105 protein-coding genes and 1 pseudogene (2 of these 106 only partly in view) are annotated in these 114,609 nt (G+C 59.5%); 30 read left to right on the top strand and 76 right to left on the bottom strand.

The genetic code is table 11. The features are described 5' to 3' along the window. On the bottom strand, positions 1-874 hold the 5' portion of the coding sequence (locus J3P89_RS08190) for a putative 2-dehydropantoate 2-reductase (RefSeq protein ID WP_434697230.1). The gene continues 80 nt to the left of window position 1, outside the view; 874 of the gene's 954 nt are visible here — the first part of the coding sequence; its start codon is at positions 872-874; its stop codon lies beyond the left edge, outside the window. A 265-nt stretch (positions 875-1,139) separates the two neighbouring features. Here J3P89_RS08190 and J3P89_RS08185 point away from each other — a divergent pair, with 265 nt between their 5' ends. Next, positions 1,140-2,216, top strand: a complete 1,077-nt coding sequence (locus J3P89_RS08185) for a 3-deoxy-7-phosphoheptulonate synthase (RefSeq protein ID WP_305499748.1) — start codon at positions 1,140-1,142, stop codon at positions 2,214-2,216. Between the two features lie 82 nt (positions 2,217-2,298). Here the strand turns inward: J3P89_RS08185 and J3P89_RS08180 are convergent, their stop codons facing one another. Continuing rightward, positions 2,299-2,580: a GNAT family N-acetyltransferase gene (locus J3P89_RS08180; protein WP_186610534.1), complete on the bottom strand. Its 282-nt coding sequence runs from the start codon at positions 2,578-2,580 to the stop codon at positions 2,299-2,301. 636 nt (positions 2,581-3,216) lie between these two features. Between J3P89_RS08180 and oprI the strand changes: the two genes are divergently transcribed. After that, positions 3,217-3,468, top strand: a complete 252-nt coding sequence (oprI, locus tag J3P89_RS08175) for an outer membrane lipoprotei OprI (RefSeq protein WP_011335311.1) — start codon at positions 3,217-3,219, stop codon at positions 3,466-3,468. Between the two features lie 128 nt (positions 3,469-3,596). Here the strand turns inward: oprI and J3P89_RS08170 are convergent, their stop codons facing one another. The 3 genes from J3P89_RS08170 to J3P89_RS08160 form a co-directional block, all read right to left on the bottom strand. After that, positions 3,597-4,568: a L,D-transpeptidase family protein gene (locus J3P89_RS08170; protein ID WP_305499745.1), complete on the bottom strand. Its 972-nt coding sequence runs from the start codon at positions 4,566-4,568 to the stop codon at positions 3,597-3,599. A gap of 233 nt (positions 4,569-4,801) precedes the next feature. After that, positions 4,802-5,095: a hypothetical protein gene (locus tag J3P89_RS08165; RefSeq protein WP_024776677.1), complete on the bottom strand. Its 294-nt coding sequence runs from the start codon at positions 5,093-5,095 to the stop codon at positions 4,802-4,804. A gap of 56 nt (positions 5,096-5,151) precedes the next feature. After that, complete coding sequence (locus J3P89_RS08160; protein WP_434697229.1) at positions 5,152-5,757, bottom strand: arylesterase; 606 nt, start codon at positions 5,755-5,757, stop codon at positions 5,152-5,154. Between the two features lie 10 nt (positions 5,758-5,767). Here J3P89_RS08160 and J3P89_RS08155 point away from each other — a divergent pair, with 10 nt between their 5' ends. Genes J3P89_RS08155 through greB form a run of 3 tightly spaced genes read left to right on the top strand, consistent with a single transcriptional unit; the run spans position 5,768 to position 9,487 of the window. After that, positions 5,768-6,451 (top strand): ABC transporter ATP-binding protein, encoded by a 684-nt coding sequence (locus J3P89_RS08155; RefSeq protein ID WP_305499741.1) that lies wholly within the window; start codon positions 5,768-5,770, stop codon positions 6,449-6,451. Continuing rightward, on the top strand, positions 6,451-8,955 hold the full coding sequence (locus tag J3P89_RS08150) for an ABC transporter permease (RefSeq protein ID WP_434697228.1): 2,505 nt from the start codon (positions 6,451-6,453) through the stop codon (positions 8,953-8,955). Before J3P89_RS08155 ends, J3P89_RS08150 begins: the two co-directional genes overlap by 1 nt. A 34-nt stretch (positions 8,956-8,989) precedes the next feature. Beyond that, entirely contained in the window at positions 8,990-9,487 is a 498-nt protein-coding gene (gene greB / locus J3P89_RS08145; RefSeq protein ID WP_305499739.1) for a transcription elongation factor GreB, read from the top strand. Positions 9,488-9,498: 11 nt separating this feature from the next. Here greB and J3P89_RS08140 read toward each other — a convergent pair whose 3' ends face one another. The 3 genes from J3P89_RS08140 to J3P89_RS08130 form a co-directional block, all read right to left on the bottom strand. Continuing rightward, a complete protein-coding gene (locus J3P89_RS08140; protein ID WP_434656557.1) occupies positions 9,499-9,807 on the bottom strand; it encodes a class I SAM-dependent methyltransferase in 309 nt (102 codons plus the stop codon). 247 nt (positions 9,808-10,054) lie between these two features. Then, positions 10,055-10,492: a DoxX family protein gene (locus J3P89_RS08135; protein ID WP_434572789.1), complete on the bottom strand. Its 438-nt coding sequence runs from the start codon at positions 10,490-10,492 to the stop codon at positions 10,055-10,057. 101 nt (positions 10,493-10,593) lie between these two features. After that, positions 10,594-12,015 (bottom strand): transglycosylase SLT domain-containing protein, encoded by a 1,422-nt coding sequence (locus tag J3P89_RS08130; protein ID WP_434601407.1) that lies wholly within the window; start codon positions 12,013-12,015, stop codon positions 10,594-10,596. Between the two features lie 235 nt (positions 12,016-12,250). Here J3P89_RS08130 and J3P89_RS08125 point away from each other — a divergent pair, with 235 nt between their 5' ends. The 3 genes from J3P89_RS08125 to J3P89_RS08115 all read left to right on the top strand — a co-directional run bounded on the left by J3P89_RS08125 (position 12,251) and on the right by J3P89_RS08115 (position 15,133). Next, the gene (locus J3P89_RS08125; protein ID WP_434697227.1) at positions 12,251-13,057 is read left to right on the top strand and encodes a TatD family hydrolase; all 807 of its coding nucleotides are present in this window, start codon (positions 12,251-12,253) and stop codon (positions 13,055-13,057) included. A gap of 209 nt (positions 13,058-13,266) precedes the next feature. Then, positions 13,267-14,484 (top strand): methyl-accepting chemotaxis protein, encoded by a 1,218-nt coding sequence (locus J3P89_RS08120; protein ID WP_434697225.1) that lies wholly within the window; start codon positions 13,267-13,269, stop codon positions 14,482-14,484. 286 nt (positions 14,485-14,770) lie between these two features. Then, positions 14,771-15,133, top strand: coding sequence for a terminase (locus J3P89_RS08115; protein ID WP_434697224.1), 363 nt, complete (start codon positions 14,771-14,773; stop codon positions 15,131-15,133). Positions 15,134-15,147: 14 nt separating this feature from the next. Here the strand turns inward: J3P89_RS08115 and J3P89_RS08110 are convergent, their stop codons facing one another. The 3 genes from J3P89_RS08110 to J3P89_RS08100 form a co-directional block, all read right to left on the bottom strand. Next, a complete protein-coding gene (locus J3P89_RS08110) occupies positions 15,148-15,945 on the bottom strand; it encodes an acyl-CoA thioesterase (RefSeq protein WP_434697223.1) in 798 nt (265 codons plus the stop codon). 247 nt (positions 15,946-16,192) lie between these two features. Further along, the gene (locus J3P89_RS08105; protein WP_434697222.1) at positions 16,193-16,954 is read right to left on the bottom strand and encodes a CHAD domain-containing protein; all 762 of its coding nucleotides are present in this window, start codon (positions 16,952-16,954) and stop codon (positions 16,193-16,195) included. Between the two features lie 95 nt (positions 16,955-17,049). After that, complete coding sequence (locus tag J3P89_RS08100; RefSeq protein WP_014337256.1) at positions 17,050-17,340, bottom strand: hypothetical protein; 291 nt, start codon at positions 17,338-17,340, stop codon at positions 17,050-17,052. 207 nt (positions 17,341-17,547) lie between these two features. Here J3P89_RS08100 and J3P89_RS08095 point away from each other — a divergent pair, with 207 nt between their 5' ends. Continuing rightward, the gene (locus J3P89_RS08095) at positions 17,548-18,585 is read left to right on the top strand and encodes a patatin-like phospholipase family protein (protein WP_305499728.1); all 1,038 of its coding nucleotides are present in this window, start codon (positions 17,548-17,550) and stop codon (positions 18,583-18,585) included. 169 nt (positions 18,586-18,754) lie between these two features. On the opposite strand, the gene J3P89_RS08090 is transcribed toward J3P89_RS08095, so the two are convergent. From J3P89_RS08090 to kdpF, 6 genes are all read right to left on the bottom strand, one after another. Further along, on the bottom strand, positions 18,755-19,453 hold the full coding sequence (locus J3P89_RS08090) for a response regulator (protein ID WP_434697221.1): 699 nt from the start codon (positions 19,451-19,453) through the stop codon (positions 18,755-18,757). A 48-nt stretch (positions 19,454-19,501) separates the two neighbouring features. Beyond that, on the bottom strand, positions 19,502-22,153 hold the full coding sequence (locus tag J3P89_RS08085) for a DUF4118 domain-containing protein (protein ID WP_434697220.1): 2,652 nt from the start codon (positions 22,151-22,153) through the stop codon (positions 19,502-19,504). Positions 22,154-22,217: 64 nt separating this feature from the next. Further along, positions 22,218-22,763 carry a potassium-transporting ATPase subunit KdpC gene (gene kdpC, locus J3P89_RS08080; RefSeq protein ID WP_434656550.1) on the bottom strand — a complete coding sequence of 182 codons (546 nt, stop codon included), beginning with the start codon at positions 22,761-22,763 and terminating at the stop codon, positions 22,218-22,220. Between the two features lie 46 nt (positions 22,764-22,809). After that, positions 22,810-24,864, bottom strand: coding sequence for a potassium-transporting ATPase subunit KdpB (kdpB, locus tag J3P89_RS08075; RefSeq protein ID WP_305499722.1), 2,055 nt, complete (start codon positions 24,862-24,864; stop codon positions 22,810-22,812). A gap of 10 nt (positions 24,865-24,874) precedes the next feature. Next, entirely contained in the window at positions 24,875-26,569 is a 1,695-nt protein-coding gene (gene kdpA, locus J3P89_RS08070; protein ID WP_434697219.1) for a potassium-transporting ATPase subunit KdpA, read from the bottom strand. An 8-nt stretch (positions 26,570-26,577) separates the two neighbouring features. Then, a complete protein-coding gene (kdpF, locus tag J3P89_RS08065; protein ID WP_003218754.1) occupies positions 26,578-26,667 on the bottom strand; it encodes a K(+)-transporting ATPase subunit F in 90 nt (29 codons plus the stop codon). A gap of 282 nt (positions 26,668-26,949) precedes the next feature. On the opposite strand from kdpF, the gene rfbB reads away from it, so the two are divergent. The 5 genes from rfbB to J3P89_RS08040 all read left to right on the top strand — a co-directional run bounded on the left by rfbB (position 26,950) and on the right by J3P89_RS08040 (position 31,671). After that, a complete protein-coding gene (gene rfbB / locus J3P89_RS08060; RefSeq protein WP_434697218.1) occupies positions 26,950-28,032 on the top strand; it encodes a dTDP-glucose 4,6-dehydratase in 1,083 nt (360 codons plus the stop codon). Then, the gene (gene rfbA, locus J3P89_RS08055; protein WP_434697963.1) at positions 28,029-28,925 is read left to right on the top strand and encodes a glucose-1-phosphate thymidylyltransferase RfbA; all 897 of its coding nucleotides are present in this window, start codon (positions 28,029-28,031) and stop codon (positions 28,923-28,925) included. The genes rfbB and rfbA overlap by 4 nt, the downstream gene beginning before the upstream one ends. Then, entirely contained in the window at positions 28,922-29,815 is an 894-nt protein-coding gene (rfbD, locus tag J3P89_RS08050; RefSeq protein ID WP_434697217.1) for a dTDP-4-dehydrorhamnose reductase, read from the top strand. The genes rfbA and rfbD overlap by 4 nt, the downstream gene beginning before the upstream one ends. 205 nt (positions 29,816-30,020) lie before the next feature. Further along, positions 30,021-31,385, top strand: coding sequence for an ethanolamine permease (gene eat, locus J3P89_RS08045; protein WP_434697216.1), 1,365 nt, complete (start codon positions 30,021-30,023; stop codon positions 31,383-31,385). A gap of 118 nt (positions 31,386-31,503) precedes the next feature. Continuing rightward, on the top strand, positions 31,504-31,671 hold the full coding sequence (locus J3P89_RS08040) for a DUF2897 family protein (RefSeq protein WP_003183831.1): 168 nt from the start codon (positions 31,504-31,506) through the stop codon (positions 31,669-31,671). Between the two features lie 127 nt (positions 31,672-31,798). On the opposite strand, the gene J3P89_RS08035 is transcribed toward J3P89_RS08040, so the two are convergent. From J3P89_RS08035 to J3P89_RS08015, 5 genes and pseudogenes are all read right to left on the bottom strand, one after another. After that, positions 31,799-33,058 carry an IS256 family transposase gene (locus J3P89_RS08035; protein WP_434577927.1) on the bottom strand — a complete coding sequence of 420 codons (1,260 nt, stop codon included), beginning with the start codon at positions 33,056-33,058 and terminating at the stop codon, positions 31,799-31,801. A gap of 52 nt (positions 33,059-33,110) precedes the next feature. Beyond that, a pseudogene (locus J3P89_RS08030) lies at positions 33,111-33,959 on the bottom strand (urea carboxylase-associated family protein); the annotation flags it as partial. Positions 33,960-33,974: 15 nt separating this feature from the next. Further along, positions 33,975-34,628, bottom strand: coding sequence for a GntR family transcriptional regulator (locus J3P89_RS08025; RefSeq protein WP_434697215.1), 654 nt, complete (start codon positions 34,626-34,628; stop codon positions 33,975-33,977). Between the two features lie 112 nt (positions 34,629-34,740). Beyond that, positions 34,741-35,076 carry a ComEA family DNA-binding protein gene (locus J3P89_RS08020; RefSeq protein ID WP_434697214.1) on the bottom strand — a complete coding sequence of 112 codons (336 nt, stop codon included), beginning with the start codon at positions 35,074-35,076 and terminating at the stop codon, positions 34,741-34,743. Between the two features lie 564 nt (positions 35,077-35,640). Then, positions 35,641-36,687: an acyltransferase gene (locus J3P89_RS08015; protein ID WP_434697213.1), complete on the bottom strand. Its 1,047-nt coding sequence runs from the start codon at positions 36,685-36,687 to the stop codon at positions 35,641-35,643. Positions 36,688-37,079: 392 nt separating this feature from the next. On the opposite strand from J3P89_RS08015, the gene J3P89_RS08010 reads away from it, so the two are divergent. Continuing rightward, a complete protein-coding gene (locus J3P89_RS08010; protein ID WP_434697212.1) occupies positions 37,080-38,216 on the top strand; it encodes an acyltransferase family protein in 1,137 nt (378 codons plus the stop codon). A gap of 81 nt (positions 38,217-38,297) precedes the next feature. Here J3P89_RS08010 and J3P89_RS08005 read toward each other — a convergent pair whose 3' ends face one another. From J3P89_RS08005 to mtnA, 20 genes are all read right to left on the bottom strand, one after another. Next, complete coding sequence (locus J3P89_RS08005) at positions 38,298-40,292, bottom strand: polysaccharide biosynthesis protein (protein ID WP_434697211.1); 1,995 nt, start codon at positions 40,290-40,292, stop codon at positions 38,298-38,300. Between the two features lie 78 nt (positions 40,293-40,370). Beyond that, the gene (locus J3P89_RS08000) at positions 40,371-41,387 is read right to left on the bottom strand and encodes an MraY family glycosyltransferase (RefSeq protein ID WP_434697210.1); all 1,017 of its coding nucleotides are present in this window, start codon (positions 41,385-41,387) and stop codon (positions 40,371-40,373) included. Continuing rightward, on the bottom strand, positions 41,384-42,361 hold the full coding sequence (locus tag J3P89_RS07995; protein ID WP_434697209.1) for a UDP-glucose 4-epimerase family protein: 978 nt from the start codon (positions 42,359-42,361) through the stop codon (positions 41,384-41,386). Before J3P89_RS07995 ends, J3P89_RS08000 begins: the two co-directional genes overlap by 4 nt. A 31-nt stretch (positions 42,362-42,392) precedes the next feature. Further along, complete coding sequence (locus tag J3P89_RS07990; protein ID WP_434697208.1) at positions 42,393-43,514, bottom strand: glycosyltransferase family 4 protein; 1,122 nt, start codon at positions 43,512-43,514, stop codon at positions 42,393-42,395. A gap of 161 nt (positions 43,515-43,675) precedes the next feature. After that, positions 43,676-44,764, bottom strand: coding sequence for a glycosyltransferase (locus J3P89_RS07985; RefSeq protein WP_434601427.1), 1,089 nt, complete (start codon positions 44,762-44,764; stop codon positions 43,676-43,678). Next, positions 44,761-45,546: a glycosyltransferase family A protein gene (locus J3P89_RS07980; protein ID WP_434697207.1), complete on the bottom strand. Its 786-nt coding sequence runs from the start codon at positions 45,544-45,546 to the stop codon at positions 44,761-44,763. Before J3P89_RS07980 ends, J3P89_RS07985 begins: the two co-directional genes overlap by 4 nt. After that, the gene (locus J3P89_RS07975; RefSeq protein WP_434697206.1) at positions 45,543-46,787 is read right to left on the bottom strand and encodes an oligosaccharide flippase family protein; all 1,245 of its coding nucleotides are present in this window, start codon (positions 46,785-46,787) and stop codon (positions 45,543-45,545) included. The genes J3P89_RS07980 and J3P89_RS07975 overlap by 4 nt, the downstream gene beginning before the upstream one ends. 2 nt (positions 46,788-46,789) lie before the next feature. Beyond that, on the bottom strand, positions 46,790-48,034 hold the full coding sequence (locus J3P89_RS07970; RefSeq protein ID WP_434697205.1) for a hypothetical protein: 1,245 nt from the start codon (positions 48,032-48,034) through the stop codon (positions 46,790-46,792). Between the two features lie 184 nt (positions 48,035-48,218). Then, positions 48,219-49,319, bottom strand: a complete 1,101-nt coding sequence (locus J3P89_RS07965) for an LPS O-antigen chain length determinant protein WzzB (protein ID WP_434697204.1) — start codon at positions 49,317-49,319, stop codon at positions 48,219-48,221. A gap of 104 nt (positions 49,320-49,423) precedes the next feature. Next, on the bottom strand, positions 49,424-49,648 hold the full coding sequence (locus J3P89_RS07960; RefSeq protein WP_434697962.1) for a lipopolysaccharide assembly protein LapA domain-containing protein: 225 nt from the start codon (positions 49,646-49,648) through the stop codon (positions 49,424-49,426). Positions 49,649-49,694: 46 nt separating this feature from the next. After that, the gene (gene ihfB / locus J3P89_RS07955; protein ID WP_434601433.1) at positions 49,695-49,982 is read right to left on the bottom strand and encodes an integration host factor subunit beta; all 288 of its coding nucleotides are present in this window, start codon (positions 49,980-49,982) and stop codon (positions 49,695-49,697) included. Between the two features lie 145 nt (positions 49,983-50,127). Next, positions 50,128-50,406, bottom strand: a complete 279-nt coding sequence (locus J3P89_RS07950) for a hypothetical protein (protein WP_434697203.1) — start codon at positions 50,404-50,406, stop codon at positions 50,128-50,130. Positions 50,407-50,607: 201 nt separating this feature from the next. Continuing rightward, positions 50,608-52,296, bottom strand: coding sequence for a 30S ribosomal protein S1 (gene rpsA / locus J3P89_RS07945; RefSeq protein ID WP_186704721.1), 1,689 nt, complete (start codon positions 52,294-52,296; stop codon positions 50,608-50,610). A 119-nt stretch (positions 52,297-52,415) separates the two neighbouring features. Beyond that, positions 52,416-53,105 (bottom strand): (d)CMP kinase, encoded by a 690-nt coding sequence (cmk, locus tag J3P89_RS07940; RefSeq protein ID WP_434697202.1) that lies wholly within the window; start codon positions 53,103-53,105, stop codon positions 52,416-52,418. Continuing rightward, a complete protein-coding gene (locus J3P89_RS07935) occupies positions 53,102-55,309 on the bottom strand; it encodes a bifunctional prephenate dehydrogenase/3-phosphoshikimate 1-carboxyvinyltransferase (protein ID WP_434697961.1) in 2,208 nt (735 codons plus the stop codon). Before J3P89_RS07935 ends, cmk begins: the two co-directional genes overlap by 4 nt. Before the next feature lie 28 nt (positions 55,310-55,337). Then, positions 55,338-56,450, bottom strand: a complete 1,113-nt coding sequence (gene hisC / locus J3P89_RS07930; protein ID WP_434697201.1) for a histidinol-phosphate transaminase — start codon at positions 56,448-56,450, stop codon at positions 55,338-55,340. 12 nt (positions 56,451-56,462) lie between these two features. Further along, a complete protein-coding gene (gene pheA, locus J3P89_RS07925; RefSeq protein ID WP_434697200.1) occupies positions 56,463-57,557 on the bottom strand; it encodes a prephenate dehydratase in 1,095 nt (364 codons plus the stop codon). Beyond that, positions 57,557-58,642 carry a 3-phosphoserine/phosphohydroxythreonine transaminase gene (serC, locus tag J3P89_RS07920; protein WP_305499688.1) on the bottom strand — a complete coding sequence of 362 codons (1,086 nt, stop codon included), beginning with the start codon at positions 58,640-58,642 and terminating at the stop codon, positions 57,557-57,559. The genes pheA and serC overlap by 1 nt, the downstream gene beginning before the upstream one ends. Before the next feature lie 302 nt (positions 58,643-58,944). Further along, positions 58,945-61,608, bottom strand: a complete 2,664-nt coding sequence (gene gyrA / locus J3P89_RS07915) for a DNA gyrase subunit A (RefSeq protein WP_434697199.1) — start codon at positions 61,606-61,608, stop codon at positions 58,945-58,947. A 422-nt stretch (positions 61,609-62,030) separates the two neighbouring features. After that, positions 62,031-63,107 carry an S-methyl-5-thioribose-1-phosphate isomerase gene (gene mtnA / locus J3P89_RS07910; RefSeq protein ID WP_305499687.1) on the bottom strand — a complete coding sequence of 359 codons (1,077 nt, stop codon included), beginning with the start codon at positions 63,105-63,107 and terminating at the stop codon, positions 62,031-62,033. Positions 63,108-63,213: 106 nt separating this feature from the next. Between mtnA and J3P89_RS07905 the strand changes: the two genes are divergently transcribed. The 5 genes from J3P89_RS07905 to J3P89_RS07885 all read left to right on the top strand — a co-directional run bounded on the left by J3P89_RS07905 (position 63,214) and on the right by J3P89_RS07885 (position 68,180). Continuing rightward, positions 63,214-64,545 (top strand): TRZ/ATZ family hydrolase, encoded by a 1,332-nt coding sequence (locus J3P89_RS07905; RefSeq protein ID WP_434697198.1) that lies wholly within the window; start codon positions 63,214-63,216, stop codon positions 64,543-64,545. A gap of 60 nt (positions 64,546-64,605) precedes the next feature. Continuing rightward, positions 64,606-65,304 carry a bifunctional 2-polyprenyl-6-hydroxyphenol methylase/3-demethylubiquinol 3-O-methyltransferase UbiG gene (gene ubiG / locus J3P89_RS07900; RefSeq protein WP_305499685.1) on the top strand — a complete coding sequence of 233 codons (699 nt, stop codon included), beginning with the start codon at positions 64,606-64,608 and terminating at the stop codon, positions 65,302-65,304. Between the two features lie 4 nt (positions 65,305-65,308). After that, positions 65,309-65,980, top strand: coding sequence for an N-acetylmuramic acid 6-phosphate phosphatase MupP (gene mupP / locus J3P89_RS07895; protein ID WP_434572718.1), 672 nt, complete (start codon positions 65,309-65,311; stop codon positions 65,978-65,980). Between the two features lie 179 nt (positions 65,981-66,159). After that, positions 66,160-66,900 (top strand): YciK family oxidoreductase, encoded by a 741-nt coding sequence (locus J3P89_RS07890; RefSeq protein WP_434601439.1) that lies wholly within the window; start codon positions 66,160-66,162, stop codon positions 66,898-66,900. 353 nt (positions 66,901-67,253) lie between these two features. Beyond that, positions 67,254-68,180 carry a GGDEF domain-containing protein gene (locus J3P89_RS07885; RefSeq protein ID WP_434656518.1) on the top strand — a complete coding sequence of 309 codons (927 nt, stop codon included), beginning with the start codon at positions 67,254-67,256 and terminating at the stop codon, positions 68,178-68,180. Between the two features lie 180 nt (positions 68,181-68,360). Here the strand turns inward: J3P89_RS07885 and J3P89_RS07880 are convergent, their stop codons facing one another. The 7 genes from J3P89_RS07880 to J3P89_RS07850 all read right to left on the bottom strand — a co-directional run bounded on the left by J3P89_RS07880 (position 68,361) and on the right by J3P89_RS07850 (position 76,232). Next, the gene (locus J3P89_RS07880; RefSeq protein WP_434697960.1) at positions 68,361-69,131 is read right to left on the bottom strand and encodes a TenA family transcriptional regulator; all 771 of its coding nucleotides are present in this window, start codon (positions 69,129-69,131) and stop codon (positions 68,361-68,363) included. Between the two features lie 79 nt (positions 69,132-69,210). After that, on the bottom strand, positions 69,211-71,670 hold the full coding sequence (locus J3P89_RS07875; protein ID WP_434656516.1) for an EAL domain-containing protein: 2,460 nt from the start codon (positions 71,668-71,670) through the stop codon (positions 69,211-69,213). Positions 71,671-71,861: 191 nt separating this feature from the next. Then, entirely contained in the window at positions 71,862-73,691 is a 1,830-nt protein-coding gene (locus J3P89_RS07870; RefSeq protein ID WP_434697197.1) for an ABC transporter ATP-binding protein, read from the bottom strand. Then, entirely contained in the window at positions 73,684-74,319 is a 636-nt protein-coding gene (locus J3P89_RS07865; protein ID WP_434572708.1) for a DsbA family protein, read from the bottom strand. Before J3P89_RS07865 ends, J3P89_RS07870 begins: the two co-directional genes overlap by 8 nt. Positions 74,320-74,322: 3 nt before the next feature. Then, complete coding sequence (locus J3P89_RS07860; RefSeq protein WP_434697196.1) at positions 74,323-75,264, bottom strand: rhodanese-related sulfurtransferase; 942 nt, start codon at positions 75,262-75,264, stop codon at positions 74,323-74,325. 133 nt (positions 75,265-75,397) lie between these two features. Continuing rightward, a complete protein-coding gene (locus tag J3P89_RS07855) occupies positions 75,398-75,697 on the bottom strand; it encodes a BolA family protein (RefSeq protein WP_434601443.1) in 300 nt (99 codons plus the stop codon). A gap of 13 nt (positions 75,698-75,710) precedes the next feature. Next, on the bottom strand, positions 75,711-76,232 hold the full coding sequence (locus J3P89_RS07850; RefSeq protein WP_030141033.1) for a DUF2059 domain-containing protein: 522 nt from the start codon (positions 76,230-76,232) through the stop codon (positions 75,711-75,713). Between the two features lie 190 nt (positions 76,233-76,422). On the opposite strand from J3P89_RS07850, the gene J3P89_RS07845 reads away from it, so the two are divergent. Beyond that, positions 76,423-77,817, top strand: a complete 1,395-nt coding sequence (locus J3P89_RS07845; protein WP_305499673.1) for a class II fumarate hydratase — start codon at positions 76,423-76,425, stop codon at positions 77,815-77,817. 169 nt (positions 77,818-77,986) lie between these two features. Here J3P89_RS07845 and J3P89_RS07840 read toward each other — a convergent pair whose 3' ends face one another. Further along, the gene (locus J3P89_RS07840) at positions 77,987-78,949 is read right to left on the bottom strand and encodes a DMT family transporter (RefSeq protein WP_305499672.1); all 963 of its coding nucleotides are present in this window, start codon (positions 78,947-78,949) and stop codon (positions 77,987-77,989) included. A gap of 189 nt (positions 78,950-79,138) precedes the next feature. On the opposite strand from J3P89_RS07840, the gene J3P89_RS07835 reads away from it, so the two are divergent. After that, positions 79,139-79,342, top strand: a complete 204-nt coding sequence (locus tag J3P89_RS07835) for a DUF6316 family protein (RefSeq protein WP_305499671.1) — start codon at positions 79,139-79,141, stop codon at positions 79,340-79,342. A gap of 140 nt (positions 79,343-79,482) precedes the next feature. On the opposite strand, the gene J3P89_RS07830 is transcribed toward J3P89_RS07835, so the two are convergent. Next, the gene (locus J3P89_RS07830; RefSeq protein WP_434697195.1) at positions 79,483-80,667 is read right to left on the bottom strand and encodes a thiolase family protein; all 1,185 of its coding nucleotides are present in this window, start codon (positions 80,665-80,667) and stop codon (positions 79,483-79,485) included. A gap of 106 nt (positions 80,668-80,773) precedes the next feature. Then, positions 80,774-82,285, bottom strand: a complete 1,512-nt coding sequence (gene pap / locus J3P89_RS07825) for a polyphosphate:AMP phosphotransferase (RefSeq protein WP_434697194.1) — start codon at positions 82,283-82,285, stop codon at positions 80,774-80,776. 150 nt (positions 82,286-82,435) lie between these two features. Between pap and mnmC the strand changes: the two genes are divergently transcribed. The 5 genes from mnmC to J3P89_RS07800 all read left to right on the top strand — a co-directional run bounded on the left by mnmC (position 82,436) and on the right by J3P89_RS07800 (position 89,973). Next, a complete protein-coding gene (gene mnmC / locus J3P89_RS07820; RefSeq protein ID WP_434697193.1) occupies positions 82,436-84,421 on the top strand; it encodes a bifunctional tRNA (5-methylaminomethyl-2-thiouridine)(34)-methyltransferase MnmD/FAD-dependent 5-carboxymethylaminomethyl-2-thiouridine(34) oxidoreductase MnmC in 1,986 nt (661 codons plus the stop codon). Between the two features lie 266 nt (positions 84,422-84,687). Continuing rightward, on the top strand, positions 84,688-86,460 hold the full coding sequence (locus tag J3P89_RS07815) for an N-acetylglutaminylglutamine amidotransferase (protein WP_434572693.1): 1,773 nt from the start codon (positions 84,688-84,690) through the stop codon (positions 86,458-86,460). Positions 86,461-86,463: 3 nt separating this feature from the next. Then, entirely contained in the window at positions 86,464-88,209 is a 1,746-nt protein-coding gene (gene ngg / locus J3P89_RS07810; protein ID WP_434697192.1) for an N-acetylglutaminylglutamine synthetase, read from the top strand. 163 nt (positions 88,210-88,372) lie between these two features. Next, positions 88,373-89,563, top strand: coding sequence for an osmoprotectant NAGGN system M42 family peptidase (locus tag J3P89_RS07805; protein WP_434629286.1), 1,191 nt, complete (start codon positions 88,373-88,375; stop codon positions 89,561-89,563). Between the two features lie 182 nt (positions 89,564-89,745). Further along, positions 89,746-89,973, top strand: coding sequence for a YheU family protein (locus J3P89_RS07800; RefSeq protein ID WP_434697191.1), 228 nt, complete (start codon positions 89,746-89,748; stop codon positions 89,971-89,973). On the opposite strand, the gene csrA is transcribed toward J3P89_RS07800, so the two are convergent. The 3 genes from csrA to J3P89_RS07785 form a co-directional block, all read right to left on the bottom strand. Then, a complete protein-coding gene (gene csrA / locus J3P89_RS07795; protein WP_305499663.1) occupies positions 89,970-90,161 on the bottom strand; it encodes a carbon storage regulator CsrA in 192 nt (63 codons plus the stop codon). The genes J3P89_RS07800 and csrA overlap by 4 nt on opposite strands. A gap of 146 nt (positions 90,162-90,307) precedes the next feature. Next, a complete protein-coding gene (locus tag J3P89_RS07790; protein WP_434629283.1) occupies positions 90,308-90,640 on the bottom strand; it encodes a YnfA family protein in 333 nt (110 codons plus the stop codon). A gap of 63 nt (positions 90,641-90,703) precedes the next feature. Further along, entirely contained in the window at positions 90,704-91,513 is an 810-nt protein-coding gene (locus tag J3P89_RS07785; RefSeq protein ID WP_434697190.1) for an SDR family oxidoreductase, read from the bottom strand. Positions 91,514-91,925: 412 nt separating this feature from the next. Here J3P89_RS07785 and J3P89_RS07780 point away from each other — a divergent pair, with 412 nt between their 5' ends. Continuing rightward, positions 91,926-92,078 carry a DUF3309 family protein gene (locus J3P89_RS07780; protein WP_018606531.1) on the top strand — a complete coding sequence of 51 codons (153 nt, stop codon included), beginning with the start codon at positions 91,926-91,928 and terminating at the stop codon, positions 92,076-92,078. Between the two features lie 57 nt (positions 92,079-92,135). Here J3P89_RS07780 and J3P89_RS07775 read toward each other — a convergent pair whose 3' ends face one another. The 12 genes from J3P89_RS07775 to ccmA all read right to left on the bottom strand — a co-directional run bounded on the left by J3P89_RS07775 (position 92,136) and on the right by ccmA (position 103,144). Next, positions 92,136-94,229 carry an LTA synthase family protein gene (locus tag J3P89_RS07775; protein ID WP_434697189.1) on the bottom strand — a complete coding sequence of 698 codons (2,094 nt, stop codon included), beginning with the start codon at positions 94,227-94,229 and terminating at the stop codon, positions 92,136-92,138. 382 nt (positions 94,230-94,611) lie between these two features. Then, the gene (gene speE, locus J3P89_RS07770; RefSeq protein WP_434697188.1) at positions 94,612-95,487 is read right to left on the bottom strand and encodes a polyamine aminopropyltransferase; all 876 of its coding nucleotides are present in this window, start codon (positions 95,485-95,487) and stop codon (positions 94,612-94,614) included. 262 nt (positions 95,488-95,749) lie between these two features. Further along, the gene (locus tag J3P89_RS07765) at positions 95,750-96,157 is read right to left on the bottom strand and encodes a hypothetical protein (RefSeq protein WP_434697187.1); all 408 of its coding nucleotides are present in this window, start codon (positions 96,155-96,157) and stop codon (positions 95,750-95,752) included. Positions 96,158-96,171: 14 nt separating this feature from the next. Next, positions 96,172-97,374, bottom strand: a complete 1,203-nt coding sequence (gene ccmI, locus J3P89_RS07760; RefSeq protein WP_434697186.1) for a c-type cytochrome biogenesis protein CcmI — start codon at positions 97,372-97,374, stop codon at positions 96,172-96,174. Next, positions 97,367-97,840 carry a cytochrome c-type biogenesis protein gene (locus J3P89_RS07755; protein WP_434572677.1) on the bottom strand — a complete coding sequence of 158 codons (474 nt, stop codon included), beginning with the start codon at positions 97,838-97,840 and terminating at the stop codon, positions 97,367-97,369. Before J3P89_RS07755 ends, ccmI begins: the two co-directional genes overlap by 8 nt. Continuing rightward, positions 97,837-98,373, bottom strand: a complete 537-nt coding sequence (locus J3P89_RS07750) for a DsbE family thiol:disulfide interchange protein (RefSeq protein WP_095963989.1) — start codon at positions 98,371-98,373, stop codon at positions 97,837-97,839. Before J3P89_RS07750 ends, J3P89_RS07755 begins: the two co-directional genes overlap by 4 nt. Next, positions 98,370-100,358, bottom strand: a complete 1,989-nt coding sequence (locus J3P89_RS07745; RefSeq protein WP_434697185.1) for a heme lyase CcmF/NrfE family subunit — start codon at positions 100,356-100,358, stop codon at positions 98,370-98,372. The genes J3P89_RS07750 and J3P89_RS07745 overlap by 4 nt, the downstream gene beginning before the upstream one ends. A 3-nt stretch (positions 100,359-100,361) precedes the next feature. Then, on the bottom strand, positions 100,362-100,823 hold the full coding sequence (ccmE, locus tag J3P89_RS07740; RefSeq protein ID WP_434697184.1) for a cytochrome c maturation protein CcmE: 462 nt from the start codon (positions 100,821-100,823) through the stop codon (positions 100,362-100,364). Then, positions 100,820-100,996, bottom strand: coding sequence for a heme exporter protein CcmD (gene ccmD, locus J3P89_RS07735; protein WP_007939192.1), 177 nt, complete (start codon positions 100,994-100,996; stop codon positions 100,820-100,822). Before ccmD ends, ccmE begins: the two co-directional genes overlap by 4 nt. Continuing rightward, on the bottom strand, positions 100,993-101,748 hold the full coding sequence (locus J3P89_RS07730) for a heme ABC transporter permease (RefSeq protein ID WP_434656498.1): 756 nt from the start codon (positions 101,746-101,748) through the stop codon (positions 100,993-100,995). The genes ccmD and J3P89_RS07730 overlap by 4 nt, the downstream gene beginning before the upstream one ends. A gap of 95 nt (positions 101,749-101,843) precedes the next feature. Then, a complete protein-coding gene (gene ccmB, locus J3P89_RS07725) occupies positions 101,844-102,512 on the bottom strand; it encodes a heme exporter protein CcmB (protein WP_434697183.1) in 669 nt (222 codons plus the stop codon). Beyond that, positions 102,509-103,144, bottom strand: a complete 636-nt coding sequence (ccmA, locus tag J3P89_RS07720; protein ID WP_434697182.1) for a cytochrome c biogenesis heme-transporting ATPase CcmA — start codon at positions 103,142-103,144, stop codon at positions 102,509-102,511. The genes ccmB and ccmA overlap by 4 nt, the downstream gene beginning before the upstream one ends. Before the next feature lie 198 nt (positions 103,145-103,342). Here ccmA and J3P89_RS07715 point away from each other — a divergent pair, with 198 nt between their 5' ends. Both J3P89_RS07715 and J3P89_RS07710 read left to right on the top strand, forming a co-directional pair. Beyond that, positions 103,343-104,914 (top strand): flagellar hook-length control protein FliK, encoded by a 1,572-nt coding sequence (locus J3P89_RS07715; protein WP_434697181.1) that lies wholly within the window; start codon positions 103,343-103,345, stop codon positions 104,912-104,914. Further along, positions 104,911-105,240, top strand: coding sequence for an EscU/YscU/HrcU family type III secretion system export apparatus switch protein (locus J3P89_RS07710; protein ID WP_434629261.1), 330 nt, complete (start codon positions 104,911-104,913; stop codon positions 105,238-105,240). The genes J3P89_RS07715 and J3P89_RS07710 overlap by 4 nt, the downstream gene beginning before the upstream one ends. A 1,158-nt stretch (positions 105,241-106,398) precedes the next feature. Here J3P89_RS07710 and J3P89_RS07705 read toward each other — a convergent pair. The 9 genes from J3P89_RS07705 to J3P89_RS07665 all read right to left on the bottom strand — a co-directional run. Further along, complete coding sequence (locus J3P89_RS07705) at positions 106,399-106,794, bottom strand: DUF2802 domain-containing protein (RefSeq protein ID WP_434601459.1); 396 nt, start codon at positions 106,792-106,794, stop codon at positions 106,399-106,401. 1 nt (position 106,795) lies between these two features. Then, positions 106,796-107,281, bottom strand: coding sequence for a chemotaxis protein CheW (locus J3P89_RS07700; RefSeq protein ID WP_003199144.1), 486 nt, complete (start codon positions 107,279-107,281; stop codon positions 106,796-106,798). A 72-nt stretch (positions 107,282-107,353) separates the two neighbouring features. Beyond that, positions 107,354-108,238, bottom strand: coding sequence for a CheW domain-containing protein (locus J3P89_RS07695; protein WP_434697180.1), 885 nt, complete (start codon positions 108,236-108,238; stop codon positions 107,354-107,356). 96 nt (positions 108,239-108,334) lie between these two features. Beyond that, positions 108,335-109,126, bottom strand: coding sequence for a ParA family protein (locus J3P89_RS07690; protein WP_434629259.1), 792 nt, complete (start codon positions 109,124-109,126; stop codon positions 108,335-108,337). 49 nt (positions 109,127-109,175) lie between these two features. Further along, positions 109,176-110,060 (bottom strand): flagellar motor protein MotD, encoded by an 885-nt coding sequence (gene motD, locus J3P89_RS07685; RefSeq protein WP_434572659.1) that lies wholly within the window; start codon positions 110,058-110,060, stop codon positions 109,176-109,178. A gap of 15 nt (positions 110,061-110,075) precedes the next feature. Continuing rightward, positions 110,076-110,816: a flagellar motor protein gene (locus tag J3P89_RS07680; RefSeq protein ID WP_434572657.1), complete on the bottom strand. Its 741-nt coding sequence runs from the start codon at positions 110,814-110,816 to the stop codon at positions 110,076-110,078. After that, entirely contained in the window at positions 110,816-111,952 is a 1,137-nt protein-coding gene (locus J3P89_RS07675; protein ID WP_434697179.1) for a protein-glutamate methylesterase/protein-glutamine glutaminase, read from the bottom strand. Before J3P89_RS07675 ends, J3P89_RS07680 begins: the two co-directional genes overlap by 1 nt. A 48-nt stretch (positions 111,953-112,000) precedes the next feature. Then, entirely contained in the window at positions 112,001-114,256 is a 2,256-nt protein-coding gene (locus tag J3P89_RS07670; protein WP_434697178.1) for a chemotaxis protein CheA, read from the bottom strand. Between the two features lie 30 nt (positions 114,257-114,286). Continuing rightward, positions 114,287-114,609: the 3' portion of a protein phosphatase CheZ gene (locus J3P89_RS07665; protein ID WP_434629252.1), read on the bottom strand. It continues 463 nt past the right edge of the window; the window shows 323 of its 786 coding nt (coding positions 464-786); its start codon lies off the right edge, out of view; its stop codon occupies positions 114,287-114,289.

Genomic DNA, 114,609 nt, shown 5'->3' with positions numbered 1-114,609 from the left:
CCCTCGCCAATGGCCGAGCGTAGATCGCCTCCAGCTCCAACGGGCGCCGTTGGGAATAGTCGTGGTACATGCTGGGCCAATAGTCGGGCATTTTTCCGGTCATCGTGAACAGATATTCCGCGTAGCCTGGCGCGATCTCATGACCGCAGGCTTGTGCGCCACGCACCACTTCAGCCATCAGCGCCTGGATCAGTCCACGACTGTGGTCGTCGGCCATCAGCGGCGTGGTGCTCGCGCCGAGCAGAACCGAAAGGCCGTTATAGGGCACGTTCCACACCAGTTTCTGCCAGCGTGCCTGCCCGAGGTCTGGCATGGCCTGGGAATCCAGGCCCGCTGCCCGGAACAGCCCCGCTCCCTCCTCGACGATCGCCATGCGTGCGGCCTGATCCGTCCCTGGACCGCTGTGGTAACCGATGTTGATTGCCCCGAGCGCCTGGTGGGCAATGACGCCCGGGCCGACCCGATTGACGCAGATCAGGCACAAGCCGCCAAGCAGGTGCAGTGAATCGGGTAACAGTGGTCGCAGTTCCTCTTCGACATCGAGGCCATTCTGCAGCAACAGGACTTTCGCGCCGTCGGCCGCGGCCTGGATGATGGCTGGGGCCAGGTCGGCATTGCTGGTGGTCTTGGCACCGACCAGCAGCCAGTCGCAAGGCGGCATGTCGGCCGCCGAGCGATAGGCCTGGGCCGGCTGGAGCGTCAGCGCGCCATGCACCGCGCTGTCGACCCGCAGGCCAGCCTCGGCCACGGCGGCAAATTCGCTGCGCAGCAGAAAGTGAACGTCGTAGCCGGCACGAGCCAGCATCACGCCATAGAACCCGCCAATCGCGCCTGTGCCGATCACCCCGATCCTCGGTTTACCGCCTGCCTGCATCACACGACTCCTCTGGTGAACAATCCCTGCACACTATCAGCGCGAGCGGCCAGGCATGCAAACGTCCTTACACCCGGTTACCTAATCCTTCGCGGGCCGACCCGATCACGGTTACCCGGAAAATAGGGGAGTAAACCCGCCCCTGCCCATTGTCGAGCCACCTCTTAACGCGCTAAGGTTCGGCTCCCCGCCGCGCTTAAATCCGCTGTGCACCGCCGCGCGGGGATCGCTGGCGGCCGGCACCCGTGACCTGACGAGTAACACGATGGCTGATTTACCGATCAATGACCTTAACGTCGCCTCCAACGAGACCCTCATCACGCCTGACCAGCTCAAGCGCGATATCCCCCTGAGCGATGCTGCACTGCGCACCGTGACCAAGGGCCGGGAAGTCATCCGCAACATTCTCGACGGCACCGACCATCGCCTGTTCGTGGTCATCGGGCCCTGCTCGATCCATGACATCAAGGCCGCCCATGAATATGCCGAGCGCCTGAAAGTGCTCGCGGCGGAAGTCTCCGACACCTTGTACCTGGTGATGCGGGTGTATTTCGAAAAGCCCCGGACCACCGTCGGCTGGAAAGGCCTGATCAACGACCCTTACCTGGACGACTCCTTCAAGATCCAGGATGGCCTGCACATCGGTCGCCAGTTGCTGCTGGACCTGGCCGAAATGGGCTTGCCCACCGCCACCGAAGCCCTGGACCCGATCTCCCCGCAATACCTGCAGGACCTGATCAGCTGGTCGGCCATCGGCGCGCGCACCACCGAATCCCAGACCCACCGCGAAATGGCTTCCGGCCTGTCATCGGCAGTGGGCTTCAAGAACGGCACCGACGGCGGCCTCACCGTGGCGATCAACGCCTTGCAATCGGTGTCCAGTCCTCACCGTTTCCTGGGCATCAACCAGGAAGGCGGCGTTTCGATCGTCACCACCAAGGGCAACGCCTACGGCCACGTCGTGCTGCGTGGCGGCAACGGCAAGCCGAACTATGACTCGGTCAGCGTCGCGCTGTGCGAGCAGGCGCTGAACAAGGCGAACATCAAGCCGAACATCATGGTTGATTGCAGCCACGCCAACTCCAACAAGGATCCGGCATTGCAGCCGCTGGTGATGGAAAACGTCGCCAACCAGATCCTCGAGGGCAACCAGTCGATCATCGGCCTGATGGTCGAAAGCCACTTGAACTGGGGCTGCCAGGCGATTCCGAAGGACCTTGCCGATTTGCAGTACGGCGTCTCCATCACCGATGCCTGCATCGACTGGAGCGCCACCGAGAAGACCCTGCGCGGCATGCACGCCAAACTCAAGGACGTGCTGCCAAAGCGTCAGCGCAGCTGATCGGGCTTTATCCACCAAACATCAACACATAAAAAAACGCCGGGCTTCTCAGTCCGGCGTTTTTTTATCGGGAATCATTGCGTCAGAGCTTCGCCGCGTGCCGCTGGTGCCGCTCCATGTAGCGCTCCACATAGGAGCAGGACGGGATCACCGTGTAGCCCATTTCTTCAGCGTACTTCAACGCCTCTTCGGTCAACTTCGCAGCAATCCCCCTGCCACGCAGCGCGTTAGGCACGAAGGTGCGATAGATGTCCAGGGTCTGTTTGCCCAGGTCCATGTAGGTCAGATAGGCACGATGACCGTCCACAATGGTCTCGAACTGATGACCAGCCTGGTCATGGTGGATGGAAACCGCCTCGCTCATCACTACTCCTCGCGGGTCTGAATGCCGACCCCTACCTTACCGATGTTTTTCCGGCGAAGGAACATCTACGCCACCCCGTGCCTGCCTGGTCACCGAGCGCAAAAAACCAATCGCTCAAACCCGAGCACGTCGTGAATAGTAGGCACCAATGACGCAAATGCTCAAGGCACGCCTGTCACCGAGGTGTTAAACCTCGACGGGTTTATCGATTGAGCGACACGGTCGCGCGGTAGTCGCCCAAGGCGCAATAGGTGAACATCGCCAGTTGTTGAGTCTTGGACGAGCGCCGATTGTTAAAGTCACCGTCACCGGCAATAAAAAGATGCCGGGACGATTGCACAAAAAATGAACAAAACTCTAAGGGAATCAATAAACAGCGACTTTAGCGCAGGCCTGTGAGTTGTCGCGTCAACGGAACTTTTCTTCATCGCCGTGCTCCATTCCGGGGCTTGGCGCTGGATATTTTTCAAACACCGCTCGGAAAAGTTGCTTGAAAAAGAATCACCGCCTACAATTTTTTTGCTTCTTGCGCTACGTCAGTTTACTTACTACAAGTAATGAGTAGTATGTACGCCGGCTAACTCCTCACTCTGGGGAGACAGTCACTAAATAGAAAGTCCTTTGAAGGGGAACACGATGAACAACGTTCTGAAATTCTCTGCTCTGGCCCTGGCCGCAGTTCTGGCTACCGGTTGCAGCAGCGCATCGAAAGAAACCGAAGCACGTCTGACTGCCACCGAAGACGCAGCAGCTCGCGCCCAAGCTCGTGCAGACGAAGCCTACCGCAAAGCTGATGAAGCTCTGGCTGCTGCTCAAAAAGCACAACAGACTGCTGACGAAGCTAACGAGCGTGCTCTGCGCATGCTGGAAAAAGCTAGCCGCAAGTAATAGTCCTTCGGGATTGTTATCGAGCCGACCCATTACTGGGTCGGCTTTTTTATTGCCCGGCGTTTTCCCCGGCGATAAAAAACCCGCCGACATCCTTGGATGTGGGCGGGTCAGGTTGGCGCGTCGCCCTATTGCGTCAGGTCGATCGGCGCGCTCGATACCATCGGTGCCGAGGCACTCGGAACAGCGATCTCTATCGGCAGGCCGTCTTCAGCGGCCACCACGTCACGCACCACATCCCAGTTCATGCGCAAGTTGCTGGTGATGTCCTCACGCTTGAGCATCGCGTTGATGACCGCGGTGTGTTTGTCCACCACCGACGGGTTGCCCTTGTCGTCCAGCGGAGTGTGGGCTTCCAGGTAAACCTTGCCGCCACTCAGGCCCAGTTTGTACGGGTCGTTGATGATCCGGACCGAAGTCCCCACCGGCACCATGCCGGCCATCTCCAGCACGTTGTTGTTGAACATCCGGAAGCAGCCGTGGCTGGTACGCATGCCGATGCCGAATTTCTTGTTCGAGCCATGGATCAGGTAACCCGGCGTTCCCAGCGTGAACTTGAACGGGCCCAGCGGGTTATCGGGGCCGGCCGGAACCACATTCGGCAAGGGATCGCCGTCGGCGGCATGTTCAGCCTTGATCGAGGCCGGCGGGGTCCACGTCGGGTTTGGCGTCTTGGCGATGATGCTGGTGTGGGCGATGGGCGAGCCCCAACCTTCGCGACCGATTCCCAGCGGGAAGGTGTAAACCACGTTCCGCCCCTTGGGGAAATAATAGAGACGGTATTCCGCGAGGTTGATCACGATGCCTTCGCGCGGGCCCGGTGGCAGGATAAAACGGGTCGGCAAGACGATTTCAGTGCCAGCACCCGGCAACCACGGGTCAACGCCCGGGTTGGCGGCGACCATCTCGGTGTAACCCAGGTCATAGGTGGTGCCCAGGTCAGCGAAGGTGTCTTCGTACTTGGCCTTGATGACCTGCACCTGGCCGATGATGTCTTCACCCGGTGGCGGCAGAGGCAACTCCAATGCAGCAACGGGCCCCGCCATACACAGGGCGGCAAGAGACAGGCAGCGGGCGACGGCAGGCAAGCGCGGCAACATCCGGGAAATCCTTCGCAGATCGAACAGAGGGTATGAAAACGCGATTGTACACTGCGTCCCGTTATTTCGGGGAGAGCGGCGCCGAAGCGTCCGATGTGTAGCAGTCTGGACGGGAGCGCAATCCCGTGGGAGCGAGCCTGCTCGCGAATGCGATGGATCAGCTTGCATGGATGCCCGACGTGCGGCCGTCTTCGCGAGCAGGCTCGCTCCCACAAGGGCGTCGGATCAAGGGATCACAACTCGAACCGCAGCTCCGGCCAGATCGGCGAGGTACCGCGCTTCTGCGATTCCAGGATCGCTCGGCACAAGGAACAGAGGCGATGGTCCTGGAAAATCCTGCGGTCGACGGCCGACCAGCGTGGCTGCGCCGGCAAAAGACTGCCGCAAAGGGTCCGGTCGGCCGAGCCGCCGAGCTCCAGCTGCCGGGTCACCAGATGCACCCGCACTTCCTGGCAGGCGAACAGATCCAGCTGTTCGTCAGGCTCGATCAGTTGGTAGGCAAACAGGGACCAGGCGGGACGCGGCATCGGGGGCTCCAAATCGGGGGCGCCACATTAGCCGAAAGACCGCCTGTAGAAAAGCGTCAAAGCAGCGGTTTCAGCGTCGGCCAGACATTTTCCAGCAACTTGCCCTGGGCCGCGACGGACGGGTGCAATCCGTCGCCCTGCATCATTCCCTGAACGCCGCCGACATCCTTGAGGAAAAACGGCACCAGCGGGACGTTCTTCTCCTCGGCCAAGCTGCTGTAGACCTTCGAGAAAGCCTCGGTGTAGCGTCGCCCATAGTTCGGCGGCAACTGCATGCCCAGCAAAAGCACCTTGGCACCGCTGGCGCGGGAGCTGTCGATCATCGCTGCAAGGTTTTGTTGCAATTGTGTTGGCGGCTGTCCACGCAGGCCATCGTTGCCTCCCAACTCCAGGACCACCAGCTCCGGCTTATGGGCTGCAAGCAGCGTCGGCAGGCGCGCCAGGCCGCCTGCGCTGGTGTCGCCACTGATCGATGCATTGACCACTTTGTCGTCGAAACCCTCGGCCTTGAGCCGTTGTTCCAGCAACGACACCCAGCCTTGGCGGGTATCCAGGCCGAAAGCCGCGCTGATACTATCGCCAACGATCAGGACTGTACCCGCCGCTGCGTTCTGGACCATGCACATCAAGGCCAGGCCGGCACTCAAAAACCACACTCGCATCGGATTCTCCATGGGCTCAAGCATTCTCACCGCGAAGGACCTTAGCAAAGTGGTTCCCAGCGCGGAAGGTGAACTGACCATCCTGCACGAACTCAGCCTGGAACTGAACAAGGGCGACAGCCTGGCCATCGTCGGCGCGTCCGGTTCCGGCAAATCCACGCTCCTTGGGCTGCTGGCCGGCCTCGACTTGCCCAGCAGCGGTGAAGTGACCCTCGCAGGCCAAGCCCTCAGCGCACTGGACGAAGACCAGCGCGCCCGGGTTCGCGCCGAACACGTCGGTTTCGTTTTCCAGTCGTTCCAACTGCTCGACAGCCTCAACGCGCTGGAGAACGTCATGCTGCCGCTGGAACTGGATGGCCGCAAGGATGCCCGGGAGCGCGCCACACAACTGCTGCAACGGGTCGGCCTCGGCCAACGACTGACCCACTCGCCACGCCAGCTCTCGGGCGGCGAACAACAACGCGTCGCGATTGCCCGCGCCTTTGCCGCCGAGCCGGACGTGCTGTTCGCCGATGAGCCGACCGGCAACCTCGACAGCCACACCGGCGAACGCATCAGCGATCTGCTGTTCGAGCTGAACAAGGAACGCGGCACCACCCTGGTGCTGGTGACCCACGACGAACGCCTGGCCCATCGCTGCCGGCGCCTGATCCGACTTGAAGCCGGCCTGATGGTCGCGCCCCTGGAGCCTTGATGGCACGCTTGCCCTTGTTGCGCCTGTTCAGCCTTGCCCTGCGCCAGTTGCTGCGCGATGCCCGCGCCGGCGAGTTGCGCGTGCTGTTCTTCGCCCTGCTGGTGGCCGTGGCGGCGAGCACCGCCATCGGTTACTTCGGCGCCCGCCTGAATGGCGCGATGATGATGCGCGCGACCGAATTTCTCGGCGCCGACCTGCTGCTCGAGGGCAGCTCCCCTGCCCGCCCGGAGCAGATCCGCAGCGGCACCGAACTGGGCCTGGAACATGCCCGAGTGGTGGAGTTCTCCAGCGTTGTCGCCACCGACAACGGTATCCAGCTGTCCAGCGTCAAGGCAGCCGATGACATCTATCCCTTGCGCGGGGAACTGAAAAGCGCCCCGGCGCCCTTCGCTCCGGAAGAGACCGGTGGACGACCAGCCCCCGGAGAGGCCTGGGTCGAAGCACGGCTGCTGACCGCGCTGGACCTGAAGATCGGTGACAGCATCGATGTCGGCAACAAGACCGTTCGCCTCAGCCGCGTGCTGACTTATGAGCCGGACCGCGCCGGTAATTTCTACAGCCTGACCCCGCGCGTCATGATCAACCTCAAGGACCTGGACGCCACGGGCGTGGTGCAACCCGGCAGCCGGGTCAGCTATCGCGACCTGTGGCGAGGCCCGGCGTCGGCGCTGCAAACCTATCGCGACCTGGTCAAGCCAGGTCTTGAGCCGAACCAGCGCCTGCAGGACGCTCGCGACGGCAATCGCCAGATCGGCGGCGCCCTGGGCAAGGCCGAGCGCTACCTGAACATGGCCAGCCTGGTGGCGGTGCTGCTGTCCGGCGTTGCCGTGGCCCTCTCCGCCAACCGTTTCGCCACTCGACGCTTCGATGCCAGTGCATTGCTGCGCTGCCTTGGCCTGTCGCGCCGGGAAACCATGGTGCTGTTCAGCCTGCAACTGGCCGTGCTGGGCCTGTTGGCGAGCATCAGCGGTGCGCTGCTGGGCTGGGTGGCCCAGTTGGGATTGTTTGCCTTGCTGCATGACTTGCTACCCACCGCCGTCCCCCCGGGTGGCCTGTTGCCGGCGGTCGCCGGGATCGGCACCGGGCTGGTGGCACTGGCGGGTTTTGCCTTGCCGCCGCTCGCCGCACTGGGCCGGGTCCCACCGTTGCGCGTGCTGCGTCGGGACATGTTGCCGATTCCCTCCAGTAGCTGGGTGGTCTACGGTGCGGCCCTCGGTGCGCTCGGGCTGATCATGTGGCGCCTGAGCCTGGACCTGGTGCTGACTTTCGCGCTGCTCGGTGGTGGGGTGATTGCCGCACTGGTGCTCGGCGGACTGCTGTTGCTGGTGCTGCAGAGCCTGCGTCGGATGCTGGCCCGGGCCTCGCTGCCCTGGCGGTTGGGACTCGGTCAGCTGTTGCGCCATCCCTTGGCGGCAGCCGGCCAGGCCCTGGCGTTTGGCCTGATCCTGTTGTCCATGGCCTTGATCGCGCTGCTGCGCGGCGAGTTGCTGGACACCTGGCAAAACCAGTTGCCAAAAAACGCCCCGAACTATTTCGCCTTGAACATCCTGCCCAACGACAAGCAGGCCTTCACCGACAAGCTGATGGCGTTGTCGGCGCAGTCGGCCCCGCTCTACCCCGTGGTACCGGGACGGCTGATCAGCATCAACGGCGAGCCGGCCAAGGAGTTCGTCACCAAGGACTCGGCCGGTGACCGTGCGCTGCAACGCGACTTGAGCCTGACCTGGGCGGCGGAGCTGCCGGCGGGCAACGTCGTCACGGCCGGGAACTGGTGGCCGCAACAGCCTTCGGACGATATCCCGGGGGTTTCGGTGGAAGGCAAGGTGGCCGAGAATCTCAAGATCAAACTGGGCGACCGCCTGGTGTTCAACGTCGGCGGCCTCAACCGGGAAGCCAAGGTCACCAGCCTGCGGGAAATCAACTGGGACAATTTCCAGCCGAACTTCTTCATGATTTTCCAGCCCGGTACGCTGAAGGACCTGCCGGCGACCTACCTCACCAGCTTTTATCTGGCTCCCGGCCATGACCAGCAGATCGTCGACCTGTCCCGCGCCTTCCCGGCCGTGACGATCCTGCAAGTCGAGGCGTTGCTCGAACAACTGCGCAGCATCCTGGCCCAGGTGACCCTGGCCGTGGAATACGTATTGCTGTTTGTGCTGGCGGCGGGGATGGCGGTGCTGTTCTCCGGCTTGCAGGCCACCCTCGACGAAAGGATCCGCCAAGGCGCGCTGCTGCGTGCCCTGGGCGCCGAGCGGTTGCTGTTGACCAAGGCCCGGCGCATCGAATTCGGCCTGTTGGGTGCGGTCAGCGGTTTGCTCGCGGCGCTGGGTTCGGAACTGGTCAGCCTGGTGCTCTACCGTTATGCCTTCGACTTGCCGTGGCATCCGCATCCATGGCTGCTGGTATTGCCGCTGGTGGGCGCGTTGCTGATCGGTGCGGCGGGCGTATTTGGCACTCGCCGGGCGCTCAACGCCAGCCCACTGACAGTGTTGCGCGAGGGTTGATAGACTTCGGGCCTCGCCATCACCAGAAGTTGCCATGAGCCGCTATCGTCCACCCCGTACCGCCGGCACCGCGCTGATCACCCCCGAGGGTGAAGCGCGGATGCGCGCTGAACTCCATGAACTGTGGCATGTCCGCCGCCCCCAGGTGACCCAGTCGGTCAGCGAAGCGGCGGCCCAGGGTGATCGCTCGGAAAATGCCGAATACACCTACGGCAAGAAGATGCTGAGGGAAATCGACAGTCGCGTGCGTTTCCTCACCAAACGCCTCGAAGCACTCAAGGTCGTCAGCGAAAAACCCAGTGACCCGAACAAGGTGTATTTCGGCGCCTGGGTCACCGTTGAGGATGAGGACGGCAAGGAATCGCGCTATCGCATTGTCGGGCCTGACGAGCTGGACCTGAAGCAGAACCTGATCAGTATCGACTCGCCCCTGGCCCGCGCCCTGATTGGCAAGGCGCTGGACGCTGAAGTCAGGGTCCAGGCGCCAACCGGAGAAAAGCTCGTCTACATCGTCGATATCAGCTATCCGTAGCCCGACTCGCCTCAACGGCGAGTGATCAGCCCCTGCCGTGCAACACGGGTCAAGTGCCGGATCATTTCGGCAGCGTCCGCCGCCGTCGGTGACTGGATTACCGCCAGGTCGAAACTGTCATTGGCGAAACGCGCCAGCGACTCACCGTCTTCGACAAACTGGATCAGGAAGGCCGCGGGGCCATGGCTGCGTCGCGGCCAGCCGTCGAGATAACGCAACAGCGTAGGCTGATGGGTACCGCCCAGGAGAATTTTCGGATTGCGTTGCAGCAGGTTCGCCGTGATCGGCGCCAGACGTACGAGGGGGCTGGGTGCGTTCATTGTGTCGTGTCTCTGCCTCAAAAGTCTGCATGGCAGGTGAGAGGCAACACCGAACCAGCGCTTTAGCGGTATTTCGAAGCCTTGTTTCACGGCTTCTGTCAGTGACTGGATGAGTCACCTGGCGCCCCGCAAGTAGCTGTTTAAATCGGCGCATGAGCGGCATCCTAGAGAAGCTGACTGGCCAGTGTCAAGAATCGACGCGCACAAAAAAGGCCCGTACTGGACGGGCCTTGTTGTCTTGGGCGAGTTATCGACGGGCGATGGCGTTGTCCGCTGACAGTTTGCCTGCACCTTCGATCAACACCGCGATACTGCCGGCCAGCAAAGCCAGGGCAAACTCATAACCGTTGTTGGCCATGAACAGACCGTTGCCGATGTGCACGGAGAAAATCGCCACCAGTGACAGGAAGGCCAGACCCAAAGCCGCCGGGCGCGTCAGCAGGCCGATGATCAAGGCCAGCCCGGCGAAAAACTCGGTGCCACCGGCCAGGGTTGCCATCAGGTAGCCAGGCGTCAGGCCGATGCTGTCCATCCATTGCGCCGTGCCCGCCAACCCGTAGCCGCCAAACAGCCCGAACAGTTTCTGCGAGCCATGGGCGGCAAAAATGACCCCGACGACGATGCGCAGGACAGTCAGGCCGTAGCCGGCGCGGGAAAACAGAACCTTGTTGATGAAAGTGCTCATGAGGTGCATTCCTTGGGAGATGTGTGTGTTGGGCGCCATATTAATCAAATAATCGTGAGCAAAAAGCGCAAAAAACCCACCAGACCAATCTATAAATTAGATTATTTAGTCGAAGCCACTTTCCGCTCTTGCGGCTCCAGGGATTCACGCTCTCGATCAAACGCCAGGTAATACTTGTTCACGCTGTTAACGTAGCTGACGGCGCCCATGCCCACCTGCTCCATGGCTATTCGCTCGACCTGGAAAAACCACTGGTCAGGGTTCAAGCCTCGCCGCCGGGCCTCGGCTCGCATGCCTTGGACGCGTTCCGGCCCCATGTTGTACGCAGCCAGGACAAACGCCATGCGTTCGCGCTCGTTGAGCTTGGGGCTGGAGAAGAATTTGCGGCGGATCATGGCCAGGTATTTGGCGCCGGCCTGCACATTGGCATCCAGGTCCTGGATGTTGTTGACCCCGACCCGCTGGGCCGCGGACGGCGTGATCTGCATCAGGCCGGTTGGGCCGCTGCCGCTGCGCGCGTTGGGTTGCAAGGCTGACTCCTTGAACGCCAGGGCCGCCAGGTTGAGCCAGTCCATGCCCTGGGCCTGGGCATGTTTTTGCAGCACCGGCCGAAGTTTTTCCAGGCGTTGGCGATTGGCCCGGGCCAGCGGATAGTGAACCTGGTACAAGCGTCGGTAGATACGCAGGAATGCAGCGTCCTGGTTGTCGGGGACTTTATAGGTGGTGAGGAATCGATCAATGCTCGCCCGCAGCATGGCGGCGTCGCGGCGGACGAACCAATATTCATCGCTCGGCTCGCCGATGAGCACCTGGCGGTCGAAACGCAACTTGGGCAGGATCTTGCCCCAGCGTTCGGCGATGGGCTGTTCGACGATGGTGAGGTGGAAGATCCCGCCCTGGACCATCTCCAACACATCTTCCACCGCCAGGGTGGGATCGACCCATTCGATTTTCACCGGCGGCAACTTGAGCAACGCCAGCTTCTGGTTGATCTGGCTGACCGCATCCCCCGCCGCACTGCCGTTGGGCAGCGCCAGGGTCTTGCCAGACAATTGCTCCACGCGCGAATAACGCTTTTCGCCCTTGATCCCCACCAGCAGCAACGGCACATCGGTGCGTATCGGCTCACTGGCGCTCACCGCATGGCCGGCTTGCGGCTCAAGCAATTCGCCTGGCGCCACCAGATCCCCTTCCCCGCGCTGCAGTGCGCCGAGCAATTGATCCTTGGCCTTGGGAATGATTTTGAGGGTGATTTCCTGGCCATCCCGGGCATGACCATTGAGGTACTGCTCGAAGGCCCGCAAGCGATGGTATTCGACACCGATGGGCTGGCCCTGGACTTCACCGGAGCTGTTGCGGCTCTGGTTGACCAGCACCTTCAGTACCCGGCTGCTGCGGATCTGCGCCAGGTCACGCACGGTGCCCGGCGCCACCACCTGCAACGGTCCGGGCAGGCGTGCTTCGGCCGCCATTGGCAACAGCAGCGAACAACACAGCAGTAGCAATACCTGGGGACGAACCATCCACACTCCGGAAGGATGTTGCCGAGCCAACCCGGTGGCAAACCGTGGTTGATTCGGCAAAACAGAGCACCGTGGGGCGCTGAAAAGTGCGAAAGACTGGCACAGCGATGGCATTCCTACCACCCCGACCTGTCTCGTGGCCTCAACAGACAGCCGCAACTCATTGTAGTTCTTGGCTTTTCTTATAAATCTACAGCTCTGGTATGCTTTCCGGCCTTTGGGCCGAGGTAGCACCATGCAACTCATCGATATCGGCGTCAACCTGACCAATCCCAGTTTCGCCGAAAAACACCAGGCGGTGCTTGAGCGCGCCTATGCCGCCGGGGTCTGCCAGTTGGTGCTGACCGGCACCAGCATCGAGGGCAGCGAACAGGCCTTCGAACTGTGCCAGCAGCTCGACGAGGACGGGACGCGACTGTTCTCCACCGCCGGCATCCACCCCCACAGCGCCAGCGACTGGACAACTGACAGCGCCAGGCATTTGCACGAGTTGCTCAAGCAGGACCGTGTGCGCGCAGTGGGTGAATGCGGGTTGGATTTCAATCGTGATTTCTCGCCCCGCCCGCTGCAGGAAAAAGTCCTCGAAGAACACCTCGCGCTCGCCGTGGAGTTGCAAATGCCGGTGTTTCTCCATGAGCGCGACGCCGACCAGCGACTGCTGGAGATTCTTCGGGACTTTCGCGACCGATTGCCCGCCGCTGTGGTGCATTGTTTTACCGGTGAGAAAAAAGCGCTGTTCAGTTACCTGGACTTGGACTTGCACATCGGCATTACCGGGTGGATCTGCGATGAGCGCCGAGGCACACATCTGCATCCGTTGGTGCGGGAAATTCCCCGCGGCCGGCTCATGCTCGAAAGCGACGCCCCGTATCTGCTGCCCCGCACCCTGCGCCCAAAGCCCAAGAACGGTCGCAATGAGCCGGCCTATCTGACAGACGTATTGCGTGAAGTCGCCTTGCACCGGAGCGAAAGCGAGGAAGACCTGGCGGCCCACAGCACGGCGTGTGCCCGGGCGTTTTTCGGCTTGCCGGTGATTTCCTGACCGGAATGGGCCCCTGTGAGAGCGAGCCTGCTCGCGAAAGCGGTCTGTCAGTCAGATTATCTGCAGTAGATCGATCGCCTTCGCGAGCAGGCTCGCTCCTACAAGGGTTCTCTGGTATCCATTGACCCACATCAAAACCCCGCCCCCTGAATAGCAGCAGAATACTGGCACCTTGCCAAAACTGTTTCCGCTATCAGAGAAGACCTTCCATGGGTGCCTGGCTTAGCAATATCTCGCTGAAGTACAAATTCTGGGCGGTCAATGCGGTCGCCTTTGTCACCACATTGCTGTTGGTGCTTTATGCCATGCACCTTGAACAGCAGGTCCGAGGGGTCAGCCTGGGCCAGGTGTTCGGCGAACGCTTCAACCAGTATGCCGTGGCAGTATTCGTGCTGATGCTGGCGATGTTGGGAGCATCGCAGCTATTGATCCGCTTTCTCCTCAGTCAGCTCAACACGTTGAAAGACGTGATGCTGCACGTGGAGAAAAGTGGTGACCTGTCCGCCCGCGTGCCCTTGGCCTGCGAGGACGAAGTGGGCCAGATGGCCGCTGCGTTCAATGCCATGCAAGCTGGCTACCAGCGGGTGGTGGACACCGTTGCCAGCACTGCTCGACAGCTGGATAGCGGTGCGACGCGCCTGGCTTCGAGCATGAACGATGTGCGCCAGGGTATGCTCGGCCAGCAGAGCGAAACGGATCAGGCCGCCACGGCCATCAATGAGATGACCGCCACGGTCTATCACATCGCCCAGCACGCCGGCGCCACCCGCGACCTGTCGAAAACCACGGATATCCTGGCGGGTAACGGACGGCAAGTGGTCAGTCGCGTGCAGCAATCGATCACCGGGCTGTCCACTGGCGTGCAGCAGACCGCCGAGATGATCCAGCGCCTGGCCGAAGACAGCCAGAAGATCAACGGTGTGGTCAATGTGATCCACAGCATCGCCGAGCAGACCAACCTGCTGGCACTCAACGCCGCCATCGAAGCGGCGCGAGCCGGCGAAATGGGCCGGGGTTTCGCAGTCGTGGCCGACGAAGTCCGCAACCTCGCCAAGCGGGTCCAGACCTCGACCGACGAGATTACCGCCATGGTGTCAGCCTTGCAGGCAGGCACTCGCGATGCGGTGGAGTTCATGCAGGAAAGCTCGCACAAGGCCGACGATTGCGTGCAACAGGCTTGCGAGGCCGGCGACGCGTTGCTGCAGATCACCGAGGCGGTGGCGCAGATGCGCGAAAGCAACACGCAGATCGCGGTCGCCGCCGAACAGCAAAGCCAGGTGGCCGAAGACATGAATCGGGCGGTGGTGAGCATCCGCGACGTGACCGAAAATACCGTGCGCCAGACCGTGGATTCGGCCACCACCAGCGATGAGCTGGCGACGCTGGCGGGTGAGTTGAACAAGGCGATTGGGCAGTTGAAGCTGTAATTCCGGATCTGCTGCACATTCCCGTGGCGAGGGAGCTTGCTCCCGCTGGGCTGCGCAGCGGCCCCAGGATTTTACGGTCGCTGCGCAACCGAGCGGGAGCAAGCTCCCTCGCCACGAGAGCGGGTTCTGCTCATGAAGAAAGTCTTTATCATCAGGACACGGAGATTCACAACAGCCTTATGCCTATGACGCCTATCGTTACGATAGCCAACCGTGATTCGCCGCTCTGCCCGGCCCGGCCTATTCTTGGGTTATTCGGATTTCACGGACTCAAGGACAAAGCATCATGGGCAAACGTCACCCCAACCTTCCGGCCTGGCAATGGCGCGCCTACCCCGAGAATCACCGCCACCCGGCCAACCTGGTGTTGCATCTGATCGCGGTGCCGCTGTTCATTGTCGCGTTTCTGTTGATCGTATCGGGCGTCTTCAGCCTGAGCCTGGGCGATGTCGCCATCGGCGTGATCGGTGTACTCGCCGCACTCGGATTGCAGCGCCACGGCCACGGTCTCGAGGCGCAGGCCTCAGAACCTTTCAGCGATCGCAAGGACGCCATGTCGCGCCTGCTGGTGGAACAGTTCCTGACCTTCCCACGCTTTTTCCTCAGCGGCGGATGGTGGCGGGCCTGGCGGGATCGCCACCGTCACTGAATCGCCGTAACGCCTCAGCCGAAAATCGTCACCGTCTGCCGGCTCATGGCGATCAAGCGGCCATCGGCGCTCCAGAACTTCGCCGCGACATGGCCATACCCATCCTGGGCGTGCTCGATCTCGGCCAGGTACTGGCACCAATCCAATGTCGTGAGCTCAAGCAATGGCTGGACGAACTCGATGGTCCAGGTCAGCGTGCTGCCCGGTGCCATTTGCGTCAGGTGAGGCAACAACGCCGGCGGCCAGGCGTCCACCAGCGCCAGGATATGGCCTTCGTTCAGCGACTCCTCTTTCACATCACCACGCAAGCGCACCCAGCCGCCCATGCTTCGGGATTTGTTACCGGAAAACGGCAGGCCGCCGACGCTCCAGCGCATCGCCAGATGCCGCATGAATTCCGGTGTCCCGCCTTTGATGTAGGGCAGTTCCTGGCATTGCTCGACGTCCTTGAACGGTGGCGCGGGATCAGCCTGTACCGCCACCACCGAGTTTCGCGATGCGCCAAAGCTGCCTTGTACCACGGTCACCACCTGGCCTTTCTGCACAGCGCGCCCCAGCACCTGGCTAACAGCCTTGCCCTCACGCAATATATCGACCTCGAAACTGACCGGGACATCCGGTTCGACCGGGCCGACAAAGGTGATCGCCAGCGAGCGCACCGGGCGATCGGCCGGAACCCGGGCACGCATCGCCTCGTATTGCAGCGCCGCCACCAGGCCGCCAAAACTGGCCCGGCCCTGACCCCACTCAGGTGGAATGGTGACGGCGCCTGGCTGATGACGCACGGCATCGATCAAATCGGAAAAGCGCATGGCAACCTCGAAAAGATGGGAAAACGATGATGGATATTAACTATCCCGAGCGGGCAGTACAGCGCTCATTCCGGCCAAAGAGGCTGACAGAAAAGCCGTGGGCTTCGAATCCACTACCAATCCTGTTGCGAGGGCGAGCCTTTGTGGGAGCGAGCCTGCTCGCGAATAGCGGTGTGTCAGCCTGAACAAGTTGACTGATACCACGCTATTCGCGAGCAGGCTCACTCCCACAGGAAAAAATGCAAAGTCAGGATTTCCCGAAGCAGCTGACGATTAGCTTTTCGAGTACCCGGTCGGACTTGGCCTCGGCCTTTTCCATGGTGATCCGCCAGACCGGTACGCAGGCCCGCAAGTCGGCTTCCTGCTCGGCACGCGCCAGCCATTGCCAGCAATCATGCCAATCGCCCAACGCGCCTTGGGCGGCCTTGAGTCGGGGCATAGCCGCTTCCGGCAGGCGGTCGAGTTCGGGATAGGCTTCGATGGCATAACGCACGCGCTTGATCAGCAGGCGCAGTCGGTGGCGGTCGTGAGCCGGATCGCGTAAGGCTTCGCCGAGCTTTTTCCATTGTTTGTCGAGGCGCTTTTCGACACGTTTGCGCAACCCTGCAAGCAGACCCTGGCGCTGGGCAGCGCGGATGAAGCGTGGGAACGCATCGAGGATCATCAGCAAATGCGCCAACTCCGGACTGCTGGCCACGGCGGGATAGGCCTCGGCCATTTGCAGCTGGCGTCGTTGCGCGGCCTCGGTCTTGCCGTGCTGCTGAAGATAAGCTGCCAGCACCTCACGGTCGCGCAAGGGGGTGGTCAGGCTGCCGACTGCCGATGCGGCTGTCTCCAACTGCTCGACGCCGGGCAACCCGCGCAGCGGACGAAGCAGGCTGCGCAGACGGCGGACGGTGGTCCGCAGGTCATGCAGAGCTTCGCTGTCGGTGTGAGCATTCAAGCGGGCCTGACAGGCCAGCAGGCGGACTTCCAGGCCCAGAATCCGGGCCACCAGCCGATCAATCATCGGGCGTACTCCGTACGCAGCTTCGAGTTTCGAGCCACAAGCCGCAAGAAAAAGCAGTTTCGCTTCTGCTTACAGCTTGCAGCTCGCCGCTGTGTTTATCGCCCCGCGCGGGATTCGCGAATGTAGAAACGCGCCTTCTCGGCTTTCTTGGCGCAGCCCTCGAAAGCTTCGAATTGCTGCTGGGTCTTGGCCCCGGTCAGCAATGAAAGAGCCTTGGAGTAGCTGACGGTGCCAGCGAAGCCTTCGGCCTTGGCCAGGTCAAGTTCGCGCCACGCGCTGTCGAGCTGGCTGCCGCAACTGTCGCGGTAAGCGGTCTTGCCGGCACAACCGGCCAGGGCCAGAACCATCAGGGACGCCACCAGGGGCAGGCAGATCCGGGCTTTCATCGATAACACCTCAAGTCAGGTCAACAGTCGTGCTGGTAAGACGGTTTCGCCGGCAAAAAGTGCCTCGGCGCGGCCGCTATATTCAAGTGGGCACGAGCATACGCAAATGCTGCTGCGACGTGTCAAAAAACGACGCCTGCGCCACAGCGATTGAGCCGGCCCGTCGATGAGTGCATTGTTGACGTCTGTTTGACAAGAGGCCTGCTCATGACAAAACGTGTCGCATTGGTATTGGGCTCGGGCGGCGCCCGGGGCTATGCCCATATCGGAGTGATCGAGGAAATCGAACGACGCGGCTATGACATCGCCTGTATCGCCGGTTGTTCCATGGGTGCGGTCGTAGGCGGGATCTACGCGGCGGGCAAACTCGAAGACTACCGCAACTGGATCGAAAGCCTCGACTACCTGGATGTGCTACGGCTGGTGGATGTCAGCTTTCGCCTTGGGGCCATTCGCGGCGAAAAAGTCTTCGGGCAGATCCGCAAGATCGTCGGCGAGCTCAATATCGAAGACCTGCGCATTCCTTACACGGCGGTAGCCACCGACCTGACCAACCAGCAGGAAATCTGGTTCCAGGAAGGTTGCCTGCACCAGGCGATGCGCGCCTCGGCGGCGATTCCCAGCCTGTTCACCCCGGTGATGCAAGGCAACCGCATGCTGGTGGATGGCGGCTTGCTCAATCCGCTGCCGATCGTGCCGGTGGTGTCGAGCCATTGCGACCTGATCATCGCGGTCAACCTCAACGCCACCAACCAGAAACAATACCGGTTGCCTGTGATCCAGCGCCCCGCCGCGTTCCGGCGGCGCTTCGACACCTTGGTCAGTTCCCTCGGTTCACGGTTGCCGTTTCGCCGCAAACAAGCCGAGCAACTGTTGCTGTTGGAACAGGAAGCGCTGAAGGCCGAGGCGGCCGATATCAACCCATGGCTTGATTCCGCCGAGCCGGAAGGCCAGCAACCGGCCGCCGCGCCGGAAATCGAAGGCGCGCCGAAATCCGCCACCGGCTCTTTCATCATCGATAACGTCGGACCGGCCTCGTTGCTCGATCTGATCAACCAGAGCTTCGAGGTGATGCAGACTTCGCTGGCCCAATACAAGATCGCCGGCTACCCGCCGGATGTGCTGATCAACGTGCCAAAACGGGTGTGCCGGTTCTTCGAGTTCTACAAGGCACCGGAGCTGATCGCGCTGGGACGGGAGATAGCCAGCGATACGCTGGATCGGTATGAGAGCGAGCAGAGCTAACAATCGCAAGACTCCCGTGGCGAGGGAGCTTGCTCCCGCTGGGCTGCGAAGCGGCCCTAAAACCTGAACACTCGGTGTGTCAGGCAAAAATCATGTCTGAAGTTTTTGGGGCTGCTTCGCAACCCAGCGGGAGCAAGCTCCCTCGCCACAACAGCACTTGGCTTGAAACTCAAGCTCCACCCTCCTCCAACAACCGATACCCCACGCCCGCCTCAGTCACGATGAACCGCGGCCGAGTCGGGTCGTCGGCGAGTTTGTGCCGCAGGTGACCGATGACGATGCGCAGGTAATGGCTGTCTTCGACGTGGGTCGGGCCCCAGATGTCCTTGAGCAATTGTTGCTGGGTGATGACCCGCCCTGGATGCCGCGCCAGTTGCGCCAGCACCGCGTATTCCTTGCGGGTCAGGGCCACTTCGGCGCCGTCCAGCAGGACCCGGCGGTAAGCCAGGTCGACCGTCAGCGGGCCGAACGTCAATGCCGCCGACGGTGCCTCGCCCGCCGGCGCCTGGCGCAGGAGCGCGCGCACCCGGGCGAGGAACTCCTGGATGCCGAAAGGCTTGGTCACGTAGTCATTCGCACCGTTGTCCAGTGCCTCGACCTTCTGCGCTTCGCTGGCGCGTACTGACAGGACCAGCACCGGCACGGCAGACCATTGGCGAAACTCGCGCAGTACCTGCTGGCCGTCCATGTCCGGCAGGCCAAGGTCGAGCACCAGAAGATCAGGCTTGTTCAACGCCGCCTGGGCCAGGCCCGCTGCGCCGGTCTCGGCTTCGAGCACCTTGTAGCCTTGCGAGGTCAGGCTGATCCGCAGGAACTTGCGGATCTGCGGTTCGTCATCGATGACCAAAAGGGTCGCGTTCTGGCTCATGGGGTCCGTTCATTTCCATCAAGTGGCGAGAGCATAACGCAGCGCCAGTCAGGCTTCATCGTCCATGCCCGGTTGTGCCTGCAAGGGCAGGTGCAAGGTGATGCAGGTGCCGCGCCCATCGAGCCCCTCGTCGACGCTGATCCGCCCGCCATGGGCGCCGACCATGCCCTGACAGATCGCCAGCCCCAGCCCGGTGCCCTGCCCGCCACGGTCGCCGCGCGCAGCGGTGTAGAACATGTCGAAGATTTTCTCACGCTCCGGCTCGGGAATTCCGGGCCCTTCATCGGCCACGGCGAAGCATATTTCATCGGTCGTCGCTGCGGCGCTCAACAGCAACCGACCATGGGCCGGCGAAAACCGCGCGGCGTTTTCCAGCACGTTGACCAGCGCCTGTTCGATCAGCGCCGCATGGACATACAACAGCGGCAATCCGGTTGGCACTTCGATGCTGACCGCCAGTGGCGCCAGTACCGCCCGCAACCGGTTCAACGCACTGGCAACGATGTCGGCCGGCGATACCCAATCGCGCGCCAGCTTCAGCGCACCGTGGCCGAGGCGGGTCATATCGAGCAGGTTCTGGATATAACGATCCAGGCGTTCGGCTTCGTCGCGGGTGCCTTCGAGCAATTCGCGACGGTCCTGCAGCGGGATCGCCTCGCCCAGCGCCAGCAGGCTGTCGATGCTGCCGCGCATGGAAGTCAAGGGCGTGCGCAAATCATGGGAGACGGAGGCCAACAAGGCGCTGCGCAATTGCTCGGTTTCGCCGTGCAGCCGCGCCGCTTCCAGGTCCTGCGCCAGCTGCGCCCGAGCCAGCGCCTGGGCCAGCGGCTGGCTGAGCGCCGCCAGCAAGCGGCGACGTTGACCGCTCAACGGCTTGCCGTCTTTCAGGCAGACTCCCAACAGGCCCAACGGGCCACCCTCGGACGACAAGGGCCACCACCACCAGCGCCCGGACGGCAGCGTCGCGGTGCCGGCGCCGGCCGGCTGATCGTGCTGCCAGGACCAGTCGGCGGCAGCGCGCTCGGCCTCGGTGAAGGTCAACGGTTCGGCCGTCTCGACGTGCCAGCCGTGCTGTGCGTCGCGCTTGAGCAGGCACAGTTGCAAATCGCCCTCGCTGTTGAGGTGCTGCACGGCGGCGCTGATTACGGCCTGGCGATCGGTCGCGGCCGTCAGTTTGCGCGACAGATCGAGCAGCTCAGCGGTTTCCTGCTGGGTGTCGCGCAGCGCCTGCAATTGCCGACGCTGGCGCGCCGCGAGGTTGCCGGTCAGGGCGGCCATCAAGAGGAAAAAAACCAGCGTCAGCACGTCTTCTTCGCGCTGGATCGTCAGCGAAAAATTCGGCGGGATGAACAGAAAGTCGTACGCCAGGAACGACAGCGCCGCACAGGCCAGCGCCGGGCCGAGGCTGCTGCGCACCGCCACCAGCAACACCGCCATCAGGAATACCAGGGAGATATTGGGCAACGCAAGCAACCCGGAAATCCCCCAGGCCAGGGCACTGGCGGCCAGCGTAGCCACCACCGCCAGCGCATAGTCGAACCCGGTCTGGACGGTGCCCGGACGCAGGCGGGGCGGCGGCGGTGTTTCATCGCCGTCCAGCACGTTGATCTCCAGCCCACGGGCATCGCGCAGCAATCGCGAAGCCAGGCCGCCGCCGAACAGGCGCCTGCGCAAACGCCGGCGGGACTGCCCCACCAGCACCAACGTGGCACGCCGTTGCATCGCGTGCTGGATAAGCGTCCTGGCGACCTCTCCCGCCCGCAGCAGCACCACCTCGCCGCCAAGGCGTTCCGCCAGTTGCTGGGCGCTCTGCAGACGCTGGCGCGAGGACTCGTCCCGTGCCGTGCCGTTGTCTACATGCACCACGCTCCAGGGCAGATGCCGGCGCTGGGCGACCCGGCTGGCGTGGCGCACCAGCCGTTCGGCCTGGTGATCAGCGTCCACGCCCACCAGCAACCGGCCCTGGACCGCCGGGGCCGACTGGCCCAGTTGTCGATAACCCTGGGCCAGGTCGTTGTCCACTTGCGCGGCAGCGGTCTGCATGGCCAGCTCACGCAGGGCGGTGAGATTGGTCTGGGTGAAAAACGCATCGATCGCCGCGCGGGCCTGTTCCGGCACATAGACCTTGCCGTCGCGCAGACGCTCCAGCAGTTCGCGCGGTGGCAGGTCGATCAGCAGCAGCTCATCGGCTTCCTGCAAGACCCAGTCCGGCAAAGTCTCGCGCACCTGCACTCCGGTGATGCCACGAACCTGATCGTTGAGGCTTTCCAGATGCTGGACGTTGACCGTGGTGAAGACGTCGATACCGGCGGCGAGCAGTTCCTGGATGTCTTGCCAGCGCTTGGCATGGCGGCTGCCGGGAGCGTTGCTATGGGCCAGCTCGTCCACCAGCGCCAGGCTCGGGCGTGCGGCAAGCAGGCCGTCGAGATCCATCTCCTCGAGCATCACGCCGCGGTATTCCGAACGCACCATCGGCTGCTGCGCCAGGCCATTCAACAAGGCTTCGGTCTCGGCGCGCCCGTGGGTCTCGACGACCGCGGCGATGACGTTCGTTCCTTGGCGCAACCGGGTATGGGCCGCTTGCAGCATGGCGTAGGTCTTGCCCACGCCTGGGGCGGCGCCGAGGAAAACCTTGAGGCGGCCACGGTCGTTGCGTGGCAGGTTGGCTAACAGTGCATCGGCGCGGCCGGAGTCGCTCATGCTGGCTCTCTTTCAGATTTGATGAACACCCTGTGGGAGCGAGCAGGCTCGCTCCCACATGGGTTTACAGGTTTTCCAGGGCCAGGTTCAGCGCCAGCACATTCACCACGGGCGGGCCCACCAGGGACCGCTCGATATGGCTGTCAAGCAACTGCTGCAACGTCGACACCGGCAAGTTGCGCGCCGCGGCGACACGCGCCAGTTGATAGGCAATCGCGGCCGGAGGCAAGTGCGGATCCAGGCCGCTGCCGGAAGTGCTCAGCAGCGCCAGGGGCACCGGTCCCTGGCCGGGCACTTGCAGCTTGCCGGCGTCATCGATGACCCGGGCGGCCAGCGCCGGGTTGCTCGGGGAAAAGTTGCTCGCGCCGCTGGCGACCGTGGCGAAGGCGCCGGCCGAAGGGCGCGGATGAAACCAGGCATCGCCGGTGAAGTCCTGGGCGATCAACCGGGAACCGCGGACCTTGCCGTCGGCATCATGGATCAGACTGCCGTTGGCCTGCTCCGGAAAAGCGATTTGTGCCACGCCGGTGACGAACAACGGGTAGGCGACGCCAGTGATCAGGGTCATCAGCAATAACAGGCTCAGGGCCGGGCGAATCATGGTGAACATCTCAAATCCTCAGTTGAAAATACATCTGTGATGGATGTCTTCAGGCTCAAACCAATCCCAACCCCGTCAGCAACAGATCAATCGCCTTGATCCCCACGAACGGCACCGCGATCCCGCCGAGGCCGTAGATCAGCAGATTGCGTCGCAGCAACGCGGCCGCACTCGCCGCCTGCACTCGCACGCCACGCAAGGCCAGGGGGATCAGCACGACGATGATCAGGGCATTGAAGACGATGGCCGAGAGGATCGCGCTCTGTGGGCTGTTCAGGTGCATGACGTTCAACACGCCGAGCTGTGGATAAATCGAGGCGAACAGCGCCGGCAAAATCGCAAAGTACTTGGCGATGTCATTGGCGATGGAAAAAGTCGTCAGGGCCCCACGGGTTACCAGCAATTCCTTGCCGATCTGGACCACGTCCAGCAACTTGGTCGGGTCGCTGTCGAGATCGACCATGTTGGCCGCCTCCCGCGCCGCCTGGGTGCCGTCGTTCATCGCCATGCCGACATCGGCCTGGGCCAGGGCCGGGGCGTCGTTGGCGCCGTCGCCGCACATGGCGACCAGCCGGCCGTCGTTCTGTTCGTGACGGATGCGCGCCAGTTTTTTCTCCGGCGTGGCCTCCGCCAGTACATCATCGACGCCCGCCTCGGCGGCAATCGCGGCAGCGGTCAGCGGGTTGTCACCGGTGACCATGACGGTGCGGATGCCCAGCTTGCGCAGTTCGGCAAAGCGCTCGCGGATCCCGGGCTTGACCACGTCCTTGAGGTGAATGGCACCGAGCAATCTGCCGTCCACGCAGACCAGCAACGGCGTGCCGCCGCTCTGGGCGATCTTGTCGATTTCCCGCGCCAGTACCGGCGGCAGCTCGTTGCGTGGCAGGCCGATGAAACTCAGCAAGGAATCCACCGCGCCCTTGCGATAGACGCGCCCCTGATGATCCACGCCGGACAATCGGGTTTCCGCGCTGAATGGCACTGCCGTCAGCGCGTCCAAAGCCGGCTCGGGCTGGGGATGCAAGCCGCGCAGATACTCGACGATGGATTTGCCTTCGGCCGTATCATCGGCCAACGAGGCGAACAACGCGCCTTCAGCCAGCTCCTTGGCGCTCACCCCAGGGGCGGCATAGATCGCCGCACAGCGACGGTTGCCAAAGGTGATGGTGCCGGTCTTGTCCAGCATCAGCACGTGGACATCGCCCGCCGCCTCCACCGCGCGGCCGGATTTGGCGATGACGTTCAGGCGCACCAGACGGTCCATCCCGGCGATGCCGATCGCCGACAGCAGCCCGCCGATGGTGGTGGGAATCAAGGTCACCAACAGCGCCACGAGGAACACCAGCGGCAGGCTGCCATTGGCAAAATGGGCGAAGGGCTGCAGCGTCACCACCACCAGGAGGAAGATCAGCGTCAGGCCGATCAGCAGGATGTCCAGCGCCACTTCGTTCGGGGTTTTCTGGCGCTTGGCGCCTTCGACCAGGGCAATCATGCGGTCCAGGGTGGATTCGCCGGGATTGCTGGTGATGCGTACCAGCAACCAGTCGGAGACCAGCCGCGTATTGCCGGTGACCGCCGAGCGATCCCCGCCGGATTCGCGGATGACCGGTGCCGACTCCCCGGTGATCGCCGCTTCGTTGACCGCCGCGATGCCCTCGATCACTTCCCCGTCGCCAGGGATCATTTCCCCTGCGGCGACACGCACCACGTCACCTTTGCGCAAACGGGTGGCGGGAATCACTTCAAAGCCGTCCGCCGTCTGGCGACGAGCGCTGAGGCCTTCGCTGCCGGCCTTGAGGCTGTCGGCACGGGCCTTTCCACGACCCTCGGCCAGGGCTTCGGCGAAGTTGGCAAACAACACGGTGAACCACAGCCACAGGGCGATCTGCGCAGCGACGAAAGTCGGTACGGCGTCGTCGGGAACCAGGCAGAGCACGGTGGTGAGGATTGCGGTCAGCTCCACCACCAGCATTACCGGGGCGCGGTGCAACTGACGCGGATCGAGCTTGACGAAGGCTTGCACCAGCGCCGGCCGCCACAGCGCCGACAGCTGGGTTTGCGGTTGTTCCGGCGCCTTGGCGACGACGGTTTTGCTCATTGGCATATTCATCATCTGTTCCTCAGAAACCCATGCTCAGGTGTTCGGCGATCGGCCCCAGGGCCAGGGTCGGCAAGAACGTCAGGCCACCCACCAGGAGGATGGTCACGGTCAGCAGGGTCACGAACAGCGGGCCGTGGGTTGGGAAGCTGTTCTGGCCGATCGGTGCGGTTTTCTTCAGCGCCAGGCTGCCGGCCAACGCCAGCACCGGCAGGATGTAGCCGAAACGGCCAATCAACATGCCAAGGCCCAGCATCAGGTTATGGAACGGCGTGTTGGCGCCGAAACCGGCAAACGCAGAACCGTTGTTCGCCCCCGCCGAGGTGTAGGCGTAGAGCAACTGACTGAAGCCATGAGCGCCAGGATTGCTCACCGCCGCGGCGGGCCCGGGCAGGCTTGCGGCAATCGCGCCGAGCACCAGCACACTCACCGGCATCACCAGCAGCGTCACTACCAGCAACTGCACTTCCCGGGCGCCGAGTTTCTTGCCCAGGTATTCCGGCGTACGACCGATCATCAACCCGGCCAGGAACACCGCGATCAATACGTTGAGCAACATCCCGTAGAGCCCGGCGCCAACACCGCCGAAAATCACTTCGCCCAGCATCATGTTCACCAGCGCGACCATGCCACTCAGCGGGTTGAGGCTGTCGTGCATCGCATTGACCGAGCCGTTGGACGCCGCCGTGGTGGTCACCGACCAGAGCACCGTGGCCGTGGTGCCGAAACGTGACTCCTTGCCTTCCAGCGGCGCGGCCTGTTCAACGGCCGCGTGATCAAGGGCCGGGTTGGGTTGGAATTCCGCCCACAGCGACGTTGCGCCGCCGATCAGGAACAGCGCCAGCATGCAGGCGATGATCGCCCGGCTCTGGCGCAGGTCCTTGACGTAATGGCCGAAGGTGAACACCAGCGCCGCCGGGATCAGGATGATCGACGCGACTTCAAACAGGTTGCTCCAGGCCGTCGGGTTCTCGAACGGGTGCGCCGAGTTGACACCGAAAAAACCACCGCCGTTGGTGCCCAGTTGCTTGATCGCAATCTGGCTGGCGGCCGGGCCCAATGGAATCACCTGGTCGACGCCCTGCATCGTCACCCCGTGCACATACTGCGCGAAGGTTTGCGGCACGCCCTGCCACACCAGAAACAGCGCCAGCACCAGGCACAGCGGCAACAGTCCATAGAGGGTGGCACGGGTCATGTCGACCCAGAAATTGCCCAACGTCGCCGCGGACTTGCGCCCGATCCCACGACACAGCGCCACCAGCACGGCCAGGCCGGTGGCGGCGCTGACGAAGTTCTGCACCGTCAGACCGACCATCTGGCTCAAATAACTGAGGGACGCCTCGCCGCTGTAGGACTGCCAGTTGGTGTTGGTCGCGAAGCTGACCGCCGTATTGAAGGCCTGGGTCCATTCCATGCCTGGCAGCTTTTCCGGGTTAAGTGGCAAATGACCCTGCAACAACAGGATCGCAAACAACAGCACAAATCCCGCCAGATTGAACGCGAGCAAGGCCAGGGTGTACTTCTGCCAACTCTGCTCGGCAGTCGGATCAACGCCGGCCACCTTGTAGCAACCGCGCTCCACCGGCCCAAGAATCGGCGACAGCCAGGTACGCTGGCCCTCCATCACCCGGTAGTAAAACCGTCCCAGAAACGGTGCCGGAATCAGCACCAGAGCAAAAAAGCCGAGGATCAGCCCGAAGTCATAACCGTGCATAACCGCTCCTAGTTCCGATCCGCGCGCAACAGCGCAACCAGCAGATAAATGAACAGCGCCACTGCCAGCAGCAATGACACCCCGTCCAGAACACTCATGGGATTTCTCCGTGGTACGGCGTCGTGCCGTGTGTGGGGGGATTGTCGGCAGGGAGGGTGTAAAGGCGCGAGATCGAGGCAGGGGGTGGGGGATAAAGAATCTGTAAAAAATGGGTAATCGGGGTGGACTCGCAAGCCCGCCTCAGACGGCGTCACTTATTTTCCCATCGACTAGGCTCTACAAATCCCGAATCGGGCCGACACTTCTATTGCGCTACCCGACTCATGCCGACAAGCTACGGTTCATGCGTCATCGACTTACTGGGAAAAGGCTGGACTCATATGCGTATCCTCATCACCGGCGGTGCCGGTTTCATAGGCTCTGCCCTGATTCGCGAGCTGATCGAGCACTCTGGTCATCAAGTCCTCAACCTGGACAAACTGACGTACGCTGGCAACCTCGAATCGCTCGTCAGCGTTGCCAGTAACAGTCGCTACGAATTCGTGCAGGCCGATATCGTTGACCAGGCGACCGTCAGCGCGGTCCTGGCGCGTTTCCAACCCCAAGCGATCATGCATCTCGCCGCGGAATCCCATGTCGACCGATCCATTGACGGGCCATCGGACTTCATCCAGACCAACATCGTCGGCACCTACAGCCTGCTCGAGGCCACCCGCGCCTATTGGCAAACCCTTGCCGAGCCGGAGCAAAGTGCCTTTCGTTTCCATCACATCTCGACCGACGAGGTCTATGGCGACCTGCACGGCGTCGACGATCTGTTCACGGAAACCACTCCCTACGCCCCAAGCTCGCCCTACTCCGCCAGCAAGGCAGCGTCCGATCATCTGGTCCGCGCCTGGCATCGCACCTATGGCCTTCCGGTGCTGCTGACCAACTGTTCAAACAACTATGGACCGTTCCACTTCCCCGAGAAGCTCATTCCTCTTGTCATCCTCAACGCCTTGGCTGGCAAGCCTCTGCCGGTATATGGCAACGGCCTGCAGGTACGTGACTGGCTATTTGTCGAGGATCACGCTCGGGCGTTACTCAAAGTGGTCACCACGGGCAAGGTCGGCGAAACCTACAACATTGGCGGGCACAACGAGCAAAAGAACATCGACGTGGTTCGGGGCATCTGCCAGTTGCTGGAAGAGCTCGCACCGCAAAAGCCTGAGGGCATCGCCCACTTTGCCGACCTGATCACCTTCGTCCAGGACCGCCCCGGTCACGATCAGCGATACGCCATCGACGCCGGGAAAATCGAGCAGGAACTGGGCTGGGTACCGCAAGAAACATTCGAGTCCGGCCTGCGGAAAACGGTCAGATGGTATTTGGAAAACCTCGAATGGTGCCGTCGCGTTCAAGACGGCAGTTATCAAGGCGAACGCCTTGGATTCATCAATAAAAAGGAGCTGCTCGCATAATGAAAGGCATTGTATTGGCGGGTGGCTCGGGCACGCGTTTGCATCCCATCACTCTTGGCGTATCGAAACAGCTGTTGCCGGTTTATGACAAACCGATGATCTATTACCCGATATCGGTATTGATGTTGGCTGGCATCAGGGAAATATTGGTTATTTCCACTCCTCAGGATTTGCCGCAATACCGGAATCTACTGCAGGACGGCAGTCAGTTCGGGGTCAAGTTCAGCTATGCGATCCAACCGTCACCGGATGGCCTGGCCCAGGCCTTTCTGATTGGCGAAGAGTTCATCGGCACGGATCCGGTGTGCCTGATTCTTGGTGACAATATCTTCCACGGAGCGTACTTCGGTGCACAGCTGCAACGGGCAGCCGAACGCCCCTCAGGCGCGACAGTGTTCGGTTATTGGGTGAAGGACCCGGAGCGCTTCGGGGTGATCGATTTCGACAGCAATGGTTGTGCCTTGTCGATTGAGGAAAAACCTCAGAAGCCAAAATCCAACTACGCGGTTACCGGCTTGTATTTCTACGACAACGACGTGATCGACATTGCCAAGGCAGTCAAGCCCTCGCCACGTGGTGAGCTGGAAATCACTGACATCAACAATGCCTATCTTCAGCGTGGTGACTTGCAGGTAGAGCGCTTCGGTCGCGGCTTCGCCTGGCTCGACACCGGGACTCATGACAGCCTCCTCGATGCCTCGCAATACGTGCAGACCATCGAACATCGCCAGGGACTGAAAGTGGCCTGTCTCGAAGAGATCGCTTATCACAATGGCTGGATCAGCCGCGAACAGCTGCTTGAGCGCGCCCGTTATTTCGGCAAGATCGGCTACGGTCAATACCTCGCCCAAGTAGCGGGAGAGGAGATCAACTCCGTCGGGCTGCGGCCATGAGAGTGCTTATCTGCGGCCAACATGGCCAGGTATCCCGTGAGCTGCAGCGGCGGCTGCGCAACGTCGGGGAATTGATCGTCATGGGGCGCGACCAACTCGACCTGGCACAGCCGCAGTTGATCCGCCAAACGGTCCGAAACCTCCATCCGGACCTGATCATCAACGCTGCTGGACACACAGGCGTCGACCAGGCGGAAAGCGAGCCAGAGGCAGCCTTCGCTCTTAATGCAGTAGCACCTGGCGTTTTAGCAGAGGAAGCGTTTGCACTCGATATACCGCTGATTCATTACTCCACTGACTACGTATTTGACGGCAATAAAACCGAGCCTTACAACGAAGATGACGCACCTAACCCGCTCGGCGTTTACGGCAAGAGCAAACTGGCAGGTGAGCAAGCCGTTTCTGCTGTCAACGGTAAGCACCTGATTCTTCGAACCAGCTGGGTGTATTCGTCCTATGGACGCAATTTTCTACTGACCATGCAGCGGCTTCTTCAGGAAAAATCCGAGTTGCGAGTCGTGGATGACCAGATAGGTGCCCCAACGTGGACGGGCTCAATCGCTGCCAGCACCCTGGCGCTTATCGAAGGGTGGCAACGCGGAACAGCGAAATGGGGGACCTATCACTTGACCGCTCAAGGCCAGGTATCCTGGTATGGGTTCGCCCAGGCTATCGGCGATACGTTGCAACGACAGGGCAAACCTTGCGCAACTTTGCTACCTATTTCCTCCAGTGAGTATCCAGCGGCAGCGGTACGTCCGCTTAATTCAAGACTTGATTGCAGCCGGTTGGAGCGTGATTGGGGAATCAGCCAGCCCCACTGGAAAGCGGCGCTGCTTGAATGCCTTGATGACCAGACCGAGCTTTTCTCGAAGGGCGCCCGTTTGTAGAAGCCGGTGGTGCCACAGGTCTGCACGAGATAACGGCAAGCCGTGGCTCCAGGGCGCTGAACTGGGGCACCGAATACCACAATTCGGTGTGGAACATCCCCGATACGACCTGATTCGACCCATTACGACCGCGACTGCCTTACTGGCACGCCCACTGCACTGCCCTCTCCCCAGCGCTTTTGCTATTTATCGAGGGGAGCCACCGATGAACACACAACTCAAACCCACCCTGGGCACCCTGCACTTATGGGGCATCGCCGTTGGCCTGGTGATTTCCGGTGAATATTTCGGCTGGAGCTACGGCTGGGGAGTCGCCGGCACGCTGGGCTTTCTGGTGACGTCGTTCATGGTCGCGGCCATGTACACCTGCTTCATCTTCAGCTTTACCGAACTGACCACCGCCATTCCCCACGCTGGCGGCCCGTTCGCCTACAGCCGTCGAGCCTTTGGCGAAAAAGGCGGCTTGATCGCCGGCCTGGCAACCCTGATTGAATTTGTCTTCGCACCACCGGCCATTGCCTTGGCCATCGGCGCCTACCTGAACGTGCAATTCCCGGCGCTCGACCCGAAACACGCTGCCGTCGGCGCCTACATCGTGTTCATGGGCCTGAACATCCTCGGAGTGAAACTGGCCGCGACCTTCGAGCTGATCGTCTGCGTACTTGCCGTGGCCGAGTTGCTGGTCTTCATGGGCGTGGTCGCGCCTGCGTTCAGTTTCAGTAGCTTCGCCTTGAACGGCTGGGCCGGTTCCGACGTATTCGGCGCCCCGGCCATCGCCGGCATGTTCGCCGCCATTCCCTTCGCGATCTGGTTCTTCCTCGCCATCGAAGGCGCGGCCATGGCCGCTGAAGAAGCCAAGGATCCGAAACGCACGATCCCCAAGGCCTACATCAGCGGCATCCTGACCTTGGTGTTCCTGGCCATGGGCGTGATGTTCTTTGCCGGTGGCGTCGGTGACTGGCGCACCCTGTCAAACATCAACGATCCCCTGCCGCAAGCCATGAAAACCGTGGTCGGTGAAAGCTCCGGCTGGTTGCACATGCTGGTCTGGATCGGCCTGTTCGGCCTGGTAGCCAGCTTCCACGGCATTATCCTCGGCTACTCACGTCAGTTCTTCGCCCTGGCCCGCGCCGGCTACCTCCCCTCTTCCCTGGCCAAACTGTCACGTTTCCAGACCCCGCACCGGGCCATCATCGCCGGCGGCCTGATCGGCATCGCGGCAATCTACAGCGACGGCCTGATCAACCTCGGCGGCATGACCCTGACCGCGGCGATGATCACCATGGCCGTGTTCGGCGCCATCGTCATGTACATCATGAGCATGCTCAGCCTGTTCAGGTTGCGCAAAACCGAGCCGAATCTCGAACGTACGTTCCGCGCCCCCGGCTATCCGATCGTACCGGGGATCGCCCTGGCACTGGCGGTGGTATGCCTGGTGGCGATGGCCTGGTTCAACACGCTGATCGGGCTGATCTTCCTGGGGTTCATGGCGGTGGGTTTCGTGTATTTCGTGATGACTGCCCAACTGCGCGCAGATGCGCCGGCCGATGCGATGTTGACCGGGCTATAAGGTGGACCCGGGATAACCGGCGTAGTATGGAACCACTGCGAACAGCCTTCGCTCATAAGTGGTAGCGGCAATGGCCAGCGAATACTCGCTTGGCCATTGCCCACTCAAGGAGAACCCTATGCCCTGGTATGCCTGGTTAATCCTGATCGTCGCCATCGGCTCGATCGTTGGCGGCCTGATGATGCTGCGTGACACCGCCAACAAGGTGGAGCTGACGGATGAGCAACGTAAACGCGTGGCTGAGCGTAATGCGGAAATGGATGCGAAAGAAGCCAAGGATCGCTGATTCACACCGCTTTCGTGGCGAGGGAGCTTGCTCCCTCGCCACAGAGGCAGCCGCGGTCACTTCTCCCGGGAGTGTCAGATTTTTTGTGTGCGGGCCGGTAACGGCCTGCCGTTAGGCAGACCTTCATTTACCACGTCGGCCTGATGAACCGATCCCCGTACAGGATCGCGAACTGATTCATGGCGCTTTTCCAGTCATGGGCTGCACTGCCCCAGTTTGCGGTTATATTGCGCAAGCCCAGCCAGATTAACTTGGTGGCAGCTTCATCGGTTGGGAAGTGCCCCCTCGTTTTAATGATCTTGCGCAGTTGAGCGTTGATGCTCTCGATTGCATTGGTCGTGTAAATCACTTTCCGGATGGCGGGCGGAAAGACAAAAAACGGGATGACTCGATCCCAGGCGCGTCGCCAGGCAGCTACGATGGTTGGGTACTGTTTGCCCCAGGGGCCATTTTCGAACGAGTCCAAAGCCGCTTCGGCGGCCTCGGCGTTGATCGCTTGATAGATCGGCTTAAGCGCTTTGGCCAGTTCCCGACGTTTGTCCCAGGCTGCATAGTCGAGGCTGTTGCGGATCAGATGTACGATGCAGGTTTGCAAAGTCGTCTCAGGAAACACCGCGCTCAGGGCTTCTGGCATGCCTTTGAGACCATCGGTCACGGCAATCAGCACATCTTCGACTCCGCGTGTCTTGAGGTCATTGAAGACCTTCATCCAGAACTTGGCGCCTTCCGTTGTCTCGATCCAGATGCCCAAGATATCGCGGGTTCCGTCCGGTAATACGCCCAAGGCCAAGTAGATGGCCTTATTGCGGACCAGTCCTTCTTCCCTGATTTTGACCCGCAACGCGTCGAAGAAGATGACCGGATACATCTGCTCAAGCGGTCGTTGCTGCCAGGCGCCGATCTCCTCCATCACCGCGTCGGTGACCGAACTGATGAAGTCGTGCGAGACATCTGTCCCGTACTGTTCCAAGAGAAACGCGCGAATCTCGCGAACCGTCATGCCCCGAGCGTACATGGCGATGATCTTGTCATCGAACCCGGTAAAGCGCCGCTCATGCTTGGGAATCAGGATCGGCGCAAAGCTGCCATCGCGATCACGGGGAATCTCCAGACGAAGCGGACCGTCGTCTGTCAGAACGGTCTTGCCGCTTTTACCGTTGCGCTGGTTACTCGACTCCTCGGGACGCTCCGCGCCCTGAGGATAGCCAAGATGGTGGCCCAGCTCTGCGCCCAGGGCTCGCTCGATAAGCGCCTTCTTGAAGGCCATCGACGCATCCTGAATCGCCTCGGCAGTCATTGGGCCTTTGACGAACTGATCAATCAGCTCCTTCGGGATCGAAGGGAGCTCGGCTTTGGCCTCCAAGGCCGTCTTCTTTTTGGTTGGCATACATGCACCTCTTCAGCATGTTATGCCCGAACACAAAATTTCTGACAGTCCCCTTCTCCCAATCGGCCTTGGCAATATGCAACCCATGCAGCCCCTTGTAAGCCGCCCGCTCCGGCTGACTCCAGCCCTGCAGCAACGAATCCTCCAACCGATAGATCTCCACCCCCAGCGGACGACAAACGCTTAAAGGATCCTGCGCATCCGGCCCCCACATCGCCAACGACAGGTCACCACCAGGGCACGTCGACAGCGCACACAACAAATCAATCTCAGCGAAAAACTCCAGGTAGTCGCCCTTCTGCGCAGGACAGGCCTTCATGAAATACATGTCGTCATGATTCAGCCCGGTGCATTGGAAAATATTCAACACGTCGTGTACATCGAACTCGGTCAAACCATGAGGCAACACCGCCCGGGTCAGATTCGAGTGACAATGGTGGTGGAAATCCTCACCGGTCAGCATCTTGTTCACGTAAGGATCACACCGAGTCCCCAGCAAGTCGTGCAAACGCCCGCCATGCTCGTCAATGCCGTAGCCGGCCAGGCTGTCATCCGTGATCGTCACCAGAGGACGTAGAAACGGCAGGTTTGACCATAACCGATCGTGAGTGCTGACATGAGCGCCCTGAAGTTGCCGAGTACGCGCAGCCCACAGGCGCTCCCGCGGATCATGGGCATTCCAGACGTTGAAGTCCCCCACTTGCGGCCCCACCGGCGTGGTGACACGAAACACATACCCGGCCGGCACATGCCAAGCGCGACCGGTACGGATCGGCACCTCGAACTGCTCGATCAGCGTGCGCTTGTCTTGATCGGTGCGGATGCGCTCGTAGAAGGGTTTGTCTATTTGCAAGGCTGAGCCTTTGCTGGGTTGGTAGGCGGCTGGGTAGTTTTTGTGCATGGCGAAGTCCTTTGATCATTGAGGTGTGGCGCAAGCCAACAATTGGAGAAGCAACTGTTCGGAATCGTCGAGATAAAGGCTCATACCTTCCAGGGCCGCGAGCTTGTTGCCTTCAGCCAACCAGTCATGGATCTGCCGATCTCGGGCGAGCCAAGGCACCTGGAAACGGGCCTCATCAGGAGCGGAACAAAACACCAGGCGCAACTGAGCGACCACTTTGGTGAAAAACTCATCAAGCAGAGGACTGCGCATCAGCCCGACGATGTGCTGATGGAAGGCCAAGCCGTGAGTCCCAACGGCGCGCCAGTCCTCGCGCTCCCGAGCCAGTTCGGCCGCTTCAAGGGCTTCAAGCATCCGGTCGGACTGGTACTCGCTCAAGGGCTCGCTGACAACTATGGCCTGTAGCTCCAAGGTACGACGGACCTTGAACAGATCCCGCACGTCATCGCTACCCAACCTCCGGACCATCACCCCTTTGTTACGCACATAGCGGGTGAGCCCTTCCTGGCCTAGACGGTGTAAGGCTTCGCGAATGGTGTTGCGTGAGGCGTTGTAGGCCGATACCAGGTTATTTTCTATCAGCGCCATGCCTGGGATCAGGCGACCGCCGATGATATCCGCGCGCAGTTCGAACGTGATCTGGTCGGCCAGAGAAAGAGAGTTGGTCATGGGCAAACCTCGGATTGTTGAACAATCAGTTGGCCGTAACCAACCATTTATCGTGCCAAGACCCAACAGACATAAAAAAGGCCAGTCGATTCGACCGGCCTCCTTCGTTACCTCAGTTCACTTGCAGCTTGTCGCGATTCCTGTCGAGAATCGCCTTCCCGATCCCCTTGACCTCTAGTAACTCTTCTACCGATGAGAATGGCCCATTGCTGTCACGATACGCAACAATCGCCTCAGCTTTGCCCTTGCCGACCCCGGACAGCTCCCGCTGCAGCGTCGCAGCATCTGCCCCATTGAGATCTACCCTGGCGCTTTGCGTTGTGGCCGATTGCTCCACCGCTTGTGGCGCAGCCAGCGTTACAGGCTTGGCCGCTGGGGCCGCGATGGCAGCGACCGAAGCGCTGGTGAGGAAGGCAAAGATAAGCGAGTAGAAGTAGCCTTTACGCATAAAATGACGCTCCATGACATCGTTGAGAGAGAAGCAGCTTTTCCGAAGCTGCTCCTTAAACTTAGGTGAAGGAGGCAGGTTGTCAAAAATCGGAGTGTTGCAGGAAGCGTAATACTCATAGCTAAGCGCTCTATGGTCACAGTAAACCGATGCCCCACCTGGAGTAGGTGGGGTATGGATCACACTTGGTAGATGAGTTTTACGGATCGCAGAAAAACTTCACAACCAAGGCAAACACGAGCGAGGAAAGATAGCCTATAGAAGTAGAAAAACTTCCTAACTTTTTGAGGGAACAGCATCTCTACGCTGCCGGAGTTAAGTTTCCACAAAGCAAAAAAACAATTAACGCAAAATGCGAATAGCCATTCTCTAGAACCTCACGAAAAATGTTCTGACAAGCACGTCAAATATATATAGAAAAATTTAATTCGTATCCCGCGCAAGCTTAACGACGCTTCTTATATAAGCAAAGCAAACCGGTGATGAAAACTTTGTAAGAATCCATAACACCATGCATCTGCACCCAACGAAGCCAAGCCTAACCCCGACATCCAACCCGCCAAACTAAAAACCAATTATCCGCCCAAATTTAAAACGCGCCAGCAATGACACGAATATATAGGAAAGAAAAAAAACAATTAATGAAATTATAGGAAACCTCCAAACAAGCTCCAGAAAACCACCATCAACATAACAACAAAAAAAGTCAGCAACAAGATCCACAAAAATCACATGAACAAGATAAATCCCAAAACTCGCATTACTTATACTAATCACAAACAGTTTAAACCAATTAATATTAACTAAAGAAAATCCGCCACTAACATATTTTATAAAAACAAACCAACCAGCAGAGCCAAATATAACGGTCGGTGAGAAATTAGACGTAAAATCAGCAACCAACACACCCCTATTTTCCAACGTTAGCAAGGAAGTGAAGTAGCTAGTCATAAACGTTGACAGAACAATAACAACAACAGACGAGAAGGCATGAATTATATTATAGCTTCGTTTTCCAAGTAGATAGCCAAGTACAAAATAACCCATGTATCCGGTGGCGACAGACAAGTCAAGCTGGCTCCTCAGCGAGTAATATTTCTGTAGCAATGGAAGAACTGAAACCGCACAAAACCAAACCCCACAGTAAAAGATCAAAAGCGAGAGATCACTACCAATCGAAATCTTGCGCATCATTGGCAGAAAAAGATAACAACCGATTAGCGCATACATAAACCATAGATGATAACTCACAGGAAAAAAAAACATTTGCAAAACGCCGCCAAAATCCACATATCGCTGACTTTGATAGTAGATTTTCCATAAAACATAAATGACAGTCCAAAACGCCAAAGGAATTGCAATCCTACTGAACCGTTTAAAAAAAAATTTGGTTGCAGGCTCATCGAGATTTAATAGCAAAAAACCTGACGCCATAAAGAACAATGGCACGCAAGGACGCACTATAGCCTCATACAAATTGACCACCGCCCAATTTGAAGGACCTATCGTATTTAACTGATAATGATATGGCGCCGCGACATGTAGAAGGACCACCATTACAATCGCAACTAATTTAACCAAATGGATCCAGAAGTGCGTCTCATTATTCAATTCTGCGGCCCTTTATGTTTAAGCGGCATGCACCAAAGATTAGAAAACAGCAAGCAAAAATATTAACAGGTCGACACACTAACGCCGCGGATAGAAGACTACAAGATCCTTACACATGAGAATGAAAAAAAATTGTCATCGCAGGTTGCTTTTTTTAGGGCGGTTTCGACTACCTTTTTTGAGGCACGCATGGCAATAGCTTTTATCCATTGAACGCTCCCTCCGCTTGTCATGCTCGTACACAGATACGTTAATATCACATTGACAATAGCGACTCCAACAGAGTTTTTAGGTAGAATTGACAATTGATGCCGAACCCTGTGTATCATCTGGATGACTAACACAAAAAATCTATGCAGGCGCAGTGATCGCGTCGATAATGAGCCAAAACAATGAACTTTGAATACAATCCGGAAACAATAATAATTTCCTCAACAACAATTCTATTGTTTATTATTTTCTCTTACTTATGGAAACATAAAATTGAAAGCGCTGAGATCCCTCACCAGTATAAGTTCATCAACGGTCTTCGTGGGCTAGCAGCAATATTTGTATTCATTAATCATGCACCATTTGCCCTCACAAATCTTGGAATTAACAATCAAATATTTTCCTCTTGGGGCCAGATATATCCAAATCTCGGCTCGTTCGGAGTGCAGATCTTTTTCTGCATTACCGGCTTTCTATTTTTTGATAAAATAATGAGTTCTGAAAAAATAGACTGGAACTCATTCTTCATTTCACGATTAAAAAGAGTTACACCACTGTATTATTTCTCATCCGCAGTAGTTCTATTAATCGCCCTTTCATTTACTACGCAAACGGTTTTCACAAAGGAAACCTTATTAACACTTGCAGGCATTAGCACTTTCAACTTTATTGACAACCCCCTCAAAATAGGCAATATCTCACTGATACCTTTAAGCTCTGTGACTTGGACATTAGTTCACGAATGGAGATTCTATGCCGCACTGCCAATAGTGGCTATATGTTATCGCAGCAAATATAAGTACGTGGCTCTGACGGCTGCTTTAACTCTCGCCGCGATAGACTTAGGAACCTCCGCAGTAGTTTGCTGGGCTTATTTTCTAACGGGAATAATCACAGCAGCTGTTCATAAGAAAAAAATCAACTACATGTTAAAGTTTTTTGCAGCCATTGTTGCCGCGATTACATTTGTAGTTACTTGCGGGGTATTGGAGATACCAGGTTACGGCTATATGAGATTTGCAATAACATCATTATTTTTTGTATGCATTACTATCTCAAACCCTCGCATACTCCACTTCCAATTCCTGAACAGACTAAGCGATATCAGTTATAGCATATACTTAATGCACTTACCTATAATATACATTGCGTTCAAATGCGCATCCACCTTTGTTGACTTATCTCAGATAGACAAAATTACTTTTTGGACAATCAATATAATAACTGTACCTGTGATTGTTGCCGTATCCACCTTAACTTTTGTGCACATAGAAAAAAAATATATGAACCCTCAAAAAAATATGATGACCGTTAAATAGACCAAGGGCCGCCCGCTCCTTGGTACGTATTGCGAACGCGGAAAGAGGTCGTGTCGGTCATGACAAGGCCTCTCAATAAGCTTAAGGGTCTAGACGCCGTTGCTGATAGATATAATCAACTATTTCACCGTCAGGTGTATAGCCGCTGACAGTTTCCCTTAGCATCTGGCGCACTAAGCTGTAGTCATCATTGCTAACCGCGGCAATAAGTTCAGCAAGTTTAGTCTTTAAAGTGTCCCAAGGAATAAAATCTTCATTCGCGCGCATTATCATAGGGTGCTGGGTTGCAGCCACATTGTCGCCTATTAGAAGCTCTTCATATAGTTTCTCACCAGGACGCAAGCCAGTAAATTCAATGGAAATATCGCCGTGGATGTTTTTCTCCGAGCGAACGCTAAGTCCAGATAAATGCACCATTCGCTCAGCTAGTTCAACAATTTTCACCGGTTCCCCCATATCTAAAACAAATACATCCCCACCCTGCCCCATAGAGCCAGCCTGAATTACTAACTGCGCGGCTTCTGGTATCGTCATGAAATATCGAGTAATTTTGGGATGCGTAACAGTGAGAGGTCCACCAGACTGTATCTGCTTATGGAACAAGGGAATGACCGAACCAGAGGAACCTAAAACGTTCCCAAACCTGACCATGGTAAATCTTGTTTTGTTTAGCCGAGATATATTAGCTCCATCTTCAAACATAACCGGAGCCGCTTCCCGACTTAGTGCTTGGAGAGTTAACTCGGCTAAACGCTTTGTACTGCCCATTATATTAGTTGGGCGCACAGCCTTATCGGTAGAGATAAGAACAAAATTTTCCACTCCGGCTTGCACCGCTGCTTGAGCAGTGTAGAGTGTACCCAGGACATTATTTAATATACCTTCGGCAATATTGTGCTCCACCATTGGCACATGCTTATAGGCAGCAGCATGATACACGGTATTCACATGCCAAGATTTCATAATATCTAAAAGCTTTGATTGGCTCCGCACCGAACCGAGAATCGGTAGCAGTTTAATTGATAACGACTCCCTCGAAACGCGTTGCTCTAGCTCAGTTAAAATACTGTATAAATTAAATTCGCTGTGTTCTAACAATAAAAGCGTGGTCGGTTGTAGTTCTACAATTTGCCGACACAGCTCAGATCCTATAGACCCACCTGCACCAGTAACGAGAACCACTTGATTCTTGATGCAATGCTCAAGTAGCTCGTTTTGGGCAGGTACAGGATCGCGCCCGAGCAAGTCTGCAATATCGACTTCTTGAATGTCATCAACCTTAACTCGGCCACTCGCTAGATCCATGAAACCTGGTACGCTACGAACATGGAGAGGGAATCCTTCAAGAAAACTTAGAATCTCTCTCCGACGAGCCCTATTGGCGGATGGAATAGCTAATAGTATTTCTTGGGCCCCCGTCGCTTCAATCATTTGCTGAACATGCTTGGGCTTATAAACCTGCAGGCCAGAGATGATCCTATCAGCAATACTGCTATCATCATCAATAAACGCAACTGGCCTCATTACTCGTCCCATCCGTAAAGCCGCGACAAGCTGGTTTCCCGCCGCGCCAGCTCCGTAAACGGCTACTCGAGTTAAACCATTATCTCTATTTGAAAATGGAGCATATTGAGCGGCGGAGAACCAATCGCCTAAAAAATACTGTCTCATAGCGAGTCGCAGACCACCAACCATTATTAGACTTAGCCACCAATAATTAAATATGATGGACCGAGGGACTACATTCTCATGATTGCTATACCAGAATACCACTACACCGAGAGTGAGCGAGGAGAGTGAAACCGCTTTTATAATGGCCACAAGCGCATCATTGCCAAAGTAGCGCATCACCGCACGATACATTCCGAATTTCACAAATAACGGTAGGGCAACAATAGGCGCACTTATGAAAAGCCATAGGTGCTGGATAAAAGGATTGATCAGTTCGTCCACGCCTAAACGCACAACAAACGCCATCCACAGCGCCATCCACACCAGAAGAACATCAGTGCCAACTTGAAGCAATCGTTTCTGTCGGCGCGGCAAGCCTAGAAGCAACTCTCGTATCTTATCCATTAACCCCCCAACCACTTTAACTACGCCCTTAGCCCATATTGCAACAATTATATCTGAGCACCTTTTTTTTGGCCGGAGTCATTTATGCTCGAGGTCACCGGCGTTAAATTTGGCGGCTATCAGTATGAGTGGGATATAAGTAACAAGTAAAGCGAATACTCCATCCACGACACCAACCGTAACGAGATATGCGATGGGCAATAACCATACGATATTAATAACTGCTATCGCCAAAGTAACTATTTTATGGCTACCGAATCGACGCGAAGCAAATTGATAGGCATGACTACGATGAGCCTCATAGACCTTGTCCCCTCTTAATATCCGGCGCAAGAGTGTAAATGTCGCATCGACAATAAACACCCCTAACAGTATCAGCCAAACCCACAAAAATTTAGCAGAAGCGGCAAAAGCTTGCAGAGATAACGTTGCGAGGATGACACCTAAGAACCCACTTCCCGCATCCCCCATAAATATTCGAGCCGGCGGAAAATTCCAATATAGAAAACCTATAACGGCAGATCCCAAGAACAGCGGAGACCAAATCAAATACTCGAATCCACTGATATAGTACAGGAAGGCCGCGCCAAGGCACGCTGTGATTGCTTCAATACTAGCAAGGCCATCTATGCCATCCATAAAATTGTATAAATTCAACAACCAGACTATATAAAACAGCGCAAATATATAAGCAAGAATACCTAGATCAAAATTCAGGCCAAATAGAGTAAGAGGCGGTAAGCTTCCGTTCCAATAAAGCACCCAGCAACCTGACAAAAAATGTCCGACAAGCCTCCATCGTGCCGCTATATGACCGTGATCATCGAAAAACCCTAATAATGCGACGGCTCCACCTGCGCCAACAACTGAAACAGTGTGTTCCCAAGATATAAAGCCGCCGAAATGAAGTATGGGCAGGCATAATAGAAAACTTAAGACAATAGCTACCCCTCCACCACGAGGGGTGGGGACGGAGTGTGAGCTACGAAGATTAGGAATATCTATAAGGCTATGAGACATAGCATAATTTCGGAGCTGTTTAGTCAGCCATAAAGAACAAAGACAGACTATGGGCAAAATCAGCCAAGCGCTCATCGGCTTGTATTCCCTTTAAAATGGATTACAGTTTTTCTTAGCGCCTCGTTTAAAGCAACGGGTGGTGTCCACCCCAAAAGCTCGCGATTTTTTGTAATATCTACTTGTAAATTACCGCAAAGCCTATCGGAAAGACTTTTTTTACCGACTATAAAAAAAAGCACTTTGATAACGTTTGCTGGAAAAGGGAACAATCTACTACTTCTCCCTAAGGCACAAGCGATTCTTTTCAATAGTTCAGAGGTTGATACATCTTCGCCATCGCTAATCAAAAAAGTTTCATTGGCCGCTGCGGGGTGCCCCAAGCAGTGAAAGATAAAATCGACCAGGTTGTCTAAAGCGACAAAGCTCCTTTGGTTACGAATCCGGCCAAACGGAAGTGGTATCCCCTTGTCGATCACGTTCATCATTGTCAAAAAATTTGCTTTAACTCCTGGACCATACACCAAGGTAGGCCTAATAATCACAACCTGCATTGATGTTTCAGCTGCAATTTTTTTGAGTCCCAACTCAGCTTCGTATTTTGAAATACCATATTCGTCCACCGGATTAGGGGGGGAGTCAGCTCTATACGGCTTATTAAGCGGCGAGCCCTCACCATTCACTTTGATAGAGCTTATAAAAATAAACCGTTGTACTCCGCATGCGGCCGCTTGAGACGCAAGCTGCAACGTTCCGGCGACATTGACTTCTCTATACAGAGCCATGGAGTTGGCTCTCGTGGAATTCATGATATGTACACGTGCTGCGGAATGCACTACGAGATCCACTCCTTCCAGCGCTTGACTCCAACATTGCTCAGAACTCAGGCCGTTAATTACTGCGGACTCAATCGCAGGCCCGAATTTTGCGCTACTGTCACGAGTGGACACCCGTATATTGAACAGACTACGTTGGGACAAATCATTAAGAATTGCTCTTCCAACAAATCCGGAAGCTCCGGTCAAAAGCACTGTTTTTTTTGAAGAATCCATAACTCACCATGAACGGCGTATAAAGAACTACTTAAATGAAGTAGCTCATTAATCGGTCATTGACCAAACGAGCATCATATTTTTGCTGTGCTAAATTAAAACTCTGCAGGCCCATGATCCTAATTTGCTCTGGATTATCCACGAAATATAACATTTTTTCCGCCAGTGCCTGTGAAGACCAAGGCGGTACGAGAAAGCCATTGACTCCATCATTAACAGTATCTCGACAACCAGGCACGTCAGTCGTGATGACCGGGCGACCGATAGCCATCGCCTCCTGAGTGCTCCTTGGAACCCCCTCTCTGTAAGAGGGGAGTACAAATACACTTGCGTTATTTATCCATGCCGTAACGTCATCCACGTGGCCTTGGTGGTCTACTAGGCCCTCCTTAATAAGTGCCTTCAACTCGTCCTTTGATAGACTGCCAGGATTGGTCTCATCCAGTCCACCTAGCATTATGAACTTAGATTCCGGTGATGTTTGTTTAACAAGCCTCGCTGCATGAATAAACTCATTTATGCCCTTGTCGGCGAGTAAGCGTCCAACAAAAATAAAGCTCACCGGATCTGTTGGAGGGGGAGTGTACGGGTAGTCTGACAACTTCAAACCTATCCCTCCCAAAACGTCTATCTTTGATACTTTCAGCCGATACCGAGCAATGAGATCAATCGGATCATCATTATTTAGAAAGATTACTCGCTCCAAGAAGGGAAAAGAAATTCTGTATAGCGTTACCTGTACATGCTTCAGAATTTTATTTCTGATATGACTACCACCCGGACGCTCTGTAAACACGTACCCGAGCCCCTCCAACATTGCTATGCGTCTTTTTACGCCAGCAACAACGGCCGCGAGCGTGCCAAAAATGACCGGCTTAGAGAAGTAGCTGAACACCAAGTCTGGTGAAATATGCCTCAGAATTTTAGATAATTTATATGTATTAATTATATCGGTTAAAGGATTTAACCCAGCACGGCTAAACATATAATTAACCGGTTCCGCCCCTAGAGCCCGGACCCTCTCTCGAGTATCCGGATTGAAGTCTAGAGCTAAAGCAAAAACCTGATGGCCCTTTTCGACTAAAGCACTAATCAAATCTGCTCTGAATCCTAGAACACAAGCTGCTGTGGTTCCGATTAAAACTATTTTCATCAAATTATCCAAAAATCCTGGCAGTTAATCAAAAAGCACCGATCAACCAGTACGGCCTTCACCAAGCAAAAACTCGGGGAGCCCCTTCTCTACGGGCGAAATGACAGCTACATAGCCGCCCATATGGTCCCACAACGAGAATATCAGCTATTATGCCTGAATCAATTCTGATATAGCTGCAACCACTTGGCAACAATTGTCTCAATAGAGTAATTTGCGATAATTCTTTCCTTGGCACGATAGCCCAGTGATCGGGCGTCAGCCGCATCCAGCTTTAGCGCCGACTCCATAGCAGTGGCCAGATCCTTAGGGCGGCCAGGAGCAACCAAAATCCCTTGCTCGCCCACTACCTCCCTGACCCCGCCGCAGTCAGTAGCAACTACGACCCTCTCAGCGGCCATAGCCTCAGCTACCACAAGCCCGAATCCTTCCCATGCCGACGACAAAACGTAAACGTCAGCCGAGCTGTAAAACAGCTCAACATCCTGCCTCATCCCCCAAAATTTTACTCTATCACCTATATTAAGCCTTTGGCTAAGTAAGATAAGCTCCTCCATCAGCTCACCATCGCCAATTATCCAAAGAGTTAAATTTTTGTTGTTTTGATATACAACACTAAAAGCGACAAGTAACCCAGGATAATTCTTTGCTTCAACTAAACGCCCCACAGCTAGTATGACTTTATCCTCATCCCCGATGCCTTCTGCTCTCCTGATACACGAGCGAACTTCAGGCTTAAAACTAAACTTATCGATATCTATGCCGTTGGGAATAGCGAGCATATGACCACGCCTAACTGCTCCTTTACGCTCGAAGGCATCGACTGCCCCTTGGCTCACGTTAGTAGTGATACTGGCTATAAAGTTTGTTATACGGTACGCAAACATACGAAGACGACCGCCTTCGTTATTACTATGGGCTGTACAGATTAGTCGCGGCACGCGGACGATCAGTCTAGCTATACGAGCAACAATGTTAGCGTGATACATATGCGAATGCATCACATCAGGCTTAAACTGACGGACTAACGATTGAACACGAAATATACAACGAATGAAGCTTAGGCCAGACTTAGTACAACCTAACCCCAGAGTTGTGATACTCATACCCGGAGAAATTAAGGCGCCGCGACCTGTCATGTAAGCAATCAATACCTCGTGACCTTTTTGTGTTAGCCGCTCAGCTAGGTCAAGTACTTGTCGCTCTGCGCCACCTACATCCAAGCTCGTAATAAGAAATAATATTTTCATGACAACCTTTTCAGCAGCATGTAAAAATAGCACTGAGCGGAACGTATGAGGTATTTAGCTTTGTACAGGGGGTTACTTTCGCGATTTATCTGCGCCCAATAGAAAACTAAAAACCCATTTGGATTCTTGCGCAAATTTGAAGAAAAATTCTTAGAATATCCATCTTCTAAGTAATCGCACAAATACAATATAGTCTCCGAAAAAAACCAAACCGCTCCTTCGTCTGCAATCTGATTCCAAATATATAATTCAGGTACAAATTTTTCGCCAGAAAACACAGGGAAAGGATACTTTAAAAAACATGCCGTTTTGAACAAGTACGCTAGATCCCCTTTGAATAAATGTCCAGCTTCAGTCGGTGCCAGAACCAGCGGTAAATTATCAGACTTTATTTTTTCCCCCACCAGACGCATGTCAAAATATGCTTTTCGGTAACATAAACCTACTACCGAACTGTTCTCGGGAGGTAAAGCACCGGTAATGACCTCTACGGCTACAGGCACTAAAGCATCATCACTGTCTACTACTAGCACCCATGAACCACGTGCGTACGTCACCCCTTTGTTTAGAGCAATGTGCTTTCCGCTATTAACTTGGCTAATGATTCTAACGTCGAAGCCAGCCAAGTGGGAATATTCGTTCAGCAATTCTAAGCTGCCATCGCAGCTACCATCGTCCACGACCACCCACTCAAAATTCATTGACGTTTGAGCGCGCAAACTATTGAAAAGCCTAGGTAGCGTATTCTCTCTATTGTATGTAGCCGTAAGTATCGTAATCACACGTCATTTCCGTTCGCAGGTTTCATGGCAAGATGTAAGACTACCCAAATCAATACTATAAACAAAAAAAACTCGGCTACTACAAACCCCACCACAGCCCCATGAACACCATGCCAAAATGATAACAACGCCGCGAGCACCAGTGAGGCGACTGAAAAAAACATCATAAGGAAGCTCATTATTTTGTCTTTCCCCATGGGAATGAGCATACATAGGCTAAGAGCTTGATTAGCTAATCTAAAAGGAATTATCCAGACAAATATCTCCAATATGCCGCTTGCGATTAAAAACTCTTTACCAAGCACCAACTGTATTATGAAATCTCCCAAGCTAAATATCAATCCAGCAAAAAGACTCCCCAACAAGAACATTGCAATCACAATAAGGAACGAAAGGCGAAGAGTCTTAGCTTCAGAAGAAATAAATTGACGATTTAAATATGGAAATAAACCTATAAGAATAGGATTTACAAAACCGACAAAACCACGAATTATTTTCTCTGCGGGGACATAAGAAGCTACCGCAGCTGCGCCGGAGGTCGCCCCCACGAGAGACGGCCCCGCGCTCAACAGTATATTATTTGAGCTTTTATAAATGAATACGTGAAACCCGATTCTAAGTTGCTCAACTCCACCGCGAAGCATCAGCCTAAGACTACTGACATAATTAGCACACATAATATTGCCAATGAGTGTATTGGCTAACCCGAACGCTGCCATGATTCCGAGAGCCAGAACGGCATCCGAACTATTGTTAACAAACAGATACAGGCAAAACAGACTGGAAAACCGGATAATTACCTCTAACGTAATTACCAAGCTAATTTTTTCAAGCCCCTGAAAAAACCAAAAAGGACTGAAGCCGAACGCCAAAAAGTAAAGGTAACCAGCCAAAACCATTTTACTATCAAAAACCGGTGATCCTTTGACAAGGTAGGCTAGAGCGCCCAGTGTAGTTACTGCAGTCACAATAATCAGTTTCGCAGATAGTACTTCACAGAAAAGCTTAGACAATTCAGTAGTATCGTTCCGAGCCAATGCTATTTGGCGAGATCCGCTTAAGGAGAATCCATATTCAACGACCAAGGAGCATAATAACGCTACCGACTGAATGAGGACAACTTTCCCATATTCTTGGACTCCTAATGCTCGAGCCAGGATAGGAATTTCAAGTATAGGTATCAGGTATGCGCTCAGCTGGGCAAAAAATAGGAACCCCATATTTTTAATAAGATACTTCATAGTCAGTTATTTGCCTGAGCCACAGAAACTGGCGCCGAGTCAGTGTATGCATTCTCCCTACCCAAACGAGAGAGCCAAGACAACATAATGGCCCAATATCCCCACTCCGACATCTCTGAACTTAGAGGATGAAAAAGCAATACAAAACAATAGCAAGCGGCGCCTAAAATTGCCGCCAATTTATAATAAGACGTTGCCTTGAGGGTTGCCCCTCCAAACCACTCTCGCAAAGAGAACAACAATGGAGGAGTAATTACGATAATAAGCAGCCCGACTTCACCAAAAATGCCGAGATCGCCAAGTATCGCTAGATACACATTATGGATCACCATTGGTAGCCCATTTACAAGCGAAGTGGATGTCTGAAATCCGCATCCAATAGGGAGGCATTTTTCTGCGTTCAGCACCCCATCAATGATCATTTTTGATCTAATGGGATCACCTTCAAATAGTCTATTAATGACCAACAGAGAGTTGTTATCAAAAAAACTATAGATGATATCTAAATTAAACATCGCCAGCAGACCTGCACAAAACAAAATCACCGCTATACTGGAAAGAAGTTTTGCCGTATTAACTACAAACATCAACGAAGCGTATGCCGCTATTATTATCGCGAACCAGAGAAAACCTGTACGACTAGAATCTGCTAGCAATAAAAAAACAGAAACCAATATTAGACTTGCCGGCACTAAATTTTTATAGGTAACACCACTAAGAAGCTTTGCTATAAGAAAGGAAACAAAAAAAGCGTTTGTTTTCCAAAGCACCCCTGGGTAAGCGAATACGCTACCTTGGCGTCCATCTCCCAACTGGATATAATATTCTGTAAAGATGTATTTACACAAAACAAAAACCGTGAACCCCATTACCGTCGATATCGCGGCGATATCATATAGATGTTCTATTTTCAAGTGACTACAATTGGCACATAACACTATCAATAGAGCATAAATCAATAAAATCTTTAACGCTTGATAGGCCGTGTATGGTTCAAAGTTAACTATGCTGACGAGCAAAAGGGCAAAAATCAATAGAGCAAATCCAACTGTTGCGCTGAGAAATGTTAAATCCTTGAATACCTTACTCAAGCCTCCAGTAGTAACGCCTATCAGAAAAACGACACCCCATAAAGCCCAATAACCCAAAGGAGTGATGACATTCCGAAGATCACCAAGTGTCACAAGAAGACAAGCAGATAGAACAATATAGAATGGAATCCCTCTCTCAATTACCATACTGTTCATACTCCAGCCACACAGCAACCATCCAACCTAGGCACAACACGTTTTTTGTTAGGCATCCCTTTGATTACCACACACACCTAGTACCTCAGTACATATCCGAAATTTTACAACTTTCAAGGGGCTGTTAAGTCTTCGGACAAGATTTATTCCCAATCTTTCCCGCATAGCAGCCCCCTTAAATTTATCAGCATTTTTTACTTTTACTGGTCTCTGTAAGATATTTAATAATAGAGATCAGAAAACCCAGCATCAGCCCCAGTATCAACCCCAGCGCTATAATTAGATTTTTCTTAGGTTGAACAGGAGTATCAGGTCGACTCACTTCACCGTCTTGTCTGTACACCCATACATCGGAAGACTTAACTTCAAGACTCTTGTAGAACTCATATTTTATTTGAAGATCTCTCAAATCTTTCACAAATGGGTCGTCTGATTGTCGTTGCTCTAAATTTTGAATCTCAGCCTTTAGCGCTTTGGAGCCACGCATATAAAGGACTTGCCCGTCCAAACTTCCCGCTAATTCGGCAGTAGGACTACCCGTGATTATAGGCGGCTTATCCAAGCCGATTTGTTCGGCTACACGCAACGCTTCGCGTAACTTGGCTATCGAGTCTTGTCGGCGCCGCACTCCGCTTTCCCGAATGGAATTTATTTGTTGCAGTAGATTCCGCGCTCTAACTTGACATTCCGTGGTGACATTCTTTATTAATTCGTCTTTCGCCATCTCGCTAGCGCGCTCAACGTAAAGCTGTACCCATTTGCTAGCTAAATCCGGATCCAAAGCCTGTACGGCAATCGCTGATTGATCTCCCGCGTCTCTGGCCGGAAGCGTTACAACCAACATTTTAGAGAATCGGGAATAGAGAGCATCCTTTGCTCCTTTTCGTTCTTCATCCGAGAGGGATGGTAAATATACACTGTCGAAGAACTCGCGACGTAGGGACTCAGAATTGAGTATCCGGAGAAAAATGGTATATACATCTTTTATAGTAAGAGGAACGAGATCGTATTCGGGGGTCCGACCATAATTAAAGTTTGCAATATCATTTTGCGTTGGTGGTATGGTAAAAAGTTTTGCCTCGTAGACTGGCTTTGCTGTAAACGCATAAGCCGCAGCAAAAATTGTTGACAGAAGAGCGACAGATAATATCAGCCATTTTTTCCGCCAAACTGAATGAACCAACGCTTGTAGATTAATTTCTACGTCACTCCCTGCCCCAGATGTGCCGCTTTGCATACCCCACTCGCCCTTCTCTTTATGGCACTCACCACGGGTGAGGTGCACGTTGCCCTTAATTTACGTTTTGAGGAACCCTTATTTCGCATCGGCTGCTAGCTACTGTCATGCCTATGACCGAGGATATAATTTCAAGCAGATTATAGGACTATTTAGTGTCCTGATCTTCGAAAACTTTTATTTTGTCTACCTAGAGCCATCGCGACAGCTACGCTAGCTGGCCCAATAAACATACCTATCAAGAAAGAAACGACAATATAGAGAGATATTGGGAGCGAGGCGGTAGTGAAGCTAAAAAAGTTCAGCTCTAAGCGCTGTTGATTTTCCAACACAAAAACAAGTGTTATCGCGATGATGGATGATAAAAAGAAAATCATAGCTATACGTTTTATTAATCGCATTTTACCCTCCAAACTAAACGACTCAATTTTCCTCCTCATTCACCCGATCCCTAAGCTCCTTCCCCGGCTTGAAATGCGGAACAAACTTCCCATCCAGGCTAACCGACTGCCCGGTCTTGGGGTTGCGCCCCACTCGCGGCGCGCGGTAATGCAAGGAAAAGCTGCCAAACCCGCGAATCTCAATCCGGTCCCCGGTCGCGAGGCATTGGGACATCTGTTCAAGCATGGTCTTGATGGCCAGCTCCACATCCTTGGACGAGAGCAACCCTTGATGGGTGACAATTCGTTCGATCAACTCCGACTTCGTCATGTTTTTCCCTTCTTTTTCAAGCAGCTAGGAAAATCGCTTCGAAGGTTTTAGCATGCCCGGAAGTATTTGAACAGCCCGGCTATTGACATATCTTCTGTACGTCGTAGGCGCCCTTTTTTCGTGCAGAGCAAAGAGAATCTGTAAATCAGCGGCACATGACCAACATGGTACGGGTCACATAACCTGCCGGGTTGAAGCCAAAGGGGTATTGATCCTGGTCTTTTGCGTCGTCAGACCGGGTTATCACCTTGTAACCCGCGCCCTTGCACTCCTTGGCGGCCCGCTTCTGGCACTTCTCCCATCCGGAGCCCAACCCAGAGCAATCGATCTCGATGCCGCTGACACCGCGCACTGCGTGGGTCTTGGCGCTGGTAGCACAACCCGACAGTATCAAAGCCATCGCGACCAATAAGAGCTTGTTCATTCAGATCCTTAGACAGGTCGACAGAGCACTTCCCAGGATATATTTGATTTACTTCATAAAAGAGACAGCGCGACGGGTCGGTTGGTTTCGCTATGCCTCGAAAGATCGTAGCGTTGAGCCACCCATGACGCTTAGCTGTGGAGAAATCGCAGGCACAAAAAAGGGCGACCGAAGTCGCCCTTTTTTATGGTCTGACAGAACTCAGTTCTGCTTTTCCATCTGTGCACGCAGCAGGTCGCCCAGAGTGGTAGGACCAGGAGCATCAGTAGCTGGCTTCTCGCGCAGGCTCTGGATTGCTTCTTTCTCTTCAGCATCGTCTTTCGACTTGATGGAGAGCTGGATTACGCGGCTCTTGCGGTCAACGCTGATGATCTTGGCTTCTACTTCTTCGCCTTCTTTCAGAACGTTGCGCGCGTCTTCAACGCGGTCACGGCTGATTTCGGAGGCTTTCAGAGTCGCTTCGATATCGTCGGCCAGGGTGATGATGGCGCCTTTGGCGTCAACTTCTTTCACGATGCCCTTAACGATTGCGCCTTTGTCGTTCTCTTGAACGTACTCGGAGAACGGATCGCTTTCCAGTTGCTTGATACCCAGGGAGATGCGCTCGCGCTCTGGGTCAACCGACAGGATAACGGTGTCCAGCTCGTCGCCCTTCTTGAAGCGGCGTACGGCTTCTTCGCCCACTTCGTTCCAGGAGATGTCGGACAGGTGAACCAGGCCGTCGATGCCGCCGTCCAGACCAATGAAGATACCGAAATCGGTGATCGACTTGATGGTGCCGGAGATTTTATCGCCCTTGTTGAACTGGCCAGAGAAGTCTTCCCATGGGTTGGACTTGCACTGCTTGATGCCGAGGGAGATACGACGACGCTCTTCGTCGATGTCCAGAACCATGACTTCCACTTCGTCGCCGACTTGTACGACTTTCGAAGGGTGGATGTTCTTGTTGGTCCAGTCCATTTCGGAAACGTGTACCAGGCCTTCAACGCCTTCTTCCAGCTCAGCGAAGCAGCCGTAGTCGGTGAGGTTGGTAACACGAGCGGTGACGCGGGTGCCTTCTGGGTAACGGGCTTTGATAGCGACCCATGGATCTTCACCCAGTTGCTTGAGGCCCAGGGAAACACGATTGCGCTCGCGATCGTACTTCAGAACCTTGACATCGATCTCGTCGCCAACGTTGACGATTTCGGAAGGATGCTTGATACGCTTCCAGGCCATGTCGGTGATGTGCAGCAGGCCATCGACGCCACCCAGATCGACGAATGCGCCGTAATCGGTGAGGTTCTTGACGATACCCTTGACCTGCTGGCCTTCCTGCAGCGATTCCAGCAGAGCTTCACGCTCGGCGGAGTTCTCGGCTTCCAGGACACTGCGACGGGAAACGACAACGTTGTTGCGCTTCTGGTCCAGCTTGATGACCTTGAATTCCAGCTCTTTGCCTTCCAGGTGCGTGGTGTCGCGCACTGGACGGACGTCAACCAGGGAACCTGGCAGGAACGCACGGATGCCGTTAACGTCGACAGTGAAGCCGCCTTTAACCTTACCGTTGATAACGCCCTTGACCACTTCCTCAGCTGCGAAGGCCGCTTCCAGAACGATCCAGCATTCAGCACGCTTGGCTTTTTCACGGGACAGCTTGGTTTCACCGAAGCCATCTTCAACCGAGTCCAGCGCAACGTGAACTTCGTCACCGACGTTGATGTTCAGTTCGCCAGCGTCGTTGTAGAACTGCTCAAGCGGGATCAGCGCTTCAGACTTCAGACCAGCGTGAACGGTTACCCAGCGAGCCTGGTAATCGATATCAACGATAACGCCGGTGATGATAGAGCCTGCCTGAAGGTTCAGGGTTTTCAAGCTTTCTTCAAAGAGTTCCGCAAAGCTTTCGCTCATTTTAATTCCTGTTGATTAGGGCGAAGTAAACGCCCATCTCCACACCCCAGACGATGTGGGTTAGTTTCATATAAAAGAAGCGCCGCAGGACTATGACTGGTCCCCTGCGGAGCTTCCTGTCACCCGGCGATATCGCGAAGCGCGATCTCGCTCATGATGCGTCGCAACACCTGATCAATGGACAACTCCGTGGAATCCAGCTGAATCGCATCGGCCGCCGGCTTTAGCGGGGCTACTGCGCGCTGGGTATCACGCTCGTCGCGTGCACGGATCTCATCTAGCAGACTCGACAGACTAACATCCTCGCCTTTGCCCTTCAACTGCAAATATCGGCGGCGAGCCCGCTCCTCCGCGCTGGCGGTGAGGAATATCTTCAGCGGCGCATCCGGAAATACCACCGTGCCCATGTCGCGGCCATCGGCCACCAGCCCCGGCGGCTCCTGGAACGCCCGTTGACGCTGCAGCAGCGCTTCACGCACCGCCGGCAGCGCGGCGACCTGGGAGGCCCCGGCGCCAACGCTTTCGGTGCGAATGACGTCGCTGACTTCGTCACCTTCCAGGATGATGCGCTGCAACTGGCCATCGGTGGCGGCGATGAACTGCACGTCCAGATGGGCGGCCAGGGCCTTGAGCAGTTCTTCGTTGGTCAGGTCGACGCCATGGTTCTTGGCGGCGAAGGCCAGCAAACGATAGAGGGCACCGGAATCGAGCAGATTCCAGCCCAGTTGCTTGGCCAGCATGCCGGCGATGGTGCCTTTGCCCGAGCCGCTTGGGCCATCGATGGTGATGACCGGTGCCTTGATGTTCACGACTGCGCCTCTTGTGCTACTCGAATACCGACCTGCGCGCACAACGCCAGGAAGTTCGGGAACGACGTGGCGACGTTGGCGCAGTCATGGATGCGGATCGGCGCGCTGGCGCGCAGGGACGCAACACTGAAGGCCATGGCGATGCGATGGTCGCCATGCCCATGGACTTCGCCACCGCCAATCTGGCCGCCGTCAATGATGATGCCGTCCGGCGTCGGTTCGCATTTGACACCAAGGGCCAGCAGGCCGTCGGCCATCACCTGAATGCGATCCGACTCCTTGACCCGCAGCTCTTCGGCGCCGGTCAGGACTGTGCGGCCTTCCGCGCACGCAGCTGCCACGAACAACACCGGGAACTCGTCGATCGCCAGGGGAACCAGCGCCTCGGGAATCTTAATGCCTTTAAGCTTAGCTGCTCTTACGTGCAAGTCCGCAACGGGCTCGCCGCCCACTTCGCGCTGGTTTTCCAGGGTGATGTCGGCGCCCATCAGGCGCAGGATGTCGATCACGCCGGTACGGGTCGGGTTGATGCCGACGTGTTCGAGTACCAGGTCGGAGCCTTCGGCGATCGACGCGGCCACGAGGAAGAACGCCGACGAGGAAATATCGCCCGGCACTTCGATGTGGGTCGCGGTCAGCTTGCTGCCCGATTCGACAGACGCGGTGGCGCCGTCAACGCTGACCGGATAACCGAAGCCACGCAGCATGCGCTCGGTGTGGTCGCGGGTCGGCGCCGGCTCGGTGACGGTGGTCTTGCCTTCGGCATACAGGCCGGCCAGCAGCAGGCAGGATTTCACCTGGGCACTGGCCATCGGCATGGTGTAGGTCAGGCCCTTGAGTTTGTTGCCGCCGCGAATGGTCATCGGTGGACGACCGTCGGCCGCGGTCTCGATCACTGCGCCCATTTCCCGCAGCGGGTTGGCGACGCGGTTCATCGGACGCTTGGACAGCGAGGCATCACCGGTCAGGGTGCTGTCGAAATCCTGGGCGGCCAGCAGGCCGGACAACAGGCGCATCGACGTGCCGGAGTTGCCCAGGTAGATCGGGCCCGGAGCGGGCTTCAGACCGTGCAGGCCAACGCCATGGATAGTCACGCGGCCGTGGTGCGGCCCCTCGATGACCACGCCCATGTCGCGGAACGCTTGCAGCGTTGCCAGGGCGTCTTCGCCCTCGAGGAAACCTTCCACCTCGGTCACGCCTTCAGCCAGGGAGCCGAGCATGATCGAGCGGTGGGAAATCGATTTATCGCCCGGTACACGAATCCGCCCACTCAGGGAGCCACCAGGTTGTGCCAGGAAAATCAGATCGTTGGAGTTCATAGCGTCCACATAGGCCCGACGGGCCAGGATTTTACTGAAATGCTCGCGGGCCACCCTGGCGCGTGTGAAAACGCCCAGCAATTGGTGCCCGTCCCCTGCATCGACCGCGTCGCGCAAGGCGTCGAGATCGCTGCGAAATGTATCGAGTGTGCGCAGGACAGCTTCGCGGTTGGCGAGGAAGATGTCGTGCCACATGACCGGGTCGCTCCCCGCGATTCTCGTGAAATCGCGGAAACCGCCGGCAGCGTAACGGAAGATCTCAAGATTTTCATTGCGTTTGGCCAATGAATCCACCAGACCGAACGCCAACAGGTGCGGCAAATGGCTGGTGGCGGCCAATACTTCGTCGTGTCGCTCGACCTGCATGTGCTCGACATCGGCCCCCAACTCGCGCCACAGACGGTCCACCACCGCCAATGCCGCGGGATCGGTCTGGTCCAGCGGCGTCAGAATGACCTTATGACGACGGAACAGCTCGGCATTGGATGCCTCTACCCCGCTCTGCTCGGAGCCGGCAATCGGATGACCGGGCACGAAGCGCGCCGGCATCCCGCCAAACGCCTCGGTCGCGGCCCGCACCACGTTGCCCTTGGCGCTGCCGACATCGGTGAGAATCGCTTGCCCGAGGTCCATGCCGGCCAACCGGGCGAGCAATTTCTCCATGGCCAGGATCGGCACCGCCAGCTGGATCACGTCAGCCCCTTGGCAGGCAATCAGCAGGTCATCCTCGCAGCGATCCACCACGCCCAGCTCGACGGCGAGCCTGCGCGATTGCGGATCGAGGTCGACCCCGACGACTTCCCGGCACAGCCCGCTTTCACGCAGGCCCTTGGCGAACGAACCGCCGATCAACCCCAGGCCGACCACCACCAGGCGACCGATCATAGGTGCCGCAGGTTGCAGCGAGGTGACATCAACCACGAGCCAGGACCTTGCTCAGCGCCTCCAGGAAACGGCTGTTTTCCGCCGGCAGGCCGACGGTGACCCGCAGGTGATTCGGCATGCCGTAATTGGCCACCGGACGGACGATCACGCCTTCGCGCAGCAAGCCTTGGAACACCGGCGCCGCGACACAGCCCACGTCGACACAGATGAAATTGCCCTTGGAAGGAATCCAACCCAGTCCCAGCTCACGGAAGCCGGCTTCCAGCTGCTGCATACCGGCCTCGTTCAAGCGGCGGCTCTCGGCCAGGTAGGCCTCGTCCTGCAAGGCGGCGCAGGCGGCGGCCAGGGCGAAGCTGTTGACGTTGAACGGTTGGCGCACGCGGTTCAGCACATCGGCCACCACCGCGGTGGAGAGGCCGTAACCGACCCGCAGCGACGCCAGGCCATAGGCCTTGGAGAACGTGCGCGACACCAGCAGGTTCGGGTACGCGGCGAGGAAATCCAGGCCGTCGGGCAGGTCGCTGCCCTCGGCGTATTCGATGTAGGCCTCGTCCAGCACCACCAGCACGTGCTCGGGCACGTCCTGCAGGAAGTCGTCCAGGGCCTGGGCATCGAACCAGGTGCCGGTCGGATTGTTCGGGTTGGCTATGAAGACCACGCGGGTGTTGGCGTCGATGGCGGCCAGCATGGCCGGCAGATCGTGCCCCCAATCCTTGGCCGGAACCACATGGGCATCGGCACCAACGGCCTGGGTGGCAATCGGATAGACCGCAAACGCATGCTCGCTGAACACGGCGTTGAGGCCTGGCGCCAGATAGGCACGGGCGACCAGCTCGAGAATGTCGTTGGAGCCGTTACCCAGGGTCACCTGGCTCAGCTCGACGCCGCAGCGCTCGGCCAGCAGGCTTTTCAAGGCAAAGCCATTACCGTCGGGGTAGCGGGTCAGTTCGGCCAGTTCGTCGCGAATCGCCGCCAATGCCTTGGGGCTCGCGCCCAGCGGGTTTTCGTTGCTCGCCAATTTGACGATGCTGGCCGGATCCAGATCCAGCTCGCGAGCCAGTTCGTCCACAGGCTTGCCTGGAACGTAAGGCGAAAGTTGTTGCACGCCTGGCTGCGCCAGTGCGAGGAAGTTGCCACTCATTGCTATCCGCCCTTAAAGAACTGCCTTGGGGTAGGAACCCAGCACCTTGAGTGCCACTGCTTCCTGACTGATTTTCTCCAGCACACCCTTGACCAGCGGATCGCGGTGGTGGCCGACAAAATCGATGAAGAACACGTAGGTCCATTTACCGCTACGCGACGGACGGGTCTCGATCCGCGTCAGGTCGATCCCGTTGTCATGGAACGGCACCAGCAATTCGTGCAGCGCGCCCGGCTTGTTGCTCATGGAAACGATGATCGAGGTCTTGTCGTCGCCGGTCGGTGGGACTTCCTGGCTGCCGATCATCAGGAACCGGGTGGAGTTGTCCGGACGGTCTTCGATTTTCTCGGCCAGGCGCGTCAACCCGTAGAGGCCTGCCGCCATATCGCCGGCGATGGCCGCCGAGTTCCACTCGCCCTTGACCCGCTTGGCCGCCTCGGCGTTGCTCGACACCGCTACCCGCTCGACATTCGGGTAATGCGCATCCAGCCATTTGCGGCACTGAGCCAGGGACTGGGCATGGGAGTAGATGCGGCTGATGCTGTCAGTCTTGGTGCTCTCGCCCACCAGCAGGTGGTGGTGAATGCGCAGCTCGACTTCGCCACAGATCACCATGTCGTGTTCGAGGAAGCTGTCCAGCGTGTGGTTGACCGCGCCTTCGGTGGAGTTTTCCACCGGCACCACACCGAAATTCACCGCACCGGCGGCCACTTCGCGGAAGACTTCGTCGATGGCCGCCATCGGCTTGCTGACCACCGCGTGACCAAAATGCTTCATGGCGGCGGCCTGGGTGAAGGTGCCTTCCGGCCCCAGGTATGCAACCTTCAGCGGCTGTTCGAGGGCCAGGCACGAGGACATGATTTCGCGGAACAGCCGCGCCATCTCTTCGTTGCCCAGCGGGCCTTTGTTGCGCTCCATGACGCGCTTGAGCACCTGGGCTTCGCGCTCCGGCCGGTAGAACACCGGTACTTCGCCTTCAGCCAGGGAAGCCATTTTCACCCGGGCGACTTCCTGGGCGCAGCGTGCACGCTCGCTGATCAGTTCCAGGACTTTTTCGTCCAGGGCGTCGATGCGCAGGCGCAGCGCCTTGAGTTCTTGCTCGGACATCAGCCGTGTTCCTTCTCGAACTCTGCCATGTAGGCAATCAGCGCGTTGACGGCGTTGATATCTACGGCGTTGTAGATGGAGGCGCGCATGCCGCCGACCGAACGGTGGCCCTTGAGGTTAAGCAGGCCACGCTCATCGGCGCCGGCCAGGAACGGCTTGTCGAGACGATCATCGGCCAGGCGGAACGGCACGTTCATCCACGAGCGGTCGGATTTGTTGATCGGGTTGCTGTAGAGGCCGCTGGCGTCGATGAAGTCATACAGCGTGCGCTGCTTCACTTCGTTGAGCTTGCCGATGGCTTCGACACCGCCCTGCTCTTTCAGCCACTCGAACACCAGGCCGGACAGGTACCAGGCCAAAGTCGGCGGGGTGTTGTACATCGAGCCATTATCGGCCGCGACCTTGTAGTTGAGCATGGTCGGGCACAGGGAACGGGCGCGACCGAGCAGGTCTTCGCGGATGATCGCGACCAGGATGCCGCTCGGGCCGATGTTTTTCTGGGCGCCGGCGTAGATCATGCCGAAACGGGAGATATCCACAGGACGCGAGAGGATGTCCGAGGACATGTCGGCCACCAGCGGCACGTCACCGGTTTCCGGGATCCAGTTGAATTCCAGGCCACCGATGGTTTCGTTCGGCGCGTAGTGCACATAGGCCGCGTCCTTGGACAGGTTCCACTCGTTCTGGCCGGGAATCGCGAAATAATCGTAAGGCTTGGCGGTTGCGGCAACGTTGACGTGGCCGTAGCGCGACGCCTCTTCGATGGCTTTCTGCGACCAGATACCGGTGTCGATGTAGTCGGCCTTGCCACTTTCCGGCAACAGGTTCAATGGAATCTGCGCGAACTGCTGGCTGGCGCCGCCCTGCAGGAACAGCACTTTGTAGTTGGACGGGATGTTCAGCAGATCACGCAGGTCCTGCTCGGCCTTGGTCGCGATGGACACGAACTCATCGCTGCGATGGCTCATTTCCATGACGGACAGGCCCTTGCCATGCCAGTCGAGAAGTTCACCCTGGGCGCGCTTCAGGACCGCTTCAGGAAGCGCCGCCGGGCCGGCACAGAAGTTATAGGCTCTCTTGCTCACATCCAATCTCGCTCTGATCTGGTGGTCACTTAAAACTTTTGATTTGCACCGCTCCCACAGGGGCTACCGCTCACTCAAGGCATGGATGAATCCGTGGCGAGGGAGCTTGCTCCCGCTTGAGTGCGAAGCGCTCACAAAAGGAGGGGCCGCTGCGCGGCCCAGCGGGAGCAAGCTCCCTCGCCACAATGAATCAAACAAGCCTTAAGATAAGGGCAGCACCCTTGGCAACGTGCAGTGTCGCAAATTTTCAAACGGAACAAACAACAAGGGGGCGAATCTTCATCCGCCCCCTGTGTGTCCGCTTAGTCCTGCGGTTCTTCTTCGTCTGCGGCGGCATCGAGCTGTTGGTCGCCGACGGCGTCATCGACCTCGGCACCGAGGGTGCCGTCGAACGCCACGCCTTCCTCGCCTTCCAGTTCCTCGCCTTCGACTTCCGACGGCTCCTGGACCCGTTCAAGCCCGACCAGCGTTTCGTCGCTGGCGAGTTTGATCAGCGTCACGCCCTGGGTGTTACGACCCAGGCTGGAGACTTCCGCGACACGCGTGCGCACCAGGGTGCCCTGGTCGGAGATCAGCATGATCTCTTCGCCATCGAGCACCTGGACCGCGCCGACCAGGCGGCCGTTACGCTCGTTGCTGACCATGGCGATCACGCCCTGGCCGCCACGCTTGTACTCGGGGAACTCGCTGATGGCGGTACGCTTGCCGTAGCCCCGCGCGGAAGCGGTGAGGATCTGGCTGCCTTCTTCCGGAATCAGCATGGAAATCAGCTTCTGCCCTTCCGGCAGACGCATGCCGCGAACACCACGGGCGGTACGGCCCATGGCGCGGACGTCGGATTCCTTGAAGCGCGTGACCTTGCCGCCGTCGGAGAACAGCATGACTTCACGCTCACCGTCGGTGATGGCAGCGGAAATCAGCACGTCGCCTTCGTCCAGCTCCAGTGCGATCAGGCCGACGCTGCGCTGACGGCTGAAGGATTCCAGCGGGGTCTTCTTCACGGTGCCCTTGGCGGTCGCCATGAAGATAAAGTGACCTTCTGTGTATTCCTCCACCGGCAGCATGGTGGTGATGTATTCGTCACTGTCCAGCGGCAGCAGGTTCACCAGCGGACGACCGCGAGCCGCACGGGACGCCTCAGGGATTTCGTAGGTCTTGAGCCAGTACACCTTGCCCTTGCTGGAGAACAGCAACAGCGTGGTATGGCTGTTGGCGACCAGCAGGTGAGCGATGTAGTCCTCGTCCTTGACGCCGGTCGCCGACTTGCCCTTGCCGCCGCGACGCTGGGCCTGGTAGGCGGCCAGCGGCTGGGTCTTGGCGTAGCCGCCGTGGGAAATCGTCACCACGCGCTCTTCTTCCGGGATCATGTCGCCCAGGGTCAGGTCGAGGCGCGCATCGAGGATCTCGGTGCGGCGCACGTCGCCGTACTCGGCGCGGATCACTTCCAGTTCTTCGCGGATCACTTCCATCAGGCGCGTGGCGCTGTTGAGGATGCGGATCAGCTCGCCGATCTGGTTGAGGATCTCCTGGTACTCGGCCAGCAGCTTCTCGTGCTCCAGGCCGGTCAGGCGGTGCAGGCGCAGTTCCAGGATGGCTTGCGCCTGTTCCGGGGACAGGAAGTACTTGCCTTCGCGCAGACCGTACTGCGGATCGAGATTTTCCGGACGGCACGAGTCGGCGCCGGCGCGCTCGACCATCGCCACCACCGCGCTGGATTCCCAAGGGGTGCTGATCAGCGCTTCCTTGGCTTCCGACGGGGTTGGCGAGGCCTTGATCAGGGCGATGACCGGGTCGATGTTCGACAGGGCAACGGCCTGGCCTTCAAGGATGTGGCCGCGTTCGCGAGCTTTACGCAGTTCGAACACGGTCCGCCGGGTGACCACTTCGCGACGGTGACGCACGAAGGCTTCCAGCAGGTCCTTGAGGTTCAGGATCCGCGGACGGCCGTCGATCAGCGCGACAATGTTGATGCCGAACACGCTTTGCAGCTGGGTCTGGGCGTAGAGGTTGTTGAGGATCACCTCCGGCACTTCGCCACGGCGCAGCTCGATCACGACGCGCATGCCGTCCTTGTCGGACTCGTCACGCAGCTCGGTGATGCCTTCGAGTTTCTTTTCTTTCACCAGCTCGGCGATCTTCTCGATCAGGCGGGCCTTGTTCAGCTGGTACGGCAGCTCGGTGATGACGATCTGCTGGCGGCCACCGACCTTGTCGATGTCCTCGACGGTCGAGCGGGCGCGCATGTAGATGCGACCGCGACCGGTGCGGTAGGCCTCGATGATGCCGGCGCGACCGTTGATGATCGCGGCAGTCGGGAAGTCCGGACCGGGGATGTATTGCATCAGTTCATCGACGGACAGCTCGGGGTTGTCGATGAGAGCCAGGCAACCGTCGATGACTTCACCGAGGTTGTGCGGCGGGATGTTGGTCGCCATGCCCACGGCGATACCGCTGGAGCCGTTGACGAGCAGGTTCGGGATACGCGTCGGCATGACCGCCGGGATCATCTCGGTGCCGTCGTAGTTCGGCACCCAGTCGACGGTTTCCTTGTGCAGGTCGGCCAGCAGTTCGTGGGCCAGCTTGGTCATGCGCACTTCGGTGTATCGCATGGCCGCGGCGTTGTCGCCGTCCACCGAACCGAAGTTGCCCTGGCCGTCCACCAGCAGGTAGCGCAGGGAGAATGGCTGGGCCATCCGAACGATGGTGTCGTACACGGCAGTGTCGCCGTGGGGGTGATACTTACCGATCACATCGCCGACGACACGGGCGGATTTCTTGTACGGCTTGTTGAAGTCGTTGCCCAGTTCGCTCATCGCGAACAGCACGCGCCGGTGCACGGGCTTCAAGCCATCGCGCGCATCCGGCAGCGCCCGCCCGACGATCACGCTCATCGCGTAGTCGAGGTAGGACTGTTTCAGCTCGTCTTCGATATTGACCGGGAGGATTTCTTTGGCCAGTTCGCCCATGAGAAGCCTGATTCCTTTTTCTGGTGAAACCTCGCTACATCCAGATGGGATGAACGAAGCTCGCCGCTGCAGGACAAGTGCCGTGCAGCGACTTACGACAAATCAACGAGTTATGCCATGGATCTGCGCAGTAAAGGCCACCTCGCGAGGCAGCCTTGGAAACCGCCGGATGTTATCACAAGAGCCGCCACGCACCTATCCCCCTGATGCGCATGGTGCGTAGTTAGTTGACCGATGACAGGCTGGAACGGGACGAGAGGGGCTCAGAGGCGCTGAAACGCAGATTTTGTGGCTGGATTTGGATTTTTTCTGACTTTGCCGGCCCTATCGCGAGCAAGCTCGCTCCCACAATGGAGCCATATCGCAATCAAATGTGGGAGCGAGCTTGCTCGCGATGGGGCCAGCTCAGGCGCCGAAAGCCTTCAATGCAACCGCTTGCGACACATCAACTGCGCCATCTTGGCCGTATCCGGCCGCTCGACGATGCCCTTCTCCGTCACGATCGCATCGATCAGGTCCGCCGGGGTCACGTCGAACACCGGGTTGAACGCATCGGCATCCGCCCCGACCCGCTTGCCGCCGACTTCCAGCAGCTCGCGCCCGTCGCGCTCTTCGATCGGGATGTCATCACCGCTGGCCAGGTTCATGTCGATGGTCGAGCTTGGCGCCACCACCATGAAACGTACGCCGTGGTGCATGGCACAGACCGCCAGCTGGTAGGTGCCGATCTTGTTCGCCACGTCGCCGTTGGCCGTGATGCGGTCAGCGCCGACGATGACCCAGGTCACGCCCTTGGTCTTCATGATGTGGGCAGCGGCGGAATCGGCGTTGAGCGTCACCGGAATGCCCTCGTTCGCCAGCTCCCATGCCGTCAACCGTGAACCCTGCAGCCATGGACGGGTTTCGTCGGCGTAGACCCGTTCGACCATGCCCTCCAGAAACGCCCCGCGGATCACTCCGAGGGCCGTTCCGAAGCCGCCGGTGGCCAGGGCCCCGGTGTTGCAATGGGTCAAGATGGCCTGGGCGTTGCCCTGATGCTTGCGGATCAGGTCGACGCCGAGCTGGGCCATGGTCAGGTTGGCTTCGCGGTCGCTTTCATGGATCGCAATGGCCTCGGCCTCCAGGACCGCCAGTGGTTCGGCATGCTCCTTCAAGCGCCCCAACCGGTCGCGCATGCGATCCAGCGCCCAGAACAGATTGACCGCCGTCGGCCGGGAATCGGCCAGCAAGGCGAAATCCGCTTCCAGCGCCGCTTGCCAATCGCCGCCCTCGGCCATCCGCGCACGCGCCGCCAGCACCACGCCATAGGCGGCGCTGATGCCGATAGCCGGCGCACCGCGCACCACCATCGAACGAATGGCCTCGGCCACACCGGCCGCGCTGGTGTAGGCGATCCAGTTTTCCTCGAACGGCAAAACACGCTGATCCAGCAGGTAAAGAGCGCCATCGCGCCAATCGATGGCCTTCACCTTCTCCGCAGCCAACAGTCGATCGCGCATCCCTCACCCCGCACTCAAGAACAAAAGCCGCCGATTATAGCGATCCCTCCGCGAAGACGCTCGGGTATACTTCGTCATCCTTTATAACCCATGGAACCGTTCCACGATGCCCAAGCCTGCCGTTGCGCTCGACTTATTATTGCTGCCGACCTGGTTGGTGCCTGTCGAACCCGCCGGTATCGTGCTCAAGGATCATGGCCTGGGCATTCGCGACGGTTGCATCGTGTTCATCGGGCCACGGGCCGAAGCCATGCAATGCGCTGCCACGGAGGTTCGCGAACTGCCCGGCATGCTGCTCAGTCCGGGCCTGGTCAATGCCCACGGTCACGCGGCAATGACGTTGTTCCGTGGCCTGGCCGACGACCTGCCGCTAATGACCTGGCTCGAACAGCACATCTGGCCCGCCGAGGGCAAATGGGTCGACGAGGATTTTGTCCGCGACGGTACTGACCTGGCGATCGCCGAGCAGATCCAGGGCGGCATCACCTGTTTCTCCGACATGTACTTCTATCCCAAGGTGGCCAGCGAACGCGTGCATAACAGCGGCATCCGCGCGCAGATCGCCATTCCGATCCTCGACTTTCCGATCCCCGGCGCCGCCAGCGCCGACGAAGCCATTCGTCAGGGCATCGAATTGTTTGGCGACCTCAAGCACCATCCGCGGATCAAAGTCGCATTCGGCCCTCACGCCCCGTACACCGTCGGCGATGAGAACCTGGAAAAGATCCGCGTGATCGCCGAGGAACTGGACGCGGCCATCCACATGCACGTTCATGAAACCGCCTTCGAAGTGCAGCAGGCTGTGGATAACACCGGCGAGCGGCCGATGGCCCGGTTGGCGCGCGTTGGCTTGCTTGGGCCGCGCTTCCAGGCGGTGCACATGACCCAGGTCAGCGACGAGGACCAGGCGCTGCTGGTAGAACACAATTGCAGCGTGATCCATTGTCCGGAATCGAATCTGAAGCTGGCCAGCGGTTTCTGCCCGGTGGAACGCCTGTGGCAGGCCGGCGTCAACGTCGCGGTCGGCACGGACGGCGCGGCAAGCAACAATGATTTGGACCTGCTGGGCGAAACCCGCACCGCCGCCCTACTGGCGAAAGCCGTTGCCGGTTCGGCCACGGCCTTGGATGCCCATCGGGCGTTGCGCATGGCCACGCTCAATGGCGCCCGCGCGCTGGGCATCGAGACGATCGTCGGCTCGCTGGAAGTCGGCAAGGCCGCCGACCTGGTGGCCTTCGACCTGTCCGGCCTGGCGCAACAACCGATCTATGACCCGGTGTCGCAACTGATCTACGCCACCGGCCGCCATTGCGTGAAACACCTCTGGGTGGCCGGCAAGCCGTTGCTGGAGGATGGCCGCCTGACGCGCATGGACGAATCGCAGCTGATCGCCACGGCCCAGGACTGGGGCCGTCGGGTCAGCGGCCAGAACGAATAGCACAGCCCTTGAGCCACGGCTCGGGACCACCGATTTTTCAAGTTTTTCGAGGAACTGCACATGAGCAACGTCGACCACGCTGAAATTGCCAAGTTCGAGGCCCTGGCCCATCGCTGGTGGGACCGTGAAAGCGAATTCAAGCCGCTGCACGACATCAACCCGCTGCGCGTCAACTGGATCGACGAGCGCGTCGGCCTGGCCGGCAAGAAAGTCCTCGACGTCGGTTGTGGTGGCGGCATCCTAAGTGAAGCCATGGCCCTGCGCGGCGCCACCGTGATGGGCATCGACATGGGCGAGGCGCCGCTGGCAGTGGCGCAACTGCATCAGCTGGAGTCCGGCGTCAGCGTCGAATACCGGCAGATCACCGCCGAAGCCCTGGCCGAGGAAATGCCCGGCCAGTTCGACGTGGTCACCTGCCTGGAAATGCTCGAACACGTACCGGACCCCTCATCGGTGATCCGTGCCTGCTTCCAGATGGTCAAGCCCGGCGGCCAGGTGTTCTTCTCCACCATCAACCGCAACCCGAAGGCGTACCTGTTCGCGATCATCGGCGCCGAATACATCATGAAGCTGCTGCCACGCGGCACCCACGACTTCAAGAAATTCATCCGGCCTTCGGAGCTGGGCGCCTGGAGCCGCATGGCCGGGCTGACCGTCAAGGACATCATCGGCCTGACCTACAACCCGCTGACCAAGCACTACAAACTGGCCGCCGATGTGGACGTCAACTACATGATCCAGACCCTGCGCGAGGAATAAGTCGATGCGTCTCAAAGCGGTTCTCTTCGACATGGACGGCACGCTGCTCGACACCGCGCCAGACTTCATCGCCATCTGCCAGGCCATGCGCGCCGACCGTGGCCTGCCGCCGATGAACACCCAGCACATCCGCGACGAGATTTCCGGCGGCGCCCGGGCGATGGTCGCAGTGACGTTCTCCATGGACCCGGAATCGCCGGGTTTCGAGGAGCTGCGCCAGGAGTTCCTCGACCGCTACCTCAAGGGTTGCGCGGTCCACAGCCATCTGTTCGATGGGATGGCCGAAATACTGGCTGATATCGAGGCGGCCAATCTCATCTGGGGCGTGGTCACCAACAAGCCGGTGCGCTTCGCCGAGCCGATCATGCAGCAGTTGGGCCTGGCCGAGCGGTCGAAAGTGCTGGTCTGCCCCGACCATGTGAAAAACAGCAAACCGGACCCCGAGCCGCTGATTCTCGCTTGCAAGATGCTCGACCTCGACCCGGCCAGCGTGCTGTTCATCGGCGACGACCTGCGGGACATCGAGTCCGGCCGCAGCGCCGGGACCAAGACTTGCGCGGTGACCTATGGCTACATCCACCCGGACGACAACCCCAAGCACTGGGGCGCGGATGTGGTAATCGACCATCCCCTGGCGCTGCGCGAAGTGCTGGATAACGCGTTGTGCAGTTGCTGACCTCGTTCGGCGAAATTGCTCTTGTGGCGAGGGAGCTTGCTCCCGCTGGACCGCGCAGCGGTCCCGAGTCTGGCGACGACTTCGTCGCCGAGCGGGAGCAAGCTCCCTCGCCACGAAAAGCTCACCTGCCATGACTACTCTGCGTGACAAGTACGTGCTGCCATTTGTTGAGGTTTTTTATGTTTGACTACTCCGCCCGCCCCGACCTGCTCGAAGGCCGGATCATCCTGGTCACCGGTGCCGGTCGTGGTATTGGCGCCGCTGCCGCCAAGGCCTATGCCGCCCATGGCGCCACCGTGCTGTTGCTGGGCAAGACCGAAGCCAACCTGACCCAGGTCTATGATGAAATCGAGGCGGCTGGTCATCCGCAGCCAGCGGTGATCCCCTTCAATCTCGAAACCGCCCTGCCCCATCAATACGATGAACTGGCGGCGATGATCGAGACCGAATTCGGCCATCTGGACGGCCTCCTGCACAACGCCTCGATCATCGGCCCGCGCACGCCGCTGGAACAACTTTCAGGCGAGAATTTCATGCGGGTGATGCAAGTGAACGTCAACGCCATGTTCATGCTCACCAGCACCTTGCTGCCGTTGCTCAAACTGTCCAAGGATGCATCGGTGGTGTTCACGTCCAGCAGCGTCGGTCGCAAGGGCCGGGCCTATTGGGGCGCTTATGGCGTGTCCAAGTTCGCCACCGAGGGGCTTATGCAGACCCTGGCCGACGAAGTCGACACCGTAGCGCCGGTGCGCTCCAACAGCATCAACCCCGGCGCCACCCGCACCAGCATGCGCGCACAGGCCTATCCGGGAGAAAATCCGCTGAACAACCCGACGCCCGAAGAAATCATGCCGGTGTACCTGTACCTCATGGGCCCGGACAGTACCGGCGTCAACGGCCAGGCTTTCAACGCGCAGTAAGCGCCAGACTCGACGTCGCGGCGGTTTGCCGTCGCGGCGTGCCTCTCCTTGATCCCCCGGCCAGGCGAAACGCCAAAGCCCTGCCGCCCGTTGCTCACGCTACGAGCCTGCAACTTATTGATTCGTCGGCAAGTTTTATCACTGTGAACTGAATGGCACGACTTTCGCTCTAATCCATTCAAACACGCCGTGTCCGGCGAGTCGGGACATTGGGACGAGACCTCCGCCAGCACAGTGAAGCGGACTAGACTCAACTCAGTGTCCTTCGGGACTGATGGATCAGTACGACGCGCAGCCCAGAGCCGCTTCACCCTCGCCGGTCAGGACCGATTCAGTTCAGGGGCTCACGCCATATGAAAACGCCCACGCAGACCAATGCTATTGATTTCGACAGCGCCAAGTTGCAGCGCCTGGGCCTCACCCAGCCGTCGGCGCTCGTGACGCGGCCGATCAGCCTGACGCAGCTGCGCCAGCAATTGGGCCAGCAGTTGCAGACCAGCCTGGAGCCGCAAAGGATTCTCGGTTTGTTCTTTCGTGAAATCCAGCGGCTGGTGCCTCTGGACGCACTGGTTTACCAGCACAAACCCAGCGACCTGCGCCTGGAGTTTGGCCAGCGCGGGCACCACAACCTCAGCTACAACCTCAGCCATGAGGGCGAGCATCTGGGTGAGCTGGTGTTTCGGCGCAACCAGCGCTTCAGCAGCGCGGAACAGAGCGACCTGGAGTCAATCCTGTCGGCGCTGTTTTTCCCGCTGCGTAACGCATTGCTCTACCGCGCCGCCACCCAAAGCGCCCTGCGCGATCCACTGACCGGAACCGGCAACCGCATTGCCATGGACCAGACGCTGGAGCGGGAAATCGACATGGCCAGGCGGCACATGCAGCCGCTGTCGTTGCTGATGCTGGACATCGACCATTTCAAACGCATCAACGACAGCCATGGGCATGGGGTCGGCGACGAAGTACTCAAGGCCGTTGCCGACTCGATCAAGGGCCAGTTGCGCAATGTGGATATGGTGTTCAGATTCGGTGGTGAGGAATTCCTGATCCTGCTGGCCAACACCAGCCGGGAAGCGGCAGCCATGGTCGGTGAACGGCTGCGTTATGCCGCCCAGGCCCAGGATTATTTTGCCGACGGCACGAGGATCGAATTGACGGTGAGCCTTGGGTGCGCGACGTTGCTGCCGGGCGAGTCCGCTGAAAGTCTCGTGCGCCGGGCGGACAATGCGCTGTATGTAGCCAAGCGCGAGGGGCGGAACCGGTTGACGATGGCGGGCTGAAACCAGGCTTCTCTGCTGGCCGACACTCCGCTTTCGCGAGCAGGCTCGCTCCCACCCAACTCCACAAAACCAATGTGGGAGCGAGCCTGCTCGCGAAGGGGCCGAACCAGTCAACGCAAGGTTGTCAGGCAGACCGCTATCGCGAGCAAGCTCGCTCCCACAGGGTGAAGCTATCGGGTATCAGTTACTGGCCAGCGCCAGCCGTTCACGGCCAGCCGAGGCTTTTTCGCCAGCGCCCGAGTGTTCCAGCTGCATGCACCTTTCCAGAAACAGATACATGTAGTCGTAGCTCTTGCAAACGGCCTGGCGCAGTTCCATCTGCCACGCCTTGCTCGGGTTCATGCCCGCCAGCGTACAGATGATTTCCAGCGCTTCCCACGGGTGGGCATCGTCATACTGGGCATGCATCTTCAGCCACTTCATGGCCCGCTTGCGGTCTTCCTCGGCGAACGCCGACGCATAGACACCGGTAGAGCAGACCAGTGCCGACCACTCCCCGGTCGCCCCCTCGATGGCGTAGTTGGTCGCGGCAATAGCCACGATCAGCGAGTCCGCCGAACTGGTGTGCCAGCACCAATGGCTCAACGCATGAAGCTCAGGCGGCACCTGCTGCGCCTGCAGGTCTTCGAGCGTCACGCCGTGAGCAGCGCTCCAGTTGACCCAATAATCGGCATGATTGAGCTCGACACGAATGTTGCGCATCAACCAACGACGCGCCATGTCCTCGCCGGGGTGGCGAGCGAAGCGGGTCTTGGTAAGGTTCTGTGCCATGTACAAGGCGAACTGTTCGACGACCGGCCAACCACCGATGAGGTAGTGGCGCATGGTCTTGGCGCTGAGCTTGTTGTCGCGCATGCGTTGATACAGTTCGTGTTCGACAACCCGGCGCTTGCTCTCGCTGCAGTCGGCAATGAGCTGCTGTGCCCATTGTGGATAACTGGCGGCGTCCATGAGCGGGCCTGTTCGGTTGAATGTGTCGATCACTGTCGGGCTCCTTCTGATTGTGATTTTTTTCGGATCAACAAGAGGTTCAGCGAAACGTGCCGGGGGCCTTGAACAACAATGGCTGAGGCCTGGCCGGCCGGCATTGCAACGTGTCACAGGTAAACAGTTGTGGACGCTCGATGACATAACCCTGGGCGAAATCCACGCCGATTTCCAACAATGCCTGTTCGATCTGAGTCGTTTCCACGAACTCGGCAATGGTGCGCTTCCCCATGACATGGCCGATGTGATTGATCACCTCGACCATTGCCCGGTTAATCGGGTCGTCCAGCATATCCTTTACGAAACTCCCATCGATCTTCAGGAAGTCTACAGGTAAATGTTTCAAGTAAGCGAATGAAGACATTCCGGCACAAAAGTCATCCAGCGAGAAGTAACAACCCAAGCTCTTGAGTTCGTTTATAAAACGAATCGCGCTGCCCAGATTGGAAATGGCACTGGTCTCGGTGATTTCAAAACAAATCATTTCCGGGGGAATCGAGTAGGCAGCGAACTGTTTACGCAGGAAATCCAGGAACGCCTGATCGCCAATGGTGGTGCCTGACAGGTTGATGGCACACATGGCCAACGGACCTTGCCGCGACTCATTCAGGCATTGGCGAATGATCTTGAACACATTCTCCACGACCCAACGGTCCAGCGAGGTCATCAAGCCGTAACGCTCCGCCGCCGGAATGAAGCTGTCCGGCAGGATCATTCGCCCTGCCTCGTCATGCAGGCGCAACAGGATCTCGATATGCCCGCCATCATGGTCACCCGGGCCCAACGCGGCGATTTCCTGGGCGTAGAGGCAGAAACGGTTTTCCTCCAGCGCCATGTGCAAGCGCTGCACCCAGGCCATTTCGCCAAAACGCAGGGACAACTCCGAGTCGTCGGCATGGTAGACCTGGACCCGGTTGCGCCCTTTCTCCTTGGCCATATAGCAGGCCATGTCGGCGGCACGCAATGAGGCTTCCAGCGTCGTCGGGCTTTGGGCGATGTGCACCAGGCCGATGCTAACGGTGGTCACGAATGGCCGGCCTTTCCAGACAAAATGCAGGTTCTGCACAGTCTGGCGCAGGCCTTCGGCGATCTTTTCCGCCGCCTCGGGCGAGCAGTTTTCCAGCAGGATGCCGAACTCGTCCCCGCCCAGCCGGGCAAGCGTGTCGTTTTCCCGCAACCCCGATTGCAGCAAGGCACAGATGTGTCGCAGCAACTCGTCGCCCGCCGCGTGGCCGCAGGTGTCGTTGACCAGTTTGAATTGGTCCAGGTCGAGAAACATCAACGCGTGGCGCCCGACCTGGCGCGTGAGGTTGTGCAGGGCCTGCTCGAGGCGGTATTCGAATTCCCGGCGGTTCGCCAGGCCGGTCAGGGCGTCGTGGGTAGCCTGCCATGACAGGTTGGCAATGTACTGGCGCTCCTGGGTCATGTCATGCAGCACCAGCACCGCGCCGCTGACTTTGCCGGCATGACGGATCGGCGCCCCCACCAGGGTCACCGACACCGTGCTGCCGTCAAGTCGCTGGATCAACTTGGAATGCTCGCTGCCGCCGCCGAGTCGTCCGCTGAGGATGTGCTCGATCAAGGTCAGGCCTTCGGTCTGGGCATTGTCGTCGAGCAGGTTGAACAGCGCCGCCAGGGGCAGCCCGGTGGCGTGCTCGGCTTTCCAGTGGGTCATCGCTTCGGCAGCGGGATTCATGTACGCAATGGCGCCTTCGACATCGGTGGTGATCACGCCATCGCCAATCGATTGCAAGGTGATCTGCGCCCGTTCCTTCTCCAGTTGCAGCGCATTGGCGAAGACCTGCCGCTGTGCCAGTAACTTGTGCGTGCGCAACAGCGCCAGCACGATCAATCCCAGCGCGGTGGCGAAATTGGTCACCAGCAACAGGCGCAGGATAAATCGCGATCCTTCGCCCAGCGCGTCGCTGAACGCCTTGGCGGCAGGGGTAACGGAATCGTTGATGGCGAAAATCTGCGCTTTCCAGCCGCGGACATCGGCCTCGGAGGCTTCTCCCATCGTGATGCTGCGATGCATCTGCCGGGCGACGTTATCCAGTTCGGTCAGGTAACCATCGCCAACCGTCCACAGATCGATGGCTTCTTCCAGATAACTGAAATGGCGAAAGTTGAGGTACAACCAGATCAGGCTGGCCACGTCGTCCGGATGATTGCCGCCCTGGAGAATCCCGACCCGCGCCGCTTCCAGATCCGGCGGCTGGCGATCCAGGGCCACGCGTAGATCGTGTCCACCCTCGGGCACGGCGATGGCCTGCTGGTATTTACGAAAAATCGCCTCGTCACGGCTGTCGGCGTAAAGATTGAGGTAATAGATAGCGTCCTTCTGGCCCTTGGACCAAAGGCTCTCCCCCGCCACGTAGCCGCGAACTGCGGACAGGACATAAAGGCTGACGCCTCCTAGCAATGCTTGAAATAGCACGACGGCGATAAAGGGCCAGACGATGCCCAACAACCGAGGCGTTCCGAGAGTCCGCTTTTGCTTCATGAGGTCCCTTGCACAGGCATTGCCAATAGAGCACCCGCGAGAATTCCGTTCCTGACTCAACAGCCTAGGCTAGTTTTCGACCCTTCGAAGGACTGGATGTTCGGATCGCCCGGCTCAGGATGGAGATTTGGAAAAATCGACGGATTTGGCTGATTTTTTTCCGATACTAAGCACAGAAAAGTGCACGAAACTCAAGGTCGCTGTATTTGTTGCAAATGACCGTAGAGCCGGGCGTAAAGGCCACCCTCGGCAATCAGCTGCAAGTGGTCGCCGTCTTCGGCGATCTGCCCGCCGTCGAACACCAATACCCGGTCAGCCTGTTTCACCGCCGACAACCGATGGGCGATGATCAACGTGGTGCGCCCGCTCAGGAACCGCGCCAACGCCTGGTGAAGGTTGTATTCCGTAGCCGCGTCCAGCGCGGACGTGGCTTCGTCGAGAATCACCACGCGCGGATCGGCCAGGACCATACGGGCGATCGCCAGTCGCTGGCGTTGCCCGCCCGACAGCCTCACACCGGAACGCCCGACGATGCTCTCCAAGCCCATGGGAAGCGCACGCACTGTTTCGTCCAGTTGGGCAATCGCCAGGGCTCGCCAGCACGCCTCATCGCTGCGCTCACGGCCCATGGACAGATTGGCGCGCACCGTGTCGTTGAACAGCGCCGGATGTTGCAGGACCACCGCGACATTTTCGCGGATGGTTTCCAGGCCGATCTCTTGTTGCGTTGCGCCGCCGAAGCGGATGCTGCCGGACTGTGGCGTGTAGAGCCCCAGCAGCAGTTGCACCAGGGTACTTTTGCCGCCCCCGCTGGCCCCGACGATGGCGACCTTTTCCCCCGGCGAAATGGACAGGTTCAATTGGTCGAGCACCTTTTCCTCGCCGTAACCGAAGCTGAGCCCCTGGATGTCGATGCCCACGGTGTCGCGCCCCTTGAAAGGATCGACGCCACCGCTGTACTGGGGCTCATCGGCGCGCGCCAGCAGTTCGTTGATACGGTTCAATGCCCCACCCGCCGCGTAATAGGCGTACTGCAAGTTAAGCAGTTGCTCGACCGGGCCGATCATGAACCACAGGTAGCTGAACACCGCGAGCATCTGGCCGATCGACAGATCGGAGAACAGCACGGTCAGCATGGCCGCCGCGCGAAAAATATCGATGCCGAACTGGAACAGCAAACCACTGGCGCGGTTCGAGGCGTCGGTTTTCCACTGCGAGCTCACCGCATAGTCGCGCACTTCCCGGGCGCGCGTGCCCAGGCGTCCAAGGAAAAACCCCTGGCGATTGCCGGCGCGCACTTCCTGGATCGCATCCAGGGTTTCGGTCAGGGCCTGGGTGAAGCGCGAGGTGCTGTCATTCTCCAGCTTCTTGAGGTGCTTGACCCGTTTGCCCAACTGCACCGTGGCGTAGATCACCAGCGGGTTGAACAGCAGGATCAGCAGCGCCAGTTCCCAATGCATCCATACCAGGATGCCCGCGGTGCCTACCAGGGTCAGCATCGCCACCAGGAACCGGCTCAGGGTTTCGCCAACAAATTTGTCGAGGGTGTCCAGGTCGGTGACCAGATGCGTCGTCACCGTGCCGCTGCCCAGGCTTTCGTATTCGCCGAGGGAAATCCGCTTGAGGCGCTCGATCAACCGAATGCGGATGCGATAGACAATGTCCTTGGCGAGACTGGCGAACAGCCGCGCCTGCAACACGTTGAACAGCAATGCGCCGCAGCGCAGGGCCAAGGTCACCAGCAACATCAATCCGATGTAGCCGGCAGCGCTCTGCCAAGCGCTCGGCAACGCCTGATTCATGACCTTCAATGCCGCGTCGCCGTGGCCCAGCAGGACTTCGTCCACGAGCAGCGGCAGCAACAACGGGATCGGTACGCTGCACAGCGTCGCCAGCACGGCGACGCCGTTGGCGATCCACAGGGCTTTTTTGTGCGTAAGGGCCAGGCGACGGATTTCCGTCCAGCTCAACCGGTCGATGCGCCGCGAGGTCGATGCGTCATCTGCGGGCAGGTCAGGCACAGGCCGCACGCTCCAGCCAGCGTCCCAGCAATGGCGACAACTGGTCCAACGGTTGGTAGCCGTTGGTCAGCAAGGCCAACTGGCCGTCCCGTTCGGCCAGCATCGTAGGGAATCCGGCGATGCCAAGGTCTTGCACCCAGGTGAAGTCGGCGGCGGTGGCGGCATGCTGGTCGGCGCGGTCGAATGCCGCGGCAAACTCGATGCGTGGCAGCCCGGCCTGTTCGGCCAGTTCCACCAGGACGCTGGCGTGGGTCACGTCGCGACCTTGCACATAAAATGCCTGCTGGATCAGCTTCAGTAACTGCCAGGCCAGGTCCGGCGCCAGGCTGCGGGCCGTCACCAAGGCGCGGCATGCGGGTTCGGTGTCATAGACAAAACCGTCCGGCAACGCGCCTTCAAGCTTGAACGGCTGGCCGGTGGCTTGGGTAACGGCCTGCCAGTGTTCGAGAATGTAGCGTCGGGTCGTCGGCTCGAGAGCCGAACCGCTGCCGGTGCGCAAGCCGCCCACCACCAGGTGCAACTCCACGCCCGCCGCCTGCGCCTGCTCGGCCAACGCTTCGGCCACTGGCGCGAAGCCCCAGCACCAGGAACACATCGGGTCCATCACATACAGCAGGCGCGACGCCATGGCTCAAGCCTCGGAAGATGATTGCTTGTAGTTGTAGCCGATCGGATGCGGCATGTTGCGCGCCTTGGCCAGTTCGATCTGCTTTTGCCGGTCGATGGCGCTGCGACGGGTCTTTTCGCTCAGTTTGTCCCAGCAATGCGGGCAACTGATGCCAGGCGAATAATGCTCCGAAGCACGATCCTCTGCGCTGATCGGGGTGCGACAGGCATGGCACTGATCGTAGTCGCCTTCGCTGAGATCGTGGCGCACGGTCACGCGGTTGTCGAAGACAAAGCAGTCGCCGAGCCATTTGGTCTCTTCCTGGGGCACCTCTTCGAGGTATTTGAGGATCCCGCCCTTGAGGTGGTAGACCTCTTCGAAACCCTCACCGAGCATGAAGCTCGAGGCTTTTTCACAGCGGATGCCGCCGGTGCAGAACATCGCGACTTTCTTGTGCCGGGCCGGGTCGAAGTTGGCTTTGATGTACTCGGGAAACTCACGGAAGCTGGCGGTCTTGGGATCGATAGCGCCTTCGAAGGTACCGATGGAGACTTCGTAATCGTTGCGCGTGTCGATCAGCAGCACTTCCGGATCGCTGATCAGCGCGTTCCAGTCTTGCGGTTCGACATAGGTGCCGACCCGCTTGTTCGGGTCCACGCCTTCTACGCCGAGGGTAACGATCTCTTTCTTGAGCTTGACCTTGGTGCGGTAGAACGGCTGCTCGTCGCAGTAGGACTCCTTGTGGTCGATGTCGTCCATGCGCGGATCGTTCTTGAGCCAGGCCATCAGCCCGTCGATGCCTTCGCGGGTGCCGGAAACGGTGCCGTTGATGCCTTCCTCGGCAATCAGCAAGGTACCTTTGATGCCGTTGTCGAGCATCGCCTTGAGCAGGGGCTCACGCAGCTCGACGTAATCTTCCAGGGTGACGAACTTATACAGTGCCGCCACGACAATCGGTGGTGTCATGGGTATCTCTCCAGGTGGCTACCCTCGCAAAGGGTGAACCGGATGCGAAAAAAAACGCGCCGGGGTGAGCGGCGCGTTGCGGATTCTAGCAAAAAACATGTGGCTTTTGGAGCAAGAGCCTTTGTCTCAAATATCAGTGCTTACTGCCGCCGGCACAGGTCGGCGACGCCGGGGCTGCGTCGACCTGGGCCCATTCTTCAGGCGTGTAGGTGTGCAGCGCCAGCGCATGGAATTCGCCCATCAGCTCGCCCAACGTACCGTAGACCTTCTGGTGCCGCTTGACCCGATTGAGCCCCTCGAACTGCTGGCTGACCACCACTGCCTTGAAGTGGGTCTCAAGCCCACGGCTGTGCATGTGGCTTTCATCGAGCACTTGCAGGTGCTCGGGCTGCAGCAGCCCGAGGGTCGATTCAATGCGTTGTTGCATGCTCATGCCAGGGCTCCGCTTATGGCTTTTTCTTGGCCGGGGCGGCGGCTTTCGGCTCAAGCTCGGCGGTCATGTCGGCCAGCAGCTTGTTGACCACCGGCACCGCGCTTTCCAGCTTGGCCTGGGTCAGTTGCGCCGATTGCTGGGTCAGCTGCGGCATTTTTTCCAGGACTTTCTTGCCCAGAGGAGACTGATAGAAGGACACCAGGTCCTTGAGCTCCGATTCGCTGAAGTTGGAGGTGTAGAGCTTGACCATGTCCGGCTTGAGCTTGTTCCAGCCGATCGCCTGGTCCAGCGCGGCATTGGCCTTGGCCTGGTAGGTTTCCAGGGTGGCTTTTTTCGACTCGGGAGCCTTGGTCTGCTCAAAGCGCTGGGCAAACATCTGCTGTACTTGCATGTACACCGGGGTACCCAGCTTGTCAGCGTGCGCCAGGGTCAGGAACGCTTCGGCACTGGCGTTGTGGCTGGCGGTATCGGCAAGAACAGGGCCGCTGGCACACACCAGAGCAACTGCGGTACAGATGGCACGAAGACGGGTCATCGAGTTTCCTTTTCTAACAGGCGAGGTAAAACCCCAAGGGCGACCATTCTGCGCCTAAAAAACGCCGGGGCTCAACCCTGTACTTGGCTCGACTGATTGACGGGCCGAACCGGCCAGCCCTAGATTGAGGGAACCGGTGACGCCCGTCAGGGCCTAAACTGCGCATTCAGCCCTACAGGAGTTTGACCCGATGAGCCGTATCGAAACCGACAGCCTTGGCCAGGTTGAAGTCCCGGATGAAGCCTATTGGGGCGCCCAGACACAGCGCTCGATGATCAACTTTGCCATTGGCAACGAACGCATGCCGCTGTCGGTGCTGCATGCCCTGGCGCTGGTCAAGAAAGCCGCCGCGCGGGTCAACGACCGCAACGGTGACTTGCCCGCCGACATCGCCCGCCTGATCGAACAGGCGGCCGACGAGGTGCTGGCCGGCCAGCATGACGATCAGTTTCCCCTGGTGGTCTGGCAGACCGGCAGCGGGACCCAGAGCAACATGAACGTCAACGAGGTGATTGCCGGGCGCGCCAACGAGCTGGCGGGCAACCCCCGTGGCGGCAAGAGCCCGGTGCATCCCAACGACCATGTCAACCGGTCCCAGAGCTCCAACGACTGCTTCCCCACCGCCATGCACATCGCCGCCGCCCAGGCCGTGTACCAGCAATTGCTGCCGGCCATCAGCGAGTTGTCCGGCGGCCTCGCGGAACTGGCGGCGCGCCACATGAAACTGGTCAAGACCGGCCGCACCCACATGATGGATGCCACGCCGATCACGTTCGGCCAGGAACTGTCCGCTTTCATTGCCCAACTCGACTACGCCGAGCGGGCGATCCGCGCTTCGTTGCCGGCGGTCTGCGAGCTGGCCCAGGGCGGCACGGCGGTGGGCACCGGGCTCAATTCGCCGCACGGTTTCGGCGAAGCGATTGCCGCTGAACTCGCGGCGCTGTCCGGCCTGCCGTTTGTCACCGCGCCGAACAAGTTCGCCGCGCTGGCAGGTCATGAACCGCTGACCACATTGTCCGGCGCGTTGAAAACCCTGGCCGTGACGCTGATGAAAATCGCCAATGACCTGCGTCTGCTGGGCTCCGGGCCACGGGCGGGATTTGCCGAAGTGAAATTGCCGGCCAACGAACCGGGCAGCTCCATCATGCCTGGCAAGGTCAATCCGACCCAGTGTGAAGCCTTGTCGATGCTGGCGTGCCAGGTATTGGGCAATGACGTGGCGATCGGTTTTGCCGCCAGTCAGGGACACTTGCAGTTGAACGTGTTCAAGCCGGTGATCATCCACAACCTGCTGCAATCGATCCGCCTGCTGGCCGATGGCTGCAGCAACTTCCAGCAGCACTGCATCGCCGGCCTCGAACCGGATGCCGAGCAGATGGCCGCGCACCTGGAGCGTGGTCTGATGCTGGTGACGGCGCTGAATCCGCATATCGGCTACGACAAGTCGGCGGAGATCGCCAAGAAAGCCTACGGCGAAGGGCTGACGCTACGGGAGGCAGCGGTGCAGCTGGGGTATCTGACGGATGAAGAGTTCGACGCCTGGGTCAGGCCGGAGAACATGCTGGAGGCGGGTGGCCAGGGCTGAGTTGTGCGTTGATCAATAGCCCGCCATCGCGAGCAAGCTCGCTCCCACAGGGAATTTGTGTGAACCGCGCTATCGCATCCACCCAAGCTCCACTGTGGGAGCGAGCTTGCTCGCGATGAGGCCGGCAGGCTCGACATCACTGTGCCTGACAGTCCGATCCCACAGGGGGCTAACGCCCGAGCGCCAGGCGTTCGCGCCGGGCCCTGAGCCCGGCGATGAGCGATGGCCCCAGCGCCACCAGCGCCGACCCCAATACCACCAACACTGCCCCACCGTAACCCAGCAGATTGATCTGCTCGGCATGCACATAGTCGGGCCACCACCAGGCAGCCATCGCCACGGCCGCGAAGGTCACCAGCGGCGTGATCGCCAGCGTCGCGCTGACCCGCGAAGCCTCCCAATGCGCCAACGCCTCGGCGAACGCGCCATAGGCAATCAGCGTATTGAGGCAGCAGGCCAACAATAGCCAGCCTTGCAGCGGGCTCAGTTGCAACGCTTCCAGTGGATGCACCCAGGGCGTGAGCAACAGCGCGCAGAACAGGTAGATCACCATCATCACCTGCAGTGAATTCCACACCGTCAGCAATTGCTTCTGGCCCAGGGCATAGAACGTCCAGACGGTCGAGGCCAGCAATACCAACAGAACGCCAGCGGTGTACTCGCTCAGGGATGTCAGCAATTCGACGAGGCGCTGATTGAAGAACAGCGCAAAACCGATCAGCAGCACCAGCAAACCAATGCCCTGCCCCACGCTGAAACGCTCCTTGAATACAAACAGGCTGGCGACCAGCAGCATGATCGGCCCCATCTGCACCACCAGTTGGGCGGTGCCGGGGCTCAGGCGGTTCAGGCCCATCAGGTACAGCACATAATTGCCCACCAGCCCCAGCACCGCCATGCCTACCAGCCAACCGCCACGGGGCCCGAGCACCTTGCGGCTGGGCAGGCGTCGGGTTGCCGCCAGGTAGATGAACAGCAGGCCACCGGACACCGTCAGCCGAAACCAGGTCACCGTCACCGGATCCATCACCTGCAGCACTTGCTTGAGCTTGATCGGCAGGATTCCCCACAACAAGGCGGTCAGCAGGGCGAGGAACAGGCCGTAGACCCAGCGACCGGACGATATGTGCATGCAACCCTCGAAGCCAAGACATGAACGAGCATTCTAGGTCCGAATCGCTCGGCAACACAGGGACAGTTGGCGCTGCGACGCTGATGGAATTGTAAGGGTCGTAGCCGTCGATCGGCTGGACAGGCGCAAAACGGCGGCACCACATATGCTCAATTGAAACGACCACGCAGCCCCCAAATGGAGACCGAAATGCCTGGAACGCGCGCCGAAGATACAGATGCTCCCAAGACGATTTACCGCAGCAGCGATCGGATCGTCCGGGAAAATGGCAAGTTCTATTTCGATACGCGCGAAGGCACCCAGGAAGGTCCGTTCGAAAGCCGCGAGGCTGCGGAGCGGGAGATAGCGGCGTATATCCAGCGGATGCTGCAGCTGACCAAGGTTGCCAGCTAAGCAGAAAAACCCGTGGCGAGGGAGCTTGCTCCCGCTGGGCCGCGAAGCGGCCCCCTACGGTTTACCCCAGGAAAAAAGCGGCGACTGCTTCGCAGCCGAGCGGGAGCAAGCTCCCTCGCCACGAAAGGCTTGGGCTGCGTTTATCTGACCGCCTCGAACAACCCCGTTGCCCCCATCCCGCCGCCCACGCACATGGTCACGACGCCGTAGCGCAGGCTGCGCCGTTGCAGCTCACGCACCAGATGCCCCACCTGCCGCGAGCCGGTCATGCCGAACGGGTGACCGATGGAAATCGAGCCGCCGTTGACGTTGTATTTCTCGTTATCGATCTCCAGTCGATTGCGGCTGTACAGGCACTGGGATGCAAACGCCTCGTTGAGCTCCCACAAATCGATATCGCCGATCTGCAAACCCTTGACCTGGAGCAATCTAGGCACCGAGAACACCGGGCCGATGCCCATCTCGTCCGGCTCGCAGCCGGCCACGGTAAAGCCACGGAAAAATGCCTTGGGCTTGAGCCCCAACGCCAGGGCTTTTTCCAGGCTCATCACCAGGGTCATCGAGGCGCCGTCGGATAACTGCGAAGAGTTGCCCGCCGTCACCGAACCGTCTTCGGCGAACACCGGTTTCAGCCCGGCCAGGCTTTCATACGTGGTATCGGGGCGGTTGCAATCATCGCGATCAACCACCCCGTCAACGATCTGCACCGCACCGGTGGTCTTGTCCTCGACCCGGTATTTCACCGCCATCGGCACGATTTCATCGTCGAACAGCCCGGCTGCCTGGGCCCGGGCAGTGCGCTGCTGGCTCTGCAAGGCGTAGCGGTCCTGCTCCTCGCGGCTGACCTGGTAACGGCGCGCGACGATCTCGGCGGTCTGGCCCATGGGGAAGTAGATCCCTGGCACCTGCTCCTTGAGCAACGGGTTGATCAGGTTGTCAGTGTTGACGCTTTTCATCGTCAGGCTGATGGATTCCACGCCACCGGCGACGATGATCTCGCTGCAGCCGGAGGCGATCTGGTTGGCGGCGATGGCGATGGCTTGCAGGCCCGAGGAACAGAAGCGGTTCAGTGTCATCCCGGCCGTGCCGATGCCCAGCTGCGAGAGCACCGCCACGTTGCGCCCGATGTTATAGCCTTGGGCGCCTTCGTTGGAACCCGCGCCGACGATGCAGTCCTCGACACTGGCCGGGTCGATATCATTTCGCGCCAGCAACGCGTTGACGCAATGGGCCGCCATGTCGTCCGGGCGGGTCATGTTGAACTTGCCGCGAAAGGACTTGGCCAGGCCGGTCCGTACGCTGTCGACGATCACCACTTCACGCATGGCGGATACCTCATTGTTGTTATCGGTTCAGGAGTGGATTCGAGGATAAATCCAGCCCATAACCGAACGCGACAATCATTCACCCCGCGTATGCGCCGCCATCGGCCTATTTCTTTTTGCGCGCCTGCCTGGCGGAACGTTCGAACGCGGCCTCCAGCGCGTCGTTGAGCGTGCGCAATACCTTGACCCGGGCCCAACGCTTGTCGTTCGCTTCGACCAGGGTCCACGGCGATATCTCGGTGCTGGTGCGATCGACCATGTCGCAGACCGCCGACCGATAGGCATCCCACTTGTCACGGTTGCGCCAATCATCCTCGGTGATCTTGAAGCGCTTGAACGGGATTTCCTCGCGCTCCTGGAAGCGCTCCAGTTGGGTCTCCTTGTCAATGGCCAGCCAGAACTTCACCACCACCACGCCGGCATCGGCCAGTTGTTCTTCGAAGTCGTTGATTTCACCGTAGGCCCGCAGCCAGTCGGCACGGCTGCAAAAACCTTCGACCCGCTCCACCAGTACCCGCCCATACCAGGAGCGGTCGAACATGGTGAACTTGCCCCGCGCCGGAATGTGCCGCCAGAAACGCCACATGTAGGGGTGGGCGCGTTCTTCCTCGGTGGGCGCGGCAATCGGCACGATGCTGTACTGACGCGGGTCGAGCGCCGCGGCGACCCGGCGGATCGCCCCGCCCTTGCCCGCCGCGTCGTTACCTTCGAACACCGCCACCAACGCGTGCCGGCGCATGCGCTTGTCCCGCAGCAGGCCGGCGAAGCGGGCCTGCTCGGTGATCAACTGCTCCTCATAATCGGCCTTGTCCAGGCGCAGCGTCATGTCGAGGCTGTCGAGCAAGGTTAGTTGGTCGTCCAGTGCCGGCAATGCTGCCACGTTGACTTTTTCCGGGCTGATCTTCGGTCGGTCCAGGGCCTGGCGCAGGCCTTCGAGCAAAATCTGCCCGACCGCGAGGCTGCGATAACAGGCATCCACGCCTTCGATCACATGCCAGGGTGCGTAGTCGCGACTGGTGCGGCGCAGCACGCGCTCGCCGTATTTGACGAACTTGTCGTAGGTCTGGGACTGCTGCCAGTCCAAGGGGCTGATCCGCCAGCTGTGCAGCGGGTCGTCCTTGAGACTTTTCAGGCGGGCCTTCATCTGCTTCTTGGAGAGGTGGAACCAGAACTTGAAGATCAGCGCGCCCTCATCGCAGAGCATCTTCTCCAGACGCTCGGCGCCGTTGATCGCCTGATCGAGCCGCGGGTCCTTGAACTCGCCGTGCACCCGCCCCTGGAGCATCTGGCTGTACCAGTTGCCAAAAAAGATCCCCATCCGCCCCTTCGCTGGCAGCATCCGCCAATAGCGCCAGGCCGGCGGCCGCGCCAGTTCCTCGTCGGTCTGCTGGTCGAAGGTGCGCACCTCGATCAGCCGCGGATCCATCCATTCGTTGAGCAGCTTTATCGTCTCGCCTTTGCCCGCGCCTTCGATGCCGTTGATCAGGATGATGACCGGGAAGCGGCCTTGCTGATGCAACTCGTACTGAGCTTCGAGCAATGCTTCACGCAATGCCGGCACCTCGGCTTCATAGGTTTCTTTGTCGACGACGTGACCGATTTCAGCGGATTCGAACATGGACAGCTCCTTCCAGGAATGGGGCAAGACTAGCGGATTGGATACGCCGCTGCGCAGCAGATTCCCTTCAGACATGCCCACGCTTGCCGTGGATCAGGCATTGCGGCGCTGATCGGCTAGAATGGCGACCTTGTTTTGACCGAGCCAGCCATGACGCCCATCCAGCACCACGCCCAACTCGACTGGGATGACCAGGGTCGCCCCCGCTCCCGGGTATTCGGCGACGTGTATTTCTCCGACCAGTCGGGCCTGGAAGAAACCCGCTACGTGTTCCTTGCGCAGAACAACCTGGCCGAGCGTTTCGCCGCGCTGGCGGAGCACGGACGACTGGTGATCGGCGAAACCGGATTTGGCACCGGGCTGAATTTTCTCTGCGCCTGGCAGCTGTTCGAAGAATGCGCACCGACCGGTGCGCGCTTGCATTTCGTCAGCGTCGAAAAATTTCCCCTGAGCCCCGAGGACCTGCGTCGGGCCCTTGCCCTGTGGCCGGAGCTCAAGTACCAGGCTGATCAATTACTTGAGCAGTACGTCGCGATTCACCAGGGTTTCCAGCGCATGACCCTGGCGGGCGGGCGAGTGACATTGACCCTGTTGATTGGCGATGCACTGGAGCAACTGCCGCAGCTGGACGGACAGATCGACGCCTGGTTCCTCGACGGTTTTGCCCCGGCGAAAAACCCGGAGATGTGGACCGCCGAGCTGTTCGCCGAACTGGCGCGGCTGGCAGCGCCCGGCGCCACCCTCAGCACCTTTACCAGCACCGGTTGGGTGCGCAGGCTGCTCAATGCGGCGGGCTTCAAGATGAAGCGCACCCCGGGCATCGGCCACAAGTGGGAAATTCTCCGTGGGGTATTTCTCGGCTGGCCGGACCAGGTGCCCAAACCCGCCCCGGCCAAGCCCTGGTACGCCCGCCCCGCCCCGCCGGCTGGCGAACGCCATGCGCTGGTGATCGGCGGCGGCCTGGCCGGTTGCGCCAGCGCGGCGAGTCTCGCGGCCCGCGGCTGGCGAGTGACCTTGCTGGAGCGTCACGCCGGGTTGGCCGAGGAAGCGTCCGGCAACCCCCAAGGCGTGCTGTACCTCAAGTTGTCGGCCCACGGCACGGCGTTGTCGCAGATGATCCTCAGCGGTTTCGGCTACACCCGGCGCTTGCTCGAAAACCTGCAACGGGGCCTCGACTGGGACGGATGCGGAGTCTTGCAGCTGGCCTTCAACGAGAAGGAAGGCCAACGCCAGCGCCAACTGGCCGAGGCGTTTCCCGCGGGTCTGCTGCGAATTGTCGATCGCGCCGAAGCCGAGGCGCAGTCCGGTATCGGCCTGGCCTGTGGCGGCCTGTTCTATCCCGAAGGCGGCTGGGTACACCCGCCAGCCCTGTGCCGCTGGCAAGCCTCGGCTGCTGCGATTACCGTGCAGCCACATCGCGAAGTGCTTGAACTGCGACGTGTCGACGGCCAATGGCAGGCTTGGGACGGCGAACGTTGCCTGGCCAGCGCCCCGGTGGCAATCCTCGCCAGCGCTGCCGAGATCAAACGCTTCGAACCGGCGGCCGAGTTACCCCTCAAGCGCATTCGCGGGCAAATCACGCGGCTGGCGCAAACCACCCGCAGCCAAAGCCTGGCGACAGTGGTCTGCGCCGAAGGCTACGTGGCGCCACCGCGAATGGGCGAGCACACCCTGGGCGCCAGTTTCGATTTCCACAGCGATGACCTGACCCCCACCGCCGCCGAGCACGCCGGCAACCTGCAGATGCTCGAAGAAATCTCCCACGATCTGGTGGACCGCCTGAACGCCGATACCCTCGATCCGCAGCGCCTCGAAGGCCGCGCGGCGTTCCGTTGCACCAGCCCCGATTACCTGACGATTGTCGGACCGCTGGCTGACAGCCGGGCGTTCGTCGAAACCTACGCGGCCCTGGGCAAGGATGCGCGCCAAGTGCCGGACACGCCGTGTCCCTGGCTCGACGGCCTGTACGTCAACAGCGGGCACGGCTCCCGAGGCCTGATCACTGCGCCGCTGTCGGGCGAACTGATCGCCGCCTGGCTGGACAACGAACCGCTGCCACTGCCGCGAAGCGTCGCCGAGGCCTGCCATCCAAACCGGTTTGCCTTGCGGGCGGTGATTCGCGGCAAGGCCAATTGACGACTGGCCACCCCTTCCCCTGTGGGAGCGAGCTTGCTCGCGATAGCGGTAGATCAGCTGAGATGGTAGCGCCTGACACGACGTCATCGCGAGCAAGCTCGCTCCCACAGGATCCTCACTAGTCTGAATGACCTGCGATCCCCACCCGTCGGCTTATAACGCATCGATATAAAACTCAGAGCAATCCCTCCGGTCAGTTTCAGAGTACCCGCCATTTCGGTGTGTACGGCTTGACCCCTCCCCAACGGAAAAACCGGTAAGGACTTATGTGCGGATTAGCTGGAGAGTTACGTTTCGATCAACAACCTGCGGACCTTGCGGCCGTAGAGCGCATCACCCATCACCTGGCCCCTCGCGGCCCTGACGCGTGGGGTTTTCATAGCCAGGGGCCGATCGCCCTCGGCCACCGGCGCCTGAAAATCATGGACCTGTCCGATGGTTCGGCCCAGCCGATGATCGACAATCAACTGGGCCTGTCCCTGGCGTTCAACGGCGCGATCTACAACTATCCGGAACTGCGCAGCGAACTCGAAGGCCTGGGCTACACCTTCTACTCTGGCGGCGACACCGAAGTGTTGCTCAAGGGTTATCACGCCTGGGGCGAAGCCCTGCTGCCCAAACTCAATGGCATGTTCGCCTTCGCCATCTGGGAACGCGACGCCAAGCGGCTGTTCATTGCTCGCGACCGTCTCGGCGTCAAGCCGCTGTACCTGTCGCGTACCGGCCAGCGCCTGCGCTTTGCCTCGGCGCTGCCGGCCCTGCTCAAGGGTGGCGACATCAATCCGGTGCTTGACCCGATCGCCCTCAATCACTATCTGAATTTCCACGCGGTCGTCCCGGCGCCACGCACCTTGTTGGCGGGCATTGAAAAACTGCCACCGGCGACCTGGATGCGCATCGAAGCGGATGGTCGCACCGAGCAGAAAACCTGGTGGACGCTGCCCTACGGCCCACGGGCCGATGAACAGAACCTCAACCTGGAAGACTGGATCGATCGCGTGCTCGACAGCACCCGCGAAGCCGTCGCCATTCGCCAGCGTGCCGCCGTCGACGTGGGCGTGCTGCTCTCGGGCGGCGTCGATTCGAGCATGCTCGTCGGCCTGTTGCGTGAAGTGGGCGTGGAAGACCTGTCCACCTTCTCCATCGGCTTCCAGGACGCCGGCGGCGAGCGCGGTGACGAGTTCCAGTATTCGGACCTGATCGCCAAGCACTACGGCACCCGCCATCATCAGTTGCGCATCGATGAGAAAGAAATCATCGAACAACTGCCGGCTGCGTTTCGCGCCATGAGCGAGCCGATGGTCAGCCACGACTGCATCGCCTTCTACCTGCTGTCGCGGGAAGTCGCCAAGCACTGCAAGGTGGTGCAAAGCGGCCAGGGTGCTGACGAACTGTTCGCCGGTTACCACTGGTATCCGCAAGTGGACGGCGCCAGCGACCCGTACGCCGCCTATCGCGCCGCGTTCTTCGACCGCAGCTATGAAGAATATGCCGCGACCGTGCAGCCTGAATGGCTGACGGCCAACGACGCCGCCGGTGACTTCGTCAAGGAGCACTTCGCCCAGCCGGGCGCCGATGCGGCCGTCGACAAGGCCCTGCGCCTGGACAGCACCGTGATGCTGGTGGACGACCCGGTCAAGCGCGTCGACAACATGACCATGGCCTGGGGCCTGGAAGCGCGCACGCCGTTCCTCGACTACCGGCTGGTGGAGCTTTCGGCACGGGTGCCGGCGAAATTCAAGCTGCCCGATGGCGGCAAGCAGGTACTCAAGGAAGCGGCCCGCCGGGTGATTCCGAGCGAGGTCATCGACCGCAAGAAAGGTTATTTCCCGGTCCCGGGCCTCAAGCATTTGGAAGGCAACACCCTGGCCTGGGTTCGCGAACTGCTGCTGGACCCGAGCCAGGATCGCGGCTTGTTCAACCCGACCATGCTCGACCGTTTGCTGACCGACCCCAACGGCCAGCTCACGCCTTTGCGCGGCTCGCGGTTATGGCAATTGGCGGCGCTGAACCTGTGGCTCAGCGAGCAAGGAATCTGACTGATGAAACCCCACCCGACCCTTCACAACCAACGTCTCTTGCGTGGACAACCACCGTCCTACGAACGCTTGCAGGCGCGCCTGGCCGAAGATGGCAGCGAACTGGGCGCCGCTCCGATCGCCGTGCATTGCGGCTGGGGCCGCTTGCTCATCGGCCATACCTTTCCGGACCCGGCGACCCTGGCCCAGGAGCTGCTCAACGAGCAGCCCGGCGAACGTGACATTGCCTTGTATGTCGCCGCGCCGCAGCAAGTGCTGGGGCTGGAACCGGCGCACCTGTTCCTTGACCCGTCGGATACCCTGCGCCTGTGGTTCAGCGATTATCGCCAAGCCACGCGAGTGTTTCGCGGCTTCCGGATCCGCCGGGCCCAGAGCGAGAGCGACTGGCAAGCCATCAACCAGCTCTACCAGGCTCGCGGCATGCTGCCCATCGATCCCGAGCGCCTGACCCCGCGTCACCAGGGCGGCCCGGTGTACTGGCTGGCCGAAGACGACGACACCGGCGCGGTGATCGGCAGCGTCATGGGCCTCAACCACCAGAAAGCGTTCAACGACCCGGAAAACGGCAGCAGCCTCTGGTGCCTGGCGGTGGACCCGCAATGTTCGCGGCCTGGCGTCGGCGAAGTGCTGGTGCGCCATCTCATCGAGCATTTCATGAGCCGTGGCTTGAGCTACCTGGACCTGTCGGTGCTGCACAACAATCGCCTGGCGAAAAATCTCTATGCCAAGCTCGGTTTCCGCAACCTTTCGACCTTCGCCATCAAGCGCAAGAACGGCATCAACCAGCCGCTGTTCCTCGGGCCGGGGCCCGAGGCGCAATTCAACCCGTACGCGCGGATCATCGTCGAGGAAGCGCACCGGCGTGGCATCGAAGTGCAAGTGGATGACGCCGAGGCGGGGCTGTTCACCCTGGTGCATGGCAGCCGGCGGGTGCGCTGCCGGGAATCGCTGAGCGACTTGACCAGTGCGATCAGCATGACCCTGTGTCAGAACAAGAGCCTGACCCACAAGGTGCTGAAAAATGCCGGTCTGAACCTGCCGGCGCAACAGCTGGTGGGGAATGCCGACGACAACCTGGCGTTTCTCGACGAACACGAGCGCGTGGTGGTCAAGCCGCTGGACGGCGAACAGGGCCAGGGCGTGGCGGTGGACCTGCGGACCATCGAGGAAGTCCAGAACGCCATCGAAACGGCCCGACACTTCGACAGCCGCGTGCTGCTGGAGAGCTTCCACGAAGGGCTCGACCTGCGCATCCTGGTGATCGGTTTTGAAGTGGTGGCGGCGGCGATCCGGCGTCCGGCGGAAGTGATCGGCGACGGCCAGCACACCATTGGCGCGCTGATCGAGGCGCAGAGCCGGCGGCGGCAGGCGGCTACCGGGGGTGAAAGCAAGATCCCGATGGATGCCGAGACCGAGCGAACGCTGAGCGCGGCCGGGTATGCCTATGACAGCATGCTGCCGGCGGGTGAGCATCTGTTTGTCCGACGCACCGCAAACCTGCATACCGGCGGCGTGCTGGAAGACGTCACCGCGATCCTGCATCCGACCCTGGCCGATGCAGCGGTGCGCGCCGCGCGGGCGCTGGACATCCCGATGGTCGGCCTCGACTTGCTGGTACCGGCGGCCGATCAACCGGAATATGTGTTCATCGAAGCCAACGAACGCGCCGGCCTGGCCAACCACGAACCGCAACCCACTGCCGAGCGCTTTGTGGATCTGTTGTTTCCCCATAGCCAGGCAGTGGTCTGACTCAAATCTCTCCGTGGCGAGGGAGCTTGCTCCCGCTCGGCCGCGAAGCGGTCGCTCAGGCCCCGAGGTCTGAAAAGAAGGACCGCTTCGCGGCCCAGCGGGAGCAAGCTCCCTCGCCACAAGGTTCCCCTATGCAAAACTTAACGTTCCGCGAGGAGTTTCCATGATCAGCAAAATTCCCGAACCGGATCTCGCATACCTGCAGAAAGTCCTGTTGGAAATGCTCGCCATTCCCAGCCCGACCGGCTTCACCGATACCATCGTTCGGTACGTTGCCGAGCGACTCGAAGAGCTGGGCATCCCTTTCGAAATGACCCGGCGCGGCACGATCCGCGCCACCCTCAAGGGCCGCAAGAGCAGCCCCGACCGGGCCGTATCGGCTCACCTGGACACCATCGGCGCCTCCGTTCGCGCCATCAAGGACAACGGCCGCCTGACGCTGGCGCCGGTGGGCTGCTGGTCGAGCCGCTTTGCCGAGGGCAGCCGGGTCAGCCTGTTTACCGACACTGGGGTGATCCGTGGCAGTGTGCTGCCGCTGATGGCTTCCGGGCACGCGTTCAACACCGCCGTGGATGAGATGCCCATCAGCTGGGACCACATCGAACTGCGCCTGGACGCCTACTGCGCCACCCGCGCCGATTGCGAAACGTTGGGGGTGGGCATCGGCGACTATGTGGCGTTCGACCCCTTGCCGGAGTTCACCGAAAGCGGCCATATCAGCGCCCGTCACCTGGATGACAAGGCCGGGGTCGCCGCGTTGCTGGCGGCGCTCAAGGCGATTGTCGACAGCGGCGAGGAACTGTTGATCGACTGCCACCCGTTGTTCACCATCACCGAGGAAACCGGCAGCGGCGCGGCGGCCGCGCTGCCTTGGGACGTCAGCGAATTCGTCGGGATAGACATTGCACCGGTCGCGCCAGGCCAGCACTCCAGCGAACATGCGGTAAGCGTGGCCATGCAGGACTCGGGAGGCCCGTACGACTACCATCTGTCGCGACATTTGCTGAAGCTGGCCAAGGAGCACGAACTGCCGGCGCGCCGCGACCTGTTTCGCTATTACTTCAGCGACGCCCATTCGGCGATTACCGCCGGGCACGACATCCGCACTGCCCTGCTCGCCTTCGGCTGCGACGCGACCCATGGTTACGAGCGCACCCACATCGACAGCCTGGCCGCGCTGAGCCGCCTGCTCGGTGCCTACATCCTGAGCCCTCCGGTATTTGCCAGCGACGCCCAACCGGCCCAGGGATCACTGGATCGCTTCAGCCATCAGATCGAGCACGATGCGCAGATGGAAAGCGACACACGGGTGCCGTCGGTGGACAGCCTGATCGGGCACCGTTCGGATAGCTGAACCAAGCCCTTATCGATTCTTACGATGCTTTCGCGAGCAGGCTCGCTCCCACAGGGTAATTACGCCATCGAGGTGGGAGCGAGCCTGCTCGCGATGAGGCCCGCATGGCTCTACAGAACTCAGGCTAGCCGCAGCAGCGCATCCACCGTAGCATCCGCTCTATTGTTTTGCGGAGCCCCACCATGCTGATCCCCTACGACCAACTCGAAGTCGATACGCTCACCCGCCTGATCGAGGATTTCGTCACCCGTGAGGGTACTGACAATGGCGACGATACCCCGCTGGAAACCCGCGTCCTGCGGGTCAGGCAGGCCCTGACCAAAGGCCAGGCCATGATTGTCTTCGATCCCGAAAGCGAACAGTGCCAATTGATGCTCAAGCACGATGTGCCCAGACATCTGTTCGATTAACCGACCTTGCGGTCGGACCCGGCCTTTTTTCTTTGGATCCTGTCGTAGACCTCGGAACGATGAACCTCCACATGCCGAGGCGCTTCTACGCCAAAGCGCACGGTGCCGCCGCTGATCGACAGCACACGGACGGAAATCTCATCACCGATGGAAATCAACTCACCTACGGTACGGCTTAATACGAGCATGGTCTTGTCCTTAAGAGTGATTGGACATTGACCATGCACGGCCTGTTTTCCGAGCACAAGATACCGGCGGGAATTCAGTAAACCCCTACGAACAACTGTCCATTGGCTGAAGGAAACGTCCTGCAAAACCACGCCGAAACGGCAGTTTATGGCCCCGAAAAACGCGGACCGAACAGAATCACGCTGGCCCCCACGACACAGAGGGCCACGCCGATCCAGTCGGAACCCAGCGGCCGCACCCGTTCCACCACGGCCAGCCAGCCGATCGAGGCGATGATGTAAATGCCACCGTAGGCGGCGTAGGCACGACCGGCATAAGTGGCTTCGATGCGCGTCAGCAACAGGGCGAATAACGCAAGGCTGAGCAGCGCCGGCACGATCCACCAGGCACTCTTGCCCTGGCGCAACCACATCCAGAAGGCGTAGCAGCCAGCGATCTCGAACAGCGCGGCGAGAAAAAACCACAGGTAATTGAGCATTGCTATGTCCATCAGGAAGGCACGAATGGCGCCATCCTGAGGACACCCGGCAATCAGGTCAACTCAGGCCTGCCGTGCCTTGGCGCGCATCTTGTCGGCCATGGCGGTCATTTCGTCGTACAGCAGTTGTGGATTTTTCTGTTTGAGGGCCCAGGCCATGCGCCCCTGCTCGTGGGGCAGGATCATGAATTCACCCTGGGCGACATGCTGGTAGATGTAATCGGCAATGTCCGCCGCGGTGATCGGCGAGCTTTCCAGCAGTTTGCCCACCTGGGCCTTCATGGCCGGGGTCGGGCCACGGAACGAGTCCAGCAGGTTGGTCTGGAAGAACGACGGACATACCACATGTACGCCGATTTCCTGCTGGGCCAGCTCGACCAGCAGGCTTTCCGACAGCGCCACGACGCCGGCCTTGGCCACGTTGTAGTTGCTCATGGCAGGCCCCTGCATCAGCGCCGCCATGGAGGCGATGTTGATGATCTTGCCGCGGCTTTTTTCCAGCAGTGGCAGGAACGCCTTGCAGCCCTTGACCACCCCCATCAGGTTGATTGCGATCTGCCAGTCCCAATCCTCCAGCGAGAGCTCGCTGAAGAACCCGCCCGAAGCCACGCCAGCGTTATTGACGATGATGTCGATGCCGCCAAGCTTCTCCTCGCAGGCCTGGGCGAATGCGGTGAGCTGGCTGTAGTCGCGCACGTCACAGCGCTGGACGAAACCCTCGCCACCGGCATCGCGCACCAGCCTGAGGGTTTCCTGAAGGCCGGGCTCGCTGACATCGGACAGGGCCAGGCGCCAGCCTTCACGGGCCCAGCGCAGCGCGATTTCGCGGCCCAGGCCGGAGCCGGCACCGGTGATCATCATGCGATTTTGCATAGGGAAACAGCCTTGTTGTTCCGGGAGAGATGCGCCGAGTGTAGCGAAGGACCCGAACAGACCCATGCACCATCAGATTGCTGAATGGCGAGGGCAAACCGTGGAAGGTTGAGGTACCTGGGCGAGGGAGTGCTCTCGCTGGGCGGGCTGGCGTTCCAGCGCGGAGCGGCCCCCATGATGCCGCCTCGTTAACGGAGTCGGTTTCAATTAAAGGGCCGCTACGCAGCCCAGCGGGAGCAAGCTCCCTCGCCACGGGGTTTCAGTGCTCTTGTGTTTTACGCTCAACAATAAAAACTTTTGAATTTTTTACAGGACGTTACGGTCGGACTTAATAAGCCGCCCGGATTCAACGCACGCGCGCTGGCAGTTGAAAGTTACATCACTCCAGAACTGACCAATAAGGAAATCAACAATGGGCACTATTCTTATCATCATCCTGATCCTCCTGCTGATCGGTGGCCTTCCGGTCTTCCCGCACTCCAGAAGTTGGGGTTATGGCCCGTCCGGTATCATCGGCGTTGTGCTGGTCGTGCTGTTGATCTTGTTGTTACTTGGCAAGATATAAAACACCAAGCGTAAAAAAAGAGGCCTTTGAGGCCTCTTTTTTTATACGTCGCGATTATCAGTCCGGCTTGCCGTCAACAACACCGGCGGTGTTATCCAGCAGGCTCTTGGTCGCGGTTTGCAGGAACGCCTCGAGCTTGAGTTTCATCTCTGCGGTGTCAGGTGCGTCCGGGATGATCTCGGCATGCGGATTGGCCCCCAGCTGATAGCGGAACAGCTTCGCTGGCATGGCCTTTTCTTCCGGCAGCACCAGGATCCTGTCGTCGCGAATAATCGCGGTGGTCTGGTCGCTGCCCGACGGCTTGATCACGCCAAACCCGGTGTCGCCTGACGGCAGGTTCAACAGGTCACGGCCCCAGCACTGGTTACGCACCTGCCCACCGAGCCGTCCCATGATGGTTGGAACGATATCGACCTGGGTGCCCACCGTGTGGCTGCGCTGACCGAATTTTTCCTGGATGCCCGGGCCGATCAGCAACATCGGCACGTTGAAGCGGCCAAGGTCCATTTCGGTGATCTGGCGCTCGTTGCCGAAGCCATGGTCGCCAACCACGACAAACAGGGTTTCCTTGAAGTAAGGCTCCTTGCGCGCCTTCTCGAAGAACTGCCCCAGCGCCCAATCGGAGTAACGCATGGCGGTCAAGTGTTCGTTCAGGCGACCACGGTCCGTGACCGGCTCGACCGGCAACGGCGTCGGCAGTGCGTAAGGCGTGTGGTTGGACAGGGTCTGCAACAACGCATAGAACGGCTTGCCGTTCTCGCGCGCCTTGAGCTCGATCAGGCCACGGTCGAACATGTCCTGGTCGGACACGCCCCAGGTCGGGTCGGAGAACACCGGGTTCACATAGTCATTGCGTCCGATGAACGTGGTCATGCCCTGGTTGCTGAAGAAACCCGACTGGTTGTCCCAGGCGAAATCGCCGTTGTAGACATACACATCGTCGTAGTCCCGGGCGCTGAGCAGTTGCGGCAGGCCCGAGAGCTTGTGACTGCCTTCCGGTGTCTGCATCAGGTATTCAAAACCGGGCAGGTTCGGGAAACACGCCATGGTGGCGAACATGCCCTGGTGGGTGTGGGTGCCGTTGGAGAAGAAGCGGTCGAACAGCAGGCCTTCCTTGGACAGCTTGTCCAGGTATGGCGTGATGTTACCCGGCGCGCCCAGGGCGCCTACCGAGTGACCGGCCATGCTTTCCATGAGGATCACCACCACGTTCTTGATCGGCAGTGTCTTGTCGGCCGGCGGCGTGTAGTCGCGTCTTACCGCGGCAGTCCCGGCGTCGACGAGCTTGTCGTCGGGCATCACCAGCATGTCGCGCACGGTCTGCTGCGCCAGCGACGACTCGAGGGTGGCCTTCCAGACATTGTCACGGTGTTCGGACATCCGGCTCTTGGCCGCCGCCACCAGCGAAAGCGTACCGTTGAGGCCCAACTGGTTGGCGAAGTTCGAATCGGTGGTATAGACGTCGCCCCAACGCAGGGGCGGGCCTTGGCGCAAGGTGCCACGGGCGGCGGCGACGGCCACCACCAGGCAGACCAGGAACACCGCGACGCGGCCATACCACGGGGCGATCTGGCGGGTGCCGATGCTGCCGCCACTGAACGGCCCGCGTGGCCGGGTAGCGCGATCAGCACCCTTGAAGGCCAGGGCCAGGATCAGCGTGCCGCCGGCCCAGGCCAGCAGGTAGCGCACCACCGGGAAACCGTACCAGAGCATGCTCATGACGGTTTTCGGGTCTTCCTGCACATATTGGAAGACCAGGCCGTTGAGGCGCTGGTGGAACTCGCGGTAGAAGTCCATTTCCATCAAGCCGAGAAACAGCGCGATGCTGGACGTGACGGTCAGCCAGAAACGAAAGAATCCACGTGCCGCCATCGCCCGTGCGCTGAACAGGGCCAGCAGCAGCGGGATGCACAGGTAGACCACCAGGCGCACGTCGAAACGCAGGCCGTTGGCGAACGCTTCAACGAAGGTAGAGGCCGGTGTATCAAGGATCATCTCGCGGTTGTAGACCAGCAGCGCAACGCGCAGCAGGCTCAGCATGACCATCATCACCAACGCACAGAGCAACGTGTAGGCCAGGTGCGATTTGACGGTCGGTTGCAGCAGGCGATGCGTGGTGCGCTGCTGACTCAGGGCGTCCGGGATTGCCATGTCGTTTGAGGACCTATTGGAGTTGGAGTGACAAATAGAACAACGGCGCGCCCTCTGTTGGCCAGATATCAGGCCCGGGGCTTGCGCAAGTGCGCGAATGTCGCACGAACGGCCATGGCATTGCCATTAAATAACCGCTGGCGACAGAGCGCGGGGGATTGTCGACAAGACTTAGTGAAAATTTCGTTCAATGAATATCTGGAAACACAAAAGCACCCCAGCGCTCTTGTGGCGAGGGAGCTTGCTCCCGCTGGGCTGCGAAGCGGCCCCCAACACACGCTGAGGCAACTGGGTGTGTCAGGTAGATCCAGGAGGGCCGCTTCGCGCCCCAGCGGGAGCAAGCTCCCTCGCCACAGAAGGATCTCGCCTCAATTGCGGGGCTTCAGTCGTTGCTCGGCTTGTTGATCGCCTGCAGCACATACTGCGGCATGGCGAACGCGCCCAGGTGGATCTCGGGGTTGTAGTAGCGCGTCACGATACCGCTGCCAATGAAGCGCTCGCGCAGGGTTTCGCGAGAAAGCTTGCGGTGAGCGGTATCAGTCGAGCCCCAGGCGAAGGTCATGGCGCCGCCGATGTAGGTCGGCACAGCGGCCTGGTAGAAATGCCAGTCGGCGAACAGGCCGTGCAAGCGTCCGGCGGTGGTCTGCACTTCGCCCAGTTGCATGAACGGCGTGCCGTTCTGGGTCACCAGGATCCCGCCTTCGTTCAGGCAGCGATGGCAAGCCTGGTAGAAGTTTTCCGAGAACAGCGCTTCGCCCGGGCCGATCGGGTCGGTGGAATCGGAAATGATGACGTCGAATTTCTCCTGGGTGGTGGCGACGAAACGCATGCCATCGTCGATCACCAGGTTCAGCCGCGGGTCGTCGTAGGCACCCTTGGAGTGGTTGGGCAGGAACTCCTTGCACATGTCCACCACCGTGCCATCGATCTCGACCATGGTGATGTGTTCGATGCCAACGTGCTTGGTCACTTCACGGAGCATGCCGCCGTCACCGCCACCGATGATCAGCACGCGCTTGACGGCGCCATGAGCGAGGATGGGTACGTGGGTGAGCATCTCGTGATAGATGAATTCATCGGCTTCGGTGGTCTGGATGACACCATCCAGGGCCATGACCCGGCCCATGCGCGGGTTCTCGAAAATCACCAGGTGCTGGTGCTCGGTGCGCACTTCGTGCAGCAGCTTGTCCATGCGAAAACGCTGGCCATAGCCTTCGTAGAGGGTTTCCAGGTAGTCGCCGGTCGGGGTGGTCGTCATGGTCAGGTGCTCCGATCAATACGCGTTGGCCAGTTAAGGCTCGCAAAGGCGCGCATTCTACGACGCTGGGGATGACAGGTCGAACCTTCTACTGTCTGACGCCGCAACGCAACCTTCGTGGCGAGGGAGCTTGCTCCCGCTGGGCTGCGCAGCAGCCCCCGGAAGAACTGGGCAGGCCTGGCTGAAATACCGAGGAAAGCTCAGGGCTACTTCGTAGCCCAGCGGGAGCAAGCTCCCTCGCCACAAGGGCCGGCAATGGGCTTCAGTGAAACTTCTGTCCGAGCCCCGCCGGTACGCCTTCGATAGTGGTTTCTTCCCACGGGCCGTTCGGGCTGACGGAGCGGCTCCAGCCGTTGTTCCAACGATAATAGGTGCGCTGGCGATAGAACGTGTTGGGCTGCTTGTCCAGCACATAGACCCCGAGCTTGGCGTCCCAGTGGCTGTTGCCGCCTGGTGGTGGAGCGAAACTGGCGGAAGTGCGCGGCAGCGGCTTGGCCGGTTTGTTCGGGGTCACGGGTTTGCCGGGCGCGGTCGACGGGCCTGGTTTGGTGGTCGGCGTCGAAGGCGGAATCGGTGGCAATGGCGCCGAAGGCTCCGGTGGACGCTGGACCGCACAAGCGCTCAGGCCCAGGATGAGGGTGAGCAGGGTCATACGAGCGATGGCGGTCATGGTGCGAATTCCTGTCATTGGTCCGGACTGTCGATAATCAATTGTTGTAGCGCCGTGGTGCTGCTCGCCAGGGGCTGGCTGCGACCGATCCACTCGCCGGCGGTGGGTTGGCCGGCTCGGGAGATGCGCGCCACCAGTTGGACTTCAGGGAAGTTCGACAGTTTCAGCTGCGGCATCATCGCGTCAGCGTCACCCAGCTCGACGCTGGCCGGCAGGTCGGCGACGGTCAGGCGCCTGGCCGCCAACGGCGCGGGCGGGCCGGACACGGCGCGAGCAAAAATGAACACGCTGTCGCCCGGCTGCACCTTGGCTTTGAGGGCCGGATCGAGCTCGACACGGACCTTGAGCAGCGCCGTAGCCTTGGCGACTGGCGCCTGGGCAACCTTGCCGCCGTTGGCTTGGAGCTTCTCGGTGGCGCGAGTGATGCCCCCCTGCAACGCCTCCCGCGACTTGTCGTCTTCGGGCAACTGCGCCAGCAGGCGGCCCCAGTAATCGATCGCCTCCTGATAGCGCTCGCCTTCGAACGCGGCGATGCCCAACAGGCCGAGGCTGGTGACTTCCTTCGGATCGAGCTTCAGCGCCTCGTCGGTGAGGGCCTGGACCTTGTCCGACCATTTCTTGCCGTCGGCAAAATACTGCGCCTGGGCCCACTGTCCGAGCAGCTCGGGCTGGCGGCCGGCCAGTGCCACGGTGCGCTCGAAGATCTTTGCCGCATCCGCCGGCCGATCCTGCGCCATGTAGGTACGCCCGAGGAAATACAAACCTTCGGCGGAATCCGGTTGTGCCGCCACCGCGCGCTCCAGGCGCAAAGTCATTTCTTCCATGGACTTGGGCGCCTGGGCGAATTCACGGGTCAGCTCGACCTTGTCGCTGGCGCCGAAATGCAGGTACAGCGCCAGGCCCAATACCGGCACCAATACCGCCGCGAGCAGCGGCAACGGCTTGCCCAGTCGCGATTCGCGCGGCGCCTCGGCGCCCTCGGTGTCGGCGAGCAATTCACGGGCGGCCTCGGCGCGACCGGTGTCCAGTTGCGCGGCGTTGAGCACGCCCTCCTCCCGCTCGGCCTGCAGTTCGGCGACGCGCTCCTGGTACAGCGCCACGTTCAGCGCAGTACGGTCTTCTTCCAATTGGGCGCGGCGGCCACGCAACACGGGGATCAACAGAAAACTCAGGGCAACCAGGAGAAGCAGACCTGCGGCGAGCCAGAAATCAATCATGCTTGGTTTTATCCAACAGTTGGTCGAGGCGCTGGCGCTCTTCGACAGAAAGCGTGTCCGGGGCGGCAGTGCGCTGGACCCGGCGGCGACGCACGATCACCGCGATGACGACGAAACCACCGAGCAGCAGCCCGGCGGGGCCGAACCAGAGCAGCGCGGTCTTGGAAGACAGCGCCGGGTTGTAGCGCACGAACTCACCGTAGCGATCGACCATGAAGTCGATGATCTGCTGGTTGTCCTTGCCCTCGCCGAGCATGCGGAAGATCTCCTTGCGCAGGTCGGCGGCAATCGGCGCGTTGGAGTCTGCGATGTCCTGGTTCTGACACTTGGGGCAGCGCAGTTCCTTGGTCAGTTCGCGAAACCGCTCACGCTCGGCATCGTTGGCAAATTCGTAAGTGTCGATGGCGGCGTGGGCCACACCCGCCAGGCTCAAGCCGAGGACGGCAGCCGCTAACCAGCGCCTCATGGCTTGGCCTCGTCCACCAGTGCCTGATATTTGCCGGCCAGCTTCTCGCGCCAGACCTGCTCGTCGATCACCCCGATGAACTTGTCCCGGATGATGCCCTTGGCGTCGATAAAGAAGGTTTCCGGCGCACCGTAGACGCCCAGGTTCAGGCCGAGGGTGCCCTCCTCGTCACGGATGTCCAGTTGATACGGATTGTGGAACTCGGCCAGCCACTTCAAGGCATCGGCGTTGACGTCCTTGTAGTTGACGCCGTAGATCACCACGCCGTTCTGGGCCAGTTTGTTCAGCACCGGATGTTCGACCCGGCAGGAAATGCACCAGGTGCCCCACACGTTGACCAGCGCCGGCTTGCCCAGCAGGTCGGCGCGGGTCAGGGTCTTGTCGCCTTGTACCGATGGCAGGGAGAACTCCGGAAACGGTTTGCCGATCATCGCCGAGGGCAATTCGGACGGGTTCAGGTAAAGCCCGCGGTACAAGAACACCGCCATCACCAGAAACAGCGCCAGCGGCAACACCATCAACCAACGTTTCATGCAGTGGCTCCCGTCACGCCCAGGGCTTCGCGCACCCGGGTTTTCACTTTGACCCGATAGCGTCGATCCAGCGCAGCCAATACGCCGCCCAGGCCGGTGAGCAGGCCACCGAACCAGATCCAGCGTACGAACGGCTTGACGTGGACGCGTACCGCCCAGGCGCCATCACCGAGGGGTTCGCCCAGCGCCACGTAGAGGTCGCGGGTGAAACCGGCGTCGATCCCGGCTTCGGTCATCACCGAGTTCTGTACGGTGTAGAGGCGTTTTTCCGGGTGCAGCACGGTGATCTGCTGGCCGTCGCGAATGACCCGTACGGTGCCTTTGTCGGACGTGAAGTTCGGACCTTCGAAATGCCTGGCGCCCTCGAAAACGAACTGATAACCGCCCAGGTCCATGGACTCGCCCGGTGCCAGGCGCAGGTCGCGTTCGGCGCTGTTCTGGCTGGACAGCACCACACCGAGGGCGCAGACGGCGATCCCCAGGTGGGCGAGTTGCATGCCCCAGTAACTGCGGGTCAGGGTCGGCAGGCCTTTGACAAGGCCTTTATGGCGGGTCTTGTCGAAAATATCCCGCACGCCCGCCAGCAATACCCACGCCGCCAGCACGAATGTCGCCAGCACCGCCCAGTTGAAATCGCCATAAGCGATGCCCGCCACCACGGCCAGGGCGGCGGTGCCGAGCAGCACCGGCGTGAGCATGCCCAGCAGCCAATTGACCGGCGTGTCCTTCCAGCGCACCAGCATACCGATCGCCATCACCACCATCAGGATCGCCATCAGCGGAATGAACAATGCGTTGAAATACGGCGGGCCGACCGACAGCTTGGCGCCGGACAACGCATCGAGCACCAGCGGATACAGCGTCCCGAGGAGGATCATGGACGCCGCCACCACCAGCACCAGGTTATTGCCCAGCAGCAGGGTTTCCCGGGACCAGAGGTTGAAGCCGACCTGGCTTTTCACCACGGGTGCACGCAGGGCGAACAGCGTCAGCGAACCGCCGACCACGAACAGCAGGAACATCAGGATGAATACGCCACGCTCGGGGTCCGAGGCGAAGGCATGCACCGAGGTCAGCACGCCGGAGCGCACCAGGAAGGTCCCGAGCAGGCTCAGCGAGAACGCCGCGATCGCCAGCAGCACGGTCCAGCTCTTGAACACGCCGCGTTTTTCGGTGACGGCCAGGGAGTGGATCAGCGCCGTGCCGACCAGCCATGGCATGAAGGAGGCGTTCTCCACCGGGTCCCAGAACCACCAGCCGCCCCAGCCGAGTTCGTAATAGGCCCACCACGACCCGAGTGTGATGCCGATCCCGAGGAAGGCCCAGGCGACAATGGTCCATGGCCGCGACCAGCGCGCCCACGCGGCGTCGAGGCGACCACCGAGCAAAGCGGCGATGGCGAACGCGAAGGCCACGGAAAAGCCGACGTAGCCCATGTAGAGCATCGGCGGATGGACGATCAGACCGATGTCCTGAAGCAACGGGTTGAGGTCGCGCCCGTCCATCGGCACTTGCGGCAGGATGCGCTCGAACGGGTTTGACGTGAGGATGAGGAACAGCAGGAAACCGATGCTGATCATGCCCATCACCGCCAGCACCCGGGCCAGCATCACTTGCGGCAGCTGTCGGGAGAACACGGACACCGCGAAGGTCCAGCCGGCAAGAATCAACGCCCAGAGCAGCAACGAACCTTCGTGGGCACCCCACACCGCGCTGAACTTGTAGTACCAGGGCAAGGCGCTGTTGGAGTTGCTGGCGACATAGGCCACGGAAAAATCGTCGGCCATGAACGCGTAGGTCAGGCAGCCGAACGCGAACAGCATGAATGCAAACTGCCCCCATGCCGCCGGCTGGGCGAGGCTCATCCACAAGCGGTCGCCACGCCAGGCACCGAGCAACGGCACAACCGCCTGGACCAGGGAAAAACACAAGGCCAGGATCATCGCCAGATGGCCCAGCTCAGGAATAAACAGACCGGCATTCATCGATCAACCCTCCTTCACGGGAGCGGGAGCGGGCGCCGACTGGCCGCTGTCTTTCAGGGCCTTGGTCACTTCCGGCGGCATGTATTTCTCATCGTGCTTGGCCAGCACTTCGTCGGCCACCACCACGCCATCGGCGTTGAGTTTGCCCAAGGCAACGATGCCCTGCCCTTCGCGGAACAGGTCCGGGAGGATCCCGCGATAGGTGATGGTCACGGTCTTGTTGAAGTCGGTGACGTTGAACTTCACGTCCAGCGAATCACCGGAACGCGCCAGCGAGCCCTGCTCCACCATGCCGCCAGCGCGGATGCGCGTATCCTTGGGCGCTTCGCCATTGGCGATCTGGGTCGGGGTGTAGAACAGGTTGATGTTCTGTTGCAAGGCGCTGAGGGCGAGGCCGACCGCCGCGCCGACGCCGACCAGGATCGCCAGGATGATGACAAGACGTTTTTTGCGCAGCGGATTCACTGACCGTTCTCCCGACGCAGACGACGCGCCTCTTGTTGCAGATACCGCTTGCGGGCCAGGATCGGCGCCGCCACGTTGAGGGCCAGCACCGCCAGGCAGATGCCATAGGCTGACCAGACATACAGGCCGTGATGGCCCATGGCGAGGAAGTCGCCGAATGACGCGAAACTCATCGAGCGGCCTCCAGGCTGTTCTGTACTTCGGCTTTCACCCAACTGGCGCGGGCTTCGCGCTTGAGCACTTCGAGGCGCATGCGCAGCAGCAACACCGCGCCGAAGAAGCAGTAGAAACCCAGCACGGTCAGCAGCAGCGGCAGCCACATCTCGACCGGCATCGCCGGTTTTTCGGTGAGGGTGAAGGTCGCGCCCTGATGCAGGGTGTTCCACCATTCCACCGAGTACTTGATGATCGGGATGTTGATCACGCCGACAATCGCCAGCACCGCGCAGGCCTTGGCCGCGCTGTCACGATTGCTGATGGCGTTGCCCAGCGCAATAAGACCGAAGTACAGGAACAGCAGGATCAGCATCGACGTCAGTCGTGCATCCCAGACCCACCATGAACCCCAGGTCGGCTTGCCCCAGATTGCCCCGGTGACCAGCGCCACGGCGGTCATCCAGGCACCGATGGGCGCTGCGCATTGCAGCGCGACGTCGGCCAGCTTCATCTTCCACACCAGCCCGACCACACCGCAGATCGCCAGCATCACGTAGACCGACTGGGCGAGCATCGCCGCCGGAACATGGATATAGATAATGCGAAAGCTGTTGCCCTGCTGGTAGTCCGGCGGCGCGAAAGCCAGGCCCCAGACCAGGCCGATGCCGATCAGCAACAGGGCGGCGATACTCAACCAGGGCAGCATCTTGCCGCTGATGCCGTAGAACCACTTGGGTGAGCCGAGCTTATGAAACCAGGTCCAGTTCATTGCAGTTTCCATCACGGTTGCGGCTCGTCTTCACGAGCCGCCAGGTCAGCCTTCGCTTCCAGTGGAAGTGGTCAATTCCTGACCAGGCCGCATTATTATTCGCCGACGCTGATCTTCAGGCCAGCGGCTATTGCAAAGGGTGTCAGGGTTATCGCCAGGGCGGTCAGGCTCCCAAGCCACAGCAGATAACCGGTTGCCGGCAGGCCTTGCAGCGCCGCTTGCAAGGCGCCACTGCCGAGGATCAGTACCGGTATGTACAGCGGCAGGATCAGCAGCGCCAGCAACAAGCCGCCACGCTTGAGCCCTACCGTCAGCGCCGCACCCACCGCGCCGAGCAGGCTCAGCACCGGCGTGCCGAGCAACAGTGACAGCAGCAGCACCGGCATGCACGCGGCGGGCAAGCCCAGCATCATCGCAAGCAGCGGCGAGAGCAGCACCAGCGCCAGGCCGGAAAAAACCCAGTGTGCCAGTACCTTGGCCAAAACCAGAAGGGCCAGGGGGTGCGACGAAAGGACCCACTGCTCCAGGGAACCGTCTTCGAAATCACTGCGGAAAAGCCCGTCCAGCGAGAGCAGGACCGACAAAAGCGCGGCCACCCAGACCAGTCCCGGCGACAAGGTTTGCAACAATTGAGTCTCCGGACCGACCGCCAGAGGGAACAACGCGATGACGATCGCAAAAAACACCAGCGGATTGGCCAGTTCAGCCGGACGCCGAAATAGCAGGCGTGCTTCACGGGCAAGCAACAGGCCAAAGACGCTCATACCGCCCAGTTCCCCAGGTCAATGCTGCGATAGCCGGCGGGCATCCGGGTCAACGTGTGATGGGTCGTCAACAACACCATGCCGCCGCTCTCGCAATGCCGGGCCAGGTGTTCTTCGAGCTGTGCGACGCCCTGCTTGTCCAGTGCGGTGAAGGGTTCGTCGAGAATCCACAGCGGCGGGCTGTCCAGGTACAACCGGGCCAGGGCCACGCGGCGCTGCTGGCCGGCCGACAATGTGTGGCTGGGCACGTCCTCGAAACCCTTCAGACCTACCGCCACCAGGGCCTGCCAGATCGCCTCGCGACCGGCCGGCCGGTGCAAGGCGCACAGCCAGCTGAGGTTTTCTTCCGGCGTCAGCAGGTCCTTGATACCGGCGGCATGGCCGATCCAGAGCAGGTTGCGGGCCAGTTCGCTGCGCTGGCTGTCCAGGGGCTGGCCGTTGAGCAGCACCTGGCCCGCGGTGGGTTGCATCAACCCGGCCAGCAGGCGCAACAGGCTGGTCTTGCCGCTGCCGTTGGGGCCACTGACTTGCACCATATCGCCACGCGAGAGTCTCAATTCGAGATTTTCGAAAAGCAGCCGCAGGTCTCGCTCGCAGGCGAGGCCGATGGTTTGCAAGAGAGGACTGGTCAAGGGATCGCGGGCCTTATACGGTTCAAGTCGGCAGTGCAGCGGCCGTTAAAGTGATGCAGCATAGATGCATTGACGGCCCGTTCCACAGAGCTGCGTCAAACAATTGCAAGATTTTCGCCGCTCTCTGGAAGGCGGGCGGCATTATACATGTGAAGCCTCGCTCCAAAGAGCGCTGATTTCCCCAAGGTAAGACCGCAGATGACAGGCGACATGAACATCCCGCCGCTGCCCCAGCCCACGGCAACGACACGCATGCCGGCAGTGACTGGCGAGCTGCTCAAGTTGCTGGCGCCGGCCGAGGGGCTGATCGGCCCGGGCCAGACAGCCAAGGCCGAGGTATTGTCACTCAAGCAGGCGGACCAGGCCTTCCAGCTGTTGCTCAAGCTGACCCTGGAGAGCGGCCGGCAGGCCACGGTACAGGCCACCAGCACCCAGCCGTTGCCGCAAGGTACCAGCCTGGCCGTGACCCAGCCGTCCGCCAGCAACCTGGCGATCACCGTGCAACAGGCGCTCGCATCCAGTGTCGCCGCCCTGACCCGCATCGACACTGCGCAATTACCCGTGGGCACCTTGTTGCAGGGTAAAGTCCTGACCAGCCAGGCGCTGCCGCAATTGCCAGGGCAAGCGGCGGTATATCGCTCGCTGGTGAGTTTGCTCAACACCGTCCAGGCCGGCAGCACCCTGGACATCGACAGCCCCCAGCCCCTGCGCATCGGCACGTTGTTGAGCGCTCAGGTGCAGGATGCGCAGACCTTGAAGTTCGTCCCCCTGAGCACCCGCCAGGAGCAATTGGCGGTCAGCCAGCAACTGGTTACGCAGGTGAGCCGCCAGGGTTCGCTGGACAGCTTGCTGACTGCCCTGCAAAACCTTCCCGCCAGCGACGACGCCGGCCCCGAGCTGCGCGCGGCAGTAACGCGCCTTTTGGCCGGTCTGCCGGACATCCAGCAGCTGAGCACACCCAAGGGCCTGGCCCAGGCCATGGTCGCCAGCGGCATGTTCCTGGAGAGCAAACTCCTCGCCGGGCAGCCGCCGAGCCTCGCCCCGGACATGAAAGGCGACCTGCTGAAACTGATCGCCCAACTGACACCGGCCCTGCCCGCTTCCACCAATCTCAGCGCCATCATCGCCGCCAACACCCTGGCTCAGGCGCTGCCCAGCTTCGTGCGCAGTGCCTTGGGGATGCTTGGCCAGGTCAGCGCCAAGCCGCAACCCACGAGTTTTCCGCTGCCCTCACGCCTGCTCAAAGGCCAGGACGAAGAAGGCGATCTGGAGCACCTGTTGCGTCTGGCCGCAGCCGCTGTCTCGCGCCTGCAAAGCCACCAGTTATCGAGCCTGGAGCAGACCGGACTGACCGACGATGGCCGGCTGATGAGCACCTGGCAGTTGGAGATCCCGATGCGCAACCTGCAGGACATCGTGCCATTGCAGGTCAAGTTCCAACGCGAGGAAACCCCTGCCCGGGAGCAGCCGGACGAGCGCCGCGAACCACGCGAAGCGAAACAGCAATTGTGGAGGGTCGAGTTGGCGTTCGACATGGAGCCGCTGGGCCCGTTGCAGATTCAGGCCCAGTTGCTCGGCGGCAGCCTGTCCAGCCAGTTGTGGGCGCAAAGGCCGTACACGGCAAGCCTGATCGAAAGCAACCTGACCGCCCTGCGCGAGCGCCTGGTGACCTGCGGGCTGAACGTCGGCGACCTGGATTGCCACCTCGGCACCCCGCCCCAGGGGCCCAAGACCCGACTGGATCAACGCTGGGTGGACGAAACCGCATGACAACCCATACCGAACCCCGCCAGGCCATCGCACTCAAGTACGACGGCCACCACGCCCCCACCCTCACCGCCAAGGGCGACGAAGCCCTGGCCGAGGAAATCCTGCGCATCGCCCGGGAAAGCGAAGTGCCGATCTATGAAAACGCCGAATTGGTGAAATTGCTGGCGCGGCTGGAGTTGGGCGATAGCATCCCCGAGGAGCTGTACCGCACGATCGCCGAGATCATTGCCTTTGCCTGGAACCTGAAGGGCAAATTCCCCCAAGGCTTCGACCCCCACGCGCCGGATGTCGAAAAGGACGTGACGGACCGCGGGGATGATTACTGACCAGCAACGACGCTACCCCCGTGGCGAGGGAGCTTGCTCCCGCTCGGCTGCGCAGCGGCCGCAAAAGCCTGGGGCCGCTGCGCGACCCAGCGGGAGCAAGCTCCCTCGCCACGGGGTCTGGGTAGGAATGACTATTTCTAAACGCCAGAAAAACCTGTGGGAGCGAGCCTGCTCGCGAAGGCGTCGGGTCAGTCAGCATCTTTATTGACTGTCACGCCGCTTTAGCGAGCAGGCTCGCTCCCACACAGAAATCACGGAACACGGGAATGGTTACTGACCAGCCACGGGGGTAGGAATGACTATTTCTGAACATCAGAAAAACCTGTGGGAGCGAGCTTGCTCGCGAAGGCGTCGGGTCAGTCAACATCTTTATTGACTGTCACGCCGCTTTCGCGAGCAGGCTCGCTCCCACACAGAAATCACGGAACACGGGAATGGTTACTGACCAGCCACGGGGGTAGGAATGACTATTTCTGAACGCCAGAAAAACCTGTGGGAGCGAGCTTGCTCGCGAAGGCGTCGGGTCAGTCAGCATCTTTATTGACTGTCACGCCGCTTTCGCGAGCAGGCTCGCTCCCACACAGACGTCACGGAACACGGGAATGGTTACTGACCAGCAACGACGCTACCCCCGTGGCGAGGGAGCTTGCTCCCGCTCGGCTGCGCAGCGGCCGCAAAAGCCTGGGGCCGCTGCGCGACCCAGCGGGAGCAAGCTCCCTCGCCACGGGGTCTGGGTTGAAATGACTATTTCTGAACATCAGAAAAACCTGTGGGAGCGAGCTTGCTCGCGAAGGCGTCCGGTCAGTCAGCATTTTTATTGACTGTCACGCCGCTTTCGCGAGCAGGCTCGCTCCCACACAGAAGTCACGGAACACGGGAACGGTTACTGACCAGCCACGACGCTACCCCCGTGGCGAGGGAGCTTGCTCCCGCTCGGTCGCGCAGCGGCCGCAAAAAGCCTGGGGCCGCTGCGCGACCCAGCGGGAGCAAGCTCCCTCGCCACGGGGTCTGGGTAGGAATGACTATTTCTGAACGCCAGAAAAACCTGTGGGAGCGAGCTTGCTCGCGAAGGCGTCGGGTCAGTCAGCATCTCCATTGACTGTCACGCCGCTTTCGCGAGCAGGCTCGCTCCCACAGGGTTCAGGGGGAGAAATAGCTTCAGCCGCCCTTGTGCAACTTGCTCATCAATTCCGCTTCGGCCTGGGTCAGACCACACGCCTGGGTCAGTTCGTCGACGCTGGCGCCCATGCCGACCAGGCGGGCGGCCTGGGCGAAGGACAGGCTGGAGGGGTCGCGCTGTTCCAGCTGCGCCAGTTTGTCCGGCAATGGCCCGACCACGGCACGCAGCTCATGGAGCGCTTCGCCCATGCGCACGGTGCCGTTCTGATAGTCGTCGACGCGCTTGGCCAGGTCGCGGATGCGCTGATCGCGCAGCGCATCGCCCTGGGCCTGCTGAGCGGCGATCTGCCGCTGGCCGCGTATATAGGACACGAACATTGCCAGCGTGCCTGCCCAGAAAAGGAACAGGACAATGACTGCTACCTCAAGAATCAAATCAGATACTCTCCAGTTCCGACCACTCTTCTTCGCTCATCATCTTGTCCAGTTCAACCAGGATCAGCAACTCGTTGTTCTTGTTGCACACGCCCTGAATGAACTTGGCGGACTCTTCGTTACCGACGTTCGGCGCGGTTTCGATTTCCGACTGACGCAGGTAAACCACTTCGGCGACGCTGTCGACCATGATGCCAACCACTTGCTTGTCGGCTTCGATGATGACGATCCGGGTGTTGTCGCTGATCTCGGCGTTCATCAGGCCGAAGCGTTGACGGGTATCGATCACGGTGACCACGTTGCCACGCAGGTTGATGATCCCCAGCACATAGCTTGGCGCACCTGGAACCGGGGCGATTTCGGTGTAGCGCAGCACTTCCTGAACGCGCATCACGTTGATGCCGTAGGTTTCGTTATCGAGCTTGAAGGTCACCCATTGCAGAATCGGATCTTCAGAACCCTTTTGAGACGACGCCTTATCATTCATACCCTGACCCCTCGAAAAACCGCCTGTGGCGGTGTGTGTTCTGTCCGGCGGCGCCCTGCGCCCCCGGTTGTCTTATTTCGGTTTCTGGACCGGCTTGCTGCCGCCCAGGTGTTTTGCCCCGCCGCTGGCGATCAGCTCCGCCAGTTCGGAAACGTCCAGCAAGGCGCACATGTGTTCGATCACCGTACCGGCCAGCCATGGCCGTTGTCCTCGATGGCTGCGCCATTTGATTTCGTTCGGGTCCAGGCGCAGCGAACGGCTGACCTGATGCACCGCCAATCCCCACTCGTAGCCTTGCACTGAAATCACGTATTGCAGGCCCTGGCGAAAATCATCGCGATAACGGTCCGGCATGACCCAGCGCGCGGTGTCCAGCACCTTCAGGTTGCCGGCCTGGCTCGGCAGGATTCCGAGGAACCATTCCGGTTGGCCGAACAACGGCGTCAATTCCTGCCCCGCCAGGGAATAAATCGATCCCAGGCACACCAGCGGCACCGCCAGGGTCAACCCGGCCACATCGAACAACAGACACTCGAACGGCTCGGCGGCCCAGGCCGGACGGTCGTCGCCCTGCACCGGCGGCGGTGTGTTGCTCGGCGGCGGCAAGTGGATTTCGACTACCGGCGTCACCAGGCCCTGCAACAACGGTGCAACGGTCGAGACCGGCGCCAGGATCGGCGTGGGCGCTTCCATCACGGCCACCTTCGGCTTGACGAGCGGCGCCTCGACCGCTGCGGCAGTCATGGAAATCCGTGCATCACGGGCCTGCTCTTCGAGCACGGCCGCCTGGAACTCGTCCAGTACAGCTTCAGCTTCGGCTTCGACGACGGGCTCGGGCAACGCCTCGGCCGCGCTCGGCGGCGCTGGCAATTCTTCGGTCGCTTCCTGCAAGAGCCCGTCCAGGTAGGACTGCAAGGCCAGTTGCGGACGCGAGGTTGTCTTGATCGGGCGGTTCATGAGAACTGTGCGCCACTTGAAAAGGTTATCGGCATGGATACGTCAGGACTTGAGCGCCCGCAAGCAAGCACAACGGCTGTGGAAAACTTCGTCACTTCAAGCCACCTGCTGCGGAACGAGCTGCTGGGCCAGCAAATGCTTGAGAAGCGCGCGATAGGCCAGGATGCCACGGCTTTTTCCATCGAATTGCGAAGGGGTCACGCCGGCGCGGCTGGCGTCTCGCAGACGCGTATCGACCGGGATATAACCTTGCCAGATGTCCTCGGGGTACATATCGCGCAGCACGCGCAGGGTACCGAGGGACGCCTGGGTGCGACGGTCAAACAGGGTCGGCACGATGTTGAACGCCAGGGATTGCTTGCGCGAGCGGTTGACCATCGCCAGGGTGTTGACCATGCGCTCCAGGCCTTTGACAGCCAGGTGTTCGGTCTGCACTGGTATCACCAGTTGCTGGCTCGCGGCCAGGGCGTTGACCATCAATAGCCCGAGCAATGGTGGGCTGTCGATGATTGCGTAATCGAAATCCTGCCACAGCTGCGCCAGACTCTTGGCGATCACCAGGCCCAGGCCGCCCTGCCCGGGCGACTGGCGCTCCAGGGTGGCCAGGGCCGTGCTCGATGGCAACAGGGAAATCCGCTCGTCACTGGTAGACAGCAACAACTGGCCCGGCAGGCCCTCGGGCACGCTGCCCTTGTGCAGGAACAAGTCGTAGTTGCTGTGCTCCAGGCTATCGGGATCGTAGCCGAAATAGCTGGTCATCGAGCCGTGGGGGTCCAGATCGACGATGACCACGCGCTTGCCCGCCTCGGCCAGCAAACCGGCTAAAGCGATGGAGGATGTGGTTTTGCCCACACCACCTTTTTGATTGGCGACTGCCCAGACTCTCATTCGGATCGTTCCTCCCGGTCGAAACGGGTTCGACCGAGAAATAGCTCGGTTATAAAGCCGGTGACGGAGAATTGACGGCGTTCTGTCTTTCCGGCGACTTGACCGGGGTCGGTGCAGTTTGTGTGCCAGCCCGCTTCAATGCCGCATCGGGTTTTGCATTGGCGGTGCCGGTACCGGTCAGGCTGCGCCGGACATCAAGGTTGCGCGACACCACGAGCACTACCCGCCGGTTGCGCGCGCGCCCTTCGGCGGTGGCGTTGTTGGCCACCGGCTGGAACTCGCCATACCCCACCGAGGCCAGGCGTCCGGGATTGACGCCCTGCATGGCAAGCATGCGCACGATGCTCGCCGAACGTGCCGACGACAGCTCCCAGTTGGTCGGGTACTGCGCGGTGCGGATCGGCTGGTCATCGGTGAAACCTTCGACGTGGATCGGGTTGTCGAACGGTTTCAGGATCGCCGCGACCTTATCGATGATATTGAACGCCATGTCGCTAGGCATCGCGTCGCCGCTACCGAACAGCAGGCTGGAGTTGAGCTCGATCTCGACCCACAACTCATTGCCGCGCACGGTCATCTGGTTGGAGCTGATCAGGTCGCCGAACGCCGCGCTGATGTCGTCGGCAATGCTTTTCAACGGATCGCTGCCACCGGCAATGCCAGCATCAACCTGCTCGCTGTCCTTGACCAACGGCTTGGCCGGGGTCGTCGTCTTCGGGCGTTCGTCGCCGATGGGAATCGGCTTGAGAGCACGGTCCGAATCAGTGAAAACGCCAATCAACGCTTCGGAAATGACCTTGTACTTGCCCTCGTTGACCGAGGAGATCGAATACATGACCACAAAAAAAGCGAACAGCAACGTGATGAAGTCGGCGTAGGAAACCAGCCAGCGTTCATGGTTGACGTGTTCTTCACGATGTCTGCGACGTGCCATGTTCCATGTCTCCCATCAGTCCATGAAGCCCTGGAGCTTCAATTCGATGGAGCGCGGGTTTTCACCTTCGGCGATCGACAGGATCCCTTCCAGCAGCATTTCGCGGTAGCGCGACTGGCGCATGGCGATGGACTTGAGCTTGGCCGCGATCGGCAGCAGCACCAGGTTGGCGCTCGCCACACCATAGATGGTAGCGACGAAGGCCACGGCAATGCCGCTGCCCAGCTGCGACGGGTCGGCCAGGTTGCCCATCACATGGATCAGGCCCATCACCGCACCGATGATGCCGATGGTCGGCGCATAGCCGCCCATGCTTTCGAAGACTTTCGCCGCTTCGATGTCGCGACTTTCCTGGGTGTAGAAATCCACCTCCAGGATGCTGCGGATCGCTTCCGGCTCGGCGCCGTCGACCAGCAACTGCAGACCCTTGCGCGAGTAGCTGTCGGGTTCGGCGTCGGCCACCCCTTCCAGACCCAGCAGACCTTCCTTGCGGGCGGTCAGGCTCCAGTTCACCACGCGGTCGATGCCGCCGGCCAGGTCGACCCGCGGCGGGAACAGAATCCACACCAATACCTGCATGGCGCGCTTGAAGGCGCTCATCGGCGACTGCAACAGCGCAGCGCCTACGGTGCCACCGATGACGATCAACGCGGCCGGGCCGTTGGCCAACGCGCCGAGGTGACCGCCTTCCAGGTAATTGCCACCAATGATGGCGACGAACGCCATGATGATGCCGATCAGGCTGAGCACGTCCATTACAGGCACGCCTCGACCAGATGTTTACCCATGTCGTCCAGGCTGTAGACCGCGTCGGCCAGGTCGGCCTTGACGATTGCCATGGGCATGCCATAGATCACGCAACTGGCCTCGTCCTGGGCCCAGATCGCGCTGCCGCCCTGCTTGAGCAGGCGCGCGCCCTCGCGACCGTCGGCGCCCATGCCGGTGAGGACCACCGCCAGAACTTTGTCGCCGTAGGATTTCGCCGCGGAACCGAAGGTAATGTCCACGCAAGGCTTGTAGTTGAGACGCTCGTCACCTGGCAGGATTTTCACCGCGCCACGGCCGTCGATCATCATCTGCTTGCCACCCGGCGCCAACAGCGCCAGGCCCGGCCGCAGGATGTCGCCGTCCTCGGCTTCCTTGACGCTGATGCGGCAGAGTTTGTCCAGACGCTCGGCAAATGCCTTGGTAAATGCCGCGGGCATGTGCTGGATCAGCACGATGGGCGCCGGGAAATTCGCCGGCAGTTGGGTCAGGACCCGCTGCAGCGCCACCGGACCGCCGGTGGACGTACCGATGGCAACCAGTTTGTAGGCCTTGCGCTTGGGTGCCGGCGACGCTGCGCTGGCCGGTGCCGAGCGCGCCGGTGCAGGTGCCGGAGCACTGCGAACCGGTGCCGGATTGAAGCTGCTTGACGCGGATGCAGACGCGGGCGCGGACGTCGGCGCAACAACCGGCGCGGGCGCCGGTGGGCTGTAGGCACTGACCCGGCGATTGCTGCGGGAAATGCTGTGGACTTTCTCGCACAGCAACTGGCGGACCTTGTCCGGGTTGCGCGAGATGTCTTCGAAATTCTTCGGCAGGAAGTCGACCGCCCCGGCGTCCAGCGCATCGAGGGTGACACGGGCGCCTTCATGGGTCAGGGACGAGAACATCAATACCGGGGTCGGGCAGCGCTGCATGATATGCCGCACCGCCGTGATGCCGTCCATCATCGGCATCTCGTAGTCCATGGTGATCACGTCCGGCTTGAGCGCCAGCGCCTGATCGATCGCCTCTTTGCCGTTGGTCGCCGTACCGACGACCTGAATGCTGGTGTCCGCCGAAAGAATTTCCGAGACGCGGCGGCGGAAGAACCCCGAATCGTCCACCACCAGGACTTTAACTACCATAAACACTCCGTTAGACGAGGCGCGGCGCCAGGCCGCACCCCTCCAGAATCAAATACGCCGGGCGGCGTAGCGCTTGAGCATGCTAGGCACATCGAGAATCAACGCGATGCGGCCGTCGCCGGTGATGGTGGCGCCGGACATGCCCGGGGTGCCTTGGAGCATCTTGCCCAACGGCTTGATGACCACTTCTTCCTGGCCCACCAGTTGGTCGACGACGAAGCCGATCCGCTGGGTGCCCACAGAAAGGATCACCACGTGGCCCTCGCCCTGCTCGACATGGGCGGCGGAGCTGACCAGCCAGCGCTTGAGGTAGAACAGCGGCAGCGCCTTGTCCCGCACGATGACCACTTCCTGGCCGTCAACCACGTTGGTGCGCGACAGATCGAGGTGGAAGATCTCGTTGACGTTGACTAGCGGGAAGGCGAAGGCCTGGTTGCCCAGCATCACCATCAGGGTCGGCATGATCGCCAGGGTCAACGGGACCTTGATGACGATTTTCGAGCCCTGGCCCTTGGTCGAGTAGATGTTGATCGAGCCGTTGAGCTGGGAAATCTTGGTTTTCACCACGTCCATGCCCACGCCACGACCCGACACGTCGGAGATCTCGGTCTTGGTCGAGAAGCCCGGAGCGAAAATCAGGTTGTAGCACTCGGTGTCGCTCAGGCGATCGGCCGCGTCCTTGTCCATTACGCCGCGTTTCACCGCGATCGCCCGGAGTACGTGCGGGTCCATGCCCTTGCCGTCGTCGGAGATCGACAGCAGGATGTGGTCGCCCTCCTGCTCGGCGGCCAGGATCACCTTGCCGCTGCGGACCTTGCCCGAGGCCTCGCGCTCTTCCGGCGACTCGATGCCGTGGTCGACCGCGTTGCGCACCAAGTGGACCAGCGGGTCGGCCAGGGCCTCGACAAGGTTCTTGTCGAGGTCGGTCTCTTCACCCACCAGTTCCAGGTTGATCTCTTTCTTGAGCTGGCGAGCCAGGTCACGAACCAGGCGCGGGAAGCGCCCGAAGACTTTCTTGATCGGCTGCATCCGGGTCTTCATGACCGCGGTCTGCAGGTCAGCCGTGACCACGTCGAGGTTCGACACGGCCTTGGACATCGCTTCGTCCTGGCTGTTGAGGCCCAGGCGCACCAGGCGGTTACGCACCAGCACCAGTTCGCCGACCATGTTCATGATTTCGTCCAGGCGCGCGGTGTCGACCCGAACGGTGGTCTCGGCTTCGCTGGCCGGTTTCTCCGCAGGCGGCGCAGACGGCGCACGGGCTGGGGCCGGCGCTGCGGCGGCGGCAGGCTTGGGTGTCTCGGCCTTCGGCTCCGGTGCCTTGGCAGCCGGCTTGGGCGCGGCCTTGGCGGCCGGCGCAGCAGTGGCGGCGGCAGGCGCGGCGGTGGCCGTGCCGACTTCGCTGAACTTGCCCTTGCCGTGCAATTCGTCGAGCAGGGATTCGAATTCGTGGTCGCTGATCAGGTCGCCACCGGCGGCGGCCGCCGCGGTTGGCTTGGCCGGGGCTGGCGCAGCAGCGATGGCCGAATCCAGCGCATCGACGGCAAAGGTGCCCTTGCCGTGCAACTGGTCGAGCAATGCTTCGAATTCGTCGTCGGTGATGTCGGAGTTATCCCCCGCGGCCTTCGGCGCGGCCGGTGTTGCCGGAGCGGCAACGGCATCAGGGGCGAACTGGCCTTTGCCGTGGAGCTGGTCGAGCAACGACTCGAACTCGGCGTCGGTGATTTCATCACCGCCGGCGGCAGCGGCTGGCGCAGCGGTTGCGGCGGGTGCGGCCGGAGCCTCGGCCTGTGCCTTGACGGCACTCAGCGAGTCCAGCAGCGATTCAAATTCGTGATCGGTAATGTCACCCGATTCCTCGGCAACCGGCTCTTCAGCCACAGCCTCGGCAACCGGCGCGGCTTCGTCAGCCGACTGCGGCTCGGCCAGCCGCGCCAACGCAGCGAGCAGCTCAGGCGTGGCGGGGGTGATCGGCGAACGCTCGCGCACTTCGCTGAACATGCTGTTGACCGCATCCAGCGCTTCGAGCACGACGTCCATCAATTCCGAGTCAACGCGACGCTCACCCTTGCGCAGGATGTCGAACACGTTTTCGGCAATGTGGCAGCACTCCACCAGCTCATTGAGCTGGAGGAAGCCGGCGCCTCCTTTTACAGTGTGGAAACCGCGAAAAATTGCATTGAGCAGATCCGCATCATCAGGTCGGCTTTCCAGCTCGACCAGCTGTTCGGACAGTTGCTCTAGAATCTCGCCGGCCTCAACCAGGAAATCCTGAAGGATCTCTTCATCGGCGCCGAAGCTCATTAATGGCTGCTCCTAAAATAGGGCTAAAACTCAAAATCCAAGGCTGGACAGCAAATCGTCCACATCGTCCTGACCGGACACAACGTCTTCTCTTTTATCGGCATGAATCTGCGGACCTTCACCCTGAGAGAGATGTTTTTGTGGATCTTTTTCAGCAAGCATCGCCTCACGGTCGTGTTCGATGCCGGCAAAGCGATCGACCTGGCTAGCCATGAGCACCAGTTTGAGCAAATTGCTTTCCACTTCGGTGACCAACTGGGTCACGCGCTTGATCACCTGGCCAGTCAGGTCCTGGTAGTCCTGGGCCAGCAGGATGTCATTGAGATTGCTCGCCACGGCGCGGTTTTCGCTGC

Origin of the sequence: Pseudomonas sp. Z1-14 (genome assembly GCF_051132005.1) — a bacterium.
Classification (GTDB): Bacteria; Pseudomonadota; Gammaproteobacteria; order Pseudomonadales; family Pseudomonadaceae; genus Aquipseudomonas.
The sequence above is the reverse complement of the archived record's forward strand: the minus strand, read 5'-3'. Positions and strand labels throughout refer to the sequence as shown.

What these genes read in the sequence shown, in the direction of transcription:
- J3P89_RS08185 (WP_305499748.1), top strand. Translation starts at nt 1,140, where the DNA reads ATGGCTGATTTACCGATCAATGACCTTAACGTCGCCTCCAACGAGACC.
- J3P89_RS08180 (WP_186610534.1), bottom strand. Translation starts at nt 2,580, where the DNA reads ATGAGCGAGGCGGTTTCCATCCACCATGACCAGGCTGGTCATCAGTTC.
- oprI (WP_011335311.1), top strand. Translation starts at nt 3,217, where the DNA reads ATGAACAACGTTCTGAAATTCTCTGCTCTGGCCCTGGCCGCAGTTCTG.
- J3P89_RS08170 (WP_305499745.1), bottom strand. Translation starts at nt 4,568, where the DNA reads ATGTTGCCGCGCTTGCCTGCCGTCGCCCGCTGCCTGTCTCTTGCCGCC.
- J3P89_RS08165 (WP_024776677.1), bottom strand. Translation starts at nt 5,095, where the DNA reads ATGCCGCGTCCCGCCTGGTCCCTGTTTGCCTACCAACTGATCGAGCCT.
- J3P89_RS08160 (WP_434697229.1), bottom strand. Translation starts at nt 5,757, where the DNA reads ATGCGAGTGTGGTTTTTGAGTGCCGGCCTGGCCTTGATGTGCATGGTC.
- J3P89_RS08155 (WP_305499741.1), top strand. Translation starts at nt 5,768, where the DNA reads ATGGGCTCAAGCATTCTCACCGCGAAGGACCTTAGCAAAGTGGTTCCC.
- J3P89_RS08150 (WP_434697228.1), top strand. Translation starts at nt 6,451, where the DNA reads ATGGCACGCTTGCCCTTGTTGCGCCTGTTCAGCCTTGCCCTGCGCCAG.
- greB (WP_305499739.1), top strand. Translation starts at nt 8,990, where the DNA reads ATGAGCCGCTATCGTCCACCCCGTACCGCCGGCACCGCGCTGATCACC.
- J3P89_RS08140 (WP_434656557.1), bottom strand. Translation starts at nt 9,807, where the DNA reads ATGAACGCACCCAGCCCCCTCGTACGTCTGGCGCCGATCACGGCGAAC.
- J3P89_RS08135 (WP_434572789.1), bottom strand. Translation starts at nt 10,492, where the DNA reads ATGAGCACTTTCATCAACAAGGTTCTGTTTTCCCGCGCCGGCTACGGC.
- J3P89_RS08130 (WP_434601407.1), bottom strand. Translation starts at nt 12,015, where the DNA reads ATGGTTCGTCCCCAGGTATTGCTACTGCTGTGTTGTTCGCTGCTGTTG.
- J3P89_RS08125 (WP_434697227.1), top strand. Translation starts at nt 12,251, where the DNA reads ATGCAACTCATCGATATCGGCGTCAACCTGACCAATCCCAGTTTCGCC.
- J3P89_RS08120 (WP_434697225.1), top strand. Translation starts at nt 13,267, where the DNA reads ATGGGTGCCTGGCTTAGCAATATCTCGCTGAAGTACAAATTCTGGGCG.
- J3P89_RS08115 (WP_434697224.1), top strand. Translation starts at nt 14,771, where the DNA reads ATGGGCAAACGTCACCCCAACCTTCCGGCCTGGCAATGGCGCGCCTAC.
- J3P89_RS08110 (WP_434697223.1), bottom strand. Translation starts at nt 15,945, where the DNA reads ATGCGCTTTTCCGATTTGATCGATGCCGTGCGTCATCAGCCAGGCGCC.
- J3P89_RS08105 (WP_434697222.1), bottom strand. Translation starts at nt 16,954, where the DNA reads ATGATTGATCGGCTGGTGGCCCGGATTCTGGGCCTGGAAGTCCGCCTG.
- J3P89_RS08100 (WP_014337256.1), bottom strand. Translation starts at nt 17,340, where the DNA reads ATGAAAGCCCGGATCTGCCTGCCCCTGGTGGCGTCCCTGATGGTTCTG.
- J3P89_RS08095 (WP_305499728.1), top strand. Translation starts at nt 17,548, where the DNA reads ATGACAAAACGTGTCGCATTGGTATTGGGCTCGGGCGGCGCCCGGGGC.
- J3P89_RS08090 (WP_434697221.1), bottom strand. Translation starts at nt 19,453, where the DNA reads ATGAGCCAGAACGCGACCCTTTTGGTCATCGATGACGAACCGCAGATC.
- J3P89_RS08085 (WP_434697220.1), bottom strand. Translation starts at nt 22,153, where the DNA reads ATGAGCGACTCCGGCCGCGCCGATGCACTGTTAGCCAACCTGCCACGC.
- kdpC (WP_434656550.1), bottom strand. Translation starts at nt 22,763, where the DNA reads ATGTTCACCATGATTCGCCCGGCCCTGAGCCTGTTATTGCTGATGACC.
- kdpB (WP_305499722.1), bottom strand. Translation starts at nt 24,864, where the DNA reads ATGAATATGCCAATGAGCAAAACCGTCGTCGCCAAGGCGCCGGAACAA.
- kdpA (WP_434697219.1), bottom strand. Translation starts at nt 26,569, where the DNA reads ATGCACGGTTATGACTTCGGGCTGATCCTCGGCTTTTTTGCTCTGGTG.
- kdpF (WP_003218754.1), bottom strand. Translation starts at nt 26,667, where the DNA reads ATGAGTGTTCTGGACGGGGTGTCATTGCTGCTGGCAGTGGCGCTGTTC.
- rfbB (WP_434697218.1), top strand. Translation starts at nt 26,950, where the DNA reads ATGCGTATCCTCATCACCGGCGGTGCCGGTTTCATAGGCTCTGCCCTG.
- rfbD (WP_434697217.1), top strand. Translation starts at nt 28,922, where the DNA reads ATGAGAGTGCTTATCTGCGGCCAACATGGCCAGGTATCCCGTGAGCTG.
- eat (WP_434697216.1), top strand. Translation starts at nt 30,021, where the DNA reads ATGAACACACAACTCAAACCCACCCTGGGCACCCTGCACTTATGGGGC.
- J3P89_RS08040 (WP_003183831.1), top strand. Translation starts at nt 31,504, where the DNA reads ATGCCCTGGTATGCCTGGTTAATCCTGATCGTCGCCATCGGCTCGATC.
- J3P89_RS08035 (WP_434577927.1), bottom strand. Translation starts at nt 33,058, where the DNA reads ATGCCAACCAAAAAGAAGACGGCCTTGGAGGCCAAAGCCGAGCTCCCT.
- J3P89_RS08025 (WP_434697215.1), bottom strand. Translation starts at nt 34,628, where the DNA reads ATGACCAACTCTCTTTCTCTGGCCGACCAGATCACGTTCGAACTGCGC.
- J3P89_RS08020 (WP_434697214.1), bottom strand. Translation starts at nt 35,076, where the DNA reads ATGCGTAAAGGCTACTTCTACTCGCTTATCTTTGCCTTCCTCACCAGC.
- J3P89_RS08010 (WP_434697212.1), top strand. Translation starts at nt 37,080, where the DNA reads ATGAACTTTGAATACAATCCGGAAACAATAATAATTTCCTCAACAACA.
- J3P89_RS08005 (WP_434697211.1), bottom strand. Translation starts at nt 40,292, where the DNA reads ATGGATAAGATACGAGAGTTGCTTCTAGGCTTGCCGCGCCGACAGAAA.
- J3P89_RS08000 (WP_434697210.1), bottom strand. Translation starts at nt 41,387, where the DNA reads ATGAGCGCTTGGCTGATTTTGCCCATAGTCTGTCTTTGTTCTTTATGG.
- J3P89_RS07995 (WP_434697209.1), bottom strand. Translation starts at nt 42,361, where the DNA reads ATGGATTCTTCAAAAAAAACAGTGCTTTTGACCGGAGCTTCCGGATTT.
- J3P89_RS07990 (WP_434697208.1), bottom strand. Translation starts at nt 43,514, where the DNA reads ATGAAAATAGTTTTAATCGGAACCACAGCAGCTTGTGTTCTAGGATTC.
- J3P89_RS07985 (WP_434601427.1), bottom strand. Translation starts at nt 44,764, where the DNA reads ATGAAAATATTATTTCTTATTACGAGCTTGGATGTAGGTGGCGCAGAG.
- J3P89_RS07975 (WP_434697206.1), bottom strand. Translation starts at nt 46,787, where the DNA reads ATGAAGTATCTTATTAAAAATATGGGGTTCCTATTTTTTGCCCAGCTG.
- J3P89_RS07970 (WP_434697205.1), bottom strand. Translation starts at nt 48,034, where the DNA reads ATGAACAGTATGGTAATTGAGAGAGGGATTCCATTCTATATTGTTCTA.
- J3P89_RS07960 (WP_434697962.1), bottom strand. Translation starts at nt 49,648, where the DNA reads ATGATTTTCTTTTTATCATCCATCATCGCGATAACACTTGTTTTTGTG.
- ihfB (WP_434601433.1), bottom strand. Translation starts at nt 49,982, where the DNA reads ATGACGAAGTCGGAGTTGATCGAACGAATTGTCACCCATCAAGGGTTG.
- J3P89_RS07950 (WP_434697203.1), bottom strand. Translation starts at nt 50,406, where the DNA reads ATGAACAAGCTCTTATTGGTCGCGATGGCTTTGATACTGTCGGGTTGT.
- rpsA (WP_186704721.1), bottom strand. Translation starts at nt 52,296, where the DNA reads ATGAGCGAAAGCTTTGCGGAACTCTTTGAAGAAAGCTTGAAAACCCTG.
- J3P89_RS07935 (WP_434697961.1), bottom strand. Translation starts at nt 55,309, where the DNA reads ATGATCGGTCGCCTGGTGGTGGTCGGCCTGGGGTTGATCGGCGGTTCG.
- hisC (WP_434697201.1), bottom strand. Translation starts at nt 56,450, where the DNA reads ATGAGTGGCAACTTCCTCGCACTGGCGCAGCCAGGCGTGCAACAACTT.
- pheA (WP_434697200.1), bottom strand. Translation starts at nt 57,557, where the DNA reads ATGTCCGAGCAAGAACTCAAGGCGCTGCGCCTGCGCATCGACGCCCTG.
- gyrA (WP_434697199.1), bottom strand. Translation starts at nt 61,608, where the DNA reads ATGGGCGAACTGGCCAAAGAAATCCTCCCGGTCAATATCGAAGACGAG.
- mtnA (WP_305499687.1), bottom strand. Translation starts at nt 63,107, where the DNA reads ATGCGCGATCGACTGTTGGCTGCGGAGAAGGTGAAGGCCATCGATTGG.
- J3P89_RS07905 (WP_434697198.1), top strand. Translation starts at nt 63,214, where the DNA reads ATGCCCAAGCCTGCCGTTGCGCTCGACTTATTATTGCTGCCGACCTGG.
- ubiG (WP_305499685.1), top strand. Translation starts at nt 64,606, where the DNA reads ATGAGCAACGTCGACCACGCTGAAATTGCCAAGTTCGAGGCCCTGGCC.
- mupP (WP_434572718.1), top strand. Translation starts at nt 65,309, where the DNA reads ATGCGTCTCAAAGCGGTTCTCTTCGACATGGACGGCACGCTGCTCGAC.
- J3P89_RS07890 (WP_434601439.1), top strand. Translation starts at nt 66,160, where the DNA reads ATGTTTGACTACTCCGCCCGCCCCGACCTGCTCGAAGGCCGGATCATC.
- J3P89_RS07885 (WP_434656518.1), top strand. Translation starts at nt 67,254, where the DNA reads ATGAAAACGCCCACGCAGACCAATGCTATTGATTTCGACAGCGCCAAG.
- J3P89_RS07880 (WP_434697960.1), bottom strand. Translation starts at nt 69,131, where the DNA reads ATGGACGCCGCCAGTTATCCACAATGGGCACAGCAGCTCATTGCCGAC.
- J3P89_RS07875 (WP_434656516.1), bottom strand. Translation starts at nt 71,670, where the DNA reads ATGAAGCAAAAGCGGACTCTCGGAACGCCTCGGTTGTTGGGCATCGTC.
- J3P89_RS07865 (WP_434572708.1), bottom strand. Translation starts at nt 74,319, where the DNA reads ATGGCGTCGCGCCTGCTGTATGTGATGGACCCGATGTGTTCCTGGTGC.
- J3P89_RS07860 (WP_434697196.1), bottom strand. Translation starts at nt 75,264, where the DNA reads ATGACACCACCGATTGTCGTGGCGGCACTGTATAAGTTCGTCACCCTG.
- J3P89_RS07855 (WP_434601443.1), bottom strand. Translation starts at nt 75,697, where the DNA reads ATGAGCATGCAACAACGCATTGAATCGACCCTCGGGCTGCTGCAGCCC.
- J3P89_RS07850 (WP_030141033.1), bottom strand. Translation starts at nt 76,232, where the DNA reads ATGACCCGTCTTCGTGCCATCTGTACCGCAGTTGCTCTGGTGTGTGCC.
- J3P89_RS07845 (WP_305499673.1), top strand. Translation starts at nt 76,423, where the DNA reads ATGAGCCGTATCGAAACCGACAGCCTTGGCCAGGTTGAAGTCCCGGAT.
- J3P89_RS07840 (WP_305499672.1), bottom strand. Translation starts at nt 78,949, where the DNA reads ATGCACATATCGTCCGGTCGCTGGGTCTACGGCCTGTTCCTCGCCCTG.
- J3P89_RS07835 (WP_305499671.1), top strand. Translation starts at nt 79,139, where the DNA reads ATGCCTGGAACGCGCGCCGAAGATACAGATGCTCCCAAGACGATTTAC.
- J3P89_RS07830 (WP_434697195.1), bottom strand. Translation starts at nt 80,667, where the DNA reads ATGCGTGAAGTGGTGATCGTCGACAGCGTACGGACCGGCCTGGCCAAG.
- pap (WP_434697194.1), bottom strand. Translation starts at nt 82,285, where the DNA reads ATGTTCGAATCCGCTGAAATCGGTCACGTCGTCGACAAAGAAACCTAT.
- mnmC (WP_434697193.1), top strand. Translation starts at nt 82,436, where the DNA reads ATGACGCCCATCCAGCACCACGCCCAACTCGACTGGGATGACCAGGGT.
- J3P89_RS07815 (WP_434572693.1), top strand. Translation starts at nt 84,688, where the DNA reads ATGTGCGGATTAGCTGGAGAGTTACGTTTCGATCAACAACCTGCGGAC.
- ngg (WP_434697192.1), top strand. Translation starts at nt 86,464, where the DNA reads ATGAAACCCCACCCGACCCTTCACAACCAACGTCTCTTGCGTGGACAA.
- J3P89_RS07805 (WP_434629286.1), top strand. Translation starts at nt 88,373, where the DNA reads ATGATCAGCAAAATTCCCGAACCGGATCTCGCATACCTGCAGAAAGTC.
- J3P89_RS07800 (WP_434697191.1), top strand. Translation starts at nt 89,746, where the DNA reads ATGCTGATCCCCTACGACCAACTCGAAGTCGATACGCTCACCCGCCTG.
- csrA (WP_305499663.1), bottom strand. Translation starts at nt 90,161, where the DNA reads ATGCTCGTATTAAGCCGTACCGTAGGTGAGTTGATTTCCATCGGTGAT.
- J3P89_RS07790 (WP_434629283.1), bottom strand. Translation starts at nt 90,640, where the DNA reads ATGCTCAATTACCTGTGGTTTTTTCTCGCCGCGCTGTTCGAGATCGCT.
- J3P89_RS07785 (WP_434697190.1), bottom strand. Translation starts at nt 91,513, where the DNA reads ATGCAAAATCGCATGATGATCACCGGTGCCGGCTCCGGCCTGGGCCGC.
- J3P89_RS07780 (WP_018606531.1), top strand. Translation starts at nt 91,926, where the DNA reads ATGGGCACTATTCTTATCATCATCCTGATCCTCCTGCTGATCGGTGGC.
- J3P89_RS07775 (WP_434697189.1), bottom strand. Translation starts at nt 94,229, where the DNA reads ATGGCAATCCCGGACGCCCTGAGTCAGCAGCGCACCACGCATCGCCTG.
- speE (WP_434697188.1), bottom strand. Translation starts at nt 95,487, where the DNA reads ATGACGACCACCCCGACCGGCGACTACCTGGAAACCCTCTACGAAGGC.
- J3P89_RS07765 (WP_434697187.1), bottom strand. Translation starts at nt 96,157, where the DNA reads ATGACCGCCATCGCTCGTATGACCCTGCTCACCCTCATCCTGGGCCTG.
- ccmI (WP_434697186.1), bottom strand. Translation starts at nt 97,374, where the DNA reads ATGATTGATTTCTGGCTCGCCGCAGGTCTGCTTCTCCTGGTTGCCCTG.
- J3P89_RS07755 (WP_434572677.1), bottom strand. Translation starts at nt 97,840, where the DNA reads ATGAGGCGCTGGTTAGCGGCTGCCGTCCTCGGCTTGAGCCTGGCGGGT.
- J3P89_RS07750 (WP_095963989.1), bottom strand. Translation starts at nt 98,373, where the DNA reads ATGAAACGTTGGTTGATGGTGTTGCCGCTGGCGCTGTTTCTGGTGATG.
- J3P89_RS07745 (WP_434697185.1), bottom strand. Translation starts at nt 100,358, where the DNA reads ATGAATGCCGGTCTGTTTATTCCTGAGCTGGGCCATCTGGCGATGATC.
- ccmD (WP_007939192.1), bottom strand. Translation starts at nt 100,996, where the DNA reads ATGAGTTTCGCGTCATTCGGCGACTTCCTCGCCATGGGCCATCACGGC.
- J3P89_RS07730 (WP_434656498.1), bottom strand. Translation starts at nt 101,748, where the DNA reads ATGAACTGGACCTGGTTTCATAAGCTCGGCTCACCCAAGTGGTTCTAC.
- ccmB (WP_434697183.1), bottom strand. Translation starts at nt 102,512, where the DNA reads ATGAGCGTCTTTGGCCTGTTGCTTGCCCGTGAAGCACGCCTGCTATTT.
- J3P89_RS07715 (WP_434697181.1), top strand. Translation starts at nt 103,343, where the DNA reads ATGACAGGCGACATGAACATCCCGCCGCTGCCCCAGCCCACGGCAACG.
- J3P89_RS07710 (WP_434629261.1), top strand. Translation starts at nt 104,911, where the DNA reads ATGACAACCCATACCGAACCCCGCCAGGCCATCGCACTCAAGTACGAC.
- J3P89_RS07700 (WP_003199144.1), bottom strand. Translation starts at nt 107,281, where the DNA reads ATGAATGATAAGGCGTCGTCTCAAAAGGGTTCTGAAGATCCGATTCTG.
- J3P89_RS07695 (WP_434697180.1), bottom strand. Translation starts at nt 108,238, where the DNA reads ATGAACCGCCCGATCAAGACAACCTCGCGTCCGCAACTGGCCTTGCAG.
- J3P89_RS07690 (WP_434629259.1), bottom strand. Translation starts at nt 109,126, where the DNA reads ATGAGAGTCTGGGCAGTCGCCAATCAAAAAGGTGGTGTGGGCAAAACC.
- motD (WP_434572659.1), bottom strand. Translation starts at nt 110,060, where the DNA reads ATGGCACGTCGCAGACATCGTGAAGAACACGTCAACCATGAACGCTGG.
- J3P89_RS07680 (WP_434572657.1), bottom strand. Translation starts at nt 110,816, where the DNA reads ATGGACGTGCTCAGCCTGATCGGCATCATCATGGCGTTCGTCGCCATC.
- J3P89_RS07675 (WP_434697179.1), bottom strand. Translation starts at nt 111,952, where the DNA reads ATGGTAGTTAAAGTCCTGGTGGTGGACGATTCGGGGTTCTTCCGCCGC.
- J3P89_RS07670 (WP_434697178.1), bottom strand. Translation starts at nt 114,256, where the DNA reads ATGAGCTTCGGCGCCGATGAAGAGATCCTTCAGGATTTCCTGGTTGAG.